Source organism: Cytobacillus sp. FSL R5-0377, from assembly GCF_038004385.1.
GTDB lineage: Bacteria > Bacillota > Bacilli > Bacillales > Cytobacillaceae > Cytobacillus.
In genome coordinates this window covers 1,459,352-1,572,947 of sequence record NZ_JBBORA010000001.1, presented here as the reverse complement: position 1 = coordinate 1,572,947, position 113,596 = coordinate 1,459,352, and the positions used below count along the sequence as shown (strand labels likewise).

Below are 113,596 nucleotides of genomic sequence, written 5' to 3'. Positions count from 1 at the left end.
CTCTCCAAGAGTGGTTTAATTCGAGCCATTAGCAGGGAAAGATGTTGATATATATAGGAATCTTTTTAGGAGGAAGCTGGGGATGGAAAAGGAATATAATGAAGATAATTGGACATGGCACCGATACGATCATTTGGATGAAATAGACTTTAATGAAGCTGGAGATTATAAAGAAGCTCTGCAGGAATGGGCTAAAAACACTTCCGAGAACAAAACAAATGTAATGGAAATAGATACCTCAGTTCGCAATAAGGAAATTCTCAGCGGCTCCCTCATATATTCGCAGACAACGGAGGAGCAGCATGAACATAGCATGTTCCACTATTTTCTGACAAGGGATTTTCTCCTGACTGTTGATTTTGATTCGTCTGTTATTCAGTCTGATGAATCCTTGCTTTTAAAAAAAATGGATTATGCGCACAATGCCATTGATGGATTTTTTGTGATTCTGGGTGAAATTCTGAGCGATAATATTAAGAAGATTGATAAGTTTGAGGTAAGGCTAAATGACCTGTTATGGAAAATAAAAGATAAAAATAATATTAATCGCCTGGAAGAAATCTATGACCTCCGCCACCAGATCCTAGTGTGGAAAAATATCATGATTCCAGTTAAAGAGATTAGGCTTGGTGTAGAAGAAACCTTTGGTGAAGGTGTTACAGAAGGAACTGAGTTTAAAAGAACCTGCAAGCGAATTGAAAGAGGTTATACGCTGGTGCGTGAGTTTCAGCAGGAAATTGATGACCTTGTGAATTTTGAAGAGATGGTATCCATGCACAGGGGAAATGAAATCGTGAAGACTCTCACCGTCATTACTACCTTAATGACACCGGTCGCAACCTGGGGAGCGTTATGGGGCATGAACTTTAAAATTATGCCTGAGCTAGAGTGGAAGTATGGGTATTTGTTTTCCCTGATCATTATCCTTGCGTCTACCGCAGCCCTTTATTTCATGCTGGTGAAAAAAGGCTGGATGGGTGATATCCTGAGGGGTAAAAAGAAAAATTCATTCTTTAAATAAAAGGAATGCCGTTAGAGTACGGCATTCTTTTCGTTTAATAAATGATCCAATGTCATTTTTATCCCAGTCTCATATGGTGTTTTAGGCAGACTGCCGATTCTCGCTTCATATTTACTGCCGTCCAAAATAACAGGCGTCTGATTCAAGTACATCAATTCAGTGTATTCTTTCATCAAGGGATCAAACACACCGATGGCACGAACCAACCATTTGTGGACAGATCGGAAGGTAATCTCTCTCTTGAGATGGCTGGAAACGATACTGGCTATTTCTTGCCCTGTAATGGTTCCTGTACCAGGGATATTCCAGACTTCACCGTATGAGTCACTATTTAACGAAAGTTCGGCTAACGTTTCTGCACCATCTTTAATAAAAATGAATTCTCTCGGAATATTGGTTTTGCCGACAAACAAGCCTTTATTTTTTTCAAGAACCTGACTCAGAGTATAGTGTAAAAGTGTATTTCCTGTTTGAGGACCGTAAAAATCAGGGAAGTGGGCAATGATGTATGACACACCTGAGCCTTTTATCATCTTGATTAAGGTTTCGCGCAGCTTGCCTTTTTTGGTGTGCGGATTCTTGGGAGAAAATTCGTTAGCAGGGCTGGATTGAAGGCCATAGGAATATATGTTATCAGCATAAATAAAGGGCTTATGATGTTTGCGGCAAGCCTGCAGGGTATTAGTCAGAATAATGGAGAGTGCTGGATCCCATTCCGGGTAAGGGATATTGATGGCATGAAAAACAGCATCTGCTTCTATTACTGCCTTTTCAACATCATCTGGATTCAGTGCATCGCCTGATTGAATAACAGCATTTGTTCCCCAGTCTTTTTTAAATTTAAGCAGGTTTTCTTCAGATCTTGCAAAAGCAATAGTTCTTATATTTCTGCGGCATAGTGCCTCTGTTAATGCATGGCCCATTCCGCCGGTTGCTCCTAACACTGCAGCTGTTTTCATCATATACAATCATCCTTTGTATTTTATTAACCACTGTTCAATTAAGAGTAAAAATGAAAGAAATGCCGGAAACATTTCTTTAAGAAATTGCCTTTAGTAAAAATTTAGCATGTGAAGAGGCGAGATCCTTCACTTCTTCAAATGTCGTTTCGGATCTGCAATAATGCGTGACAAAGCCGTGCAGGCTTAAAAATACAGACCAAATATCTTTTATGGAAAGAGCCCTTGGAGCCAGTGAATTAATCGCTTGCGCAAAATGCATGTAGCTGGTATTTGGTCCTTCACTTAGATAACTTTTCACATCATCATCACGTATTAAAAACATCAGCTCATAATGTTTTTGATTGGTCAGGCCAAACTCGATATAGCGGTAAAAAATGCTGAAAAGCTTCTGTTCATTAGTATCTGCTGAGTCTCTCAGCACACTGTCGAGGACTTGGCTGAGCTTTTGAAAATCGGCTTCAACCATTTCATAAAATAATTGAGCTTTATTTTTGAAATGATAATAGATGGCACCATGGCTGCATTGAAGTGTATCCGCTATTTTCCTCATGGATGCTGCGGCATATCCTTCCTTAATAAACAGATCACGTGCTACAGAAATAATGGCTTCTTTTGTAAGTTCCTCATGGGCTGCTTTTCTTGGACTCATGGAATCACCTTTCGTTATTGAACACTGGTCAATAAGATTATATGACATAGTGGGGAATTTTGGCAATAGCAAATTAATATTTAACCAAAAAATTTTTATTAGGCATCAGTATTTGATATGCTTTAGTAAAATAGGAGGGAACAACATGAATGAAACCAAAACATGCAGAGAATCTTTTACCGTAAAAACGAGCATCGTGCTTCCGCCAGACACGAATACATATGGAACGTTATTTGGCGGCAAGCTGATGGCTTATATTGATGATGTGGCAGCTATTGCAGCGATGAGGCATGGAAGGAGAAATGTGGTAACCGCATCAACAGACTCTGTTGACTTTCTTCATCCGGTATATGAAGGCAATTCAGTCTGTCTGGAGGCATTTGTGACCTATACAGGCCGGACATCAATGGAGGTTTTCGTAAAAGTAATCGCAGAAGACCTTCTGACAGGTGATCGAAATGTGTGTGCAATGTCCTTTTTGACAATGGTTGCGGTTGACGAGAATGGAAAGCCGGCTCCTGTGCCGGCCGTCGTGCCTGAAACAGAAGAAGAAAAGAGTCTTTATGAAACGGCAAAAGAACGGGCGGAATTCCGCAAAAAACGCAGGAAGGACAGTGAAGCCAGGGCAAAGACATATGGTACAAATCTGCCCTGGTGATTAACAAAGCATTTTTGATGGGGGAGAGCACATAACACTGTTCTTCCTCTGTTAAAAACTTCCTCCTCATTTTTTCCCATTTGGAAAAAATAATTGAACCTTTCTACATGCCTTTGTCTAGTAAAATAGATTTAACTTTCAGAATATTAACTCTAATTCCTTGATTATCCTTTTCCTTCCTCTTAAGTTAGAAGTGTAAAACCTAACTGAAGGAGGTAGATTATGAGAAGAGTTTTGAAAACTGGTATTCTCATGCTTCTGAGTATTTTACTGGTTGCAGGAACCATGCCTTTAACCGGGCAAGCGAAAAAGCCGAAGCCTGATGATGGCTATGGAGGGTATAGCCAGGTTGATGTCGGCAGGGATGGAATGGTGGCTTCAGCCCATCCGCTGGCATCTAAAATTGGGGCTGATGTCTTGAAAAAGGGCGGAAATGCCATTGATGCTGCTGTCGCAGTCCAGTTCGCCCTTAATGTGGTCGAACCAATGATGTCCGGAATCGGCGGCGGAGGATTCATGATGGTCTATGATGGCAAAACGAAAGAAACCACCATCATTAACAGCCGTGAGCGCGCTCCTGCCGGTGCTACGCCGGATATGTTCCTGGATGAAAACGGGAAGCCGATTCCATTTGCGGAGCGTTCAACTGGAGGGACAGCTGTGGGTGTGCCCGGTACATTGAAAGGCTTGGAAACGGCTCTTGAAAAATGGGGAACACGCCCTATGCAGCAGCTGATCGGTCCTGCCATTAAGCTGGCAGATAAAGGGTTTCCGATTGATTCTGTTTTAGCCGATGCGATTGCCGATAATCAGGACAAGCTAGGCAGAACGGCTGCAGGCAAAGTCTTTTTGCCTAAGGGCAAACCACTTCAGGAAGGGGACCGTCTAGTACAGAAGGATCTTGCAAAAACCTTTAAGATGATCCGTGCTGGAGGAACAGATGCTTTTTATAATGGCAAAATTGCAGAAGCACTTGCAGGTGTTGTTCAAGGGTATGGAGGTTCAATGACACCGGAAGATCTGGCAAAGTATGAAGTTACCATAGATGAACCTATTTGGGGTGACTATAAGGGATATGAAATTGCGAGCATGCCGCCTCCAAGCTCTGGAGGAGTGTTTTTACTGCAGATGCTGAAGATGCTGGATGATTTTAATCTATCACAATATGATGTAAAGTCCTGGGAGAAATATCACCTGCTTGCTGAGACGATGCACCTTGCCTATGCAGACCGCGCCGTATATGCAGGGGATCCGGAGTTTGTCAATGTCCCGGTTAATGGGCTCCTTCACCCTGATTATATTAAGGAGCGCCAGGAACTGATCAGTCTGAGTAAAGTAAATCCAAGCCCTGAAGCGGGAGATCCTTGGAAATATGAGGACAGTGAAGCCAATTATGATAAAGTTGAACAGCCGAATGACCGCAAGTACGGTGAGACCACCCATTTTTCCGTAACCGACAGATGGGGAAATGTTGTGTCTTATACGACAACCATTGAACAGGTATTTGGAACAGGAATCATGGTTCCGGGCTACGGCTTGATGCTGAATAATGAGCTGACAGATTTTGATGCTGTACCGGGCGGGGCAAATGAAGTCCAGCCAAACAAGCGGCCTTTAAGCTCGATGACCCCGACGATCGTCTTTGAAGATGGAGAGCCTGTCCTGACAGTCGGCTCACCGGGAGGCGCAACGATCATTACATCCGTGCTGCAGACGATCCTTTATGCCATTGATTATGATATGGAGCTAAAGGCAGCGGTGGAAGAACCGAGAATCTATACAAATAACCTGAATTCCTACCGCTATGAAGAGGGCATTCCTTCAGAGATTATTAATAGACTTAACGGAATGGGACATAAATTTGGTTCTAGTCCAACCACGATAGGAAATGTCCAAAGTATTTTGATCGACCGTGATAAAGGAATTTTCAAAGGTGTGGCAGATTCAAGCCGCAATGGTGCTGCCATTGGTGTTGATTTGAAAGGGAAAAGGAAATAGTTTTGTGGGGATAGCACCTTTTATTAAGGTGCTATTCTTTTGATAAAAAGTGAATAGTAGTTCATTTTTTGGAAGGAATTTAAGTTCATGTGTTGAACTATAATCATAAAGCCATATATTAAGGAGGAACATGCCATGGCAGTCAAAGATGAATTATACCAGCTGGCAGATAAAATGAACGCTGATCCCGTACATATCAAAGATGAGAAAGATCGGGTATTTCAGGTGGACCTTGAGGAAAGCGGGCCAATCCAGATTAGATTAAAGGGAGGAAAAGTCATAGTAGAAGAGGGGGCTTCCCATGATCCTGAGGTGACACTGAAACTGTCAGACAAAAACTTTTCAAAGTTATTAAAAGATGAACTTAACACTACCATGGCATTTATGACAGGAAGCCTGAAAGTAGACGGGAAAATGGGGCTTGCCTTGAAGCTGCAGGAAATTGTAAACAAATATCAATGAAAAGAAGGCAGCCCCCTCAAACAGGAAGCTGCCTTTTATTATAAAAACAGTGCCATCAGGTCTTCATCATAGTACCTTCCATCCATCTTCATTGCGTGCCTCTCCGTACCGTAAACCTCGAAGCCTAAAGAAGCATAAAGCTTTTTAGCAGGCATATTTTCAGACATAACAGCCAGGTGGATTTGTTCCACCCCGTCCCATGACCGTGCCTTTTCCACAGCCTTGCTGATAAGGCTCTTGCCGACTCCATTCTCTCGGGCGGACTCTGTCACATACATCGCATAAATATTGGAGCGGTGCTTCATTTTTAGCCCAGTATCCCTTACTAAACTGACAACACCAATCAGCTTACCATTTTCGAACGCGCCGAAGTGGAAGGAATTTTCCGCCTTAAATCTTTCACCATACAATTCAGGAGGGCGGCTGGCTTCCTCCTCATAGCTTGAACCAAAAGCTTCCGGGTTCTTTTTTAATCCTTCCAATCTTAACTCTTTGTACATCTCAGCATCATCCGGGTGCAGAAGCCTAATTTCCATCGGGGTCACTCCTTTTTTTACCTACCCATAAGATTCTCTTTGCTTGGGAAAAATCCTTTTAAAAAAGGCTGTTTCTCAAGGTTGCTGATGTTTGCAGATGATTTACTGAGTTGATGATGCGAGGTCCTCGAAAATGTATATTACTGATGGAAGCTTATTCAAGTCCAGCGGGAGAAGCAGGATAGGCAGCGTCCAGGAGGAGTCCTCGCCCGCCCCGCGGTTCAATAGACTAAAGCAACAATTAATATGAAAATACCGAAGAAAAATTGTTTTATTTGCTTTGATAAGGGAACAGGATAAAAAAAGTACAGGAGGGATCAGCATGGCCGAGAATAACAGCAAGGACTTAAAAGAGATTGTAAAAGGGCAGGATTCCCGGCAGCAGCAACAACAGTCAATAAAAGATCAGGAGCGTAAGCCGGATCAGCAAAACCGCCTGAAGGACCAGGAGAATATGAGGAAGTAATACTGAGAGGGAGCTATAAGTATAGCTCTCTTTTTTTGGCATAACTTAATTTATTTGCTGAGTTGATCTTCGCTGTGTGCACTTGATCCTCGAAAATGCTGACGCATTTCCTTTGTGCGGTGTTCATTCGAGGAAGCTTATTCAATGTCCTGCGGGAGGAGAGGGAAGTGTGAGACCCCGCAGGCGAAGCCGAGGAGGCTCGCATTCCTCCCCGCGGGTTCGCTGCGTGCCTTTCACTGCAATCAACGGGCATAATTCAAAGACAAAAAATCTTTGAAAAGATACTTTCTAAACCCCGGTTTGTAAGCAATCGCTCATGAATATTGAATATACATATAAAAAGGAGGAAGCAGAATGGGAGTGCTGTTTGGCTTAATTTTGGCGACTCTGGTTTTCGCTTATTGTATTGACCGCAAGAGGAAGAAGATTAACAATACAATGCAAAAAGGCATCAGCCCAAGTGAAAGGCCAGGGGAGAGCTCGAATTATACGATGGGTGACAAGCATTATACCGGAGGGGGACAATAGCCATAGAGTTTTGCGATAGCCGCAAGGCTCTTCTTTTTTTCCGAATCATGCTTTCTTGTCCTGAAAATGGGAAAAGCTAATGTTGCCTGGTTTCTATATGGCATCAAAAAGGGTATAAGGAAAACATACATATTGTAACCTTTTTAGGAGTAGTGGCCTATGAAAAAAAGAAGAGTGGAATCCATTTTTGTGTTTATCCTGATTGCATCTGTGTATATGATCTTTTTCACGGATGCCAGCTCACCCATTAAAATCAGTGCTGCCCTGCTTTATGCAGCTGTTATCATTATCAGCGCTATATCCTTGATGCTCGAGAATCGAAGCCCTAATCAAACTCTGCTGTGGATGTATGTGCTGGTGTTTTTTCCAGTTGCCGGTTATCTGTTTTACCTGTTTTCCGGGCAGCTATATTTGAAAGGCTACCTGTTTAAAAGCAAAAGAAGCCGGGACAGGGATGAATGGAAAAGGCTGATGAAAAGGGAAGACACGCCAGATATATCTTTCCTCCAGGACAGCCAGCACTGCTTTGCAAAATTCGCCAATAATGTGGCATTGACCCCGCTCAGCACTAATTCACGGGCGAAAATCCTTAAAAATGGCGGGGAGACATTTAATGAAATCAAGAACAAGCTGCGTGAAGCAAAGGAATTTATCCATATTGAGTATTATATTTTCCGCTCTGACAGGCTTGGCAAGGAAATCATCAATATCCTGATCGACAAAGCCAGGCAGGGGGTGGAAGTACTGTTTATTTTTGATGCAGCAGGCAGCATGGGAATCTCACTGGAGGATTTGCAGTCGATGGAGGAGGCAGGCATTAAAGTGCGGCCATTTTCTCCACTGAAGTACGGTTTTTTCAATCAGAAGTTCAACTTTAGAAATCACCGCAAAATTGTTGTAATTGATGGGAAAGTTGGCTTTGTGGGCGGACTGAATGTAGGCGTTGAATACCTGGGTGAAGATGAAAAAATCGGTTTCTGGCGGGATACACATATGCTTTTGAAGGGGGAGGCTGTGTATACATTGCATACGGTCTTTCTCCTGGACTGGGAATATGTCAGCAAGGAAGATGTGCTGGAGGAATACCGGGATGTAAAGTATCCGATCGATGATGATGTGCTTGATGGCGCGGTCCAGGTGGTGGCCAGCGGTCCCGATACACAGCAGGGAATAATGAGTGATTTATATTATTCGATGATATCCTGCGCGACCAGATCCATTTGGATTGCCACACCTTATTTTGTCCCTGATGAATCGATTCGCACGGCATTAAGAGTGGCGGCGGCAAAAGGAGTGGAAGTGCGCATCCTCGTCCCTGAGATAAATGACAGCTTTCTGACACAATATGCAAGCAGGTCCTACTTTGCGGAGCTTCTGCGATATGGCGTCGAAATATATTCCTATAAAAAAGGCTTTCTGCATCAGAAAATCATTATCGTGGACGGTATCCTTGCTTCAATAGGAACTGCGAACATGGATATGCGCAGCTTCCATTTGAACTTTGAAGTTAATGTCTTTTTGTACGGTACAAGCTCGATCCGCGATCTTGTCGCCCATTATGAAGAGGATCTCGAGGAAAGTGTGAAATTAAGTCCTGTCCAATATTATAAAAGAGGATTGGCGGAAAGGTCGAAGGAATCCTTCGCCCGGCTGTTTTCCGGGGTATTATAAAAAAGTGCCACTGATGTGGCGCTTTTTTTGTGGAGCAACTGCTTTGTCAGTAAAGTTCTTTAAACAGCGAATAGGTGAGTGGGCTTGCAAATAGACGAGCCCAACTTGCAAATAGACCAAACTCCCGTACAGCCAAAAATCCATTTCCATCTCCAGACCGATACATAATCCTCCTCCCTAATGGTCAAAAAAGGAAAAAAACATACTAAAATTAGAAACAGTAAGGTATGATTAGAATAGTTTGAAAAGTTAGATAAAAGGAGGGTCTTTATGCTTTCACAATCAGTTATTCATGATGTTATTACTGCAGCCCTGGCTACTGGCGGGGACTTTGCTGAAGTATTTGTTGAGGACCGTTTCACTAATAACCTTGCGCTTCAGGGAGGGAAAATCGAGAGCAGCTTATCTGGCAGGGATTATGGGATCGGCATTCGCGTATTTAAGGGGCTGCAGAGTGTGTATGCTTATACAACGGATGGCTCAAAGGAAGGCTTGCTGAAAGCTGCGGGTAATGCTGCCCAGGCGATCAAAGGAGATAAAATCATTCAGCCTGCAGAACTGCATAAAGAGATCATCCCGGCAGCACATCCAATTTCTCTGAATCCGCGCGAAGTGGAGAAGCTCCGCAAAGTAGATGTGATGAAAAAGGCATATGAAATTGCCAAAAACTATCACAGCAGCATCCAGCAGGTTACAGTCAGGTATTTGGATGAAGAACAGAATGTGATGATTGCCAACTCGGAAGGTAAATTTGTTGAAGACCGGAGGGTGCGAAGCCGCCTTGCTATCCAATCGATTGCAGCAGAAGGAAATAAAATACAGCCTGGATTTTATGGACCTGGAGCCCATAAAGGCTTTGAGTTTATGGAAAACCTGAACCTGGAGCATTATGCGAATGAGGCATCCCGCATTGCTGTTACAATGCTTGGTGCAGACCCTTGTCCAAGCGGGAAGTTACCCGTCATCATTGATAATGAATTCGGCGGCGTTATTTTCCATGAAGCATGCGGACACGGTCTTGAAGCTACATCTGTAGCAAAGGAAAACTCTGTTTTTGCAAAACGGGTCGGCGAAAAAGTGGCCTCGGATGTCGTTACATATATTGATGACGGCACAATTGCCAATGAGTGGGGATCGATTACGATAGATGATGAAGGCGAAAAAGCCCGTAAAAATGTGCTGATTGAAAATGGGATTTTAAAAGGTTACTTGATTGATAAATTCGGGGGCCGCAGAATGGGAATGGAGCCGACAGGCTCGGGAAGACGGCAGTCCTACCGGTTTGCACCGACTTCGAGGATGACCAATACGTATATTGCCAACGGCAAATCTACTCCTGAAGAAATCATTTCAAATACAGAGTATGGAATTTATACAAAATACATGGGCGGGGGCCAGGTAAATACCACAACGGGCGATTACAACTTCGCCGTCATGGAGGCGTATCTTGTAAAAGACGGAAAACTCGGCAAGCCTTTAAAAGGTGCTACTTTAATAGGAAATGGCCCGAAAACTCTCCAGCTGGTTGATATGGTGGGGAATAACCTGGATCATGGTGCAGGCATGTGCGGGTCACAGAGCGGAAGCATCCCTGTCAACGTTGGCCAGCCGATGATCCGCGTAAGTGAAATGACTGTTGGCGGAACCAAGGGGGTCGAATAATATGAATCTGCAGGAATTTAAAGAGAAGTTATTTCATCTTGGTAAGGAACACGGTTTTACAGATATGGAGCTTTATTATGAGAGGGAGGAAAAGTTCGCCTGTGAGCTCTATAAAGGTGAAATCGATTCCTACGACACTTCCGAAGTGTTCGGAACCTCCTTCCGAGGCCTTTACGAAGGCAGGATGGGCTATGCTTTCACGGAAAAACTGGATGAAGAGTCCCTGTCTTTTCTGATTGAGAATGCGAAGGAAAACTCTCAATTCATAGAAGATGAAGTACAGGAAGAAATCTTTGCCGGCAGCGAAAAGTATGAGGCAGGAAGCTTTTATTCAAGCAGTCTTGCTGAAGTAACGATTCCTGAAAAAATAAATTTGCTTAAGGAAATAGAAAAGCATATCTATGCATATGATGAGCGGGTAACCGGGACTGATTATTTCATGCTGAGCAGCAGTGAAACGGAAAGGGTTCTCCTCAACAGCAAGGGCCAAAATCTCAGCGAAAAGACCAATCATGCCGGAATTTATGTATCAGTCATTGTTAAGCAGGGAGATCAGGTGAAAAATGGTGAATACTCCAAGTTTACGAGAGACTTTTCCGTTTTTAATCCGGAGGAGATAGCCAGGCATGCTGTAGAAGAAGCGTTATCACAGCTTAATGCCAAAAGTGCAGAAAGCAAAAATTATCCAGTTATATTAAGGAATGATGCTGCCAGCGCTCTGCTGCAGACATACATCCCGATTTTCTCAGCTGAAAATACCCAAAAAGGGCAATCCGCTTTAAAAGGTAAAACAGGTGAAATCATTGCTGCAGCGTCATTGAATATCACAGATGATCCATTTTTGGAAGAAGGCCTGCTAAGCTCTAATTTCGACAGCGAAGGGGTGGCCACTTCCAGGAAAGATATTGTGAAAGACGGCAGGCTTGTCACTTTGATGCATAATCGCAAAACAGCTCAAAAAGATGGAGTGGAATCGACAGGCAATGCCTATAAAGCTTCATATAAGGGAGCTTTGACTGTAGCTCCAGCCAATCTTTACGTCAATCCATCCGATCAAAGCTATGATGAGCTGGTATCTTCGGTCCCAGAGGGCATTATCATAACCGAATTATCCGGCCTCCATTCCGGTGCCAACACCGTCTCAGGAGATTTCTCGATTGCGGCCAACGGCTTTTATGTCAAAGACGGAAAAGTGCAAAACGCCGTAAACCAAATGACGATTGCCGGAAACTTTTATGAGCTTATGAATAATATTGAAGCAATCGGTTCAGACCTGGAATTCTCGATGGGATTCATGGCTACAGGCTATATTGGTTCGCCATCTCTATTAATCAGGGAGCTGGCTGTTACGGTGGAGTAAGACGGAGGGCGCATCACGATGTGGTGCGCTTTTTTGAAAAGTCATCGCAGATAGAGGGGGATATTTATGGGGAGGGTTATCGAAGCAAAAATAGGCGACGCGGAAAAAATATTATCCATTCAAAAGCTGGCATATAGAAGTGAAGCGGAACTTTATGGAGATTTTAATATCGAGCCATTAAAGCAAACCGTCAGTGATGTTGAAAAGGCTTTTGGAGATTATTTAATTTTAAAATACATAGAGGATGGTGAACTGGCAGGTTCCGTCAGAGCCTTTCAAAAAGATGGAACATGTCATATAGGCAAACTAATGGTGCATCCGGACTTTCAGAATAAAGGAATTGCAAAAGCACTTATGAAGGAAATCGAACGTAGATTTAATGCAGAACGATTTGAATTATTTACCGGAAGCAAAAGCGAAAAAAATATTCGTTTTTATGAAAAGCTTGGTTACGCGGGATTTAAGACAGCAAAGCTGGAAAGAGAAGAAACCCTATTTATTTTTAAGGAGAAGGTAGCGAAAGCAGGCACAACAGTTATTTAAGGTTAGGTAGGAGGACCCGCTAATGAAAACTCTTGAAGCAGACCGGCTGATTCTTCGCAGCCTTACCCTTGACGATGCACCCATGGTAGAAAAGTACGCAAGCGATTATGATGTGGCCAAAACAACGTTAAATATTCCCCATCCCTATCCGAAGGGGGGAGCAAGGGATTTTATTTCAAGCATCCTGGAAGCTGAGAGAAAAGGCAAGATTGTGATTTTTGCCATTACGAGAAAAGAGGATAAAAGCTTAATAGGACTCATCAATATTACGGGCAACAATGCAAATAGACGGGCAGAAATCGGCTATTGGATCGGCAAGCCCTTCTGGGGCAAAGGATATGGTACAGAGGCTGCTAGGGCAGTTATTAAGTTTGGATTCGAAGAACTGAACCATAACCGTATTTATGCTCTTGCTTTTACAGACAATCCCGGATCCTGGAGGATTATGGAGAAGTCAGGAATGAAGCATGAAGGAATTTTGAGGCAGCATGCAATGAAAGATGGCAGGCTGGTGGATTTGACTTACTATGCGATACTGCGTGAGGAATACACAGGTTAAGAGAGCCGCCATTTGAATCACACGCCGCTATATGTTTCAATGGAAGCAAATCCTTTTTATCCTGGAGGTTCATGTGCGGATCATTGCTTCCCACCCTTTTATAACAGTCACCCGGAAAATCGATTGGAATCAGCAGCAATACATTGAACAGGAACTTTATCTTTATTTATATGAGGATCATATCCTTTCGCCATCAGAAAAGTTTCTCCTTGATGAAGTTTGGGATATGTCGTACAGAAACTCCAATTGTGAAATTGGTTTTCTTTATCTGCATACCAGCCGGGGGTTATTTTCTTTTCAAGTAAAGTCAGAACCGAGTCATTTTATAAACCTGTACAAAGATCTAAAAAAGTAAAGCCGGAATTGTCACGAACAACAATTCCGGCTTCATTATTATGCCTGCTCTGTCAGGCGTACAAGCATATGGGCAAGCTTATGTTTTTCTTCCTCATCCCCGACTTTCCATAATTCCTTCAGCAGCTGTTCTTCACGGTTTTTGGGCTCCACATTTTCAGCCAGGTAGCCAGCCACTTTTTCAGCCGTTACGGCAAGCTGTTCCTCATTTAGTCCCAGCTTTTTGCCAAGCTCAATCCGTTCCGCCAGATAGCTCTTAAATTCATCGAAGCTGCTTAAGATAACATCTGCCCGTTCATTCGACATCTTGTCCATTGCGCTCTTAATATTTTCTGTATTCAATTCACCATCTTGTTTGATTACATGTTCTTGTTCATTCATTTTTATAGACCTCCCAAAGGATTGTTTTCTTATTAAATATCCTTTCAGAGGGAGAATTAAACTCTTTTAGATTTCACTCGATGGTGTTTCCTGAACTGCTTTCAGTTTTCTGAATTTCACTTTTGAAAATATAACACCCATTTCATATAGCCCGATAAGAGGAACGAGGACTAAAATCTGTGAAAATAAATCAGGCGGTGTAATTAGAGCTGATACAACAGCCATGATCAAATAAGCGTATTTTCGCATCGAACTGAGCATGACTGGGGTAACAACGCCTATAGTTGTCAGAAACAATAGCAGCAAGGGCACTTCAAACAGAAACCCAAAAGGAATGGTCGACATCAGAAGAAAAGAAAAATACTCCCTGGCCGTGATCATCATCGCAAAGTGTGACTCACCCAACAGCAATAAAAACTGATAAATAGCAGGGAATATAATAAAAAACCCGAAGCCAAGCCCGCCGATAAAGCTGAACAGAATAGCCGGAAAAAACATTAAGGACACCCGGCTTTCTTTTTCTGTTAATGCCGGCTTTACAAATAGCCAGATCTGATGGGAAATGAAAGGAAGCGAAAGCCCAAGGCTGATGCTTCCGGCAATTCCCGTGTACAGCTTTATGACATCCAGCGGACCAAGCATAACAAGCTCATGATCGTTTGCCAGCACCGGTATCAGCCGATTGATGAAAAACAGACATAGGGCAAAGCTGACAATAAAGAAAACTAGGGATCGAATCAGCACTTTTCTCAGGTCTGTTAAATGCTCTACAAGGGTTTGTTCGTCTGATTTCATTCTAAACCCTCCTGTTAAAGCGGTTTATCCTTCCGGTCAGCCGTTTCAATTGAACGTGTTTTTGACTCAGGTTCATCGTCATCGCTCATAATATCTCTGGCTGATTTTTTGAATTCTGATAAGGTCCTTCCAAAAGCCGATCCGATTTCCGGAAGTTTTTTCGGACCAAAGATAATTAAGGTAATTACCAGTATGATAATCAATCCTGGTATTCCGATATTTGAAATCCCCATGATGTTCACTCCTTATTTTTTATGCAAGCAAGCCGCCTTCTTTGCTGTATTTGATGATTCCTTCAGCAGCACGGTAGGCGAGTGCTCCGACGGTTCCTGTCGGGTTATAGCCTCCATTGTGAGGGAAGGCGGATGCGCCGACGACAAATACATTTTCTGCATCCCACATCTGCAGATAGTTATTTACAGCTGATGTTTCAGGCTCAGCTCCCATGATGACACCGCCTGTATTATGTGTGGTCTGATAAGGGACAATATCATAATGCTCAAGCTGCTGCCGGTCGTTAATTTTTGATGGGCCCATTTCCTTCATGATCTGGTCTGTGATTTTTCCAATATAGTTATAAAGATTCTTATCCTGTTCAGTGAAATCGTATGTCAGACGAAGCAGAGGAAGCCCGTAAGCATCTTTATATGAAGGGTCGAGATCCATGTAATTGTGCTGTACAGGCATGGATGCTCCCTGTGTGCCGATGCTTAAAGCCCTGGTGAAATATTTAATGGAATTTTCCTTGAACTTGCTGCCCCATTTCGGTGTATCAGTAGGCACCATATTATATTGAATCGGACGGTATCCTGACTGGTTGATAGAGATGGAGCCGCCATGGATGAATCCAAGATCGGAGTGATCGAAATTGTCTCCATTGTAATCATCGACAGTTGCCCCAAGAGCCCCGGCACCCATGAATGTATTAAACTGCTCTTCATCAAAAAAGCCTGCTGAACCCGGAAGGATCTGGTAGCAATAATTTTTGCCAATCACCCCTGTGCCTGTATCAGGATTGTAGGGACGTCCCAGCTTGGACGTAAGCAGCAGGCGGGTGTTATTCATGACATAGCTTGTCACAATAACCATTTCAGCCGGCTGGATGAACTCCTCTTTTGTCTGGACGTCTACATAGCGCACACCGGTTGCCTTTTTGCCGTCGTGAATAATTTCCGTTACATTCGCAAAGTTTCGGATATCCACATTTCCAGTTTCTTTTGCGAATGGTATAACGGCTACAGTTGGATCAGCCTTTGCACCATATTCACAGCCAAAGCGTTCGCAAAACGCACAATACTGACATGCAGCCAGTTTGGCTCCATATTGGTTTTCATAAGCCTCGCTCATATTTCCGGATGGCATATGGTATGGTTTCATGCCCAATGATTTTGCGGCTTTTTTAAATCTGGCCGTTATGGGTGTTTCCTTCATTGGAGGATTTGGAAATGGGTCTGCCCGTTTTGGCCCCAGCTCACCTTCCTCACCGCCAATGCCTGCCGCCTTTTCGAATTCATAGAAATAAGGCTCCAGTTCTTCGTATGTAATGCCCCAGTCCTGGACCTGGAGGCCCTTAATCTTGGCTTCTCCATACTTTTTAACTGTCTGCGATTTTATTTCAAAGTCATAGGGCAAAAAGCGGAAGGTATGTCCATTCCAGTGAACGCCGGATCCCCCTAAGCCTTCGCCAAGCAAAAAGGAGCCAAGCTGGCGCATCGGAAGGGCTCTTTCCTTTCCATGGTTACGGAACGTGATCGTTTCTTTAGAAAGATCCTGCATTAATTCATAGCGGATTCCATAGCGAAGTTCATCATGGATAACATAGTAATCCTTGACGCCGCGCTCTTTTCCCCGCTCCAAGCCGACTACTTTTAATCCCTGTTTTCCTAATTCAGCCGCAATGATACCGCCGGCCCAGCCGACTCCTACAATAACTGCATCTGTTTTTGGCAATGTTTTCGCCATGTTTACCACTTCCTTAAAAGATAATCCTATTTCGTATATGAATGGAGACTGTTCGGTTTGATTTTTTCGAATTTCTCAGACTCTATCTGATTGATATAGCTCATTTGATGGCCAGGAAAGTCTTTCATTTTCCAGCCTTCCATATTTTTGTTTCCGGCATAAGCAGGATCTGCATATACACCTTCAATGGTGGCGGCCCGGAGAATATTAAAGAAAGTCCTGGACGTTACACCCCTGAGCTTCACTTTGTCTTCCTCAAAGGCTGTAAGAATTTCATCCTGCTGCTCGCCTTCCAGTTCAGCAAATGGCTTATTGAACTTTTCATTGCTGTAAGTCTGCAGGGCAGCAAGTCCGACATCAAAGACTTCATGCCGTCTTAATGGAGACTGGTAGCCTTGAAAGTTTGAGCCTGGAAAGAACGGACCCTGCATATATTCCCTTGTATTGTTGCCCCATGAGCCGGCAAGCTGGTGGTCGATAAAGAAAGGAACATCCAAATCATTGGCGCCAGGGCCATTTTCATCCTTTGGATAAATTCTCTCAACGGCCGCCTGCAGAATTCCGAATGTCTCGGGGTTAGTAAAATATAATGCCGACTGCTGATAGGCAACCTGATCATGACCGTTTGTATGGGCATTCTCTTCCGTTGCTGTACCATCTTTATTCATGTTTGCACCAATTAAGCCGCCAAGAATGCCGCCGCCCACCAAACCGCCGGCAACTAAACCTGAATTGCGGATGAATCTTCTCCGGGACATGGTTGATTCTTGTTTTTGTTCATGTTCAGACATTTCAATAGAAACCTCCTTTTATTTGCCATTATGGAGAAATATATACATGTCTAAACATTTTGATAGGATTATTTTTTGGATTATGAAATGAAAAGAGGAAATAAGGGGTATTTTGAGCATTAAAAAAGATGCAAACCGATTGGTCTGCACCTTTTTTAAGTCCGATGACGGACAACCTGAGGATTATGATTTGCATAGGGCCGTACCGATTTTAAATATATCGGTTATAGACGAGAGTGCCTTTCGAACGCTCTGCAAATCCTCCCTGGTTTCTTGCAATGCCAATGACGAACCTTGAAGTCGCTGTTACGCTTTTCATCGTCAACCAGTCCCTTCCGTTTTGTTATTGGCTTTGCATTATTTGTTTACCCCGTCTATTGGTCTTAAAACCTGTTTATTTAAAAAATTGGAGTTTCTATCTTTAATGGATAAAATGAAAGAAAGGATGTGAACCCCTAATGAATACGAAAAAAGAAATCCGTGAGTACATATGGAGTTTTCTTGAAGAGAACAAGCTTGGACGCTTTCCGTTTCCTTTAAAAAATAGAATTCCCAATTTTAAAGGAGCTGAAAAAGCGGCCGCATTTGTTTTTACTATGCCTGAATATAAAGAGGCTGAGGTCATTAAGGTAAATCCTGATTCTCCACAGCTGCCGGTTCGCACACAAATTTTGAAAGACGGTAAGACATTGCTGGTTCCAACTCCACGGCTTAAAGCTGGATTTATTATGGTAAAGCCGGGATGGGTGCCGCCAGGGGAAGAGCGGAAAGCTGCGAGCCTTAAGCACATACATTCTTACGGAAAAGAAGTGCCCCTCACAGAATTGCCGAAGATTGATTTGTTTTTTGCCGGATCAGTGGGTCTTCACCGGGATGGCCGGCGGGTCGGAAAAGGGGAGGGCTATGCTGACCGGGAGTATGCGATCATCAGAGAATTGGGTAATCCTGAAATCCCTGTGATTGGAACGGTTAACAGCGCCCAGGTGACAGAGGCAGATATCCCGAGGGATCCATTTGATTTGACTGTCGACTGGATTGCCACTGAAAAAGAGCTGATCAAAACCAATTCGCCATATCCAAAACCAAACGGGATTCAATGGGATCTTGTAACGGAGAAGGAAATGGAAGAAATGCCGGTTTTGCGTGAAATATGGGAGATTACAAAAGGAAAGGCAGCCAAGTAATGGGCTGCCTTTTAAGCTTTCACTTCATTCATTATCTTTAGAACATCATTAATCTTTGCGTGGTCTTCAGGTGATTCATCAATATGGTTCCATAGCATGTTTCCCTGAGGAGAAAAAAGCCATGTCCCGCCCTGAATGTAGACATCCTGAGTTTTCATGGACTTCAGGACAAACTCTTTCTGTTTTTCATCCCTAGGGATAAAGCCGCCGACTTTTCCTGTAATATATCCTAATGCGGCTTTTGAAAGAAGCTTCCACTTTGGCATGGTTTTATGTCCCATTCCTCTATAAGCTTCCCGGGAAGGGTCGCCAAGGAATGGAAAAGGAAACGGACCGAATTGCTCAAGGAATTGTTTAATAAATGTTCCTTTCGAAGGAGCAATGACAATGACTTGAAAACCTCTTTCTTCTACTTCATTTATGCGCTCGCGCAACTGCGCAAGATATTCCCGGCAGACCGGTCAGCCAAGATGGCGGATGAAAACAGCCATTGTGTATTGTCCATTAATGGCCTGTTCAAGCGTCATATTTTTATCAGAATTTGGGCTTTCTAAAATATAGTTCATTCATATCCCGCCTTTCGGGTTTGCTTCTGATCATACTTAATTCTTTTAAAGGAATAAAGAATTCCGGCTTGAGTATAAAAAAAAACAGGAGTTTTCACTCCTGTTTAGTCCCGGCTCCCCAATATTCCAAAAATGCGAAGGATATTAATGAACAGGTTAATAAAATCGAGATATAGATTAAGGGCCATCAAAGGCACTTCTTCCGGAGACACTCCGTAATGCTTCATGCGGTTGAAGTCGAATAGCACATATCCGCTGAATAAAAGCACTCCGATGAAGGAAAAAGCCAGCATAGCATTAGAGCTTAACGGCCAGATGAGGCTGAAAATTCCAATCGCAATAAGAGCAAGCAATGCCGCCATCAGCATGCCGCCGAGGAAAGATAAGTCCCGCTTCGTAGTCGAAGCATACACGGCTAAACCTGTAAATACAACCGTTGTCGTTGCAAGGGCGGTTAAAACAGGATTTGGTCCAATAGCAGCCAGGTAATGGGCAACAATCGGATAAGTCGTCATTCCTGAAATAAATGTAAATACATAAAGGAATGTATACCCGATAGCTTTTTTGCGGCGGAGCAGGAAAGCAAAAAGCAGCATGCCGAGTTCAAGAATCATGAGCGGCAAAAACAAGGCTGGCGGAATAAAAACCCCCGCCATCGTTCCGGCGAAAGCAATCCCCAATGATAAGGCAAACGCCCTTAAAACAGAAGGCAAATAACTGTTATTAGCGGTGTGCTGTACATACATTTTTCATTTCTCCTCTAACATCATTTGTATATGTATATACGATAAAGTTATTCTTTAAGTTTCATTTTTTATTTATTTTTTAAGAGATCTCTTATTTCAGTTAAAAGCTCAACATTGGGATCCACTACGGGTTCTGGTGCTGCTTCTTCTTTCTTTTTGAAACGATTGTTGATAATCCTGATAAAGACGAAAATGGAGAAGGCCACTATGAAGAAGTCCACTATATTCTGTATAAATAAACCATATTTCACCTGTGCTCCACCGACTTTCACCATCAAATCCGTAAAGTCAACTCCGCCCATAAGCAACCCAACAAGAGGCATGATGATATCATCTACAAGGGAAGATACAATCTTTCCGAAGGCAGCTCCGATTACAACCCCAACCGCCAAATCCAGGACATTTCCCTTTAGGGCGAATTTTTTAAACTCATTCCACATAACCAATCACCTTTCTTTGAAAATTACCGTTATTATACTATGAAGAATAGGTGATAAGGAAGCACCTATTGACAGAAACAGGCTTTTTCTCTATAGTAACTATGACAATTATATTTCTATTATTCCCGTGGTATCGGGAGAGGTTCATAGCATCACCCTCTATAAAAAACTATGGCTTTGATTATAATAATCAACCATATCCAAGAGAGGATATGGTTTTATTTTTCAAGCTGTACTTTTCGGACCTTTCTTTTGGATCAGCGGGATCATATAAAGGGAGGCTATTTTTATGTCAGGAAGAAAAGATGAGGAATTAACAGATATTACATTATTGGGAAATCAGGGGACTAACTACCTTTTTGAATACTCGCCTGAAATTCTGGAGGCTTTTGATAATAAACATCCAAACCGCGACTATTTTGTAAAGTTTAATTGTCCCGAGTTTACGAGCCTATGCCCGAAAACGGGCCAGCCGGATTTTGCGACTATTTATATCAGCTACATTCCAGATCAAAAAATGGTAGAGAGCAAGTCATTAAAGCTGTATCTTTTCAGCTTCCGAAATCATGGCGATTTCCATGAGGACTGCATGAACATCATTATGAATGATCTGATTGAGCTGATGGACCCGCGCTACATTGAAGTCTGGGGCAAGTTCACGCCTCGTGGCGGGATTTCCATTGACCCGTACACGAACTACGGCAAGCCCGGAACAAAATATGAGAAAATGGCAGATTACCGCTTGATGAACCATGATCTTTATCCGGAGACGATTGATAATCGCTAATAGAAGACCTTGCTTAAAGGGCAATTTTAAAATATGATCAAAAAGGCAGAGCAATCTGCCTTTTTTGCTGCAGAATAAGCTGTGTTTGTGGAATATCAAGTAAAGAATTCCTTCAATGAATGCCATACTATAAAAAAGCTCTGAAGGGAGACAAAATGAAGAAAAGCATACATAAAAAAGATCCTCGTTTTAAAGTAGCAGAGAAAGAAGCGTGGATTGGCATTGGTCTCGTACTCTTTAATTTCATATGGTGGTATGGGTTTGCCTATGGACTGGGGTCAGCACCTGCCGATGAGTATACATTCATCATGGGGCTGCCGGCATGGTTTTTCTGGAGCTGTGTTGCCGGTTTTATTGTCATGGTGATACTGGTATCCGCGGCTGTGAAATTCCTCTTTAAAGAAGTTCCGTTCGAAGAAAATGGGGAAGGGAGAGATTCCGAATGAACTGGCAGGTTATTGCACCTCTTCTCTTCTTTTTAATCATTATTTTTCTGGTGGGTTTATGGTCCAGCAGAAAGATGGATGCCGGCAGCTCGTTTCTGCAGGATTATTTTCTGGGAGGAAGGCAGCTGGGCGGTTTTATATTGGCTATGACCATGATTGCAACCTACGGAAGTGCCAGCAGCTTCATTGGGGGCCCTGGTGTTGCATACACGCAGGGGCTTGGCTGGGTGCTGCTCGCCATGTCACAGGTTGTTACTGGTTATTTCGTCCTTATGGTCTTGGGAAAAAAGTTTGCGATTACAGCAAGAAAGTATAATGCTGTAACACTCATCGATTTTTTGAAAGAAAGATATAACAGCAAATGGGTTGTGTGGCTATCTTCTCTCAGCATCATTATTTTTCTGTTTTCAGCTATGGCAGCCCAATGGGTTGGCGGAGCAAGATTGATTGAGTCACTGACAGGATTAAGCTATTTATCTGCTTTATTCATTTTTGCGGCATCTGTTATGGTTTACGTGGTGATCGGCGGCTTCCGTGCTGTTGCTGTAACGGATGCCGTCCAGGGCGGGATTATGTTCTTGGGCACCCTGGTCCTTCTGGTTGCTGTCATTGTGGCAGGTGGAGGAATCCAGAATATTATCAGCGATCTGTCTTCAGAGAATCCGAATTTGATTACCCCATTTGGGTTTGATGGCGGATTGACTCCTTTATATGTTTCATCCTTCTGGATTCTGGTGGGAGTGGGGGTTATTGGTCTTCCTCAGGTGGCTGTAAGGGCCATGTCCTATAAAAATGCCAGAGCGATGCATAGGGCAATTATTATTGGAACAATCGTGGTTGGCTTTATCATGCTTGGCATGCATTTGATTGGTGTATTTGCCAGGCCGATTCTTCCCGGAATTGAAGTGGGGGATAAAGTTATGCCGCTGATTGCCATGGAGGTCCTTCCGCCGTGGCTTGCGGGAATTGTACTGGCTGCACCGATGGCTGCGATTATGTCTACCGTGGATTCCCTGCTCCTTCTGGTCAGCTCGGCGATTGTTAAAGATGTGTATATAAATTATATTAAACCTGATGCTGAAGAAAGCACGATTAAGAAAATGAGTTTTGCAGTCACAGCCCTGCTGGGGATTCTGGTGTGCATCATGGCGCTCAGTCCGCCCGATTTGCTTATCTGGCTGAATCTCTTTTCTTTCGGAGGGTTGGAAGCAGCATTCATATGGCCAGTTGTGCTGGGCCTTTATTGGGCGAAAGGGAATAAATATGGGGCAGTGGCCTCCATGATAACCGGCACAGTTTCCTATATTTTATTCCATACTTTTTATCCCAATGCTTTAGGCATGAATACAGTCGTAATGCCTATTGCTTTATCACTGGCATCTTATATAGCCGTAAGCCTATTTACCGAAAAATCAGCACCTGCAGCTGCAGAAATTTAAGCAAGAGGCCCCGGAATGGTATTCCGGGGCTCTTCTATTAAACCTGCAAAAAGCCTTTAGGCAGGGCTCTGGCTGGTTTATTAAAACGTTTGATTGAAGCAGGAGAGGAGTCATATATAAAGGATACGGGAGGAAACCTGTGCTTTTGTAAAAAAATGAGCATATTGATAGATTTGTAGAAACGATCCCTATTTGTTACACTTAATAAGTTGAAACGTAATTGTAACATTTGACTTTAAATGGAAATATTCTTATCACATTAGGGAGTATATAATGAAAAATTTTATAAATATGATTATGATTGCCATGCTTTCATCCGTTATTGCAGGCTGCTCAAGTGAAATAAATGCATCATTAAATACAGAAGAAATAAAACTTAAAAAAGAGGATAAAGCCGAATCAGAAGATACTGCCTCTGTGCAAGAGGATGGAAAAGAGAAAAAAGAGACAGTATGGCTGGAAAGCAATTCACTATACCAGATTGAAGCTGCAGACGGCAAAAAGAAATATACTGTTTTTCTTTATTCGGAAGACGAAAGAAGAACCACTCTGGCAGAGGACAGTGCAAAAGGAAAGAAAGGCGATACTTATTTTACCGGACATTATTCAGTTTACCTGGCTGAGAACGGGTCAAAAGAAGCGTATAAACAAGATGCTCTTAGTGACGGTGCAGAAATGTCATTTAATCTTTCAAAGGAACAGGTTTACACTCAGAAAATGAGGAACAAAACCATCATCTCAATCTTTCAGTCCAAGGGGGAAAATTTAGTTAAGGGTCAGCTGCTGGCGATTAAAGATGGAGAAGTGGTAAGAATCAGCACGGAAAAAGACATGACCACTACTTCCAACGCGAAAATAAAAACGATTAATCAAAAATTTATTCAAACTGCCCAAAATAAAAATGATGTATGGGTTATTTCAACATGGCATTTTAATGAAGAAACCTATTCAATGAGTCTTCACGACCGAATCGAGCTTTCCAGCGAAGATCAATCTGATATCGACTGGATGAATCTGTGGCTGAAAAAGGAAGCCCTCTACTATCCTTTTAAAAACCTTGCACTCAGTGGGGATGCCCTTGAGAAAGCAAAACAGGGAATCCCGCTCGGAAGTCCATTTCCGATTGGAACAAACATATCTGAAATAAAAAAATCAGATCCAAACTTTGTTAAAGAGGGGTTTGAAGATGGCAGCCCTTTTGTGATGTATCCTGAGATTACCTATTATTTTGAACGTGAAACCGGGAACGTTACAGCTATTTCCATTCCTGGGCAGCGGGTGAGAACATCAATGAACGAAATTACGTCAATGTTTGGCACTCCAGCAGCGGTTAGGGAAGAGAAGCTATCAGGTGAAACCATCTCCACCTACCCGGCAGATAAATATTCTATTGAGTTGATTTCTGATTTAGATGGTAATGTTAGTGAAATCGTATTAAGAAAAACAAAAAATCATGCAGGTCAATGACCGCATGATTTTTTATAGTCATAACCGGGCGCTTCTACTTTAAAATGCCCAGTCTCCTTTTCTGAATACAGGTTCGGCTTTGCCATCTTCCGTGATTCCGTCGATATCCATTTCAGCGGAGCCAATCATGAAATCAACATGTGTTAAGCTTTCGTTCAATCCGTTATTAGCCAGTTCTTCACTGGACATTTTCTTGCCGCCTTCGATACAGAATGCATACGCACTGCCGATGGCAAGATGGTTTGAAGCATTTTCGTCAAATAAAGTATTATAGAAAAGCAAATTGGATTGCGAAATTGGCGAGTTGAAAGGAACCAGGGCGACTTCACCAAGATAGTGGGAGCCTTCGTCTGTCTCAACCAGCTGCTTAAGGATTTCTTCTCCTTCTTCAGCCTTTACATCAATAATACGGCCGTTTTCAAATGTCAGGCTGAAATTATCGATGATATTTCCGCCATAGCTTAGAGGCTTTGTGCTCGAAACCGTACCATTCACACCTGTCTTGTATGGTACCGTGAATACTTCTTCAGTCGGCATGTTGGCCATGAATTCGTGTCCCTGTTCATTCACACTGCCTGCCCCGACCCATAAATGGCCTTTTGGAAGCTCGATTGTCAGGTCTGTACCTGGAGCTTTGTAATGAAGCTTCTGATATCGCTTGCTGTTTAAATAATCCACTTTTTCATGAAGTGTTTCGTCATGCTTTTTCCAGGCTTCAACAGGGTTGTCAAGATCAGCGCGAGTGGCTTTGAAAATAGCGTTCCAAAGCATTTCCACTCTGGATTCCTCCGGAGCATCAGGGAATACCATGTTTGCCCATGCTTGGGAAGGCGCAGCAATGACTGTCCAGCTTACTTTATCGGACTGAATGTATTTGCGGTATTTTGCAAGCGCCTGTCCGGCTGCTTTCTGGAAGCTTGCGATTCTTTCTGATTTTACGCCTTTCAGCAAATCAGGGCTTGCTGAAACGATTGACATGAAGGCAGCACCCTTTTCAGCTAAAGCTTCGACTTCCTTTGCACGCCATTCCGGGTACTCCGAGAAAGACTCATCCGGTGCTAAATCATACTTTGTGCGTGTGACAACATCATCGCTCCAGTTCACCACAACGTTATGAGCTCCTGCTTCATAAGCCTTTTTCACAATAGTACGAACCAGATCAGCTGCATCAAGCGTTGTATTAATAACAAGCGTCTGACCTTTTTGCACATTCACGCCGACCTTAACCGCAAGCTCTGCGTATTTCTCTAAATTGGTTTGAAATTGACTCATTATGTATTCTCCTTTTGTCAGAATCTTCATTTTCATTGTAGCTGTTCCTTCCGGAAAAAGAAACCTATTGAACTTAAATTCATGCTCCAGAACTTCCGGGCTCCATCTCCAGGCGGAGGAAAATAAAACAGCCAGGCCCTAAGATAGGCCTGGCTGTCTCTATTAATATACAAAGATCATTAAAATGGTTGTTACAATGCCCACCCATATGGCCATCAATGCACAGTAGCCCATAATATGCCGAATATGAAGGCCAACGACACTTAAAATAGGAAGGGCCCAGAAAGGCTGGATCAGGTTGGTCCAGGCATCACCCCAGCCTACAGCCATAGCCGTAATGGCGGGCTCCACCCCCAGCTGCAGCCCTGCAGGTACTTGCAGCGGTCCCTGCAAAGCCCACTGTCCGCCGCCTGAAGGAGCAAGAATATTGACGATGCCAGCGGCCCAATAGGTGAAAATGTCAAAGGTGCCTTTGCTTGCTATCGACGCCATTCCATTGATGATAGACTCTGCCAAACCGGAGCTGCCAAGAACAGCAATAATGCCGGCGTAAAACGGAAATTGCAGAATGATAGGGGAAATGGCAGTTCCCGCTTCTTTAAAAGCATTTGCGTACTGTACAAGTGATTTGTGAAGGATAAGGCCCAGGGATAGAAAAATAATATTGATAATGTTTAAGTCCAGATCACGGCCATTTACAAACTCGAATACTGCATAAATTAATCCAATTAAGCCGGTAATGATGCCGAGAAACGGTGTTCTTTCAAGTTTTCCCGCCGGTGTCTTTAAAACCTCTGCCGGTTCAGCCTCTTTCTTAGACGTCTTTCTTGGAATGTATGAAATGATGTCTTTCTTTGGTGCCATGAGCACTATGAAAATGGGCATTGTAATAACAAGAGCAATTAAAATAGCAATCGTCCCAGGATGGAAAATGGTTTCGGAAGTGGGGATGACCCCAGCCACTTCCTCCAGAAAATGGCCCTTAGTAGCAACTGTCAAACCAATTGAACTCGACAGGCCGGCTGTATATAGAGCAGTAGGTGCATAGGCTGCAGCCACTAGCAGCGGGAAGTGTGCTTTCTGATTTCGTTTCCCGACTTCACGGGCAATAATTGCGCCAACTACAACAGCAAGGCCCCAGTTAATATAATAAGCAGCAGAAGATACGAGAAAAGTCATTACGTAGGCCTGGTTGGCTGTCTTCGCTTTGGAGGAAAGCTTCTCAAGTAAACGCTGTACAGAAGGAACAGAAGCAAGTGTCATGCCTGTCATTAAGAGGAGCACCATTTGCATGGTAAAAGCCAGATATACCCAGAATCCGTCACCAAATGATTTAAATAGCTCAACCGGTTCAGAAGGCTTCATGAAAAATCCGGCTATGAATACAAACAGAGTCATTAGTACAGCAATGACAAAGGCATCAGGGAGATATCTTTCCACAAGCTTTGCGAAACGGCCTGCCATTCGGGTTAACATCCTATCACTCTCCTTTTGAGTATTAGTACATGCTATGGAGAGGACAGGCTGTGTATGCATGTGTAAAAGAAAGAGCCCTGGCGTCAGCCGGGGCTCTATATTAATCCTTATCTTCCATGGCAGCCTTCAGCAAATCGCCAAGGCTTGTTCCAAAGGAATCTTCCTTTTGGGTATATTTCTGAACAAGTTTTCGTTCTTCGCGTTTGTTGACGGCTTTCTTTTTGTCCTGGGCTTTCTCCACCACATTGCATGGGCGGCACTGGAAGTAGGTTCCTGCTTTGCCCTGATGGATCTCCATTTTTTTGCGGCACTGAGGGCAGCGGCGGTTTGAAAGCTTTGGATCCTTGCGCTTTCGGAAATTACAATCAAGACTTGAGCAGACAAGTATTTTCCCATCCTTTGTATTCCTTTCTTTCAGGAAGGAATCACATTCCGGACATTTTGAGCCGGTGAGATTATGGGCACGGTACGATTTATCGCTCTTTTTAATTTCAGAAACCAGGGTTTGAGTCTGTTTGCGGATGTTCTGCAGAAACTTTTTGGGATCTGCTTTTCCGCGTGCGATTTTTTCTAACTCCTGTTCCCATTTGGCCGTCAGTTCCGGTGATTTCAGATCTTCATTCACCAGGTCCATAAGCTGTTTGCCCTTTTTAGTCGGTAACAGCCTGCCATTTTGCCTTTCTAGAGCTTCGGTCTCAAGAAGCCGTTCAATGATTTCCGCTCTTGTCGCAGGTGTTCCGAGGCTGTATTTTTCCATCTGTGTCAAAATGTCGGCTTCAGAGTAGCGAAGAGGCGGCTCAGTAAGCTTCGCAGAGGACTCGGCACTTTGTATCGTAAAGCTCTGCCCTTTCGAAATGTTCTTCAGGCTCTGTTTTCCTGTTTCCTCTTCACTATTCCGTTCAGCCTTGCGATAACCCGGGTCGATAACGGCCGTTTCCCTGGCTGTGAATGTCTCCCCATTTACATCGATAACAGCATGGACGGTTTCATACTTATAAGGATTATGGAAAATGGCCAAAAATCTGCGCATGATCAACTCGTACAGCTTACGCTCATCAGGGGACAAATCCCCGAGATGCACACGTTCTTCCGTTGGAATAATCGCATGGTGGTCGGTTACCTTTTCATTATTAAAGACTCGCTTAGCCAGGACCCTGCCCTGATTCGCTAGGATGGGCTTCACTTCATCTTTATAGGAAGCAGCAATGCCATGGAGGCGATCCATCATGGTTGCCTCCATATCCTTTGTCAAATAGCGTGAGTCTGTGCGCGGATAGGTGACAAGTTTATGCTGCTCGTAAAGTTTCTGGAGCACATTGGATGTTTTCTTTGCAGAGAAGCCAAAACGTTTATTGGCATCACGCTGCAGCTCCGTTAAATCATAGGGAAGCGGCTGCGGCTCTGTTTTTTCCTTACGGTTAATGGACTGGATAACCGCTTTTTGTCCTTTTACTTTGGAAAGAACGCCCTCTGCTGCATCTTTGGAAAAGAGGCGCTTCTCCCCATTTTTCTCCCAGTCAGCCTGCAGGGGGCCGATGTGGGCTCGAATCGTCCAGTACTCTTTTGGAACAAACTTTTGAATGAGCTTTTCCCTTTCCATCACGAGTGCCAGAGTCGGCGTCTGCACACGGCCCGCGGAAAGGGGATCCTTGTATTTAGTCGTCAGGGCCCTTGTGACATTCAGGCCAATGAGCCAATCCGCTTCAGCCCGGCACACGGCGGATTCATACAGGTCTTCAAATTGTTTTCCAGGCTTAAGGTTTTGAAAGCCGTCCCGGATGGCACGGTCGGTTACAGAGGAAATCCATAATCGTTTGATTGTTTTGCGCCAGCGGATTTTTTCAAGTATCCAGCGTGCGACTAGCTCTCCTTCGCGGCCAGCATCTGTTGCAATGATAATTTCCTTAATATCCTTCCGCTTAGCCAGGTTCTCAATGGCTTTATACTGGTGGCTGGTCTGCTTCATCACCTTCAGGCCCATTTGGTCAGGAATAATCGGCAGATCTTCCAGGTTCCAGTTTTTGTATTTGCTGTCATAATGCTCCGGCATCTTTAATTCGATTAAGTGTCCAAGAGCCCAAGTGACGATATATTTATCGCCTTCCATATAGCTTTTATGAGATTGCCGGCATCCCAGCACCCGGGCGATTTCACGGGCAACACTGGGCTTTTCAGCAAGAACAAGTGATTTCATAAGTACTCCTTTCAAATTACAATCAGGCATTTCTGTACAAACTAAGTATAGCTGAAATTTGGAATGGGATAAACTTTGATAGGCAGTGAAGTAAATAACTGCCTAAGTTGTATTGCTTTTCATCAGCCACAATTCATTCTACAATGAACATACCAGTTTGTTTACAAATAGAAAGAAACAAGGTGAAATAAATGAATTCAAAAAATCGGCTACTTTATGATTACATTCAGGAGAATTCAAAAAAAATCACAGATATGTGGCTGTCCTTAAGGGAAAAGCAGAAAGGCTCCATTTATTCTGCAGATGCAGAACCTGCTTATGAAAAACTCCTGAGAGAACAGAATACGTTTACGAACAGCACTGTTTCAGCAGCTTTGCTGGATGAGGACACTTTTAACGAAAATATGGAAGAGTGGGCCATTACAGTAGCGGAGAGCAGGGTGAATTCGAATACACCCATTTATCAAGTGCTTGAGGCATTAAGTCATGTCCGGGAAACTTATTGGCATTTTGTTGAAAAGTTCATCAGCGAAAACAAGTCTGAAATCACAGCAGACGATGTATTGAAATGGAGTACCATCATTAACAGGGCTTTTGATAAACTCATCAATAAATTCACAGAGAAGTATTATGAATTAACGACTAACCGGCTTGCTGCCCAGCAAACTCTGATCAATGAACTAGGAACGCCAGTCATTCCAGTTATGGATGGTACGGCTGTCCTGCCGCTTATTGGCAATATTGATACGGAGCGTGCGCAAATCCTGATGGAAGAAATTCCGAAAAAATGTGCAAAAGAAAATATTGAGCACTTGTTTATTGATTTATCTGGTGTAGCCATTATTGATACAATGGTCGCCCATCAAATATTCTCTTTAACGACAGCTTTAAAGCTGTTAGGGGTCAAATCCACCATCTCCGGAATCAGCCCTGAGGTAGCTCAGACTTCCATTCAGCTCGGCTTGGATTTTACGGGTATTGAAACGTATGGAAAATTAAAACATGCTTTAAAAAGACAAGGTGAAAACATAGAATAGAAACAAAACTTGAACTGCCGGCTGAACTGCCGGCTTTTTATATGGAAATAATAAAAAACGCTTTACTGTGTTACCATTCTAACAATCTAACTTGTTAAAAAATGGGAAAATATCATTGACATACTTTATGGGAGAACATAGAATTAATTATATTCAGAAAATATAACGAAAATAGGCTGTGATAAAGATGAGACATCTGACAACAGAAACTGCACATAATCTTCTAAAAAAGGCTGTATTTCAAACCTGTGTTTGAGATACAGCCTTTTCTTTATCTCGCTAACGTACCGGGGAGGATATAAAATGGAAAAATTGACAGAATCAATGATGACTGCAACTTATGGGGAGGAGAACATGGTGGTTATTTTAAATGGAAATACCCTTACTTTGCCGGAAGTCAAACGAATTCTTTTTAAAGGAGCAAAGGCTGCCGCATCAGAGGAAAGCATGCTTCGTGTAAAAAACAGCCATGAAGCCGTTAAGAGAATTGTAAGCGAAGAAAAAGTTATATACGGAATAAACACGGGCTTTGGGAAATTCAGTGATGTAAGAATTGATCAGGGAGATGTCGAGGATCTTCAGCTGAATTTAATCCGTTCACATGCCTGCGGAGTGGGGGAACCGTTCCCTGAATCTGTTTCGAGAGCGATGCTCCTTTTAAGAGCAAATGCCTTATTGAAAGGATTCTCAGGAGTTCGCCCGGTCGTGATCGAAACTCTTTTAGCGCTTGTGAATAAACGAATCCATCCTGTTATCCCGCAGCAGGGCTCTCTTGGGGCAAGCGGGGATTTGGCGCCTCTATCCCACCTGGCATTAGTATTAATGGGAGAAGGGGAAGTGTTTTATAAGGGGGAAAGAAAGCCTGCCCTTCAAGTGCTTGTTCAGGAAGGAATAGAACCTGTAACCTTGCAGGCAAAGGAAGGGCTTGCCCTCATTAACGGCACCCAGGCGATGACAGCAATGGGAGTCATTGGCTATCTGGAAGCGGAGAATCTCGCTTATCAAAGTGAGCTGATCGCAGCAGTTACCATGGAAGGCTTAAACGGCATCATTGATGCATTTGATGAGAACATCCATCAGGCAAGAGGGTATCAGCAGCAGGTGGATACAGCCAGAAGAATAAGGGAGTATCTGTCAGGGAGCAGCCTGATTACAAGACAGGGGGAAATCCGGGTGCAGGACGCCTATTCCATCCGCTGCATCCCTCAGGTGCATGGAGCATCCTGGCAGGCTCTTGACTATGTAAAGGAAAAGCTTGAAATTGAAATGAATGCAGCTACAGATAACCCGCTTATTTTTGAAAACGGAGAGAGCGTCATTTCCGGCGGGAACTTCCATGGACAGCCAATTGCACTTGCAATGGACTTTATGAAAATTGCTGTAGCAGAGCTGGCTAATATTTCAGAGCGCCGGATTGAAAGGCTGGTTAACCCGCAGCTGAGTGACCTGCCGCCATTTTTAAGCCCTGAGCCTGGACTGCAGTCTGGTGCAATGATTCTCCAATATGTTGCAGCATCCCTTGTTTCGGAAAATAAGACACTCGCCCATCCGGCAAGTGTGGATTCAATTCCATCATCAGGAAACCAGGAAGACCATGTGAGCATGGGAACCATCGGATCAAGGCATGCATACCAGATTATACAGAATGTGAATAAGGTGCTGGCGATTGAGCTGATTTGCGCACTGCAGGCAGCAGAATTCCGCGGCTCTGATAAAATGGCTGATAAAACAAAGAGATTTTACGAAGAAGCTAGAAAAGTGGTGCCTTCCATCACAAAAGACCGGGTGTTTTCAAAGGATATTGAAGCATGCGCAGCCTGGCTGAAAAAAGTGGAAATAGACGCAATATAAACGGCAGGGGTCTGAATGGTATTCAGGCCCCTTGCTTTTTAATCTTTAGCTCTTTCCTCAAGTTCCTTTGCTTCATCTTCTTCAAAACGGTTTTTAAAAGCTTCCTGAGTCACAATTAATTCCTCGTCTTCCTGTGCCTCAGTGGTATGACGCTCAACCAATGTGTGTTCCGGAAATTCCCCCGGGTGATTCTTCCTTTTATGATTAAAGTGGACTCCGCGTGACATAATCAGGCTCCTTTCATTCTTGAATTTGCATTCTTTCACTATTTTTCCCCTCCGGCATCAGGACTATGTATGGCTGGTTCACTCAATATTTTCCGTTCAACTTTTCCTTTGTTCGCATAAGTATATAGAGCAAAGATGAAAGAGAAAAGGAGGGAGTCAGCCGTGAATGATCCATATACTTCCGTGTTTTGTGCGGGACGGGGAGACCGTGCGCCAGTTTTCGCTGCAGATGCTGTCATTGATCAGCAAATAAAAAAAGTTAATCTGGAGAACTATATTGGAAAATGGGTGCTGCTGTTTTTTTATCCGAGTGATTTTACATTTGTCTGACCGACTGAATTGGCGGCGGTCGCCGCTGTGACCCCATATTTAAAAGCCTTAAACTGTGAAGTCATGTCCATCAGTACGGACAGTGTCTATGCACATAAAGTCTTTAAGGAAACATCTCCGTCATTAAAAAATGTCAATTATCCAATGGTTAGCGACCGGACACATCAAATCAGCAGAGCTTACAGAGTATTGGATGAAAAGTCTGGAGCGGCCATCAGGGCATCCGTTTTTATCGACCCCAATGGCATCATCGCGGCAAAGCTCATTTACCCCGGGGAAGTTGGCAGAAATCTGCATGAACATGTCAGAATCATGCAGGGCATCCAATATGCACAGCAGACTGGGAAGGGAGTGCCGGCAAACTGGCAGCCCGGCCAGCAAGGGATTAATATGGACCCGAACCTGATAGGGAAAATCTAAAGGAGGAGGCGCGGGCTTTCTCCTTCATATACATAATTACTTTAATAAGCAGCAACTAATATATATAATAATAGGTACAAATGAAGTGAAGGGGGAGCTTGAGTGGACTTTTTTTCTATACTTTCTGAAGATCGGATCAAAAAGGCTTATAAAGACGGCGAATTTGATAATCTGCCGGGATATGGGAAACCTCTGCCGCCAGATGACTTGTCTTCTGTCCCTGAGAACTTGCGCATGGCCTATCGCATCATGAAGAATGCCGGATTCACTGATGAAGAAAACCAAGTGAAAAAGGAAATGCTGACGATCGAAGATTTAATGAAGAAATGTGATGACCAGGATGAAAAAAAGAACCTGCAGAAAAAATTAAACGAAAAGCTGCTCCGCTACAACAGCATGATGTCCAAAAGAAGGCAAAACACTAACTCATCCCTTTTCAAAAACTACGAAGAAAAAATTAACAATAAATTATTCTAATGAATTAGATGATTGGAATTGAGGAGAACACATGAATAAAGATGACTATATAAAGTTACTTGAAAAAAGAGTGGAGGAATACGAGGCAGCCATAGCAGATATGACCGCACCGATTATTCCATCGATCATTCCCCAGACGATTTTAGTGCCGATTACTGGCCTGCTTATGGCGGAAAGACTCGAAAAAATCACTGCTAAAATACTGAATCATATTAAAGAACATGATATACAATTTGCCATCATCGATTTTACCGATATAACGACCGACCGGATCGAGCAGATGAACCTTTCCGAACTTGGAGAACAAATCCGCAATCTGACTGATTCGATTAACCTCATGGGAGTTAAGCCTTACTTTGTAGGAATGACCCCGCAGCTTATAAAGGAAATCGTATTGTCCGGCATTGAATTAAATGCTGAAACACATGCTAACTTCCAGGCTGCTTTAAAGCATTTAATGAAAATAAACAGCTTAGTCTTTCAAAAAGGCTGATCTTTGCTGATTGAAAATCACATCCTCAAAAAATTCTTAAAACCCTCTCCTGAATAGGATAGGGTTTTTTTACTATACAGGCACATTTTCTTTCTGATTGGGGATTTGTCCATGCGAAAACCTCTCTCAGCACATATTCTATAGTATCCATGAGAAAGGAGGCAGAACTATGTCAAAAGATTGGAGAAGAAGATTTGAGATCAATGCAGATGAAGTAGAAATCAGAGCCGATAGAGTTATTGTAAAAGAAGATGATGATCGCCGCCGCGATGACGTGCGTGGAGCGGAAGACCGCCGCAGAAAGCACCGCCGGGATGACGATGTAGGTGGAATTGAAGACAACCGCAGAAGACATTGCGGCTGTGGAAGAGATCGTGTTGGCGGAGAAGAAGAGGATCGCAGAAGACATCACCGTGATGAAGTAGCGGGTGCTGGCGACCTATGGTACAACAGAGATCTGGCTGGATCTGGAAGAGGATGCAGACGCCGCCGGGATGACGACGACCGCAGAAGAAGAGGTTTCTGCGGCTGCCGCTGGATCTAAAAATAATGAAAACGAAGGCAGGGGAAGCACCTCTGCCTTTTATATATGAAAATTTTCCTAAAGAACTGTAAAAATCATCCGAAATTACTAATAGAAGGTTTTAGAGATTTTCAGACTACATAGAAGGTGTGGCTTGCATGGATAAAACTACGATAATAGGAGTCATATTAGGAATCATAGCAGTGGGAGTAGGAATGGTTTTTAAAGGGGTCTCCCCGTCTGTACTAATTAATCCTGCCGCTATTATGATCATTATCCTGGGAACTGCAGCAGCAGTGGCAATTGCATTCCCAACAAATGAAATCAAACGGGTCCCAAAGCTTTTTGGCATCTTATTTAAAGAAGAGAAGCTGATGAACCCATCTGAAATGATTAAAACATTTTCGGATTGGGCGCAGCTGGCAAGAAAAGAAGGATTGCTTGCCCTGGAAGTCAAGACGGGCGAGGTGGAAGATTCCTTTTTAAGAAATGGCTTATCTCTGGCTGTTGATGGGCAGAGTGCCGATTATATACGGGATGTTTTAAGTGAAGAAATCGAAGCGATGGAAGAAAGGCACCAGGCCGGAGCGCAAATTTTCAGCCAGGCAGGCACATATGCCCCATCCCTTGGCGTATTAGGAGCCGTTATTGGGCTGATTGCAGCACTCGGGAACATGGATGATACAACCAGCCTTGGTCATGCCATCAGTGCCGCATTCGTAGCGACCTTATTGGGGATATTCACCGGTTATGTATTCTGGCATCCGTTTGCTAATAAGCTAAAGCGAAAATCCAAGCAGGAAGCGAGAATTAAAAGCATGATGATCGAAGGGATTCTTTCTATTTTAGAAGGGGAGGCACCCCGCGTTATCGAGCAAAAGCTTGCTTCCTACCTTCCTGCAGGAGAACGCCGTAAATTCCTCGAAGAAAGCAGCGTGGAAAAGGATGAGTAGGCGGAAAAAGAAGGGGCATGATGAAGAACATGTAGATGAATCCTGGCTTTTGCCGTATGCAGATTTATTAACACTGCTTCTTGCCCTGTTCATTGTCCTCTTCGCAATGAGTTCTGTGGATGCCGAGAAATTTCAAAAGCTGTCAAAGGCCTTCAATGATGTCTTCTCAGGGGGAACGGGCGTCTTCGAATTCCCGAGTCCAATGCCTGAAGGACAGATGCAATCCACTGATGCAGTGTCTGAGGAACCAAACAAAGCCTTTGAGGAAATGGCAGCGCTTGATGAATTGGAAAATGAAAAATTGAAGCAGGCTGCCGACCAGGAAGAACTCGCAGAGCTGCAGAAAAGAGTCAACGCCTTTATTGAAAATCAGAACCTGGCTGACAAACTGGAAACCTCATTAACCACGGAAGGACTGCTTGTGTCTATCAGAGACAATGTCCTGTTCAGCTCAGGTAGTGCAGAGGTTCGTGAACAGGATTTAAAAATAGCTGGTGAAATTGCCGGGTTACTCATCATGGACCCGCCAAGAAATATCATCATCAGCGGCCATACAGACAATATTCCGATCAGCACCTCTAACTTCGAATCCAACTGGGAACTCAGTGTGATGCGGGCTGTCAACTTTATGAAAATCATCCTCAAGAATGACCAGCTCGACCCGAAATGGTTCAGTGCCAAAGGCTTTGGAGAATTCCAGCCGGTTGCCGGAAATGATACGAAAGAAGGCAGAGCGAAGAACAGGCGGGTAGAGATTCTAATATTGCCAAGAACGGGGAATCAGCCTTAGAAGGCTGGTTTCTTTTTTATTTTTGAACATAAAAATGCTGTAATCCGGCGGCACTGCAAGTCATTTTATTCATTTGATTCCCTGTCCGTGCCATCCGGCTTGCACATGCGGTCGACCATTACACCAAATAAAAAAACACAGGCGATGGGAATGGAAAAGTTTAATATATGAACAATGGTCATTAGCGAACCTCCCATAAGTTATTATGTCTATTATATGTAAATTTTCACAATGAATATTCAGAAAAAACATTCAATTAATATGGGGTAAAAGAAAAAGAGCCGTAAATGGCTCTTTATAATGGAAGATTTGCTTCTGAAGGTATTCTCTTTGGCTCTGTCTTTTTGCCGTGAAGCAGGTAGTATACGAGCAAGCCAAACAGTGCTACCCCGGCAAGCATAAAGTACAGCGAAGCGAAGCCAGTTTTGACTGCAAGTATTCCGAGAACATAGGACCCTAATCCAATCCCTGTATCAAAAAGAGTGAAAAAGGTTGAAGTAGCAAGTCCGCGCTTGTCTGGATCAGCCTGCTTGATGGCGACGGTCTGAAGACTTGGAACAATCGTGCCATACCCCAATCCGATAATCGCACCTGACAGCAGAAATACAAAGGTGCTATTGGCCTGGCTGAGCAGAAACAATCCTGCCGCAAACAGAACAATGGCTGGATAGATTACCTTATTTTCTCCGTAAGTATCAAACCAGCGGCCTGTAAACGGGCGGGACATAATAATGAACGCTGCATATACCACGAAGAAGAAGCTGGCGGCTTCAAGCAAATCAAGCTCTTTCGCATAAACCGAAATAAAGGAAAGAATTCCTGAGTACGCGAAAGCAAGGATGCCTGCTGAAATCGCAACAGGAACCGCATTTTTTTCAAATAAGCTTGAAAGGGTAAATTTCGGATGCTTCACAGAGCTTTCTGCTTTTTGCGGTATTTTTACAAAGGCACCCAGCACTATAGCGATAAATGACAAAACAGTACATAACGCGAAAATCCATGAAAAGCTTGAGTATTGAACAATCGTCAAACCGGCAAATGGTCCAATGACCATGGCCAGATTCATGAACATGGCATAATAGCCCAGTCCTTCGCCCCTGCGCTCGTTGGGCACAATTTCAGCAACAATCGCACCAGTCGCTGTGGTGGCCATGCCAAATCCAACACCGTGCAGGAATCTTAGGGCCAATAGGGCAGGCGTAGAGTCAGCCCAGAAATAAAGCAGGGAGGAGACAGCAAACACAATCAGGGAAGCCAGGAGAATCTTCCGGCGTCCAACCTCGTCAATCCATTTCCCTGTAAATGGCCTGCTGATCACGGCCGCAATCAAAAAGACGGAAATTATCAGGCCAACCTGTGTTTCGTCCCCTTTTAAATCATCCAAAATATAAAGGGGAAGCGTAGTCAGAAGCACATAAAACCCCATAAATAAGAAAAAACTCGTAATAGAAATACTCAAAAAATCCTTCGTCCATAAAGGCTGTTTCTTCATGTTGTCCTCCTAACAATGAAGTACCAGGCACCTATACCAATTTTGTTAACTGGTCTAGGTGCCTGGTACCATATTTTCTCTCATTTTTGCCATAAGTCTGATCATCGTGCTGATTTCTTCTTCGGTTATGTTTTGCAGGATGTTGCTTTCGCTTGACCTTACTGCAGCAAGCCAATTGTCATATTCCAGAATAGCTGCATCAGTCAGTGAAATCAATTTTTCTCGTTTGTCCTTGCCTGCTGTTCTGGTGATCCAGCCGGATTTCTCGAGGCGCGCCAATGTTCTGGTCATGGTCGGAGCCTCAACGCCCAAATAAGACGAAATATCTTTCTGTGTGCTTGCACCGCCTGTTTTCAGACGGTAGATAATCGTCCATTGGGCAGCATATAAACCAAGCGGCACCAGACTTTCGTTAAGGACTTTGGAAAAATGGCGGGTAAATTGATTTATGGAATGAAAAAATTCACTTTGATTAGGGTGCATTGTTTCACCTGCTTAAAATAGTTACCTAGCTAACTATACATGAAATATAAAAATATGTCTACCTTACATCTTTCTTTTGCTAACTAAGTGTTTAACTGCCAAATATAAGGGAATGGAGTATTATGGGCAACTGTGCATATCAATAAGGGGGAAATATTTTTGGATAAGCTATTAGAAGTCGTAGGAGATCTTTCAGGATGGCTGTGGGGATATCCCATCATCCTATTATTGGCCGGAACAGGGCTGTATCTATCCTTTTTGCTGGGTTTCTTTCAGTTCCGCTATCCGGTATATATATTTAAGCAGACATTCGGGAGTGTTTTTAAAAAGCCGAAGGGGAAAGGAAACATTACTCCGCTGCAGGCACTCACCTCTGCACTGGCTTCAACCATTGGAGCGGCAAACATCGTAGGTGTGCCTGCTGCTATCATGTTTGGTGGCCCGGGAGCAGTTTTCTGGATGTGGGTCATTGCCTTCATTGGCATGTCCATTAAGTTCTCGGAAAGTGTCCTGGCCATAAAATACAGAGAGAAAAATGAAGAAGGAGAATATGTGGGCGGCCCTATGTATTACATGACGAAAGGGCTTAATATGAAGTGGCTTGGTGTCATTTTTGCCTTCGCACTGATGATTGAATTAATTCCAAGCATTATGGTTCAGGGAAATGCCGTAGCATCTGCGGTTGGCGAGACCTTTAAGATTAATGGCCTTTACACTGGAATTGTGGTAGCTCTAGTAGTATCATTAGTTGTTTTTGGCGGAATTCAGAGAATTGGAAAGGTGACTGAAATCTTCGTTCCGTTCATGGCACTTATCTATGTAGGTGCAGCCTTAGTGGTGTTATTTATGAATCTGGGCAAGCTTCCTGAAGTGTTGGAATTAATCTTCACTTATGCGTTTCAGCCGATGTCTGCAATAGGCGGATTTGCTGGTGCGGCCATTGGGGAAATCATTCGCTGGGGATTTGCTCGAGGATTATATTCCAATGAAGCAGGACTTGGAACGGCACCGATTGCCCATGCGGCTGCGACGACTGACCACCCGGTACGCCAGGGCTTTTGGGCGATTGTCGGCATCGTGGTGGATACGCTGATTGTCTGTACTGCGACTGCATTTGTGGTTCTTTCATCAGGTGTATGGACAAGGGAAGGGGCAATGAAGGATCCTTCAGCCCTGACAGCAGCGGCATTTACGGAGTATTTCGGCTCCTTCGGAGGGATTCTTGTCGCTGTATCACTCGTATTCTTTGTGGTTTCCACGATCATTGTCGTTGTCTTTTATGGTTCTAAAATGGCTGAGTTCCTATTTGGCTCTTTTGCCGGAAAAGCCATCAAAGTCGTTTATATTGCTGCCATTGTTCTTGGCTCAGTGGGTGCAGCGCAAACCATCTGGCAGTTCCTTGATCTGGCGCTGGCGATGATATTGATACCAAATATCGTGGCGGTTCTGCTTCTGAGCAAAGAGGTCAAACAGCTGAAAAACGAGTTCTTTACTTCAGAAAAATATTATTTAAAGGATATTAAAAAAGACGATAAAGTGGCGTAAAAATGGGTCTCCTGCTATTGCCGGGAGACCTTTTTTATATTTTATAAAATTTTCAGAGTAATAACACTTGTGAGATAAATAGACAGAAGTTTATAATTTAAACAAAAGTTAAAAAAGACAGGGCTGATCCATTATGAATGATAAAGAATTATTGATTTTGCAGCTGATTAAAGAAGATCCATTCATTGCCCAAAACGAGCTGGCTGAAAAAACGGGACTCTCAAGATCGGCTGTAGCCGGCTATATCTCTTCACTGACGAAGCAGGGGAAAATTCTTGGCAGAGCTTATGTCCTGCCGGAAAAGAAAGAAGTGCTTTGTGTGGGAGGGGCCAATATAGACAGAAAAATCCAGACAACCGGACAGCTCCAATTCGGAACATCGAATCCCGCCGAGAGCTCTCAATCCTGTGGAGGAGTAGCCCGCAACATTGCTGAAAACCTTGGCAGGCTGGGCTGTGATGTTGGTTTATTGACAGTTGTGGGAGGTGATCCGGAAGGAGAATGGCTTCTGGAATATACAAAAGCCTTTGCGGACGTAACACCTTCACATTCCCTGGGAGGGTCCACCACCGGAACCTATACAGCAGTGCTTGATCTGGAAGGGGAAATGGCTGTGGCTTTAGCAGACATGTCCATTTATGAAAGCGTTACCGCAGAGTTTATCGAGAAAAAGTGGGGCTACCTGGCATCTTCTGAGATGGTGATTTTGGATACCAACTTTCCGGCAGGAATTTTAAAGCAAATCATCACCAGGTGTAACGAAGAGAGTATTCCGCTCTGCATCACGCCGGTTTCAGCACCAAAAGTAAAGAATCTGCCGAAAAATCTGCAGGGTGTTACCTGGCTGATTGCCAATAAAGAAGAGGCAGAAGCCCTGACTGGGATGGAAATCAGCAAGGAGGGCGACTTCTTTAAAGCAGCACAGGAACTGATCGCCAAAGGAGTGGAAAAAGTGGTGATCAGCCGTGGAGATAAAGGGCTGATTTACTTCACAAGCACGGGTGATGCAGGTGTGCAGCTGCCGCCAAAGGTGAAAATCTCTGATGTGACAGGGGCAGGCGACTCACTTGTATCGGGTATTATTTATGCCCATTTAAAAGGCCTGAACACAGAAGATGCCTGCAAAATTGGCATGTCCTGCTCGATGCTTGCCCTCCAGTCCATGGAAACAGTAAATCCGAACCTGAACAACAAACGCCTGCAGGAAACATTCAAACAATATTTCGACTAAGGGAGATATGACACCATGTTAGAAAAATGGCTTGAATACTCAGAAGAAGTGCTAGAAGCAAAGAAAGCAAATAAACCGATTGTGGCCCTCGAATCCACCATCATTTCACATGGAATGCCCTACCCGCAAAACGTTCAGACAGCAAAAGAAGTGGAGGAAGTCATCCGCAAAAACGGTGCTGTTCCTGCAACTATTGCTATATTAAATGGGAAAATTAAAATTGGCTTATCAGACGAGGAATTGGAATTCCTGGCGCAAAGCAGGGACGTCGAAAAAGCAAGCCGCCGCGATCTGCCGTATTTGATTGCAAAAAAGAAAAATGGCGCCACAACGGTAGCAGCCACCATGATCTGTGCTGAGCTTGCCGGCATTGAAGTGTTTGTTACTGGCGGAATCGGCGGCGTTCACCGGGAAGCGGAAACGACCATGGACATCTCAGCGGACTTACAGGAGCTTTCGATGACCAATGTGGCCGTTATCTGTGCAGGAGCGAAATCCATCCTGGATATCGGTTTGACGCTTGAATACTTAGAAACCTATGGCGTTCCTGTCGTTGGGTTTGAAACAGATGTATTGCCTGCCTTCTATACTCGTACTAGTCCATTTTATGTAAACTACAGAGTGGACTATGCGGACGAAGCAGCCGAAATGATTCGCACTAAATGGGAGCTCGGCCTAAAAGGCGGTGTAGTCATTGCCAACCCGATACCTGAAAAAGATGCGCTGGAGGAAGCATTTATTACCGGTGTTATTGAAACAGCCTTAAAAGAAGCTAGTGAAAACAATATCACAGGGAAAAAAGTGACCCCGTTCCTTTTGGGAAAAGTGAAGGAATTGACAGACGGCAGAAGCTTGACAGCTAACATCGCACTTGTGAAGCATAATGCCGAAGTGGGTGCTAGGATTGCAGTTAGCTTGAATAAGTAAAGAGGGAAGCCAGGCTTTGAACGTCTGGCTTCTTATATTGATAGAATGATAGCTGTGATGATGATGGCTAAATATAATAGAAATCTTAAGAAGTTGATCATCAGGATTCGTCCCTTCTGGAAACCCATATAGTAAAGGATATGTACAAATTCTTGGATGGGGGACGGGTGTTTGTCTAAGGTGGAGTAAAAAGGGCGCTTTCCTTGGGAAAGAGCCTCTTAATTTTGTATTCTTTTTGCATTCAGGATATACCGGGAGGGTGCATTGCCGACATATGAGAAGGGGTAGCAGGTGGAAACAGTGAGAATTTCGTGAGGAGCGGTGGAGCGGATCACAGTGGTATCGTCCGCATCCACAATCCTGGAATCGGTAATTTCATAGGTAAACTCACCATATGGCATGCTGATTTTAAAAATATCTCCGATTTTAAGTTCGCCGAGGCTGCGAAAAACCGTATCCCGATGCCCTGATAATAAAATTTGATCTGGCTGTCCTGGAAATGCAGTTGTGGAGTAATGTCCCACTCCTTTTTCCAGCTCATCCTCATCGGTTCCTTCTATAATAGGAAGCTCAGCTTCCAAGCGGGGGATTTTTAAGATGCCGATGGCTTCACCCTGTTTAAAAGAAACATCTATTCTCTGTTCTGTTTGGAGAACACTTTTGCTTTCTTTGTTCACTTCTCTTTGAATTCTTTCTTGTGCATGGGCTAAGGAATCCTTTGTTTTCTTCTCCTGAGCATACATTTCCTGCAGAGAGAACAGGATCAATCCGCCTCCGATTAAGATAAGGAAGGAGGCAGCTGCAATTAGAAAACGGCCTTTAACCTTCAACTAAACGTTCCCTCCATTCATCTTCTTAAATTTAATGAACTCCAGATAATAGGAGAAATCCTCTTTTGTGATTCCTTGTCTGATTGCTTCTTTGACAAGGGAAACCCATTCCTCATCCAGCTTAGACAAATCAGTAATTTGTTCCTTATTCTCTTCCAGCAGATCTTCAAGATTAGCATCCAGTGTTCTGGCGATTCGAGATAAAACCTGCAGCGAAGGATTCTCCTGTATGCCTCTCTCAATATAACTCAAGTATGATTTGGATACCTCCGCTTTTTCAGAAAGCTCATTAATTGAGTATCCCTTTTTAATTCTTAAACTTTTAATTCGACTACCTACCATAGGCATAATACTCCCTTGTCATAAATTATAAACATATTTTCATTATAACGAACAAAATGTTCAATAAAAAATACAAAATAGTGAGAAATCTCGAGATAATCTTAGGAAAAGAACGAAAAACGTTCTTTAAAACGAAAAAACGGCTGAATTTGGAATTTTTCAAAATAAGACGTATGGACTATACTCAACTTATCGGTTCGATAAAAAGAACGAAACGAACAAAACTAAAGAACATCAACTCACTAGGAGGGGGTTCTTATACGATACAAACGGAACAGGAAATTTGGGAAGAAGAACAAAATCCTATTGCTCGCTTTTAAGTTTGTGGCTGCCTGGTATCTGCTTATTGGGATGTCGGCAACTCTGACTGGGCAGACGAATGCCTATTTTAGTGATAGGGATACAGTAACTGGGACCATTCAAGCCGGTACCTGGGAGACAGAAGAGCCTGGGTGTTCTAAAGGCAAGAAACATGGTGATTGGGATTGCAGTTCATTAAAGTTTACAAGCCAAAAATCCGATGGACAGAAAATATATGCCACCATTCAAAACACAGGGTCAGATATGAAAACAAAAGGAACATATGAAATTTATTACAACGAGAAGGGGAACCCGAAAAATGGAAAGACCGTTAGTAAAGTGCTGACATTTGCTCCTATTAAAGAAGGAAAAACAATAGAAGTTTCTTTTATTCCTCAGGAAAGTGGATCCTATATGTTTAAGGCCTATCAGCACAAAGATCACCCTGGAAAAGGAGAACTCTGGAGTGAAGAAATAAAGGTTAGTTTAGAGTCAGATAAAGCTTCTACTGCGGAAGAAGAGAAAACCGAACAAAAGGCAGAAGTAACAGAAGAGACTGCCACGGAACAAGGAAGTAATAAGGCCGAGGAAACCGGCAAAGAAGCAGCTGAACCAACGAAAGGTAAACCTCAAGAGAAGCCTGAGCAAAAGCCAGCAGGAGAACCAATAGAAAAACCAAAAGATGAGCAGAAAATAGAACAGCCTAAAGTGGAAGAAAAGCCACAAGAGAAACCAAAAGAAGAATCAAAGCCGGAAGATACCAAGGCTAAGGCTTCAGAAGCTCCGGTTAATACTGAAGAAAGCTCAAATGAGGCAGGTGAATAGCTTGAAAAAAGCATTGAAAATTATAAGCAACATTATAACAGCGGTTCTATTTATTAACTTAATTTTAATGGCCTTTCTAGTGGTCTCCTCAAAAGCATCAGGAGGAGAGCCCCAGGCCTTTGGATATCAGCTAAAGACAGTGTTATCAGGCTCAATGGAGCCTACCTTCCAAACTGGGTCGGTTATTGCAGTAAAGCCGCTTAGTTCAGAAGAAAGCAAGGCACTCAAGAAAAATGATGTCATTACATTTCAGGCAAGCGAAGAAAAATTAATTACTCACCGAGTAATCGGTGTCAGCAGCAGCGGAGATCATGTCATGTATGAAACAAAGGGAGATAACAACAAAACTGCAGACATGGAACCTGTGCTATCTGACAATGTAAGAGCTATTTATACTGGTTTTACCATTCCTTATGTGGGATATTTTATAGACTTTGCTCAATCGAAAGAAGGAAGCGCGATTCTACTTATTGGTCCAGGGTTACTTCTTCTAGGATATGCAGCATTCAGCATCTTCCAGGCTATAAGAGAAATTGATCCTAAAACCAGCAAAACAGATTCAGAAGAAAAAACTGCTTAATTTGGTTGCACTCCCTGCAGAAATGCAGGGGTCAATATATAAAAAATTATACATACCCAAAAAGGGGTAAGAGGAGGAAGCTTTATTATGAATCTTAAGAAAAAGTTAGGTATGGGAATTGCATCTGCAGCACTTGGTATTTCGTTAATTGGTGGGGGAACATTTGCATATTTTAATGATGTAGAGACTACAAATAACACATTTGCTGCAGGTACGTTAGATTTAGCTGTTAATCCGGCAACCATTATTGATGTCTCTAATTTAAAACCTGGTGATTGGATGTACCGAACTTTCCAACTAGAGAATAATGGAACTTTAGATATTTCAAAAGTGTTATTGACAACTCACTTTGATGATGCTTCTGACGAATTTGCTAAACACATAAAAGTTAACTTTTTAATAAATGAGGATAAAAGTGGAATTTTGGGACCGAGCAATGTTATAACAAGCAAAACTCTATATGAATTGAAAAATTTAAGTCCTGATGCTGTGGACAACGTTAGTGCTAGTATTTTTGGTTGGCAAGACGGAGAAAGGGACGGCTTAAAGGCGAATACATCTGATAAATTGCATGTGCAATTTGAATTCGTAGATAATGGGCAGGATCAAAATGAGTTCCAAAATGCATCCCTTGCTCTTACTTGGAAATTTGATGCAAAACAAACTAGAGGTCAAAGTCGACCATAATTTAGCAATATAAAAAGGTGGGAATCCAGTTCCCACCTTTTGTTAAAATCAATGAACGTGAGGTAATGCCATGAATAAACAAAGTCTGCTGGCAAAACCAATAAAAATTTTATTAATAACTGGATTCTTCTTTTTTATGTTCTTGTTTGAAAAGAGTGTAGGTGCAGAAGAAAAAGAGCTAGATATAAATACTACAACCAACGGGATTTTATTTAATGTGGAAAACCTAAAACCCGGCGACTGGATGCCTCGAAATATAACGATAAAAAATGATGGAAAACAGGATTTTAAATACACCTCAAAAATTGGCAAATCAAAGTCTGTCAAAGGACTATTTGAAGAATTAGAGTTGGAGATTAAAAAAGATACAAAGATGCTTTATGAAGGAAAGTTAAAAGATTTTAAAGGTTTCTCTCCCCGGAAATTAGCGAAAGGAACAGAAGAAACTTTATTCTTCCAAGTAACAATGCCTGAGCATTTGGGAAATGAATTTCAAAACTCCGCTGCAGAGGTTGAAATCATTTTTCTTGCCGAAGCAACAGGTGATTCTGGAACTGACAACGAGACTCCCGGATCAGGAGATAATAATTCTGGAGGAGGAACTAGTACTTCACCACCATCAACAGATGCCACGGTAATTCCAGAGAAAGTTAACAAGCTCCCAAATACCGCAACTAATAACTATAATTTATTACTTATTGGCGCACTACTTTTAGGTGCCGGAAGCGTAATTTTTTTATGGCGTTATAGAAGGCTTAGGAGTGAAACTTAGATTAAGGCCTGATGAACTATTCTTTAAGGCCTTAATTTTTATTCGCGTTTAGAACTTATCTAAGCAATTAATGAATATAATCAAAAAGCTACTCATTAAGCGTTGAACTTATGAAAAAAATTCTGCGGTATCTTGCCTTCAGCCAATCTTCTGGATGGTCTCTTGACGTTCTTTGGAATTAGACTTTCGCTGATTGAAGAAGTGAATTCAATTATGGATTTTCTATATACGGTAGAACCCCTTTTATTTCTTTCTATTAAAGCCTTTCTTTCAGGCTTTTTAATCCTGCTGTCAGCTTCAATTCATTTTCCGCCGCAAACTAAAGTAAAGGTATAGGCAAGAGGTGCAGCTTATCTTTATTCATTCATATTAGTACTTCATGTTTTATGGATTTATGAAACTCTATCTTAATAATCGATAGAGTGAAATTACTAATCTTAGTTAACTGAGGAGGCTGAAAATGTATCGAAAGAACTGCCATAAATGCCACAAACCTTCATACAGCAGCAGTGAATCGGATGGCTGGCTATGTCCGATTTGCCACACTGATTTAACGAATGAAATTTTCTTGGATGCTATGACTCTTGAACCAGTCCACACCACCTTTAGGAAATGCAAAACCACGCACAACTATACATTAAAAGAAATCAGCAAAAACTACAGAAAAAGAATCGGACTTTCCTACTACTCCAAAAGAAGTTCGGCCATAAATAACAACTTACTGTAAAAGATGATGGGTTCAGGTAATCAAATACATAAAAGTATTAGGATTTTGTCGAAAAATAAATTAATTTAATATTAAAATAATCAACAAAAATTACAAAATCTGACAACGTTAGCAATATGGTCATAGTAGAATACATCTATGGAAAATATTTCTTTGAGCCGATAGGCGCAGAAAAAGGCAAACTCATTGAAAAATGAGGACGCAAAGTCACAGGTCTAAGGTATTGGGTGATGCTACGATGGCTGGATTGCCTGGAATACGAAAAGTATCCTGGGGGGAAGAGTTTTGGCAGAGAAAAATATTAAGGTTGAAGAAGTTGATTTGGAGTGGCTGCAGTTAATTATGGAAGCAAAAAACTTAGGCCTGCAAAAGGAAGAAATTAGAGAGTTTTTACATAATAACAGAGCTCAAGAGGTTCTGATGGAAGCTTAAATATCCAGTTGGCTAAGTATTTCTGTTAGAGGCATCTCTATATGGAAATGCTTTTTATTTTGCCAAAAAAATAAGCCTGTGCATTCAGGCTTATTGGCAATTATGATTTTTGTCCGCTTCTCCACTTATTAAAATCCAAAAACTCCCGAAACTGCTCCTTCGAAACACCCGATTCCATTGCTTCCTTCACAATTTTCATCCATTCTGAATCCAGATCTTCCTTGTTGATCTGCTCATGGATCAAATGGTCCACAGGAACATTCAGAACACCGGCGATTTTCTCGAGAAACTGAATCGATGGGTTTGTTTGCAGGTTGCGCTCGAGTGAGCTTAAATATGATTTTGCCACACCGGCCTGCTCAGCCAGCTCGGATAGTGACATTTTCTTTTCCTGGCGAAGTTTTTTTACACGATCACCGATCATCGTATACCACACACCTTATTTTGTATGTAATAGGATTATATCATATTTGGTTCCATATTAAGAACGAATCGTTCAATATTATTATCATCATACCATAGTGTTAACTTATTTAAATAGTTAGTTATCACAGTTTTATAAAAATATATCTTTTGTCGCTCTCAAAAAGTAATGCTCCGCGTCATAGGACGGGAGCATTTTGTTTTTCAATAATGTTAATTACCTGCTGTGCAGCTGCTTCCACATTATCCGCATTCACATGGTGGAATTCACCCTCATAGTCATGCTGTTTAAAAGCATATCGTGGATCGTAATAATGTTCTAATAAAAGCTTGATAAATAGCTCGTAGTTCTCAGTTTCCACTGATTCATCCAGCTGCTCGCGGATTTCAGTATTCTTCAGCCGTTTTTTAATAAACACGAGGCTTTCATCCACTTTCGGCTTGAACCATTCTTCTTTTTGATATGGTTCAACATAGTCACGGAGGATGCGCTGGACACGGGATTCGATGCTGGCAAACATATCAATGTGGATTCCTGATTTTTTAGTATCCAGCAGCTCATCCGGCTGAACCACCTTGCCTATTCGTTTGCTTTCAGCTTCCATAATAATATAGGGGGAGCCTTTAACCTCAGAAAGGGCTTGATACAATAGGGCATCAAAGGTTTTCTGTGTGCTGCCGTCTCCCATGCCGAAGGAGCCGAAGATCGAACCGCGGTGGCCTGCCATTTCCTCTAGGTCAATAACAGGATAGCCTTTTTCGTTTAACACCTTCAGCACATCTGTTTTCCCAACGCCGGTCATTCCGTGCAGAACAACTGCTTTTTCAGGAATCAGGTCTGCTGTGTTTTCAAGTATATATTGACGGTACGCCCGGTAGCCCCCAATTAAACGGGGGATCGAAACGCCCGCATAAGTGATAAATGTAGTAACCGCTTTGCTGCGCATTCCGCCGCGCCAGCAGTAAATGACAGGCTGGAAGCCATCATTTTTCAGGTCTCTGATTTTCTGCATCATGGACGGAATTTTAGGTGAAACGATTTCCATCGCTCTCCATTTCGCCGCATCAGAGCCTTCTTTTTTATATAATGTCCCGATTTCCGCACGTTCTTCGTTTGTGAAAAGCGGAACATTGACAGCACCGGGTATGCTGCACTCCTCAAATTCAATTGGAGACCTGACATCGACCGGAACTGCGTTATCCATTTGGATGTATTGTTCGACTGCTATTTCTCTCATTTTTATTGCCTCCAAAATTATTGCTATATATAGCCCAAAGGGTACGTTAATTAATTTTACTCTATCTATTATACAGGATTTTGAAAATATAGGTGCCTTCCACAATCATACTCCTATTTTCAAAAGTTTGTTCTATAAATTTTTTCCAGACATTGTAATATCAGCATATCCATTGGTTTTGCTTTTTAAAAAGGAGGTTAAATAAAAGGCAAAGGTGGTGGAAACATGTCCTTGAAAACAGAGGTTGCCATATTGGGCGGAGGGATTGGCGGTTTGACGCTTGGTCTGAAGCTGGCTCAATCCAATATTGATGTCACTATAGTGGAAAAGCTGGATGCCCCATCTTCCGTTTATAGAGGTGAACTCTTACAGCCAAAGAGCCTGAAAATTTTTGAAGAGCTGAATGCCCTGGGTGAAATCTTGGAAAATGGCTTTTCCTTTTCCCGGATCGCGTTTGAGGAAGGGGAGAAAGAGTTTGCAATGGATTACAGTATTCTCCCTGGAGATTATGATTACTCACTCATGATCGAGCATGAAAAGCTGAAAGGGATTCTTCTTAAACAGGCGCTTCACTATTCAAATTTTCATTATCTGCCAGGGTCCCTGGCAAAAGGGTATGACAATGGCGACTTACTGGTGGAGCGGAAGGATGTAAAGGAGCGGCTGACAGTGAGAGCTGATTTTTATATAGGTGCTGAAGGAAGAAATTCCATTACCCGAAAAGAAATGAACAGCAAAATTAAAAAGCTAGAATACAACCATCAATTCTTAACGGTCACCTTTCCCTGCCCGCATTCATTGGAGGAAGGGAAAATCATCTCTAAGGATGAGCGGTTCCTCGGATTATTTCCGCTGCCGGATGCGAAAGTACGGTCTGTTTATTTAATACCGGAGGGTTCTTATAAGGAACATCTCCAAAAAGGAATTCACTATTTCCATAAAAATTATGTAGAGCTTTTTCCTGAATTGGACGGGTATGTGACGAGGCTGAAAAACTGGAAGGATATTCAGCTGATGATTCCGACGGCTTTTTATGCAGATAAATATGTGGATGGAAGAATGGCGATTCTGGGCGATGCGGCACATACAGTGCACCCGATGGCAGGGGAAGGCATGAATATGGCGATTCAGGATGCCGATGTGCTGGGTGAATTGCTTGCTGAGATGTATACGAGCGGAAGAATCGTGCCGGACAAGCTGAAATGGTATGAAAAGGTCCGGAAACCCCGCGCTGAAAACATGATTAGCCTCAGCCATTTATCCGCCATTGCTTATTCTTACTCCAATCGTATAATCACAGGAGTCCGCCGAAAAGGCCTGAAGCAGATTGAAAGAGATAAAACCCTGCAATATAAGCAAATGCTGAATGTCTCAGGCCTCGGTTATTGGCCGGAGAGTCTTAGGGACCGATTGATTCAGGCTGGAATCATGCCGGCTAGAAAAGAAGATTTACCCGATTCAGTGAAAAGCCATTATTTTTATACAGAAAAAGAAGACTATCCCTGGAGGAAGGTTGAACAGCCATGATAAATGAATATGTGAGGTTATTAAAAGCGCGAAATTGGATGAAAAAGAACCAGCCCTTTCTATACAGCTGGCATGCATACGTCGGATTTGAGCTAGACCTTTTTTCACAGTTCCGCAGCTGGAGAACGGTAAAAGAGGTGGCATCAAGCAGAAATCTGCAGGAGGAGCTGCTTTTAAGATGGGTGGAGGTGGGGCTGGCGATCCGCCATTTGAAAAAGAAAGGCGAGGACAAAATCAAGACAGCATCGAAATTCAGTCTTCCGTCCACACCGAATAACCCCCGTTCCACAGGAATCATCCTGAAGGAAATGATGGAATTGCATATCCCAACTTTACTTTCCTATCCAGAACTGCTACGTTCCAATAAGAAGAATACTTTTAACCATGAAGAGCATGGACCGACAGTAGCGAGAACCTCATCCCTGCTTGAGCAGCTTGCCCTGCCTCGTTTGATGAAAACCATTAAGAAAAACAAAATGGAGCGGATCATCGATATTGGCTGCGGGGAAGGCGGCTATTTAAGCAGAATCAGCCAGAAGTTCCCGAATGCCAAACTGGCAGGAATTGAAATGAATGAAGAGGTTGCAGAATCTGCCCGAACTAATTGCAAAGACATTCCTAACATTCAAATCGTTACAGCAGATGTTCATGAATACTCTCCAGAGCATCAGGCTGATTTGATTATGGTCAATAACCTGCTTCACTACATCCAGCCGGAGGATCGCAGGCAGCTTCTATCCCGGCTTAAAAGCTGGCTTAGCCGGAAAGGATCCATTACCATTATCACCCCCATTCTTCATTCAAAAAAAGGCGAGGAGTTTTCCAGTGTGTTCAACAGCTTCTTTTCTGCCTTTGAAAATCTTTATCCAACTCCGACCGAGGAGGATATCCATCATCTCGCGAAAGAGCTGAAGCTTAAAGTGAAAACCTTCAAGCCGGTCGTAACGGAAGGCGGATGGTATTTTATCCAGCTGTCCAGCCGATAATTCAAAGCCCGCTCATTTAATGGTAGAATGGGGGTAACTTGACTGAAATGGTGATTGAAATGAGAAATAATAAATATTTAATGATATATGAAGAGCTTGCCCAGCAAATCCAGGAAGGCAAGTATCCCGCCAGATCCATTCTGCCATCTGAACATGAATTGACGGGTATGTATTCCACTTCAAGGGAAACGATCCGCAAAGCGCTGAATTTGCTGGCGCAAAACGGTTTTATTCAGAAAATACGCGGAAAGGGCTCGATGGTCCTTGATTTAAAAAAACTGCAGTTTCCCATATCGGGCCTTGTCAGCTTTAAAGAGCTGGCCGGGAAAATGGGACAGCGTGCGGAAACACTTGTGGAGGAATTTTCCCTGACTCAGCCTGATGCTGAAAAGATGAAGCATCTTCAAATTGATCAAGATGAAAAGATATGGAAAGTGTTTCGAATCCGGAAAATTGAAGATGAGCGGATCATTTTGGACAAGGATTTTCTAATAGAAAAGTTTGTCCCGGGGTTAACCAAAGAAATTTGCCAGAACTCTATCTTTGCCTACATTGAGGGTGAACTCGGAAAAAAAATCAGCTTTGCCAAAAAGGAATTCACAGTGGAAGAGCCAACTGCTGAAGACCGCAGGCATCTGGATATGGAAGGGTTCCATGCTATCGTCGTGGTAAAAAATTATATTTACTTTGATGATGCGGCTCTGTTTCAGTACACAGAATCCCGGCACAGACCGGACAAGTTCCGGTTTGTTGATTTTGCGAGAAGAATGGACAGCGGTGTGTTTTAAGCTTTTTACGTTTAAGATTGTGCCTTGAGGGAAATCTCCTTATGTGAAGATTTTTATAAGGAGATGGTATAAATGAGTAAAAAAATCGCATGCTTAATTACCGAGATGTTCGAGGACAGTGAGTACACGGAACCTGCACAAGCCTTTAAAGAAGCAGGACATGAAGTCGTGACGATTGAAAAGGAACAGGGCAAATCTGTTAAAGGAAAACAGGGTGAAGCCACTGTTCAAATAGATCAGAGCATTGACAGCGTAAACCCGCAGGACTTTGATGCCCTATTCCTGCCAGGAGGCTTCTCGCCTGACCAGCTTCGTGCCGATGGCCGATTTGTCCAATTTGCCAAATCTTTTATGGATGAAAAGAAACCAGTCTTCGCGATCTGCCATGGACCACAGCTCCTCATAACAGCCAAGGCTCTCGAAGGCCGTGCCGCAACCGGCTACAAATCCATCCAGGTGGACATGGAATACGCAGGAGCCAAATTCGAGGACTCAGAAGTCGTCGTATGCCAAAACCAGCTAGTCACAAGCCGCCAGCCTGACGACATCCCGGCATTCACACGTGAATCGCTTAAAGTGTTAGGATAATGAAATCGACAGCCCTCTGCCTAATTGGCAGGGGGTTTTTTAGGAGTTATTTATTCGGGATTTGATTTTCTAAAATTCCTTATTAAACCGTGCTGATTGGAGCGGAAGGGACTCGACTCCTACGGGAGTAGCGACCCAGGGGAGACCCCACAGACGCAAAGAGTCGAGGAGGCTCCCGGTAGCCCCGTGGAAAACGAGGCCCTGCAGCGGAAATCAGCACCCAAATCAACAGATGCATATAATGTTTATATGGATACCTAACCCCATCAAAAAAGCAGCCCTCAAATGGCTGCTCCCAAAATTATTTATTCTTCCTCAAATTCCCCAGCTCTTCAACAAGAGCCTGCATTTCATTGGGACTAAACGAATCCTTTTTCATAACAAGATCATAAATATCCTTCAATTCCTCATACATTTCCTCATCAAAATGCGATGGCTTAATAGCGCCTAAATTCAAAACCTTCAGCTTCTCCTTAATAGCCTCAATCATAAACTCCACATTCTCAGCTGATTTCACAGACAAATTACTCATTCCCAACACCCTCTCATCGCTATGTAATTAAACGCGTACACTTTTCTTATCATCTTTCCACGATATCAGCAAATTGTCAACTTAAATTAGACTTGCATGTACCATGGAAATTAGTAGAAAATAAAGGAGAAGCTGGCCATTGGACGAGTCAGGTTTTGCAGAACCGAAAAAAGGGAAAAATTGAATAAAATTTTCATATAATAATTTAGCTAAAGGAGAATAAAATATGGGGAAATCATTATTATGGAAAGGTGTCATGTATGGTGCGCTTGCAGGAGGTGCGCTAAGCCTTCTGGACAAATCCACAAGAGAAACCGTTTTTGATAATTGCCGGAAAACATCCAGCAATGTCGGCTATTATTTAAAGCACCCAAATGAAGCAGTGAATCAGGTGAAGGATGTATCCAATAAGGTCAAAACTGCCATTGACCAGGTAAGTGAAGACGTCGCTTTTATTACGGGAACTGTGGAAGAAATAAAGGAAATGGCACCGGAAGTAACACAGATTGTCCAGAATACAAAGCAGGCATTTTCAGATATTAAACTAAATGGATCAAGTGAACTGCCGGACAAATCTGATGATGATTCAGTACAGCTTCCGCATTAATAACAAGTGAGGTGTTGGAATGGGACGAACTCTTTCGGCTCTAATTCCAAACTTATGGAAAAGAGTAGAGGAAGATGATGTATTTGGACTTGCTGCCCAATTAGCGTATTTCTTTCTTCTCTCTCTTTTTCCTCTGTTAATTTTTCTGGTCACGCTCGTTCCTTATTTGCCGATCACACAGCAGGATATTTTAAATGTTGTCCGTGATTTTGCACCGGGAGAGACCATGAAGCTGATTGAAACCAATATTTATGAGATTACGAAGCGGAATGGAAAGCTGCTTTCCTTCGGGATCATTGCTACGCTCTGGTCGGCTTCGAATGGAATCAATGCAGTGGTGAAGGCTTTTAATAAGGCATATGACGTAAAGGAAACCCGCCATTTTATTATTGCACGCGGGATGTCGATCCTGCTTACATTTGCAATGATTTTTGTCTTTGTACTGGCTCTGCTTCTTCCTGTTTTCGGAAGGCAGATTGGCTTGTTTATTTCTTCGGAATTTGGTTTATCAGGCCAATTTCTGGCCATTTGGAATATGATTCGCTGGCTGGTGAGTCCGTTCATTCTTTTTGTGGTGTTTACAGGGCTGTACTGGATTGCGCCTAATAAGAAATTAACCTGTATCAGCGCTGTTCCAGGTGCCGTTTTTGCTACAATCGGCTGGGTGCTTTCATCACTGGCCTTTTCATACTATGTCAGCAGCTTCGGCAACTTTTCCGCAACATATGGAAGCATTGGCGCTATTATCGTGCTTATGATCTGGTTCTACATATCCGGCATTATCATCATTGTAGGCGGCGAAATCAATGCCACCTATTCGAAAATCAATAAAGACGATTGCTGATGAAAAAGTTACCTTCTTAAAAATTGACTCTCCGTTACACACTAGTAATGGGGGAAAATGAATACATCAGGAGGGTATCGATATGACAAAACATACGAAAAAAGATGGCGGTACGAAGCAAAAAGGCAAAAACAAACCAAAACAAAAAACATCCGGTTCTGCTAACGGGCAGAACGGCTATCACTAATTAATAAAAAAGCCTGGGAATTTGAATTCCCAGGCTTTCCTTATGATCTTAACAGCCTCAGACTGTTTAAAATAACTAAAATAGTTGACCCTTCATGGCCGATCACTCCATATGGAAGGTCAAGCAGCTGCAGGAAGTTGGATGCAATTAAAAACATAATTACCGTGATGGAGAAAATGACATTCTGTTTGATAATGCGATTCATCCGCCTTGACAGTTCAATGGCTTCTGCAATTTTGGGGAGGTCATTTTTCATTAAAACCACATCAGCCGTTTCAAGTGCTACATCTGTTCCTTCGCCCATAGCAATTCCGACATTGGCAGTGGCCAGAGCAGGGGCATCGTTAATTCCGTCACCAACCATGGCAACATTGATGTATTTTTCTTTCAGCTTTTTCAAATGCTCGACTTTGTTTTCAGGCAGGCATTCAGCAATATGTTCATTGACATGGCTTTCGCCTGCAATCGCTGCTGCTGTTGTCTGGCTGTCCCCAGTCAGCATGATCGTGTAAATTCCCTGTTTCTTTAAAAGGCCAATTGCCTGTTTGGTTTCCTCGCGGACAACATCCTTCAGGGAAATCAGACCGATGACTTCATCGTTTTTCTGTACAAACACAACGGTTTTTCCTTCGCTTGCCATGCGGTCGGCTGCTCCGTCTGCAAATGCATTTGCCTCTGTATTACCGACAAAAGAGGCTTTGCCGATTTTCCATTCATCCTGATGAACCTTAGCTTTCACACCATAACCCGCTACATCTTCAATGCTTTCCGGACGGATTAGGGGCTCAGAGAGTTCCTTCTTTGCATGCTTGACGATGGCATTAGCAAGAGGATGGTTTGAATGGCTCTCGATGGAGGCCACCTTTAGAAGCAGTTCTTCTTTGGAAAGCCCATCCACAACCACTACATCGGTAACTTCCGGCTTACCTTTTGTCAGTGTACCGGTTTTGTCAAAGGCAATCGCCTTAAGATGACTCAGGTTCTCAAGGTGCACACCGCCTTTAAAAAGGATGCCGTGTCTCGCGCCATTTGAAATGGCGGACAAAGTCGCAGGCATAATCGATGCGACAAGGGCACAAGGTGATGCCACAACAAGAAGGATCATGGCCCTGTAAAAGGTTTCTGTCCAGCTCCATCCCAACAGAAAGTGTGGAGCAAACATCATAAGAAACACAACAGCCAAAACAATTTTGACATAAGTACCTTCAAATTTTTCAATGAAAAGCTGTGAAGGGGATTTCTCGCTTTGAGCGGATTGCACCAGCTCAATAATTTTTTGAAAAAGGGTTTCGTTATTCGGTTTTGTTATTTCAACTGTAATCGATCCGTTCAAATTCACTGTCCCTGCAAATACCTGGTCATCTGCCCCTTTGGAAACGGGCAGAGACTCACCCGTTATAGCAGCTTCATCCAGCGATGATAGGCCTTTTACAATCGTTCCATCAGAGGGGACCCGTTCACCCGGCTTTACAAGGATTAAATCCCCGATTTCAAGCGCTGAGACATGTACACGTTCCTCTGACCCATCCGTAATTCTCAGTGCTTCTTCCGGCTGCAATTCCATTAGGGAAGAGATTTCTTTATGGCTTTTGTTCATGGTGTAGGTCTCCAAAGCGCCGCTGACTGCGAAAATAAATATCAGGATAGCGCCTTCTGTCCAATAGCCGATAATTGCTGAGCCGATTGCAGCGAAGATCATCAGCATTTCAACATTCAATTCTTTATTCTCAATGGTTTCTTCGATGCCTTCTTTTGCTTTCGCAAAGCCGCCGATCACAAAAGCCAGCAGGTAAGCAGCGATTGAACCAGCTTCCATTCCGTTTCGGTCCAGCAGCCAGCCTGTTAAAATCAATACACCGCTTAGAAGGGCGGCAATTAATTCAGCATGGGGTTTCATTTTTTCTAAAAGATTTTCTTGGGATCCTGGGCTATTGTTAAGCAGAGCCTTTGCCTCCATACTCATCATTTGTCCTCCTAAAATATAAATTTACTATTTTTTCAATTGTCTTATTGAGAAGAATAATCACATTCAATACCCCTAAAAAACAACGAAAGCTGCCACCAAATAGGTGACAGCGTTAAAATCAGTAATGCAGCTAGCATTATGCAATTATTGTATTCTATTACATTTATTTTACTATATACCCTATGAAAAGAAAAGCGAAACAGTTACATGAAAATTAAAATGACTGGCTTTTCTCCAGCACCTGACCCTTATTCCCAAATAAGGTGACGGCACCAAAGATCATCAATAGCATCACACTGATAATGTTGAAAAAGCTGATCGTCTTGAATAATTCAATGAAAAGGCCGCCGAAATAAGGGCCAATCAGGCTTCCGATGCTGAAAGCTACACCGCAAAGCAGGTTGCCTGTCGGAAGCAAGTTCTTTGGCATTAAGTCTGCCATATAGGTGATGCCGAGTGAAAAGGTGGATCCGACGGCCATGCCTGCAATGAATAGGCAAATCGTCAGAGCAAGCACTATTTCCTCGAGCATGCTTGCTGCGACAAAGCTTAAAAATCCGATAAAAAGGACACTCATTAGTACATGGCGTCTTCCGAACTTATCACTCATGATACCTAAAGGAAGCTGGAATAGGATGCCCCCAATTGCAAATGAAGTCAGAAGCAGGGAAACGCTTGAAACCTCCAGCCCAATGCGCAGGCCATAGATGGGAAAGCTGCCGTTCAATGAAGCTTCAAGAAATCCATATCCCAATGCCGGCAGGAAGGCTACCCAGCCATATTTTGCGGCTTTTGAAAAACGCTTCATGGTTTCTCTGAAAGAGTTAATTTCGATGGACTGCTCCGGGAAGTCATTTTTCAATGTGAATAAAAACAGCCAGGCAATTAGACATAGAATGGATGAAATAATAAACGGCATCGTTTCATTTACTTTTACAAGCGGTGCCATTAACGGTCCTACAGCAAACCCAACTCCGAAGAAAAGTCCGTACAGGGAGATATTCCGGCCGCGTTTGTTTTCCGGAGAAAAGGAGGTGATCCATGTTTGCGTTCCGAAATGCAGGGCATGGTCGCCGATTCCGATAAGCAGACGCAGCACAAACCAAAACCAAAAAGATTTCCAGAGCGGAAAAAGCATGAGAGATACAACAACTAATAATCCGCCAAGGATAATGACCGGCTTGTAGCCGTATTTTCGCAATGGATATTCCATAAAAGGTGAAATAAGCAGGATTCCGATATATAAACCTGTTGCATTTAGACCATTCAAGCTTGAGGAAATGCCGTCATTTTCAAAAATAATCGCAATCAGCGGCAGCAGCATTCCCTGGCTGAAGCCTGAAATGGCCACAATGCTGATGAGAATCCAAAAACGCATTGTTTCTTTATTCATAAAAAAACCTCTTTTTCTGACGTGAAATAGTATCGTCTCCTAAATGATGGTATCGGGAATAAGTTATCTTGGCAAGAGTAAGTTTATGGTCAAAATAATTTTGTTTGCAAGAGAATTAGTGTAATCTCTACTAATAATAAGATAAAAAGGGGCGAATACCATGGAATTTAAAATGAAGGAAGAAGTTGGCTTCTATACCGATTTGCCATTTGGGCGTTTGGAGGTGGCAGGAGATGAAGAGTATGGCTTCAGGCCGTACCAGCTGCTTGTCGCTTCGCTGGCTGTGTGCAGCGGCGGTGTTCTGAGGAAAATCATGAAAAAAATGCGCATGGAGTTTGAAGACATTAAAATAAAAACAAGAGTTGAAAGAAATCCTGAAAAGGCTGACCGGGTGGAAAAGGTACAGATTCATTTCATCATAAAAGGAACGGACCTAAATGAGGCGAAGCTCCACAAGGCAATGGAATTGACCAGAAAGAACTGTTCAATGGTGCGCTCAGTGGAAGAAAGCATTGAAATAGAAGAGACATTTGAACTTATTTAACATGCGGACAGGGAAGGGGGATGCCTCTTCCTTGTTTTTTGTTAAAGGCAGTAGAATAATAGTATAATAATTCCTATAAAAATAATAAGAATTGAAGCAGAAACGAGGTGCCCCGCATTGAAATTCCAAGACTTGCAAACCACCGAAGAAAGAATCAGGCTCATGGAAGAGCTCTCACAAAATTTCTTATCAAGAGCAGCCAAAAACGATGAAGAAGGCCTGTTTCCGTTTGAGAATATTAATGAACTAAAAGAATCCGGCTACACCTCCTTGACCGTCCCTAAACGATACGGAGGCGCAGAAATTTCCCTTTCTGAATTTCTGAAGCTCCAGGAGAAGATCGCAGAAGGAGATGGCTCCACCGCCCTGTCCATTGGGTGGCATATGGGGATTATCAAAAGCCTTGGCGAGAAAAACAACTGGGATGAAGAGGTATTTAAGAACCTGTGTGAAGAAGTAAAAAAGGGTGCTTTAATGAATAACTGTGCAACAGAATTGCAGACGGGCAGCCCTACAAGGGGAGGCAAGCCGGTTACCTCTGCACGAAAAGAAGGGGACTCCTGGATTATTAATGGCCGGAAAAGCTTTACCACCATGGCCCCTGTGCTGGATTACTTCAATGTGAGTGCAGCGATTGAAGAAAGCGGGGAAATAGGAAACTTTTTAATTCCGAGAAACTCCTCCGGCCTTGAGATTGTGGAAACATGGGACAGCATTGCAATGAGAGGAACAGGCAGCCATGACCTTCTTTTAAAAAATGTAAAGGTTAAGGAGGATGCACTTGTCGAGATGTTTCAGCCAGGCAAAAAAGGTGCAGCCGGCTGGCTTCTCCACATTCCGGCCTGTTATTTGGGCATTGCTCAGGCGGCACAGAATTATGCCATTAGCTTTGCGAAGGATTATTCCCCGAACAGTATAAGCGGTGCCATTATTGACTTGCCCAATGTTCAGCAAAAGGTTGGCGAGATGGAATTTGAACTCATGAGGGCGCGTCATTTCCTCTATTCGGTTGCAAATAAATGGGATGAAGCCAGCGGCGAAACGAGAAGCGGAATGCAGCCTGAATTGGGAGCGGTTAAGCTCGCTGTAACCAACGCGGCCATTACAGTAGTCGATCTGGCCATGCGTGTGGCAGGTGCACGCAGTTTATCAGCACAAAATCCGCTCCAGCGCTATTACAGGGATGTACGTGCCGGCCTGCATAACCCGCCGATGGATGATATGACCATTCAGGCATTAGCAAAAGATGCGATAAAGTAATGCAGAAGGCTGCTGTTTAGACGGCAGCTTTTTGTATTATATTTACTGAGTTGATTGGAGCGGAAGGTGCGAGATCCTCGAAAATGCATGCGCAGTTTCTTCTGCGGTGCGTACTCGGGAAAACTCGCCACGAACGGTACTAATCCCCTCGATTGTGGCTGTTTACGATGACATTTTCTGCCACAAACGGTCTCAAACCGCTCGATTGAGGCCGTTCACGCTAACATTTATTCAATGCCCAGCGAGTAGCGGGACAGGTGAGACCTCGCAGACGCGTAGCGCCGAGGAGGCTCACCGCCTGCCCCTCAGAACGCTTGAGCATCCCTTCGCTGCAATCAACGGTCAACATTGAAAAGTGAAAAACAAGAATCTATATGAAAAGAGCCTCTTTATAAAAGGTTCTGAAGTTAGATATCGGTTTATATCCAGTCGCCCTCCGTATCCTCCAAGTTTGACTTTCCCCTAAAATGGCTAAAGAGAAAGTACGTTTTACATAAACTCCTTGCATATAATCACATAGGCAGGAAAGTGCAGGCAATACTAAAAAATATTAAGAAGGGAAGGAGTAGCCAATATGACTAATAAAGTGTTCATGGTATTGGCATTTGCAGGTGTGCCGCTGTCTGTCATCGGTACATTGATGCACTGGTCCAATATCTTGCTGTTTGCGATCTACTGCATCACTATTATTGCACTGGCCAGCTATATGGGAAGGGCGACAGAAAGTCTTGCAGTAGTAGCGGGTCCCCGAATTGGCGGATTGCTGAATGCCACCTTTGGAAATGCGGTTGAACTAATCATATCAATCTTCGCTTTAAAAGCAGGTCTGATCAGTGTTGTGCTCGCATCACTGACGGGATCCGTACTGGGGAATTTACTGCTGGTGGCAGGACTTTCCTTTTTCATTGGCGGACTGAAATTCAAGAGACAAAGCTTTAATGTCTTTGATGCCCGCCACAATTCAGGACTTCTGATGTTTGCCGTTATTGTGGCCTTTGTCATTCCTGAAGTTTTTTCAATGACCATGGACGAAGCGGAGACGATCACGTTCAGCATCGGCATTTCTGTCATTTTAATCGCTTTGTATTTAGCTGCCTTGTTCTTCAAACTGGTCACCCACCGGGGCGTCTATCAATCAACAGAAGAAGAACGGGGCTCACATGAGGAGGAAATCCCGGAGTGGAGCAAAGGGAAAGCCATTGCTGTACTTGCCATTTCCACTATTGCTGTTGCTTATGTATCAGAGAATCTGGTTCATACCTTCGAAGAAGTTGGAGAAACGTTTGGCTGGTCAGAACTGTTTATTGGGGTAGTCATTGTGGCAATTGTCGGAAATGCGGCAGAGCATGCTTCGGCTATAATTATGGCTTATAAAAATAAGATGGATATTGCTGTTGAAATTGCAGTAGGTTCCACCCTCCAGGTTGCGATGTTTGTCGCGCCAGTCCTGGTACTGCTTTCGCTTCTGTTCCCGACAGCCATGCCGCTTGTTTTTACATTACCTGAGCTGATTGCCATGGTTACGGCCGTCCTGCTGATGGTTGTCATTGGCAATGATGGAGAAACCAACTGGTTTGAAGGAGCCACTCTGCTGGCAGCTTACGTGATCATGGGAATCGGATTTTATCTTTTATAGCAAACAGAAAACCGGCTCTGAAAAAATCTCAGGGCCGGTTATTTATATGGGTATTTAAGTACTTTTTTAAAGGATTATGTTCTTTCAGAGAATGTTCTGTTCGCTTTCAGTCATTGATCACCAACCTTCATGATGATGTTTGATCATTACTGTCTTGCAGATGACTTAACAAAAAAACGATTCTCCTCCTTTGACATAATAGTGGGGTTGACTTCCACTGCCCTCCTTTAATTTAGTAATCTTATTATAAATTGTTATTTGATATTTGTAAATATTCTGATTTTTACATTTTCATTACAAAATTAAATTTTTCATAAACAAGCCTTATTTTTCATGGGAGGGATAATATCCCCTTACTCCGAAAAAACTAAGATCAACCTAAAAAGATTGTGACTTGAAAGGAGAAAGACACCATGAAAAAATACGTAAGCATTCTTTTTTTAGGTCTTATATTAATGCTGTCAATTCATCCGGCTGCAGAAGCGCAGAAAGGGGCTGAGAAATCGGCAAAACAGCAGCCAAAGGCTATTGTTGTCCCTAATTCTGTGCTGAATGTAACGAAGGAAAATACGTATCCGAACCCTGCACAGGATATGCCGACGCTTCAGCCCAGTGAATTAACCCAGCAGCTGATTGATTCATCAAAGGTTCCTATCGAAAATCCGGATCTTATCCGGATGCTGAATGAAACATCTGTCAGCAGTACACCGTTTGCGCTTGGCTATAGAGCGATCGTCTACCTCGGTCAATGGCCGTTAAATTATCAGTCTGCCGAAACCTCTCCAAATTGGGAATACCAGAGGATTAACACAAATTATTTTGATAACCGGGGCGGCAAGGCACCATATCAGATTCATTATGTGCAGGAAGCCCAAAAGGTTGTCCGCGGAGGTCTGACTGCCAAGGTTCCCAATGCTGAGGATGTTAAAAAGATGATGCTTCTGAAAGCCATGGAGAAGTCAGGTCTGCCTCTAGCCTTTGAAACAATTATAGGCGCGGGCACCAAAAAGGACCATATCTATAATATCCCGCCTAAAAGATTAGGCTATCTATACGGCTATGCCCCAGCTATCAACGAAAAGGGGAAAGTCACGTATGGAGAAGTGTATTTAATGCTGAAAGGCAGCAAAAAAATGATTGTCATTAAAAATGTTACCTCCCAGGGAATAGGTGCCTGGATTCCGATTCAGGACCATGTGACCTTTGGGTTTGTTGTTTCAGAAAGGCCAAAATAATTAGAAGTACCAAGGAGCGCGTTCAACATTTACTATTTTTGCAAAAACAATGCCAGCCCAACATGCGGGCTGGCTCTTTTTTAGATATTTGTACGTCTTGTCTTAAAATCTGTTTCTTTATAATAGCTGTTCTTCACAAGAACGTTAGGGCCAAGGCACTTAACAGCCGAACAATGACAGTTCAGTGAATCGGCGAGTTCTGTTCTGCTCCATTTCTGATAAATATCCTCAAGCTGATCGGTCTGGATATTCCCAAGCGGCGGTGTATCACCAAAGTCAGTGACAATGACATCGCCAGTGAAAATATTAACATTTAAACGTGATCTTCCGTCTGGATCATTGCGGACAGTCACATTTTTAGCTGCGTGCAGTCTTCTTAGAAGCTCCAGGTCTTCCTTGTCGCTGCTGCAAGCATAGAATGGCAGGGTGCCAAACAGCATCCATGTATCTTCATTTCGGATATCCAATAAATGATGGATGGCTGATCTCATTTCTTTTAGAGTTAGTGTTTCCAGCGAAGAGGCGAAATCGGATGGGTACATAGGATGGACCTCATGGCGCTGACAGTTCATTTCCTCTGTAATTTGTTTATGGATTTTCTCAAGATAAGGCAATGTCCGTTTGTTGAGCATGGTCTCAGCCGAAACCATCACTCCTGCTTTTACGAGCTCCCTGCTGTTTTTAATCATTCGGTAAAAAAGACGCTGGCGCTGCTCTATTGTCGGCTTTCGTTCCATCATCGCAAAGCCGCCTTCAATAAAGTCTTCCTCCGTTCCCCAGTTATGCGAAATATGAAGGACATCCAAATAAGGAATAATTTCTTCATAACGGGCTAACTCCAGTGTCAGATTTGAATTAATCTGAGTTCTGACCCCTCTGTTGTGTGCATAGCGAAGCAGGGGCACAACATAATTTTCAACCGATTTTTTTGAAAGCATCGGCTCTCCGCCTGTGATGCTCAGTGATCTTAGAAGGGGGATTTCATCCAGCCTTTTCAAAAGCAAGTCGATAGGCAGTGCAAGAGGGTCCTTAGGCTGAAGGGTATATCCGACTGCGCAGTGTTCGCAGCGCATATTACATAATACAGTGGTTGTAAATTCAATATTTGAAAGCACCATTTTTCCGTGCTGATCGATGTCGGAATAAGCTTCCCATGGATCATATTCCGGTGTTATAGGTGAAAGTTGTGTTTTCATATAAATCTCCTTTTAAATCTAAGTCCTTTGTCATTATTAAATCTTTGGAACCCCTTGTCAATCGATAGTTTAGACTAAAATTAGGATTAGAACGTTTATTTTCTCCTCATGCGGGAATTAATCCAATATCACAGACGAAACATTTTTAATAATAAGAGGAGGATTTAACATGGAACAGAATAACTCGTATAATACCACAAATACTTTGAGCACTGATTATGGACAAGGAATGAATACGGCTTATGATCAGGATAATTCACAGAACAGCAAGCTGATGAAGGGCATTGTCATTGGCGGCATTATCGGCGGAGCCTTGGCCATGCTTGACAGTACAACCAGAACAAAAGTGAAAACAAAGGCAATGGATCTTAAGGATTCATCAGCAAGCCTTATTTCAGAAGTGAAGGAAAATCCCGGTGAAGTAAAAGAAACGATGATTAACCAATTTAAGAGTGCTTCCAATACCCTGAAAGATGCCATCAAAGACGCACAGAGTTTATATCAGCGTGTTAATGAAGATGTCTTCGGCAATATGGACATGGTAAAAGAGGTCTCTAGCGATGCTATGTCAACAGCAAAGGAAGCAAAAAGCGAACTGGCTGATATCGGATCAAAAGTAAAAGACGCAGGTTCAGAATTAATGGAAAGCCCTGTAGGAAGCGGCGGAGCTTCATCGGGCTCAAACTATCAGTCTGCAGGCTCAGCCAGCGGCACTGATACTGCTTTTCCGACAGAGCGCAGTGAAAGTGCAGTCACTTACAGTCCCGGGACTCAAAAGAACAGCAATAACCTTTAATGAATGATATTAAACATCCTCTGCTCGTATGAGTGGAGGATGTTTAATTGGCTTTATTTCCTAATGATGGTTGTTTTAGATATACGGAGACGGGGTAACCCTTATATACAGGTATAGGACATTTTTTGGAGGTTACATTTATGGGGTATAGACGAGGGAAATCATTATCAAACGATATGGAAAAACAATCTCATGAAAGAGAAACAGCTGTTGGAACCAAGGGGATGGTAGTGAGTCCTCATTCGGTTGCTACAGATATAGGAGAAAAAATATTGCGGGATGGCGGCAATGCAGTGGATGCTGCAGCGGCCATCCAATTTGCTTTAAATGTAGTAGAGCCGATGATGACAGGTATTGGCGGAAGCGGATTTTTAATGGTTTATGATAATAAGAAAAAAGATGTAAAAATATTTGATGGCCACACTCGGGCTCCAAAGGGCGTTCATCCCGAAATGTTTCTGGATGACAACGGAGAAGTAATCGACTTCCGCAAACGCTCTACGCATGGGTCTGCAGTAGGCATTCCGGGTATCTTAAAAGCTTTTGAAAGAGCACTTGAGGAACATGGATCCAAACCATTAGCCGATCTGATCCAGCCGGCAATCGAAGCAGCGGAAAGCGGTGTGGAAGTGAACTGGGTACTGGAGGAAGCTCTTCAGAACTTTCATTACAGACTTGGTGAGGAAGCCAAAGCGTTTTATTTTCCGGAAGGCAAAACTCTTAAGTCTGGTGACAGCCTTGTAAAGGAGCATTTAGCGAAGACATTTCGCATCCTTCAAAAAGAAGGAATTTCTTCTTTTTATGAGGGAGAGATTGCCGAAGCCATTGTAAAGTGCCTTAAAGAAGAAGGCGGCTTTATGACACTTGAGGACCTTAAGAATTACCGTCTGACGATCGATGAGCCTATTTGGGGAGAATACAAAGGCTATAAGATCGCTTCATCAGCTCCTCCGAGTGCAGGCGGTGTGACGGTCATCCAGATTCTGAAAATCCTGGAGAAGTTTAATTTGAGCCAATATGATTCAAAGTCCTGGGAGAAGTATTATCTGATTACGGAAGCCATGCGATTGGCTTTTGCAGACAAGGTTGCCTATTCAGGTGATCCTGAATTTACAGATCTGCCAATTGAAGGGCTGCTTCATGATGATTATATAGCTGAAAGGGTAAAAGCCATTAATTTTAAAAGAAGAAATGATGCAATCGATTTTGGGAACCCATGGAATTATCAAGAGGGGGAACCAAAGCAGATTATCCGCCAGCCGGATGATTTAGAAAAAAGTGAAACCACCCATTTCACGGTAATTGACCAATGGGGCAATATTGCAGCGTGTACATCGACCGTTGAGCATCCATTTGGATCTGGAATTATGGTGAAAGGCTACGGCTTCTTATTAAACAATGAACTGACAGACTTTGATGCCAATCCGGGCGGCGTCAATGAGCCAAAACCGGATAAAAGGCCGGTCAGCTGTAAAAGCCCGACCATTTTGTTCAAGGATGATCAGCCTGTTCTGACCCTTGGCTCTCCAGGAGGTCCAACAATTATTGGCTCGGTTTTTCAGACGATCGTGAATATTATTGATCATGATATGAATTTAAAGGAAGCCATTGAAGAGCCCAGGATTTTTGCCACAACAGGCCCGCTAATTGAATGGGAACCGGGCATAAGCATGAAATCCAAGGGAGAAATGGAATTCATGGGATTCGAATTTGGAGATAAGCCAAGCCGGATCGGAAATGTTCAGGCTATCCAGATTGATCGGGAGAAGGGCCGTTTATATGGAGCGGCTGACTCCAGCCGTGAAGGGAAAGCAGCAGGAATTACAGAGGAGCAATTAAAGAGCTGATGCCGGTTTGGCATCAGCTTTTCTTTTGGCCAATATCTGAAAGGGTGCTCATTGTGCTGTTTGAACTGGTCCTTTGAATGACTGACATGCTGCCGTCTGGCTCAAACACAACCGCTTCAATTTCGTCCATCGTGGAATGGCCGCTGGAACGGACAGCCTGCAAAACTTCTGATCGTATAACTCTGTTCTCTTTTAGTGCCGAATCAATGTAATGCCCTTTATAAAAAAGAAGGTGAGGGCTGGCTTTTATGAATGTATTGAATTTGGCTGAATGAAGAGATAGCCAGGCCACAATATACTGCAGGCCGATCAATAGAACATAAGCAGTCAGACCTTCGGCAAGTGAAACCTGCTTGTTAAGGAAGATAGTGGCAAGTGTAGACCCGATGGCAACGGTAACCACTAAATCAAAAGCATTCATTTTGGTTAAGGTTCGTTTTCCCGATATCCTCAGGAATAAAACCAGGAAGATATAACTCATAGCGCCAATAGAGAGAACTCTCCATATATCCTGCCAGCTGGAAAAAATCATCCTTTTCCTCCTCTCTGTATAGTTTCTATTCCTTTTAAAGGAAGACTGTAAACAGATGATTTGAATCAGTTTCCATGTTGCTGGGATTGCCAAGATGGGTATACTAAATAAAACCACTATTTGCTGAAATAGCAGTTTTCCTGTAGGATGTAATCGAGACGAAAGGAGAGAACGTTTTGGGCAGTCCGATTCAAGATAAAAATTCACAGGTTACTTTTCTAAAACAGCGCTTAAATATGTTTCTGGACGTACTGGATGCTATTGAGCCGGAAGACACTGAAATCGAGGATATCGACCGTCTGATCGAAATGATCGATGAACTCGAATCAAAATGCCGTGAATTTAATAACCGCGATTAAAAATAGGAGCCTGAGGGCTCTTTTTTTATGGGGATTTGGAACTGATGGCGGTTAGTTTCAGCGGGCTGCGCCGAAACGCCGGGTTCCCGTGGGAATGGAAGGAATAGTGCCGAAAATGGCTGAGTGCTGAGAGAAATGGTCGTTAATCTAGAGGAATAGTGCCCAAAAGGGTGGAGACCAGAGAGAAATGGTAATAAATCCGGACGAATAATGCCCAAAGAGGCGGAGTCCTAAGAAAAATGGCAATTAATCCCGCATATACCTCCCTTTCATCCTGTAAACGATTGCAACCTTAGTCTTTAAATACACTTCAGTTAGGAGTATAATGGTAGACGATTATCAATTAAAATTTTTATTAAAGATATATGCATATAGGGAGCAAAGGGAAGGGGACTAAAGCAATGAATATCGACAAATTTCAGGAAAGCATGTATCAGCTGATTGTTGAGACATCCACAAATCTTCCGCGTGATGTACGCCGAGCGATTAAATCAGCGAAAGAAAGAGAGAATGCTGGCACGAGAGCAGCGATGAGCCTGGATACTATCACAAATAATATTAAAATGGCTGATGATAATGTGTCGCCAATCTGCCAGGATACCGGATTGCCGACATTCAAAATTAAGACGCCTGTTGGTGCTAACCAGCTGGTCATGAAAGAAGCGATCAAGAACGCAATTGCCCAGGCAACGAAGGACGGAAAGCTTCGCCCGAACTCTGTTGACTCACTGACAGGAGCCAACAGCGGGGATAATCTTGGCTTTGGCACTCCTGTTATTAAATTTGAGCAATGGGAAAAGGATTATATCGATGCACGCTTAATTTTAAAAGGCGGCGGCTGTGAAAATAAAAATATCCAATACAGCCTTCCATGTGAACTTGAAGGCCTTGGCCGTGCTGGCCGTGACCTGGATGGAATCCGCAAGTGCATTATGCATTCTGTCTACCAGGCGCAGGGACAGGGCTGCAGCGCCGGTTTCATCGGTGTCGGCATCGGGGGGGACCGCTCTTCAGGCTATGACCTGGCGAAAGAGCAGCTGTTCCGTTCTGTCGATGATGTGAACCCTAATGAAGATCTTCGCAAGCTTGAAGATTATGTGATGGAGAATGCCAATGAGCTGGGCATCGGAACCATGGGCTTCGGCGGAGAAACCACTCTTCTTGGCTGTAAAGTCGGGGTTATGAACCGAATTCCTGCAAGTTTCTTCGTATCTGTTGCCTATAATTGCTGGGCGTTCCGCCGCCTTGGCGTAGCAGTCAGCATGGAAACTGGCGAAATCAATGATTGGATGTACCAGGAAGGCGAGCACATCGACTTTGGCGCATCTGAAGCTGAACTTGAAACTGCGGCAGCAGCGGAGACAGCTGAGCAAACAAACATCGTTACTTTGCAGGCGCCGATCACTGAAGAACAGATCCGCAGCCTTAAAGTCGGTGATGTCGTTCAAATCAATGGCATGATGTACACGGGCAGAGATGCGATCCATCATCATCTCATGGACCATGATGCACCAGTGGATCTGAATGGACAGGTCATTTACCACTGCGGACCTGTTATGATGAAAGATGAAGACGGCAAGTGGCATGTGAAAGCAGCCGGTCCGACCACAAGTATTCGTGAAGAGCCTTATCAGGGCGATATCATGAAAAAGTTTGGCATCCGTGCGGTTATTGGAAAAGGCGGAATGGGTCCAAAAACGCTTGCTGCACTTCAGGAACATGGCGGCGTTTACCTAAATGCAATCGGCGGAGCAGCACAGTATTATGCTGACTGCATCAAGTCTGTTGAAGGTGTGGACCTAATGGAATTCGGTATTCCAGAAGCGATGTGGCATTTGAAGGTTGAAGGCTTTACTGCAGTTGTGACGATGGATTCTCATGGAAACAGTCTTCATAGTGATGTAGATAAATCTTCACTTGAGAAGCTGGCTCAATTCAAAGAGCGTGTATTCTAATAGATGAACAGGGAGAGAGGCTGTCTGCGGCCTCTCTTTTTATGTGCAATTTTTTGCCAATGAGCCCTGTGAATGATTTTGTTTCATTCACAAACACTAATAAAAAATATTGGAGGAGCTCAGATGAAAAAAATAAGTATCTTCCTGAGTGTTTTTATTTTGTTTTTTTCCGGAACAGCTTATGCAAACTACGGCAATTCTCCCCTGCACTGGGGATTTAAAAAAGCTAAAAATGAGATGCCTGCCGAAGCAGGCAAGCCGCTTGATGCACTGCTTGAGAGACATGGATCCTTTTATAAAGGCGATCCAAGCAAAAAGGAGATCTATTTAACATTTGATAATGGATATGAAAATGGCTATACCGGACAGGTTCTGGACGTTCTGAAAAAGGAAAATGTCCCAGCTGCCTTTTTTGTAACAGGCCATTATTTAAAAAGCGCCCCGGAGCTCGTCAAAAGGATGGCGGCAGAAGGCCATATTATTGGAAACCACTCCTGGCATCACCCTGATATGACAAGAGTGAGCGATGAGAAATTTACCAAAGAGCTTGAAATGGTCCGTGCTGAAACCGAAAAGCTGACAGGTGTTAAGCATATGGCCTATTTGCGGCCGCCGCGCGGAATATTCAGTGAGCGTACACTGGCACTAGCTAAAAAGGAAGGCTATACTCACGTATTCTGGTCATTGGCTTTTGTGGACTGGTACACTGATCGGCAGAAGGGCTGGCAGTATTCCTACGACAATATTATGCGCCAGATTCACCCGGGCAGTATCCTCCTGCTGCACACTGTATCAAAGGATAATGCAGATGCACTTGAAAAAGCCATACAGGATCTGAAAAAACGAGGGTATACTTTTAAAAGTCTTGACGACTTGACATGGGAGCAGGCGATTGGGGAGCGGATGCTGTACTGATTTGGATTGGCTGATAAAAATTTCGGAGTGGCATGCCTAAGTGGTGCTTGGCCGGTAAATCCCCCATTACGGCCGGTAAAAAAGCCAAATCCCAATTTCTGCATGAAATAGACCCTGTTCTTCAGGGTCTATTTTTGCTTAGGCGAATAATTTTAGTAAAAATAACAGCAAAAAATGCTATAATCGGGGAAAATGATAAAGGACGGATTCTTCTTGGAAAAGATGCAAGTAGAAGGACCTTATAATTTTGATCTGGTACTGGACAGGCTTTCAAACGACCCTCTTAATCAGGTTAATATAGAGGAAAGGTTTGTGAAAGTGCCATTGCTGCTCAACCATCAGCCGGTTGTAGCCGTAGTAAAGGCAATCGGAACGACGGAACAGCCGGAATTTTTAATTTCCGGAACGGAGGGCCCCCTCAAAGAAAAGGCAGCCGAGCGCCTATCGGAAATTTTCCAATGGCATCTGCCGCTTGAGACCATTCACAGGCATTTTCAAAACACAGAATTACAGCCGATCTTTGAAGCGCATTATGGAACGCCTATTGTGCTCGATTTTGCTCCGTATGGCTGTATCCTGAAATGCATTATTCACCAGCAGCTGAATCTTGCGTTTGCACACACACTAACAGAACGGTTTGTGAAAACATTTGGCTTTGAAAAAGAGGGTGTGTGGTTCTATCCGCTGCCTGAAAAAGTTGCAGAACTGACAGTGGATGACCTAAGAGAACTGCAATTCAGCGGACGCAAGGCTGAATATGTTATCGGCATAGCAAAAGAGACAGCTGCCGGAAATTTAAACTTTGATGAGCTTAAAAACCTTTCAGATGAAGAAATTTATGATAAACTAATCAAATTGCGCGGTGTTGGTCCGTGGACGGTTCAGAACTTTTTAATGTTCGGTCTTGGCCGGCCAAATCTTTTTCCGATGGCAGATATCGGCATTCAGAATGCGTTGAAAAAATTATATAAATTAGAAGTGAAACCGACTTTCGAGGAAATGGAGACATTTTCGAAGAGCTGGGATCCTTATTTGAGCTATGCCTCTCTTTATTTGTGGAGAAGCATCGAGTAATTTGGAGTGATGAAGAATCATGAAACAAGAACAAACAGCTAAATTAAAACTAAAGCAGACATTCCCGCTGACAATCAAAAGGCTTGGCATTAACGGTGAAGGTGTCGGATATTTTAAAAGGCAGGTTGTATTTGTCCCGGGGGCATTGCCAGGCGAGGAAATTGTAGCAGAAGCAACAAAGGTAAACCCAAAGTTTTCAGAAGCCAAAATCAAGAAAATCCGAAAAAAATCGGAGTTCCGTGTCCAGCCCCCATGCCCGGTCTATCATGAGTGCGGCGGCTGCCAGCTGCAGCATCTCCGCTATGATCAGCAGCTGAAGGAAAAGCGGGATATCATCATTCAATCTTTAGAAAGACACACAAAGCTGAATCCTGAAAAGCTTGATATAAAAGAAACCATTGGAATGGAAGATCCATGGAGATATAGAAATAAAAGCCAATTCCAGGTTGGCCAAAAAGATGGGAAAGTGCTGGCCGGCTTATATGGTATGAATTCGCACCGCCTGATTAATATCGAGCACTGTGCAGTCCAGCATCCACAGACAACCAAGGCGACAGAAACTGTGAAACGGATTCTTCAGGATCTGCGAATCCCAATTTATAATGAGAGAAACCGCAAAGGCATCGTGAGAACCATCGTTGCCAGGGTAGGGATTCAGACAGGCGAGCTGCAGATTGTATTAATTACAGCTCAGAAAGAGCTTCCTAAGAAAGAGATCATAATCGAAAAAATTAAAAGTGAGCTGCCTGAAGTAAAGTCGATCATTCAAAATGTGAACGGTGAAAAAACCTCCATTATTTTTGGGCAGGAAACCATGAATCTGGATGGAAGCGACTTTATCCAGGAGACACTTGGAGATCTTCAGTTTGAACTGTCGGCACGGACCTTCTTCCAGCTGAACCCGGAACAGACTGTCAAGCTGTACAATGAAGTTAAAAGAGCAGCGGCTTTAACCGGCAAAGAAAAAGTAGCTGACGCATACTGTGGCGTAGGAACGATTGGACTATGGGTGGCCGATCAGGCAGCCGAAATCCGCGGCATGGATATCATCAGGGAATCCATTGAAGATGCTAAGAAAAACGCGGCGCGCCATGGAATTAAACATGCCCAATACGTGGTCGGCAAGGCAGAAGAATGGCTTCCGAAATGGACAAAAGAAGGATGGAAGCCGGACGTGGTTATCGTCGATCCGCCAAGAACAGGACTGGATCAGCAGCTGTTAAAAACGATTTTGAAAGTCCAGCCGAAGAAAGTGGTTTATGTTTCGTGTAATCCGTCTACGTTGGCAAAGGATATTTCGGTCCTGAGTTCTAAATATAAAGTAAATGGCATTCAGCCTGTGGATATGTTTCCGCAGACGGCACATGTGGAGTGCATTTCACAGTTAGTTTTAAAAAATGATTGAGGGGGAATTATAGCCCCTCACCCTGTGCAAACTTGTAGTAAATCTTAACATCTTTGTTTTCTGTTACTTCAATCTTTTCCACGAAGCGTAGTAACATCTCGGTTGTTAAAGAATTGAAGTTTAAGAATGTTTTTAGTTGTTCTAAGATAGCAGAGGTTTTAAAAGCTGCTTTTTTCTCATCAATGGCTCTTTTAATCTCTGCTTTTTCTATTTCTAGTTGTTGTAACTTTTCCTGTACCGACTAACAAAATCGTCATAATCCTGTTTTGAAATATCCTCTGAAATAAACTTCTGTAAAGCATTACGCTTTAACTCTTTCTGCTTTTGAACTTGTTTTTCAATAGATTGTAATCTTGACTCATTTTGTTTTGCGGTGGCTTTTACTTTTTTCTCAATTTTGCTTTCTAAGTTAGGATGTACTAAGTCATCAGCTATCTTTTTTAAATCATCAAGGATTATTTCTTCTAAAAGTTGCTCTTTAATCACATGACTAGAACAGGCTTTCTTACCATGTTTTGCATAAGAGCCACAAATATAACCCTTTCGATTTATTCTATAATGCATGGATTTACCACAGTCAGAACAATAAGCGATATTAGTAAAAAGGTGCTTTCTCTTTCTAGTACCGCCCCGACCTCTTTTAGCTTTTTGTTCTAGTAGGCTCTGAACCTGTTCAAACATATTTCTTGAAATGATAGGCTCGTGAGTGTTAGAAATGGTTATCCATTCGCTTTGGTCATTTACTTTGCGTGTCTTATTAGTCACGTTCATAGTGGTCTCTCTGCCCTGTACAAGGTCTCCTGCATAGTGGGGGTTCTTCAATATCTTCTTAATAGTAGAACCCTGCCAATAAAGACCTGCATTGGCTTTTCCTATAACCTGTGATGGAGTTGGAATATCATTATTAGTTAGATACCTAGCTATTTTGTCATGTCCCCAACCTTCAAGGTATTTTTCAAAGAGGTCTTTAACTACACTAACGGTATAATCATCTCTAATTATTAGCTTTTTGTCTTTCAGTGCATATCCATATGGGGGAATACTACCCAAGAATTTTCCGCTTTTATACCTCATGTGAAATACAGACTTAATACGGTCGCTAATACGTTGACTTTCACTTTCATAAATCCAAGCATAAAGACCGAACATAGCTTGTTTTGAGAAGTCCTGTGTATCAACTTTGCCATCTAAAGTAATTAATCGAACTCCTTTATTGTCAGCAACTCGCCTTAGTTGATAAAGTAATTCCACATTACGACCTAATCTGCTTAACTCTTTAGCTACAATTACATCAAATTCTTTATTTTCAGCGTCATGGATAAGTTTTTTTAATCCTTCACGATTATCAGTAGTTCCTGTTTGAACGTCTGTATAAAGGTCATATAAGTCAAAGTGATTTTCTGTGATGAAATCTAAAATCATTTGCTTTTGATTTTCTGGTGACTCTTTTTGACCCTCTTTGTTAGTTGATACCCTTATATATCCTGCTACTCTCATTATTGTCGCCCTCCATTATCGAAAGCGACTATATCTACTTGATTATCATTGTAAGCGGCAGATATAATCTTTTCAATTTCTTTCTCTAATTGGTGTAAGATTATCGAATTAAAATCATGTGTTCCAATAAAAACTCGTTGAATGTTCATATTATTATTTCCCTTTTCTACCGTAGCAATCGTTCTATATAGGGAATTAGTTGCGAGATATTTTTATAAGTTTAGAAGAGGAATTAAAGAGTTATAGAAATGGATATAAACGTTTGGTAAAATATACTTATATTGTCTATATTTAGGTGTCCTAGAGGTTAGTAAGAGAATGGGTTTTTCGTTCCTTTTATGGTTGAAATTAAATAACTAATTGTATCGGAGGGCTAATTAATAATGAAATTATTTTTGGTCAACAGCATTAGAACAAATAATTTTAATGATGAACAAATAATGGGGAAAATCAAAAATATGTGGGAAGAAGCCTATAGTAATCTAGAACATCATCAAAATAGTATCTTTGGTGTTTATTATGACTATGAGAGTGACTATAAAGGTGATTATTCATTAAGCGTTGGTATTGAAGAAAGTTATGGGAAATCTTTTATTGAAATACCAAAAAACGAGAAATACGAAATTTTTAAAGTGGATACTACTGACGAAAAAGGTGTCATTAATACTTGGAGTAAGATATGGGAACAAGAGGAAGCGGGTTTATTAGAGAGGGCTTACTCATATGATTTTGAAAAATATTCAACTAATGGGGAGATTGAAATTTACATAGCAATAAAGTAATTAATGTCTATCTGTATTCTCCGTTCGCTTCGCTCACTTCGGGGGCTTCGTTCCTCGCCCCTTTTATAATGGGTAGGGGGATTTAGGTACTAATTCGAGGAAACATACCACCCCCCTGTAAAGGGGATGGCGATATTAAGGACTAATCCTGAGGTATCTTCATGACATCAACGTGCCCAGGTACAGCTTTACCACGTATATTCAAAATAACTCTGTCATGCCACCAGCCAAAAGGCTCTGCGACGGGTATTGATCTGGGAAAAATTTCACCCTCTAACGGTGTTCACCGCTTTTACACGGGCTAGTTTTTAACGTGTTCTCCTAGATAACCACGGATAAAATCGATATAAGTATTCCCTATGTAAAACCACCCCATGAATAACTGATAAGGAGCGGCAATATAGTAACAACAGGAAGTTAACAAACTTCTAAACTGGTAGAATTTCATCAATTTCATTTTCTGTAATTCCATAGTCAAGTAATAGCTTTACTAAAGACTCAATACTGACACCATAGCCATAACTAGAGTCATGAACACCATTGTAAGGTTTAGATACTCTTTCTAGTTGTCCGCTTTGGATACGTCTAATAATGTAGTCATCAGTAAAACCAAGCCCAAAGCGGTCAACTATTCTTCTTGCTCCTTCGACTGTTATCATTAAACCTCACCCCTCAATACTAATTTTCGTATGCTATCTTTTGTAAAATAGATACGGTTTTCTTGTTGAACCTTTTCAACATAGGGGGAAGATGATAGTTCAAAAAATCTTTGAGTTGTAACCCCCAATATTTCGGCTGCTTGTGAAAAACTGTAAAGATTTTCAGTTTTCATTATCATCAGCAGTACCGCCCTTCTGTAACCATTCCATAACTATCGCTCTATTAAAACGAACTGATTTACCAACCCCTTTACAGGTCCTGGAATTACTCCTTCTCGTGCTAATTTATAGGTTGTTTGTTCACTCATATCTAGTAACTTGGATAATGAGCGTACTGTTAGAAACTCTTTTTCCATACCGTAAGACCTCCTAATTTTTGTTATTTCTTGCTCTGACACAAACATTATAAGAATGGCATTTTATTTTTTAACATGGAGCGTAAAAGAACATAAAACGATAAATAACAATAAAATCCTTTGTTTTGGCGTACATTAGTAGATTTTTATAGGCAGGTTGAGGGAACGAACGTATAGTTATTACCTCTATAATTGGTGGTATCTACCTTTATTGGGGGTGGAAGTTTTAGGACATCCATTTTGAAGTATTTGACGTACAAAGGAAATTTGGAAAATTTTCATATGGAGAGAATGAGCCATACCAACATATATATTTGATATAGTCAATCATTCGGCACTGGGTGGGGTCTATAATGAAGAGGATTATTCCTATAAAAAGTGGTAATATAGTCGCCCAGTGTATAATATCTGTGAAATGTATTCAACACACGTTGAGGCGGTCACACTTCTTGAACTGAAATAATCAGTTGATGCGGAAAGCTGTTAATCAAAAATATACAAACAATAAAAATTTATCTGCTTGTTTCACACTCCTTCCAGAAACAAGCGAAAGAGGAGCGGTATGCTGTTTACCGCTCTTTTTTTTGTTGAATAATCAAAGTGTACGCTTGCGCCGCCTAATGCGATCAGATTGACCTCATTAAAGCTCTCCAGCCTGAGCAAACCAATACCATAGAGTACTTCAAAGAATACTTACAAAATAATCTATATAGTCTCTTTTTTAGTCAGCTGAAAGGTTTCATTTCTGATATTTTAATCAGTCATATTAAAAATATTTAAATTCACCCTGTCCTTTTTACTGTTTTCTTTATATATAGAGGGTGAGGAGCTGAATCAATGGATCGTGTCAATGATGATCATTATGACATTCAGCGAACTATTTCTGAAAATATTCTGGAGGGATTTCAATGAGCAAGTTTTTGGTGGGGGAACGGTCCATTATATTGATTCCATCGCTAGCGGTGAAGCTGGGAATGAAGGAGGCGATCATGCTGCAGCATGTCCATTATTGGCTTTCGGTCAGCAGGAATGTGAAGGATGGCCGAAAATGGGTCTACAACACTTATGAAGAATGGAAGAAACAGCTTCCGTTCTGGTCGCTGAGTACGATTAAGCGAACGATTGCGGGTCTCGAGGAAAAGGGCTATATCCTATCGGATAACTTCAATGCTCATAATTGGGATCAGACGAAATGGTACTCGATTGACTATAAAAGGCTGAGGGAGATTGAGGGAGAATTAAAGGGACCCATTCAACTAAACGGAAGTGAGAATTCGAAGTGGCAGGAAACTGAAATGGAAACGGAAACGGAAATTCCGTACGCTGCCATCATCCAATATCTCAATGAGAAAACGGATTCGGGCTATCGGGAGAGCTCCAGGAAGACGAGGAGTCTAATCAGGGCTTGGTGGGAACAAGGCTTCACCCTCTCAGATTTTCATAGGGTTATCGATTTGAAGTCTGCCGAATGGAAGAGAGATCCGCAATATTCACGCTACCTGAGACCTGAAACACTGTTTGGCTCAAAATTTGAAGGGTACTTAAATCAAAAGCCGCAAGCAAAACATTTGGAGGAAAATGATTTCGAACTGGATGACTAGTGATCAAAAATCTGGTGTGAACCATTCGAAACAAAAAGGGAATAGTAAATGCAAGGCGGACAGGCGACAAAGCGTCTCATCCGAAGGGACAAACGCCACATCCCGGCCATAGTATGAAATTTTAAACTTCTGCAGGGAGTTTGATAAAAAGTCCTTAACCATGGTATAAGTGTAAAAGAAGCATAGATATGCTGTTTTTAATTTAGGGATATGGAGTTTCTTTAGTATCTCTTAATGAGAGGATTGGAATAAAAAGATGAAAGAAAATTTTTGGCTAGAGTTACCGCGGCCATTTTTTATATTGGCACCAATGGAAGAGGTGACAGATGTTGTTTTTCGCCATGTGGTGAGTGAAGCAGCCAGACCAGATGTGTTTTTTACTGAGTTTACAAACTCAGATAGCTATTGTCACCCTGATGGGATCAAAAGTGTGCGCGGGCGTTTGACCTTTACAGAAGATGAACAGCCAATTGTCGCCCATATATGGGGTGATAAGCCTGAGTACTTCCGTCAAATGAGTATTGGGATGGCGGCAATGGGCTTTAAGGGAATAGATATCAACATGGGCTGTCCCGTACCCAATGTGACCCAGAACGGGAAGGGAAGCGGCCTGATCCGCCGCCCTGAATTGGCAGCAGAACTCATACAGGCAGCCAAAGCAGGAGGCTTGCCGGTCAGTGTAAAAACAAGGCTTGGCTTCACGGAAGTTGACGAATGGAAGGCTTGGCTGAAACACATTTTCGAGCAGGACATTGCTAATCTTTCCATTCATCTGCGGACGCGGGAAGAAATGAGCAAAGTGCCTGCCCATTGGGAGCTGATCCCGGAGATTAAGGAACTTCGTGACCAGGTGGCTCCGGATACCCTTTTGACAATCAATGGAGATATTCCAGATCGCGAGAAGGGCTTGGAGCTGGCCGATAAATACGGTATAGATGGAGTCATGATTGGGCGCGGCATATTCCATAATCCATTTGCTTTTGAAAAGGAGAAAAAGGATCACACCAGTGAGGAATTGCTGGACCTTCTGAGATTGCATATGGATCTGCATGATCAATATGCGCATTTAGAACTGCGGCCGTTCACGGCTCTTCATCGCTTTTTCAAGATCTATGTCAAAGGCTTTCCAGGAGCAAGCTCACTAAGAAATGACTTGATGAACACAAGATCTACTGCTGAAGTGCGTGAATTGCTTGAGGCTTTTGCTTTAAAGAATAATTAAAAATGCTAGGGGATGGGCCAATCGTCCATCCTCTTTTATTAAGGGTTTGTTGCTTTTTCCTAACTTAGTTTAATTCGCTGAGTTGATTGTAGCGGAAGGTGCGAGATCCTCGAAAATGCATGCGCATTTTCTTCGTGCGGTGTTTATCAGGGAAGCTTATTCAACGTCCTGCGGGAGTAGCGGGACAGATGAGACCCCGCAGGCGCGAAGCGTCGAGGATGCTCAGCGCACGCCCCGCGATCGCTGAGCATCCTGGAGCGGAAATCAACGGACAACATTGCAAAGCGAAAAACAACATTTTATCGAAAAAAGATAATTTTTAAACGTGAGGGATGAGAATGAAACCTTTTTTATTATGCACATTCATTTTATTTTCTCTAGCAATGCTAACAGGCTGCCAGTCAGCTGAAACAATGGTTCTGCTGGATGAAGAAATCAAAGAAATAAAAGTTTCAAAATCAGAGGGTTTAGGCGGAATTAATGAAGAAAGCTTTATTTCTTTCAAGGATCGAAAATCGATCGCTGTATTTGAAAAGGCAATAACAACTGCTGTAAAACAATCAGGCAACGCAGATATTGAGGAACCTGAATATGATATAGCAGTAGAATACAAAGGAGATCTTCCTGCACACGGCATTCATTTATGGCTTGGCGAGGATAATGAAAAAAGCTCCTTCATGTATATTACCAATGAAGAGATTTACCTGACTTCCCCGGAAATGACGAAAAAACTAAGAAGCCTCGTTCTCTCAAACTAACTCCATCCAAAGCCACTCCTTTTTAATGGGATAATCCCCCACATGGTTATTTCTCTAAAAAAGGGGTATACATTCAGTAAACCAAAAGGAGGTGGCCAAGAATGGAAGTAGAAGTATTGTGTAACGTGGAAAACTGTAAGTACTGGGCTGAAGGTGATAAATGTGTAGCGGACTCTATTTATGTGATTGGCCAGAATGGCCGGGAAGCGGATGAAATAGAGGAAACAGCCTGTAAAACGTTTGAGCTTGATGAATAAGCATAAGAAGACCTGACAGCCGGCAGATTAAAATGCAGGCTGTCAGGTTTTTTTACATACAAAAGATGCCCGCTATATTTCCTTAGAAAGGGTATAATAAATGAAAATGACTTTAAAACCATGCAGATAAGGAAGGAGTTATGATGACAACTAACAATGAAATCGGATGGAGTTTTGATAATAGTTATACACGGCTGCCTCAGACATTTTTCTCAACAATGAAGCCAAACCCTGTATCATCCCCTGAGCTGGTTATCCTAAACGGGCCGCTGGCAAAAAAATTGGGATTGGATATAGACGCATTAACAAGCGAAACGGGTGTTGAGGTATTGGCAGGCTGTCAGGTCCCTATGGATGCTGAACCTCTCGCTCAAGCTTATGCAGGTCATCAGTTTGGACACTTTAATATGCTTGGAGACGGCCGGGCGATGCTGATCGGCGAGCAGATAACCCCTGAGGATAAACGATTCGACATTCAGCTGAAAGGCTCCGGCCGAACGCCGTTTTCACGCGGCGGAGATGGACGGGCGGCTCTGGGCCCGATGCTCCGGGAGTACATTATCAGTGAAGCCATGCATGCCCTTGGAATTCCCACTACCCGCAGTCTGGCAGTTGTAACTACAGGAGAAGCCGTTATCCGGGAAACTGAGCTTCCGGGGGCGATTCTGACAAGAGTGGCTGATAGCCATATACGGGTGGGGACTTTTCAATATGCGGCAAACTGGCGGCCGGTTGAGGAGCTTAAAAGCTTGGCAGATTACACGATTCAGCGTCATTATCCGAAAATAAAAGATGACGAAAACCCTTACCTGTCTCTCCTGGAGAAGGTGATCCAGCAGCAGGCTTGGCTGATTGCCAAATGGCAGCATATAGGCTTTATCCATGGAGTCATGAACACCGACAACATGGCTATCAGCGGAGAAACCATTGATTATGGCCCGTGCGCTTTTATGGATAGTTATGATTTGGCAACTGTCTTCAGCTCCATTGACAGGGAAGGCCGTTATGCTTATGGAAATCAGCCGTATATTGGCGGCTGGAACCTGGCAAGATTTGCGGAAACTCTTTTGCCTCTGCTTCATGAAGCCGAAGAGGAATCTGTAAAATTAGCTCAAGGCGCCATTTCAGAATACAATAAAATCTATCAGAAACATTGGCTTGCAGGGATGAGGGCAAAGCTTGGGTTATTTAATGAAGAAGCAGAAGATGAGGCTCTTTTTACCGGACTGCTAAAGATTATGCAGAAGTCTGAAGCCGACTATACCAACACCTTCCGTGCACTAACACTGGGTGAGCTTGAAAACACTGTGGTAAATAATGATCCGGAGTTTGCCAGCTGGCATGGTCAATGGCAGGAAAGACTGACCAGGCAGAAGGAATCGAAAGAAGAAGTAAATGAGAAAATGAAGAACAGCAACCCGTCCGTCATTCCTCGGAACCACCGGGTGGAAGACGCGCTGGAAGCAGCTGTTAACAATGGTGATTACAGCGTGATGAAAAAACTGCTTGCAGTACTCGAGAATCCTTATGCTTATACAAAAGATCAGGAAGAATACTGCAAACTGCCAGAGCCATCCGGCATGCCATATCGAACATACTGCGGAACTTAATATAGTACAATTAATAGGTAAAGCCTGGCCCGATTAATGGGTCAGGCATATTTTATGCTGTTATTGACATCAGCAGGTGACAGTGTTACATTAAATATAGAACATACATTCGGTTTGGTGGTTGACTTGAACATACAACTAAAAGAAATCATATCAAAAAGTATCTTAACACCTGCCAAAGGTGCGATAGACAACTTTACTCATTCATTGAACCCATATGCGGGCTGTGCTTTTGGCTGTAAATACTGCTACGTAAGGGAGCTGCCTGTTTCCATCTTCCGTGAAGAGGAATGGGGTGCATGGATTGATATAAAATCAAATGCGGCTGAGCTTTTGGAGAAAGAATTGGCTAAAGCTAAAAAAAGGGGGAAAGTGGCTTTATTTATGTCCTCTTCCACTGATCCTTACCAGCCAATAGAATATACTTCAAAACTGACAAGAAGTTTATTGGAAGTGATGCTTGAAAATCAGCCTGACTTTTTACATGTACAAACCCGTTCGCCATTGGTGAAGCGGGATATCGATTTATTTCAGCAATTCGGAGATCGAATCAGAATCTCCATGACAATCGAGACAGATAAAGAAGAAGTCAGAAAGGCATTTGCACCTGCTGCACCTCCCATCCCTGCAAGAATGGCTGCACTAAAACTCATAAAAGAGGCAGGAATTATCACTCAGGCAACACTGGCCCCGCTGCTTCCATGTTCGAGGGAATTTCCTGCAAAACTGAAATCTATTGCTAACCGTGTTACGATCGACGATTTTTGGATGGGGGATGGAAGCGGAGGGAGAAGGACCGAGAGGCTTGGAATCCGCAAGGTTTTTAATGAGCTTGGCTTGGAGAAATGGTATAATCCATCTGCATATAAAGTGGTTCTTAACATGCTGGAACGGGAATTTCAAGATGCACCGATTCAACTGGGTGTATCAAAGGGTGGTTTCAGCCCTGATGGCAGATAGGTGACTATAAAAATATAAGAGGTATTTTTTATGGATCTGTTTAGTTCACAATACGTAAGAGGCATTAGGCTTAAAAGAGAAGATATTCCATCATTCAATCAATATCCTTTCAGCCTCCCGAGCCTGAAAACGCTGGATGAGGTGCCTTTTCACCCGAAAGTAACCTTTCTGATAGGCGAGAATGGAATGGGAAAGTCAACCCTCCTTGAGGCGGTTGCGGTTGCACTGGGATTCAATGCAGAAGGCGGATCATTCAATTTTAATTTTTCTACCTTTGATTCACATTCTATAATGGGAGAATATTTAAAGGTAATTAAGGGCGTAGATAGACCGTCAGATGGCTTTTTCTTAAGGGCAGAGAGCTTCTATAATGTAGCTTCCAATATTGAAGAAATGGACAGCGAAGGCAGCGGGCCAAAAGTAATTGACTCCTTTGGGGGCCGTTCTTTACATGAGCAGTCACATGGTGAAGCGTTTTTCTCCACATTTCTTCATCGCTTTCGCGGCAATGGAATCTACATTCTGGACGAGCCTGAAGCGGCACTATCCCCACTGCGCCAAATGTCCATGCTGACAAGAATTCATGATCTGGTCAGCGAACATTCACAATTTATTATCGCCACTCATTCTCCCATCATCATGGCTTATCCTGATGCAGCCATATATGAATTCACTGAGGACGGCATTTCGGAAAAGAAGCTGGAAGAAACGAATCATTACCGCATCATGAAGCAATTTTTCGATAATAAGAAAAGAATGCTTCATCATTTGCTTAATGAATAAAAAAATGGAGGCCGCATGCCTCCATTTTAGCTTATGTATGTTATTCTTCGTGGCTGAACATCCAGTTGATCCCGAATTTATCTGTTAACTGGCCAAAGCTCTTGCTCCAGAAAGTTTCCTGCAGCTCCATGGTTACTTTGCCGCCTTCCTGCAGATTGTTAAAATACTTTCTCAGGTTATCCACATCATTAATGACAACTGCAAGATTAATGTTATTTCCTACTGTAAAAGGCATACCTGGAAACGTATCTGAAAACATTACATTACTGCCGCTAATGTTAAGGCTTGAATGCATAACCAAATTCCTTGCTTCCTCTGGCAGAGGATAATCAGGGTTTTGTGGAGATTCACCAAAAGTGGTGATCTCAGGCATTTCCAATTCAAATGCCTTTACATAAAATTCAATTGCTTCCCGTGTATTTCCATTAAAATTTAAATAGGCATTAACAGCCATTTCTTTCACTCCTTCCTAATTCAATTTCATTATAGACGAAATATTCAAAAATTAATACAGATCAGAGACAATCTTTATAATTCCTGAAGTGCTTGTTCAACACTAGTGAATCCTCTGCTGTCAGCACGATCGGGTTCATCCGATTCAATGATCCATTCATTGCCGGCAGGAGTTAAGCCGCCATTCTCATCTTTAAGGAATGGGCTGTGAACATGATACGTTTTCCCTGCTTTCTTCAGCGTGTATCCCATATAATAGTATTGGTCCTGGCCCTCTTCCTCGTAAACCCCAATATCATCGATTCCATATTTATCTAAATAAGACTGGAATGGCTCCTGTAATTCTCTGATTACTTGCTCTCTTGATAAAAAATCCATGGCGATTTGCTCCCTTCCAATTATCTATTCTTAATATGGCTTTTTGGAGAGGGAATAAACATGAAACGGTGAAAAGAGTGCCCCTATTAGCGAGGCACTCTGCTTCTTAGCTTTATTCTTAGTTTGCCGAGATGCTCCATAAGTTCTTCATATTCTTTCAGCTCAATGCTGCAGGACTGTATGGCCTCTCCGACATTTTTGGTGATACCCTGTTTTTCCTTGCGTGCTTTTTCCTCAAGGAAAATATATATCTTGCGTTCATCCGCTGTAGAGCGTTCTTTTCGGAGCCATCCGTTGGATACCATCCTAGAAATCATCGGGGTGAGTGTCCCGGTGCCAAGATTTAATTTATCTCCAAGCTCTTTGGCTGTCATGCCATCCTTTTCCCAAAGTGCCAGAAGAACCAGATATTGCGGATAGGTTAAGCCAAATGGCTGCAGGGCACTTGTATATAGTTTTGTAAAATCGCCTGCTGTTTCATAAACCGCAAAGCATAGCTGTTTATCCAGTGTAAAAAAGTCCTTCACATCATCACCTGATTCTAATCTGGGTTTACAATAATTTCTTTAAATCATCCTCGATTCTTTCCGGTTCAGTTGTAGGTGCATACCGTTCTACAACCTGTCCGTTCCGGTCTACGAGAAATTTCGTAAAGTTCCACTTAATGTTTTTAGACAGAAGTCCCTTTTTCTGTTCTTTTAGATAAGCAAATAATGGGTCCGTATTGTCGCCATTTACATCAATTTTGGCGAAAACCGGGAAAGACACACCATAATTCAGCTGGCAAAACTCAGTGGTTTCCTCAATATTATCAAATTCCTGGTTATTGAACTGATCACAAGGGAAACCAAGAATTTCAAGGCCGCTGTCTTTATACTTTTCATAAAGCTCCTGCAATCCTTTGAATTGAGGTGTTAATCCGCATTTGCTTGCGGTGTTTACTATAATGAGAGGTTTTCCTTCGTATTCTTTCAGAGATTTCAAGTCACCATTCGTTTTTTTAACTTCAAAATCAAAAACTGTTGTCATTCGAATCCCTCCTATATATATCGTGTACGATTTAATCTTATGCGATTTAAATTCTTTTTGCAATCAATAAACATTCTCCTGAAACTAATGATCGTGTTTATTCGTAGAGAAGATAGATTTCAAATTCATTTACAAAGGGTGATCAGGATGCTGGATGAGCTGCGGGAAGCCATTGAAAAACTGCCGGAGCGGGGGGCGAAGAGCTATTTATTCCACCTATTGCTTAGGGTTCACTTATTAAAAAACAATGCTGGTTCTCAGGAACAAATCATCGAACTGCTCCATGATATTCAAGAAAAGGTACTCTTTTATTCCGAGGAGAGGGATTTGGAGCAGGAATATGAAATCTGCCACATTGTGTGCGGAGAATCACCTGCAGGGGCTTTAAAGGCAGGGCTCAGTAAAGAAAATAAGGTCATCGGTTTTCCTGACTTCTTTAGCAATGGGCCTCTGTGGAGGGTGCATGAAAAGGAAGGGAGAAAAAAGCGATTTGAATGGGTGAAGGATCATATTAATATACCAGATGATTATCTGGAAAAGGAATATGAAAGAAAAATAGCTAAAGCAATTGAAGAAATCGCAGCCATTCCTGCGGGCAAACCAATCGTGATCTGGACAGCTGACAACGCCGATGAACAAACGGGTTTGCGGTTTTTCCTGCACTTATTAAGAAACAAGGATAATAATGTGCATGTTATTAATACTTCTCAGTCCTATAAGGAGCTTTTTCCTGCGAAAAAGAATCAATACAAGCTCAGGCACTCAGGTGAAGCTGCTCCAGATAAGCTTAAGATCATATTGGATAAAAACATGGGAAGCCCTTTATCTGCTGAAGAAAGAACCGGATTTGTATCAGATTGGCAGGCACTCTCCAAAACAGAGGAAGTATTGCGCATATGGGAAGAGAATGAAATACATAGTGTACCAGAGAGTTATTTTGATGAATATATCATCGAGTCAGCCAAAAAGCTTCATAAAGGCAACAAGGGTTTTATAAAATCAGCCAGATTAATTGGTGAAGTGATAGGGCATCTGGATGAGCCAATTGGGGATGGCTTTGCCGAATATAGAGTAAGATCCTTAGTGTATAACGGAATATTTGCCATAAAAGGAATTCCGAAAAGTATGAGGTTTTATAGCATTAAACTGAAAGAGATTTAGAATTCAGTAGTCTCTCTGCTGGAATTTCATTCAGCCTTCATTTATTCTAAATAAAAGAAACGAATAGAAGGGGATTCATCTTGAAGAAGATTTACAGTGATGTTATTCAATTCCGCGGCACCCACTTTGATTTTGGCTTCATGCAGGGAGAACGATTAAAGGATTCTCTTTCGGTCAGAAACCGGGATGACCAATGGAAGGTGCGAAAGCCGCGCTTTTCAATAAATGAATCAGAAGTAAAAAAAGCAATTACGAGATTTGCCCCCGGAATCTGGGATGAGCTGCTTGGGATTCAGGCAGCAATGCAATGGCCGTTGGAGCGGGTATTAAAGGAATTTGGCGGATATCGCCTCGATTATGTCCGTTCAGGCTGTTCCATCCTTACAGGGGATGACTATCTGATTCGCAATTATGATTATCATCCAAAAACTTATGAGGGGCGCTATACCTTTTATCAGCCAACAGATCAGGGCTATGCGATCATTGGTCCGAGCCAGAGGGTGACTGGCCGGATGGATGGCATGAATGAAAAAGGACTTGTAATCGGCTATAATTTCATGAACCGGAAAAAGCCTGCTGATGGCTTTATCTGCTGCATGATCGGCCGCCTGATTTTAGAGGCATGTGCCAATGTCAAAGAAGCGGTTGAGATGCTGCAGGAAATACCGCACCGCCACTCTTTTACCTATGTGGTGTATGAGGCAGGCGGAGAGACCTATGCTGTGGAAACATCTCCGAGAGGTGTACAGGTCCGTCAGACAACAGCCTGTACAAATCATTTTGAAATCATGAAGGATGAAAATCGCAGTCATCTGGCTGACAGCATGCGCAGGCTGGATGTCATGAAAAGCCGTCAGGCGGAGCGCCTGGGTGCACATGATGCATTCCGCCTTTTGAATGATAGTGATAAAGGCGTTTTTTCAGATCTTTATGGAAGCTGGGCCGGGACCATTCATACATCAGCCTATCTGCCGCAAGAGATGATGGCCTGGTTTGCGCTCGGCGGCGACAGAGAGCCGGTTCTTTTTGACTTTGGAAGATGGCTCGATGGACATGACATTGAAATGGACAGAATCCCTGGTGAAGTTGATACCGACATTCCTTTTTTGCATATGGATGAGCATGCGAATTGGTTCAGGAGATGATGAAACGGAGAGTCCGGCTCTCCGTTTTTTCTATTTTGACCAAATATATTCATCATTTGGACAAACCCTCACATTCTTGCATTGCTTTATGTTGTGGTACACTTTAAGTATGAATTGGATGTAAACTGAGGTGCATACACGTGAAAACAGTATTAGTCATCGGCGGCGGTGTTACAGGATTATCCGCCATGTATGAACTGAACAAATGGAAAAAAGAAAATGATCAGGATATACGGCTTGTGCTGGCAGAGTCAGCGGAACAGCTTGGCGGAAAGATCCGCACGGTAAGAAGAGGCGGATTTGTTATCGAATCAGGAGCTGATTCGATTGTTGCCCGCAAAGCGGATGCAATGAATTTTATCCAGGAGCTTGGTTTAGAAGAAGACGTTGTTTACAATGCAGCGGGACGGTCTTATATTTACAGTGACGGTGAGCTGAAGCTCATTCCGGCGGATTCTGTGTTTGGGATTCCGGCGAGCGTTGAATCTCTTGCCAAATCAACAATTGTCTCTGCAGAGGGAAAGGTTGAAGCTTTAAAGGATTTTTATACGAAAAATGACCGCTTTACAAAAAATGATTCCATCGGCGATTTCCTTGAGCATTTCTTCGGAAAAGAACTGGTGGAAAAACAAATTGCACCTGTTCTTTCGGGAGTATACTCCGGGAATCTCAGTGACTTAACCATTGCTTCGACACTTCCGCAGGTGTTTGATTATAAAGAAAAGTACGGAAGTATCATAAAAGGCTTTGAGGAAAATAAAACGGTGTTCCAGAGCGGAGGGGGAAAGAAGTTTCTTTCCTTTAATAACGGCCTGGATGCATTAATTGACGCTTATGAAGAAAGACTGGACGGAACGGAAATCTTAAAAAAAACACAAGCTGTTAAAATAGAAAAAACGGACAGCGGATATAAGGTTGATTTCTCAAATGGCGAGAGCCTGGAGCCGGATCATGTGGTGCTTGGCATTCCGCATAATGCAGCTGCCACCCTGTTCGATGATCAGGGGCTGAAAGCGGAGTTTGAGCTTTTGAAAAACAGTTCCCTCATCTCTATTTATCTTGCATATGATATTCCAGACAGCGAGCTGCCTGAAGACGGGACAGGCTTCATTACGGCCAATACGGATGAGTTAAATTGCAATGCCTGTACATGGACAAGCCGCAAATGGAAGCATACATCAGGAAGCGGCAATTTGCTGGTTAGATTATTTTATAAAAGCAGCCATCCTGCGTTTGCCTTTCTAAAGGGAATGGATGAAGATGAGCTTTTGAAGACGGCATTGGCTGATATTGAAAAAAGCCTTGGCATTACGGCTGAGCCTGCGGCAAGTGAAGTGACAAATTGGACTGAAAAAATGCCGAACTATCTGATATCCCATCCACAGACAGTAGCGGAACTTGAAAGCAGATTGAGCCGGGATTACCCTGGCATTTGGCTTGCCGGCTGCTCCTATTATGGCGTGGGCATCCCTGACTGCATCGAAAGTGGGGCAGAAACTGCCGTGAAAATTATTGAGAATATGTAAAGCAAAAATCCCCTTCTGTGTAAGATGGGGATTTTTTTGGTTTTATATGATTTTGGTGTCCCTAGGACCTTCTAGTTTCATCTGCTCCAGCTCCAGCTTCATCTTTTCGGTCTCAAGCAGATAGTTTTCCTGCTTCAGCTTTTCCAGAGTGATTTCATCTATTATCATATTGTGTTTAATTTTGGCAAGCTTTTGATTGTGAACAGTCAGGATGGCAATGATGGGAATAGAGAAAATCATAACCACGGCAATCGTACCTGTCAAATTTCTTGCACCTCACATTAATTGAATTTGAAAATTTTGTGTAATATGTATGTAATTAGATTATAGCAAACGACAAGTGAGATAGAAACACGAAAAAAGATCAGGCGGTGAAGAAATGGCTGATATTACAGTTAAAAGAATTTACGATCCGTATGAAGAGACAGATGGCTACCGGGTATTGGTGGATCGGCTGTGGCCAAGAGGAATTAAAAAAGAAGCTGCACATCTGTCGGCCTGGGAGAAAGAGCTTGCGCCAAGCACCGAGCTTAGAAAGTTTTTTAATCATAAATCTGAACTTTTCGGTGTTTTTCGGGAAAAGTATCTCATTGAACTGCGTACACAGACAGACAAGATCAGCAAGATGGAAGAACTGTACGAGATATCAAAGAAGCAAAAACTTACTTTACTATATGCTGCGAAGGATACAGTACATAACCATGCGATCGTATTAATGGAGGAATTATTAAGGCAGGAGAAATAAAGGCTGATTGTAAAAGGCTGTTTCCGCAAAGTTTGTTGCTATTCGAATTATATTTACTGAGTTGATTGTAGCGGAAGGTGCGAGATCCTCGAAAATGCATGCGCATTTTCTTCGTGCGGTGTCACTCAAGGAAGCTTATTCAACGTCCTGCGGGAGTAGCAGGACAGGTGAGACCCCGCAGACGGGTAGCGTCGAGGATGCTCAGCGCCCGCGCCGCGATCGCTGAGCATCCTCTCGCTGCAATCAACGGGCAACATTTATATGTGAAAAACAACAATTTATGCGAAAAGAGCCTTTTAAAAAAGGAAAAGGTAAAAATACTTTAAATTTATGTAATGATTCTGAAAGTTTAGTGTTTTCTTTTTTCCTATACTTAAAGTTAAAAGAAGTGAGGGAGAAAGAATGATCGATTTACTTCTGATTCATGGAACAGTCATTACCATGGATCCAAACAGGCGCATTATCACGGATGGAGCTGTTGCCATAAATGGAGACAGGATCCTGGATGTGGAAAAGAGTGAGAAACTATTACAAAAATATGAGGCTCGAGAAGTGATAGATTGCACCCATCATTGTATCCTGCCGGGATTAATAGATGTACATGGACATGGCGGACATTCGATGTTTAAGACCATAGCAATGGAAAGCCTGGATGATTGGATGCCTATTATGACGAATACGTATAAGCATTTTGTAACAGACGAATTCTGGTATTTTGAAGGGAAGCTTTCTGCCCTTGAGCGGCTGAAGGCGGGCATAACAACTGGTATATCTGTTCTTGGCTCTATGCCAAGGTCGGATGATCCGGTGTTTGCCATCAATCATGCTAAAGCCTACGCAGAGACTGGTGTCAGGGAAGTTATTTGCACCGGTCCCTGTAATCCGCCATGGCCTCATTCATTCAGCAGGTGGATAAACGGCCAAAGAATGATGAAAGATGTCACCTATGAGGAAGTGTTGAAGGGTGCTGAAGCCGTAATTGAAGCTTTAAACCATTCCAATGAAGATCGGACAAGAGCATTTATTACCCCTTTCGTCATTGTTACTTCAGTTGAACCCTCTGGCCCAACTTCCCCAGCGAAACTTCATAGTTTAACAGAGCATGATTTATACCAGGCAAAGAAAGTCAGAGAGATTGCCAGAAAATATAATACAAGAATCCACTCTGATGCTTTTGGAGGCATGATTCACTTAGCAGTAAAGGATTGGGAGAATGCCCTTTTAGGCCCTGATGTTCATCTGCAGCATTGCCGGGGGATATCTTTTGATGAAGTGAAAATATTGGCAGAAACCGGAACAAATGTCAGTGCCTCACCTGGATTCTCTCAAATTCACGCACGCACACCGATGATAGAATTGCTAGAGCTGGGAGCGACAGTTGCTATATCAACAGATGGCACTTCACCATCCACAGCATTTGATATGTTTCAAGCCATGAGAAAAACTCAATTTATACATCAGGCAGCTCATAGAGATGAATATTGCTTGCCTCCTGGAAAACTTCTGGAGATGGTTACAATTGATGCTGCCAAATGTATTGGATGGGATGATGACTTGGGCTCTCTTGAAGCAGGGAAAAAGGCGGATGTTATAACTGTCAATATGCATCAGCCGCACTTAACACCAGAGTTTATGCATATTCACCGGCTTGTCCATCAGGCTTATGCAGCTGATGTGTGGCATGTTATCGCAGATGGCCGGGTTCTTATGAAGGATAGAACAGTATGCTCCGTTGATGAAAGGTCAGTTTTAGCAGAGGCAAATGAAGAAGCTGACGAAACAATTAAGCGGGCTGGTCTTGAAAGATATATGAAACAATCGAAATATTTTTGGGGTCACACACGAACCTATGGAGATGGAATGGATCATAGCATGGAAGAGCCTGCTGGTGAGAAGGAGGAGCAGAAATGAAGACCAGACTAAAGGGTAAATATGTAATTGGATATGATGGAAAAGATCATGTGCTGATTGAAAATGCTGAAGTTGTTTTTGAAAACGATACCATCATTTATGTTGGAAAAAGGTATGCTGGCCAAGCTGATAAAGTTATTGATGCCGGCTGCGCTTTAATCAGTCCGGGATTCATTGACTTGAATGCATTAGGTGATATTGACCATGATATCCTGCATATGGAGGCCAGTTCAGCAAGACAGAAAAACCTGCTTTGGTCAGAGAGGTATGTTAAGCAAGGGCACCATGAAATCATGACGGCTGAAGAAGAGGCCTTTAAATCTCTATATGCCTATTCACAGCTGATCCTTCATGGAATTACAACTGCTATGCCAATTACCTCTGTACATTACAAAAAATGGGCAGAAACATATGAGGAGCTAGCTTCAGCAGCGAAACATGCCGCTGACCTGGGACTGCGTATTTACCTCGGCCCAAGCTATCAATCAGGGATAAGAGTGGTTCAGGGTGATGGCAATATAAAGATTCATTGGGATGAAGATGTCGGAAGGCGAGGATTGGAAAGAGCAGTACGTTTTTTGGAAGAGTTTGATGGTTCATTTAATGGTTTGGTAAGAGGAATGCTTGCACCTGAGCGAATTGAAAGCCAAACGGAAGAAAGTCTTCTCCGGACAAAGCAATATAGTGACCATTACAAAGTTCCGATAAAATTGCATGCAGCCCAGGGTGAATATGAGTACCATACAATGATTCAGAAATATGGCGTAACACCAATCAGGCGTTTATATAATCTTGAATTTTTAGGATCCAGAACGGCTATTCCTCATGCCCACTATATTGCTGGATACAGCGGGGCAAAAACAGGTGGTGGAGATGATTTATCACTGCTGAGGGAAACGGGCACCACAGTCATTCACTGCCCCTTAATAATAGGAAGGCATGGGGAGGCAATGGAATCCTTTGCAAAATATAAGAAGTCAGGAATTAATCTTGCGTTAGGTACAGATACGTTCCCTCCGGATATGTTCCAGAATATCAGAATAGGGAGCATGCTTTCCCGCATCGCAAATAAAGAAGTTAAAGATTCAGCCTTCTCAGATCTTTACCGGGCTGCTACATTAGGTGCTGCAAAGTTTTTGGGAAGAGAAGATTTGGGCCGTCTTTGTGCTGGTGCAAAAGCAGATATTATTGCAATTGATTTAGACGGATTCCATATGGGAGTTTTAGATGATCCCCTGAGAACAGTGATGGCAAGCGGAAGTGGAAGGGATGTAAAGTTATCCATTATTAATGGGAAAGTAGTCATGAAAGACCGAAAATTACCCAGCATGGATTTAGAGGCATTAAAAGGAAAAGCGCAAAAATATTTTATGAAAATGAAAAAAGGTTATTTAAAAAGAGATTATCAAGAGCTACCGGAGAATGAATTGATGCCGCCTTCTTTCCGGTTTGCTGATTCTATTGATCAGCAATAACCTTTTGAATAAGTAGTAAAGAAAGTTAAAAAACATGTAAAGAAAGTAGAAAAAGATTAATCTGAATATTTTATATAATTAGACAAAGGCTCGGACGAGCTTAAAAAAGGGGGAATGAATATGAAGGTTAGAAAAAGAAAGGGGTTAGTCATTTTAGCTCTGCTGATCACCATCCTTATTTCAGGCTGTTCGACCAAAAAACCGGTTGACAGCAGTCAGGACTCCAAGGGAACAACAGCGGAAAACGGTGGAGAATTAGTTATAGCCCGTTTATCTGACGCAGAAAATTTAGATCATCATTTTATGTCGACAATCAATGCGGCAAGCGTTACGCATAATAAAATTTATGAGGGGCTTGTTGGCCGGGATAAAAACGCTGAAATCAAGCCGCTGCTGGCTGAAAAGTGGGAACAGCTAGATGAAACAACCTGGGAGTTCAAGCTTAGAGAGGATGTCACATTCCATGACGGGACGGCATTTAATGCCGATGCAGTGAAAGCAACATTTGACCGGTTATTAGATCCGGAGGTTGCCTCCCCTAGAGCTGTTGTATTCAAAATGGTAGAAGAAGTAAAGGCAGTCGATGAATTTACTGTCCAATTTAAGTTATCAGAACCTTTTGCACCTTTGCTGTCCATATTGGCCAATCATGAAGGCGGCATTATTTCACCAAAAACAATCGAGAAATATGGAAAAAAAGTTATCCAAGAGCCTGTAGGAACAGGTCCATTTGTATTTGAGTCCTGGACACCAGGCAAAGAAATTGTTTTTAACCAAAATGACACGTATTGGGGGACTCCATCCAAGCTGGATAAAGTCATATTTAAGATCGTCCCTGAAGAAACAACAAGGATATCCATGCTTGAAACAGGCGAAGCCCATATCGCCGAACCGCTCTCAGTCACAATGATGGAAACAGTAGAAAACTCCAAAAATGCGGAAATTTACCGAAGTGAAGGATTTGGCACAGAATATATTGGATTCAATGTAGAAAAGGAGCCGTTTAATGATGCACGAGTCCGCAAAGCAGTTGGACATGCTATTGAGATGGACTCTATCCTGGAAGGGGTATTTGAGAATGTTGGGAAAAAATCCAATTCACTGCTGGGGCCAAAGGTATTTGGATATCATGAAAGCCTGGAAGCATACGAATACAATCTCAATGAGGCTAAAAGGCTTCTGGCCGAAGCAGGCTACCCAAACGGTTTTGAAACTACGTTGAAAACAATGGATAAGAAAGAATGGATCAATATGGCAGAGGTCCTTCAATCTCAGCTGAAAGGGATCGGAATCAAGCTGGATATTCAGGTATATGAATACGGGACATTTGTCGAACAAGTAAACCGCGGAGATTCCGAAATGTTTATTTTGAGCTGGAGAAATGCGACAGGAGATGCGGATTATAATCAATATAATCTTTTCCATAGCAGTTCAAAAGGCGCTGCCGGCAATACCTTCTTTTACAGCAATAAAGAAGTGGACAGTTTAATCGAAGCAGCACGGGCTGAAAAAGATCCGGATAAACGGATGGAGCTCTATGCAAAAGCCCAGGAAATCGAAATGGAGGAATCCGTATATATTCCGGTTCGTGTCATTGAGAATATGGCGGCTGTTTCAAAAGATGTAAAGGGCTTCTCTATCAGTCCATCCGGATACTTGGAGATCAATGACATTTCAATTAAATAAGGCTCTAAGATAAGAGGGATATCCGTTCGGGGTACCCTTTTATCTTGTCCGGGGCCGGAGAGGTGAATGAAAATGAATAATAGCTATTGGCTAAAGAATGTGCGTTTGGAATGCGGATACAGAAAAGAGAATAATAGAGTGTCAGGTACGATAACAGATCTTTTTCATTTATTAATAGAGGATGGCCGCATTGCTGAGATTACGAAGGACTTAGAGGCTTCCTCTGATGATCTGCCCATTAAAGATGCAAAGGGATTGCTGCTATTGCCATCCTTTGTTGAAAAGCATGTCCATCTTGATAAAACGTATATGGGGGATGAATGGAGGGCCTGCATTCCGGCGTCCGGTGTCATAGAACGGTGTGAAATTGAAAAGAATGCATTATTATCTATGTCTTCAAGCACCTATCAGCGATCCAAAGCATTGCTTAAGCAGTTAATATCCTATGGATCAACTCACATCAGGACCCATGTGGATATATACCCTGAAGTCCAATTACGGAATTTAGAAGAAGTCCAGCAGACTTTGGAGGAATTTTCAAGTTATGCCAGCTCTGAGATTGTTGCCTTTGCCCAGCATGGCCTGCTGCGTTCAGGGACACCCCAGCTGGTGAGAGAAGCTGTTAGAAATGGTGCTGGTATTGTCGGTGCGGTCGATCCCGCTACTGTTGACAACAATATTGAAGCTTCGCTTGTTCAATTGATGGACCTAGCTGTAGAAGGCAATGCAGATATTGATTTGCATCTGCATGACCCTGGTCACCTTGGTACTTTTACAATGAAAATGCTGGCCTCTCTGACTAAGGAAGCTGGCTGGGAAGGAAGAGTGGCGATTAGCCATGCATTTGGCCTGGGGGATGTTTCAAGGGAAGAGGCTTCCGAGATGGCAGTGATTTTAAAAGACGCCGGTATTTCGATCGTTACCAGTCTCCCTTCTGGCCGTCAGATCCCGCCTGTTGATCTGATAAGTGAATATGGAGTAGAGGTGGCTGTCGGGAATGATAATATCTTTGATTCATGGTGGCCGACAGGAAATGGAGATATCCTGGAAAGAGCAAGCCGCTTAATTGAAAGGTACAGATGGACAGATGAAAAGTCACTTTCCCAAGCATTTCGATATATTACAGGGGGCAGAACACCGCTGGATCAGAAGGGAGACAGGGTCTGGCCAGCTGCTGGTGATGAAGCCAGCATGGTACTTGTTGATGCAAGCTGTTCAGCGGAGGCTATGGCTAGAAGGGCGGAACGACGGGCAGTGTTTTACAAGGGGAATTTAGTTTACGAAAAGATGGCTGAATAACTGGATAGGAAAAGCAGAGGGAGTAATGTGATGATTTATGACTTGATTATAAAGGGCGGCAATGTAGTTCTGAAAGACAAGGTAATAAAGAATGATATCGCCATTTTAAATGGGAAAATTGCTGCGATTGCGGAAACCATTGATCATAAAGCTGAACAGATAATCGATGCATCTGAACAATATGTTATGCCTGGTATGATTGATACTCATGTCCATATTTGTGAGCCTGGCCGAACAGAGTGGGAAGGTTTTTTAACGGGGACTAAAGCTCTTGCTGCAGGAGGAACTACATGCTATGCGGATATGCCCCTGAATGCCCTTCCAGCTACGGTAGACAGGCATACACTGCAATTAAAGGCAGAAGCAGCCCACGGGAAAAATTATATCGATTATGCATTTTATGGCGGTCTTGTTGCAGGCAATCTTGAAAGACTTGAAGAGCTTTCAGATGAAGGAGTTATCGCATTTAAATGCTTTATGTCCACATGCGGAACAGATCATCCCGATGATTTTTCCAATGTGGATGATTATACCCTTTTTGCGGGGATGAAGAAGATTGCCGAACTGGGGAAAATTCTATCGATTCATGCGGAAAATGCCCTAATTACCGATCGGTTAGGTGAAGAGTTAAATGCACAGGGAAGGACATCTGCTGCGGATTATGTCTCATCCCGGCCTGTTTTTACTGAGGTTGAAGCAGTGAAACGCGCACTTTACTTTGGAAAAGAAACGAAGTGCCCTATTCATTTTGTGCATATTAGCACCGCAGAAGCAGTAGAAGAAATAATGAATGCCAGAAGCGGGGGGCAGGATGTTTCCCTTGAATCGTGTCCGCACTATTTTACGATCTCATCTGAGCAGCTCGAAAAAATTGGCCCTGCAGCCAAGTGTTCTCCTCCGCTGCGAAGTATGGAGGAGCAGGAAAAGCTTTGGAAAAAGTTACTAGAAGGCAAGATTGATATGTTAACGTCTGATCATTCACCATGCCCGCCTAAAATGAAGTATAGTTCTTCAAATAATTTTTTTGAAGTGTGGGGAGGCATCACAGGATGTCAAAACAGTGTTGATTTAATGTTTGATGAAGCGGTTTTGAAACGAAAGCTGCCAATCGCGCTTTTTTCAAGGATGATTTCTTCTAATCCTGCTGAACGCTTTAATATTCCCAATAAAGGAGAAATAGCCGTATCAATGGATGCAGATATCATCTTTATCGATGCTAATCGCTCCTATGTTGTGGAGGAGGAAGGCCTATATTATCGGCATAAGCACAGCCCATATATTGGGAGGTTGATTAATTGCCGGATAACCAAAACGTTTGTCCGCGGCAAGATTGTCTATGATTTGGACCAGGGGATTGTGGGGAAACCGATTGGAAAAGCCCTTAAGTTAAAATATGGAAGGTCACATTTGAATCTGATCTGAAATTAACAGAAAAAATTCATTATCCGCAAAATAATTAGGGGGATTGGGGATGACTGACTTAATCAATTTGCAGGGGAAGCTTGAACTTAAAGATGTAGAAGCGCATATTGTGAACAGGCTTGAATGGCTCGGTTCGTTTGCAAAGGACCCGGGAGGAGGAATTACCCGCCTTCTTTACTCCAGGCAATGGACCGATACTCAGCAGGCTTTGAAGGAATGGATGGAAGCCGAGGGCTTGGAAGTAAAGTTTGATGAGGTTGGTAATCTTAGCGGAATACTGATGGGAGTAAATCAGGAAGAAACCATTTTAACAGGATCTCATATAGATACTGTGAAAAATGGCGGGTTGTATGACGGCCAATATGGTATTGTAGCTGGGATTATGGCACTAATTTATTTGAAAGAACATTACGGGACTCCAAAACGCAATCTCGAGGTTATTTCACTGGCGGAAGAAGAAGGAAGCAGATTTCCATATTGCTTCTGGGGTTCAAAGAATATTGCAGGATGCGCATCTAAAAAGGACGTTGAAAATCTTGAAGATGCAAATGGAGTAATTTTTGCTGATGCCATGAGTGAGGCGGGGTTCAGATTTAGGGATGAAACCAAACCTCCGCGGGAGGATTTGAAGGTCTTCGTGGAAGTTCACGTTGAACAGGGAAATGTCCTTGAAACTGAGAAAAAGTCTGTTGGGATTGTGAGTAGCATCGTTGGACAAAGGCGCTTTACAGTTGAAGTAAAAGGTCAAGCCAACCATGCCGGAACAACTCCCATGGGATATCGCAAAGATGCTGTATTTGCTGCCAGCCAAATGATATATGAAACACTTAAAATGGCAGAGCAATATGGTGACCCGCTGGTCGCAACTGTAGGGAGTATTGATATTTCACCCAACATTGCCAATGTGGTGCCGGGAAAAGCTGCGTTTACTTTAGATTTGCGGCATATTGATAAAAATGCAATCTCCCATTTTACTGAGAGATTTATAGAAAACATAAATGATATATCAAGGGAGCGTGCGGTTGAGACGGTCATTGAAAAATGGCTTGATACGGATCCGGTTCCAATGGATCCGGATATGACGGAATTGATGGAAAAGAAGTGCAGGGAAGAAAACCTGAGCTATAAAGTCATGCATAGTGGTGCAGGACATGATGCCCAAATTTTTGCAGCCTCTATTCCTGCGGCAATGTTATTTGTGCCGAGCGTAAAGGGTATTAGCCATAACCCTGATGAATATACCGCGGCGGCTGATTTAGCTGAAGGGGTTAAAGCGCTAATCAGCACTTTATATGAACTGGCTTATAAATAAAGAAAAGGGGAGTTTATGAATGGGTTATCCAAAAGATTTATTATCAAGCAGGTCTGTAATAAAACATGGGAAGTATGCCTTAATAGCACCTGAAGGGCTAGTAAACAATGTGATTCCCGGATTTCATCTTTGCCATATTTCGATTTTAGGTTCTCCTAAGCTTGGGGCAAGCTTTGTCGACTATTATGTGACAATGAAAAATCGAGGCGGAAATAACGAAGGCTTTGGCGGACAGGAGGATGTACAGACCTTTGTTTACATATTGGAAGGAAAGATAAAAGCTTCGGCAGATGGTAAGGAGTTTATTCTGGAGGAAAGCGGATACCTGTATTGCCCGCCAGGAGTGAAAATGTATCTGGAAAATATGAATGATGGGGATTCTAAGCTGTTTTTGTACAAGCAGAAATATCGCCCTCTTGAAGGAAGGAAGCCTTGGGTTATATCAGGACATGCAAATCGAATAGAATTCAGGAACTACGATGATATGCATAATGTCCACATTAAAGATCTATTGCCGGCAGACTTAGATTTTGATATGAATTTTCATATTCTTTCCTTCGATCCTGCTGCGAGCCATCCATTTATTGAAACACATGTTCAGGAACACGGAGCATATATCCTTTCCGGGGAAGGGATGTATAACCTCGATAACAAGTGGATCCCAGTCAAAAAAGGCGATTATATTTTCATGGGCCCTTATGTTCACCAGGCAGCGTATGCAGTAGGGAGAGAAAATTTAACATATGTCTACTCTAAAGATTGCAACCGTGATGCAGAACTATAAAAAATGATAGGAGAGAAATAGCGGTGCCAAACATTCAGCAGATTATGGAAGAAAGAGTCTTTGAAATCGATAAAATAGCAAAGTTCGATCCCGAGAAACCACAAAAGAATTATTTTTATGAAACGGATAAAACGGTGGGGGCTGTTTGGTGTCTGGAACCGGGACAGGAGGTATACTTGCATTCTCACTCAAATGTAGATGATATCTGGGTTTGTATGGAGGGAACAGGAATCTACTTTCCTGACTTGGAGAATGAAATTCCAATAAGCAAAGGCATGGTAATTCTTGCAAAGCCTAATCAGATTCATGGAATGCGCAATACAGGGAAGGGCAGGTTTTTATTTGTAGGATTTGCAGCCGGGTCGTTGCCAATGGATATAACAAGATATTAACTTGCAGGCTATAGTTCTAATAAAAAGCATATCGCTCTCAGCCAGTTTTTTTGGAAGAGGGCGATATGTTTAATCTAACAACAAGCAGCAGCCCGGCTAAACTGTCACACTCAGCTTCGTTCTTAATAGATTGAAAATGAAATAACCAAAACAAATGAAGCTGGACAGGGAAAAACTTATCCAAATCGTAAGTATATTTTCCATAAAAGGCAAAGCTGCAAACCCTCCAGCAGTCCCAATAATAGATGCAAGGGGAATAAGAGCAGGCAAGGTTTTATTGCCCAGTATAATATATAGCATTGGAACGATCATGCTGGCATAAATATTACCGAAAAAAAACAGCAGTTCAATAGGGGTTGGAGGTAAAATACTTACGATAATGAGCAAAAATAGACAAATGGCCCCGGAGAACAGATAGGTAAATCTCCATTTTTCTTTATTGCTGAGGGGACGAAGCATACCCGCGATATTCATAATGATTAATGTAACGATAGCATGTAATTCTGCAGTAATTGCAGATGAAATGGCACTGAAGCAAAACAGGACAAATAAAACAATCAGCAAAGTTGAATTAATTTTCCCTATTAACTCAAATAACAAAGAATAGATGGAATCATAGCTTCTTCCAAAAATAATAATCATAATTAGTGATGATAATGCAAGAGGAATAGTTGCCCATATTAAACCCGCTAATGTAAACGAAATCCTCAGCTTTTCTTTTTTGATGATAAACACTCTCTGCCAGGAGGCACGATCAATAATCACTTGTCCAAAGCCAATTAAGATAGCTGTGAATATAAACAAAATAGCTTCGGTATTTTTAACGTAAAGAATGTAGGGATGATATAGTTTAATGCCTTCATAAACAGGATATACACCTTCCTGGATATAAAAGTAAACAGGGATGATGATGACAGCGCTGAATATGAGGACAACATTAATGCCTGCAAGCTGATGAATTCTTTGCATTCCCCCAGCTCCAATGAAAAAACATAACAATAAAAAGAAAAACATGCCAGAAAAAACAGGCAGGGGAAAAATCATGTGAAGCAGGATCCCTGCCCCCATAGCTTGAACAAATATAGAATGGATGCTGATTACGAGAAGAATAAAGATCATGAACCAGTAGCCCCTTGGGGTCAATCTGTCGCGCAATACATCCCCTATCGTTTGATGCTCATGAAACCGATCCCGAATCTTTTTGGCTAATATTCCAAATAAAATGAGTGCAAGAGCCCCCATAAGGGAATAGCCGATTCCTCCGGTCAGCCCATACTTTATTAATGTTTCGGGCGATGAAAGAATGGTATTGCCAGTTACCCATCTGGATAAAAGACTTACAACACCAAAACCGATTCCCAGCTGGAATGCCCCGCCAATATAGTATTGAAAATCGGTTTTCCTCATTGAGAAGTCTCCTTCAGCCGGTAATCTCTTGGTGATTGGCCAGTCGCTTTCCGAAAGATCTGGCTGAAATAGTGCTGACTGTTAAAGCCGCACTTTTCTGAAATACTGCTAATGCTTAATTCAGGGCTTTCAATCAGCATTTTCTGTGCCTGCTTTAATCGAAAGTCATTTAAGTATTCGGAAAAGCCCATTCCTACTTCCTCGTGAAATTTTCTGCTTAAATAGGCTGAATTGATATGAATTTTAGATGCTAGATAATTTAAAGTGAGTTTTTCATTGTATTCCTTTTGAATAATGTGCAAAGCCTTAACAATTTGCTCAGAGTAGCTGCCAATTCGTTCATACCTCTGCAGAACACTCATTAATTCCTCTTCAATGACGGGCTTTGTTATATAATCAACTACCCCAATCCTGAGTGATTTTTGTATATAATCAAAGTTTTGATAGGCTGTAACCATGATTATGTCAATATCGCCAGCTGCGGAAAGCTCCTTAGCCAAATCTAAGCCTGATTTGCCTGGAAGCTGAATATCAAGGAAAGTAAGAAAGATGTCATGCTTTTTAATAATATGAAGAGCTTGAGAGGCATCTTGAGCCTTATAAACAGTCCAATTGGGAAATTTCTGTTTGATGAGATATTCCAGCTGTTCCAATTCTATAAGTTCATCATCTACAAGCAAAATATTCATTGCAGCCTTTCTCCTTCCAATTTCTTTGACATAATAACGTGGGGGAATATAGCTATGACAGCCGTTCCGTTCCCCTGATCAGTTAATCTAACAGAAGTTTCATTATTGGGGAATAATAGCTCAAGTCTTCTTTCTATATTCGCAAGCCCCACGCCGCCATCCCGGTGGCTTCCTTCATAGCGCTCCAAAGAATTATTCCACACTGAAACATGAATCATTGATTCGATCTTGTTTATGTTTATTTTTAATAAGGCCTCGCCAATATGTTTTTCAAAGGCATGCTTAAAAGCATTTTCAACAAGTGTTTGTATTAAAAAGGGAATGATAATGGCTTTATTTGCATGGCTGTCCACTTGAATTTCATAATGAAGCCGATCTCTAAATCTTGTTTGCTGTATTTCCAGGTAGTATTTAACATAAGTAAGTTCATCTTCAATTGAGATAAAGTTATTTATAGTCCTATATTTAAATTTCAGCAATTTTGAAAGGGTTTCAATCGACCGTATCAATTCCACTTTACGGTCCAGCCTTGCCAGGGCCAGAATGGAGTTTAGGGTATTAAAAAAGAAATGCGGCTGGATTTCCTGGTTTAATTGATTGTATAAAGCGGTTTGCAATTCCCTTTCTAACGCTATTTCTCTTTTTTGCTTCTCAAGTAAATCAATTCTTTTTTCAAAGACAAATAAAAATAGCAGGGTAAAGGCTCCTGCCAGCGGAACCAGAACACAAAACATAATGTATATGGAGAATGATTCAATAGGCAGCATGCGGTCTTTTCTCCTTACGTATTAAAAAAGGGAGGTTCGTAACCTATCCCTTTTTTAATATAACATTTTATCCAAAATAGAGATATTTGTATTAAAATGGAAGAGTTTCAGCGATATGACAGCTTGCAAAATGATTATCTGAAAGCTCCCTGAGAGCAGGTTCCTCTCGCTTGCATATTTCTGCAGCAAAGGGACAGCGTGTATGGAATCTGCAGCCTCCAGGAGGATCAATCGGTGATGGAACATCTCCTTTTAAAATGACACGGTCCCTTTTTAAAGTTGGATCCGGAACTGGAATAGACGAGAGCAGCGCTTTTGTATACGGGTGAAGCGGAGAATCGAACAAATCTTTTTTCTCTGCAATCTCGACCACTTTCCCCAGATACATCACCATAACCCGATCCGATATATGCCTGACGACACTAAGATCATGAGAAATAAAAAGAAAGGTCAATTTAAACTGCTTTTGCAGCCTTTTTAATAAATTGAGAATTTGTGCCTGAATGGATACATCCAGCGCAGATACCGCTTCATCACATATGATTAATTTCGGATTAACGGCCAATGCTCTGGCGATTCCAATACGCTGGCGCTGGCCGCCGCTAAATTCATGCGGATATCTGTCAAGTGATTCTGGGGGAAGTCCAACATATCCAAGCAGTTCCAGCATTCTATCCTTTCGCTTTCCTTTTTCAACCACATTTTGTATGGCCATGGCTTCATTCAAAATCTGCTTAACCGTCTGACGGGGATTAAGAGAAGCAAAAGGATCCTGAAAAATAACCTGCAATTCACCTCTAAGTGCTCTCATTTCCTTTTTATTTAACGATAAAATATCTCTTCCCATAAAAAGGACTTTTCCATCAGTAGGTTCATCAAGCCGTAAAATTGCACGTCCCGTTGTTGATTTCCCGCATCCGGACTCCCCGACGATGCTTAATGTTTCACCTTCAAAAAGCTCAAATGAAATGTCGTCTACCGCCTTTACAAATGCTTTTGGCTTGAAGATTGAGTCTTTTTTAACCGGGAAATATTGTTTTAATTGATCTACCTGCAGGATGATCTTTTTTTCTGTGGCCGTATTCATGTTAGACAACCCCCTCTTTATCTCTTGTGCCAGTCCACTTGTCGGTATATTTCCAGCATCGTACTTTAATATCTTCAGAATAGGAAATCAGATCAGGCTGCTGTGCAGTACATATTTCTTCCGCGTAAGGGCATCTTGAGGCAAATCGGCATCCGGCCGGCATATTGTAGGGACTCGGAACATTGCCATCTATCGTAATTAATTCTTCCTGATCTTCATGTATTTTAGGCAGTGAGTTCAACAGTCCTTGTGTATAAGGGTGCTTTGGATCAGCAAATATTTGCTCTGTTGAAGCATGCTCGACTATATTGCCCGCATACATTACGGCTACCTTATCACATGTTTCTGCCACTACTCCCAAATCGTGGGTGATCATGATGACACCCATTCCTATTTTTGTCTGCAGCTCTTTTATCAGCTCCAGTATTTGTGCTTGGATGGTAACGTCCAAGGCGGTCGTTGGTTCATCCGCTATTAATACCTCTGGTGTGCATGCAAGAGCCATAGCAATCATGACACGCTGGCGCATCCCTCCGCTCAATTGGAATGGCTCTTGTTTTGCTCTTTTTTCAGGAGAGGGGATCCCAACCATTTTCAGCATTTCAACTGATTTATCCCAGGCAGCTTTTTTTCCTAACCCTTGGTGCAGCCTCAATGCTTCTGCAATTTGTTCCCCGACAGGGATTACAGGATTTAGGGAAGTCATGGGCTCCTGGAAAATCATGGATATTTCATTCCCTCGGATTTTTCGCATTTCATCCTCTGGAATTGCAACTAAATCTCTTCCTTTAAATAGAACGGAGCCCCCGGCAATTTTCCCCGGTGGAGAAGGGATAAGGCGGAGAATGGAGAGGGAAGTCATACTTTTCCCGCATCCGGATTCCCCTACAATTCCCAGCGTTTCCCCTTTATGCAGGGTAAAATCGATGCCATCAACCGCTTTGCTGACTCCCCGCTTTGTTGTGAAATGGGTTTTCAGCCCTTTTACTTCAAGTATTGGCTTGTTCTTTTCTATCATATCCAGTCACCACCCTTAATTAAGTTCAATGCGTTTATTAAAGAAACGATAAAAAACATCTACGAATAAATTCACCACTACGAAAATGAGCGAGGCAAATAATACTCCTCCCTGGACCATTGGCAGGTCCCGCATTCTAATAGCATCGACAATCATTCTTCCCAGACCATTAATGGCAAAGATTGATTCCACCAGTACGGTACCTCCAAGGAGTGCGCCAAACTGCAGCCCGACAACCGTAATCACTGGAATCAGTGCATTTCGCAGTGCATGTTTATAAATAATGATTTGCTCGCGAAGCCCTTTGGCACGTGCTGTCCGGATATAATCCTGACGAATAACTTCCAGCATGCTCGACCGGGTCATCCTTGCGACAATTGCTGCTCCTCCTGCTCCAAGAGTTATAGCCGGCAAGATGACATGCAGCAGACTGTCCCACCCTGCTACAGGCAAAACTTGCAGCTTCACAGAGAAGAAGTACATAAGCATGAGGCCAAACCAGAAGCTTGGAAGGGATATTCCCAGCAGTGCAACAAGCATGACGCTGATATCGGTCAAAGAATAGGGCTTAACAGCTGAAATAATACCTGCTGCCATCCCCAGTACAATCGTGATAATGATGCTAAAGAAGGCAAGTTCAATCGTAATCGGCAATCTTACCAATATTTCATCTAGAACAGGCTGGCTGTTTTTTAAGGAGACGCCTAAATCCCCCTTAAACACATTTGTTAAGTATTCGAAGTATTGGATATATAAAGGCTTGTTCAATCCAAGCTGTTCACGAATAGCTTCAATTGTTTCCTTTGAAGCGCCTTCACCGGCAAGAAGTACTGCAGGATCCCCTGGTACGAGCTGCATTATGAAGAAGACAACAAAAGTAACTCCAATAATAACCGGGATGGTCTGAATAATCCGGCGCAATATAAACATCAGCATAGATGGTACCTCCTCATAGCTTTTATTTTTTCATCCGAGGGTCAAACGCATCACGCAGGCCATCACCAAAAATATTAAATCCAAGAACTAAAATAGAGATGGCAAGACCCGGAAATAGGGCGATATATGGTGCGGAGAATAAGAAATCCCTCCCGCTGCTGAGCATGGTTCCCCATTCAGGTGAAGGCGGCTGGGCACCAAGGCCAAGGAATGATAATCCAGCTGCTGACAGAATGGCAGTCGCCAATCGCAGAGTACCTTGAACAATAATGGGTGAAAGAATATTCGGAAAAATATGCTTGAAAATAATCACAAAGTCAGTGGCTCCAAGGGATCGGATTGCATCAATATATTCAAGCCGCTTTACTTCTAATGTAGATCCGCGGACAATTCGCGCAAATAAAGGTACAGAAAAAGCTCCTACTGCTATGGTCACATTAATAAGGCTTGGACCCAGTGCTGCAATAATGGCCAGCGCCAGAAGGATCCCTGGGAATGCAAGCATTACATCCATCATCCTCATGATAATGGTGTCAACCCATTTGCCATAATACCCGGCTACAAGGCCGAAAATAATTCCGAAAAAAGCTCCGAATAACACAGCAGCAAATCCGACCCCCATGGATAGTCTGGAGCCATAAAGTATCCGGCTAAAAATATCTCTTCCTTTATCATCTGTTCCCATCCAATGGTCTGCAGATGGGGGAGTCAGCTTATTTTCCAAATCAATGTCGTATGGACTATATGGAGCCAGCAGCGGTGCAAAGGCCGCCATTAATAGATAAACAAAAATAATAATGGCCCCAGCCAGTGCAGCTTTATTTTGCATCAATATAGAAAGAAAATCTTTTATTCTGGAATCCTTAGAGCTGCTCCATGTCTTTACAGCTATTTCCTGCTGCTCTGTTTTTACTTGAACTGTCATCTTAATTCCCCCCTAAAATTTTTTTACTAGAAAAAGAATGAAAATCTATATTCCTCCTTTCAGCAGAAAGACTGGATTTAGAACGTTTAGTTAAAATTATCAAAATTCACTGTAAAGTAAATATTTTTTAAAACAGTTGTCAAAATATTTAAAAATGAAGTAAATATTCTGTAAATATCTAAAAGCATCATCTTCTATAATGCAGATAAGCATTTACGGAGGGACGGTGAACATTGAATTTATTACCGGAGTTATTTACTGAAAAAGGGGAGAGAAAAATGAAGAATGATAGAAAGCACTTTCGAAAGGGAATGCTGCTGATTTTCTTAAGCATCATAATGGTGCTGTCAACAGCATGCTCTACACAGACAAAAACAGAACAGAATGCAGGTACTGGATCCGAAGGGAAAAAGGATGGGGGCACCTTGACAGTTGTCCGTCTATCAGATGCAACAAAATTAGATCCTCACTTTATAACTGACATTCCGTCAGCAAACGTTATTTATCAAAAAGTATATGAAACTTTAGTAGAACCTGATAAAGATATGAATATTCAGCCGCTGCTGGCAACAGAGTGGAATGTCATTGATGATAAAACCTGGGAGTTCAAACTAAAAGAAGGCGTAGCCTTTCATGACGGCACACCGTTTAACGCTGACGCTGTGAAGGCCACCTTTGATCGTTTGCTGGATCCAAATACCGGATCGCCTCAGCGTGAGAAATTCGCGATGATTAATGAAGTAAAAGTTATTGATGAATACACAGTACAATTTTTGCTTGATTATCCATATGCTCCACTGCTTTCTATTCTTGCAAGCAGCGAAGGAAGCATCATGAGTCCAAAGGCATTGGCCGAAAATCAGGAGACACTTGCAGAGAAACCTGTAGGGACAGGCCCGTTCGTTTTTAATGAATGGAAATCTGGTCAGGAAATTTCCCTGAAGAAGAATGAAAACTATTGGGGAAAACAGCCAAGCATCGATGAGGTTGTTTTTAAGGTTGTACCAGAAGACGCGACCCGGCTGGCTATGATTGAAACCGGGGAAGCACATATTAATGATCAGGTGCCTGTTACAGAAATTGAGAGAATTGAAGCTTCTGAATCAATGGGACTTCTCCGGGCTGAGGGGCTTGCAGTTGAATATATTGGATTTAACACGAAGAAAAAACCATTGGATGATGTTAAAGTCCGTAAAGCAATCAGCCATGCTGTTGAGAGAGAAGCGATCATTAAAGGGGTTTATAACAATGTGGGTACACTTGCAAATGCAGCGATGAGTCCAAAAGTGTTTGGACACAGTGAAAAGGTTAAGCCCTATGATTATGATTTAAATGAAGCGAAGAAATTGTTAAAAGAAGCAGGGTATGAAAACGGACTAAAGCTTAAATTACTGACAAGTGATAGAAAAGAGCGCATCAATATGGCGGAAGTCATTCAATCGCAATTAAAGGGAATTGGCGTTGACGTAGATATTCAAGTAATGGAATACGGAGCATATATCGATACGATTGATAAATCAGAACATGATTTATTTATCGGCGGATGGGGAAATGCCACCGGTGATGGTGATTATAATCAATATAATTTATTCCATACTGCTTCACAGGGGCCTCCTGGAAACCATTTCTATTACAGCAACCCAGAGGTAGATAAAATTATCGAAGAAGCACGCAGAGAGACTGATGAAGCAAAACGGAAGGAACTTTACGAAAAAGTAATGCAAATGGAATTAGAGGATGCGGTTTATATTCCAATCCGGAACTATGAGCATATGGCTGCGCACAGTAAGAACGTAAGCGGCTTTTGGCTGAATGCTGCCAATTATTTAATGATTGATGAAGCCGTTATTAAGTAAATAAGATGAGGATCTTTTTTCAAAGATTGTAGTTCTTTGATTATGATTTCTGCCCGTTGATTTCCGCTGCAGGCACGCAGCGAACCCGCGGGGAGGAATGCGAGCCTCCCGTAGGAGTCATGTGCCCTCCGCTCCAATCAACTCAGCGAATTTAACTAAGGAATGAAAAAATTACAAAATTGACGAAAACAGCCAGAATTAAAATGAAGCAAAAGTACTTTTCCTTCATTTTCAATATTAAGGAGGAATCAGGATGACAGCTCTATGGATTACAAATGTTCGGCTAGAAAAAGGATTTATCTATGAAAATGAACAAATTACAGGCACAAGGACAGAGATTTGCCACTTGAAGATCGAAAATGGAAAAATTGCGGAAATTTCACAGCTAGCCCCAGATTCTAATAAAAAACAGCTTGATGCAAACGAGAAGCTTCTGCTTCCTTCTTTAAGAGATATGCATATTCATATTGACAAAACCTATTACGGCGGACCTTGGAAAGCCTGTACACCTATCACAAATGGCATTTTCACCAGATTGGAAGAGGAAAAGGAGCTTTTGCCAAAACTTCTCCCAACTGCACAGGAGCGTGCAGAGAAAATGATAGAGCTGTATTTGAAAAATGGCCATACCCATATTCGCACACATTGTAATGTTGACCCTGTAATTGGCCTGAAGAACCTGGAGGCTACTGTCAATGCACTAAAAAAATATGAAGATGTCCTAACATATGACATTGTTGCGTTTCCGCAGCATGGACTTCTGAGAAGCGGTTCTGTTCAGTTAATTCGGGAAGCTATGAAAAATGGTGCCACCTTAGTTGGCGGTGTGGATCCTGCTACCGTAGACCGAAATATTGAAAGGTCCCTTTATACCATTTTTGACATTGCAGCAGAGCATGATAAGGGAGTCGATATCCATCTTCATGACCCTGACTCGCTGGGAGCTTTTACATTTGAGAGAATGGCAGATTATACAAGAGAAGCAGGCATGGCTGGCAGAGCAACGATTAGCCATGGAATTGCTTTAGCCGACCTGTCCGTAGAAGCATTGGCAGAGATGGCGGCAATATTAAAAGAGCAGGAAATTGACGTGACAACTACTATTCCAATTAATCGTACAACGATCCCGGTTCCTGCCCTTGATCACTATGGTATCCCCGTTTCTGTTGGCCATGACAGCTTAACCGATCACTGGTCCCCGTTTGGAACAGGAAACACTATACAGAAACTGGGTACCCTTGCGGAAAGGTTCCGAATGATTGATGAATATTCTTTATCATCAGTCTTGAAGTTTGCAACCGGCGGTATAACTCCCCTGAATGAAGCTGGTGAAAGGATTTGGCCAAAAGTCGGCGACGATGCAACGATGATGCTTGTTGATGCGACATGTTCAGCAGAGGCAATTGCAAGGAGAGCACCGGTTGAGTCGTTATTTTTCAAAGGCAATAAAGTTGAAAGCAAACGAACTGAACTAAACATTATAAATTCATAGCTTAAGAGCAAAAAGGAGGATTGAGCAATGCCTGCGTCCCATTGGTTAACAAACGTTAAGCTTGAAACTGGATATCACCAGGATGAAAAAGGAGTTTATACAACAAAAACTGAATTATTTCATTTGAAAATTGAGGATGGAAAAGTAATAGAAAAACAGGGCAGCACATATGAAATTCCGAAAAATGAACGTAAAGTGGATGGAAGAGGCTTCTTGGCGCTGCCAACATTTAAAGAGATGCATAACCATCTTGATAAGACCTATCTTTCCCTTGATTGGAAGGCATGCAGGCCGGTCAAAAATTTAGAGGAACGTTTAAGATATGAAGCAATGGAGCTTGAGGAACTGGCGCCTACAGCCAGACAGCGGGCAAGCAAAATGATTGAGCTTCTCCTCTCTAAGGGGTCAACTCACATTCGCACCCATGTAAATATTGATCCTTATATTGGCCTGAAGAATCTGGAGGGCGTAAGAGAAGCATTAGAAGACTATTCCGATAAACTGACATTCGAGATTGTCGCTTTCCCTCAGCACGGTCTTTTAAGAGAACATGTCATTCCTCTCATGAAAGAAGCGATGAGATCTGGAGCCAGCATTGTAGGTGGTCTTGATCCTGCAGGAATTGACCGCAACATTGAAAAGTCACTTTATGAAGTCATGAATCTGACTGCAGAATTTGATGCAGATGCAGATATCCATTTACATGACGGCGGACATGCCGGTTTATATACAATTGATAAATTTGCTGAAATGATAGAAGACGCAAAGTGGCACAATCGCGCTGCTGTAAGCCATGCATTTTGTTTAGGGGAAGTGCCGGTTCCGAAAGCAGAAGAAATGGCGGAAAAATTGAATGAGCTTGGCATGTCGATCATGTCCACTATCCCTATAACAAAATCTCTTCCGCCAATTGATCTTTTGGACAGGAAAGGTGTAAACGTTTATCTGGGATGCGATGGTTTCTATGATTCATGGGGGCCTTTCGGGAATGGTGATCTGCTGGAAAAAGCAGCGAGATATGGTGAGCTTTATCGTAAGAGCGATGAAATTTCTCTGGCACAATCATTAAAATGGGCCACTGGTGGTCCTGTTCCGTTAAACAAGGATGGAGAAATGAATTGGCCGCTTGTGGGAGAAGAAGCAAACCTCGTACTTGTCAATGCTTCGTGTTCGGCAGAAGCAGTAGCGAGGACTCCTAAGAGAGAAGCGGTAATGTTTAGAGGAAAGGTTGTCGCGGGACAGCTGTCATAAATACGTTTCCTGGAATAAATCCCATATGTATTGGAGGATCATATGTTAAAAATTGAAGATAGCCTTGCGTTATTCGAAGCAGCAAAAAATGGTGACCTTGAATGTTTGAAAGCCTTTATAGAGAACGGCATTAATATGAATCTGCAGGACAAGAAAAAAAGAACGGCTATTTTAATTGCTTCGATGAATAAGCATTATGATGTGGTTCGTTATCTGGCGGAGTCAGGAGCAGACATTAATCTTCAAGATCAAACCAGCTTAAATCCATTTTTATATGGATGTATACATGGAGATTTAAAGTTAGTAAAAATAATGATTAGCGCCGGGGCTGATATTAACCTGTTAACGAGATTTGGCGGTGTTGGCCTTACTCCGGCCTGCGAAAAGGGACATATAGAGGTGGTCCGGGAGCTTTTAACATCTACAGACATTAACGTAAACCACACCAATTATTGCGGATGGACACCTTTGATTGAAGCGATTGTTTTAAATGATGGAGGGAAAACCCAGCAGGACATCATAAAATTATTGCTGGAACACGGGGCTGATCCAAGCCTTACAGATCAATATGGTGTGAGGCCAATTGAGCTTGCCAGAAGAAAAGGATACAAAGAAATAGAGGATATTTTATTTACAGCTAGTATAGAGTAATTAGAAAGAATTAAAGAAATCCCTTTCTGTTTTATAGCAGAAAGGGATTTCTTTGAGCATCAATAATGGCCATGATAAAAGCAAAGTACCTGCAAAAAAACTAAAGTTTAAAAGTTTAATTAAGCAGGGAAGATATAGGAAAGGATATTCAATTAACTGCGAAGAAAATAGTAGCATTAAGGATAAAGACAGGAGGAAATGCAATGAATACAGATATACAAAAAGAAGAAAACCGTTTTTTTATGAATGATGAAGAAGGGAATATGCTAGCTGAAATAACGTATTTTCCAAGCGGTGATTCTGTCATAACTATAGAACATACATATGTAGATGACTCCCTGCGCGGTCAGGGCATTGCAGGAAAGCTTCTGGAAAGCGTTGTTCAGGAGGCGCGCAGCAAAGGATATAAGATTGTGCCTGCCTGTTCATATGCCAAAGCTGTTTTTGACAGAAAGAGCGAATATCAGGATTTGCTTGCAAACTAAAGGAGGGTTTCTGAATGGACGCAAAAATAACAGAAGTAAATGGAACATCTATTTCATACTATGATGAAGGCCAGGGAAAGCCGGTAGTATTGCTGCATGGATTTTGCGGCAGCAAGGATTACTGGGCGAAGGTGATTCCATTATTGGCAGAGGACTTTCGCGTTATTGCGTTTGATCTTCCAGGGCATGGAGGCTCAGAGCTGCCAGAGGGTGAACCTACTATTGAAAACATGGCTGAAGTGATTAAAGGGGCAATAGATGAAATGGAGCTGGATGCCTTCTCTCTTTTCGGCCATTCATTGGGCGGTTATGTAACCCTTGCATTTGCTGAAGAATTTGGGGAGAAG

The 113,596-nt window shown here is 42.5% G+C and carries 120 protein-coding genes, 1 pseudogene and 2 riboswitches (1 of these 123 only partly in view); of the genes and pseudogenes, 78 read left to right on the top strand and 43 right to left on the bottom strand.

The window, feature by feature from the left end; all coding sequences use genetic code 11:
- Positions 1–82: 82 nt before the first annotated feature.
- Positions 83–1,021 carry a magnesium transporter CorA family protein gene (locus tag NSQ49_RS07955; RefSeq protein WP_251283255.1) on the top strand — a complete coding sequence of 313 codons (939 nt, stop codon included), beginning with the start codon at positions 83–85 and terminating at the stop codon, positions 1,019–1,021.
- Between the two features lie 11 nt (positions 1,022–1,032).
- Here NSQ49_RS07955 and NSQ49_RS07950 read toward each other — a convergent pair whose 3' ends face one another.
- Both NSQ49_RS07950 and NSQ49_RS07945 read right to left on the bottom strand, forming a co-directional pair.
- Complete coding sequence (locus NSQ49_RS07950) at positions 1,033–1,983, bottom strand: SDR family NAD(P)-dependent oxidoreductase (protein WP_251283254.1); 951 nt, start codon at positions 1,981–1,983, stop codon at positions 1,033–1,035.
- A gap of 76 nt (positions 1,984–2,059) precedes the next feature.
- Complete coding sequence (locus NSQ49_RS07945; RefSeq protein ID WP_159862052.1) at positions 2,060–2,632, bottom strand: TetR/AcrR family transcriptional regulator; 573 nt, start codon at positions 2,630–2,632, stop codon at positions 2,060–2,062.
- Positions 2,633–2,777: 145 nt separating this feature from the next.
- On the opposite strand from NSQ49_RS07945, the gene NSQ49_RS07940 reads away from it, so the two are divergent.
- The 3 genes from NSQ49_RS07940 (at position 2,778) to NSQ49_RS07930 (ending at position 5,750) form a co-directional block, all read left to right on the top strand.
- Positions 2,778–3,290 (top strand): acyl-CoA thioesterase, encoded by a 513-nt coding sequence (locus NSQ49_RS07940; RefSeq protein ID WP_159862051.1) that lies wholly within the window; start codon positions 2,778–2,780, stop codon positions 3,288–3,290.
- Positions 3,291–3,512: 222 nt separating this feature from the next.
- Positions 3,513–5,288 (top strand): gamma-glutamyltransferase, encoded by a 1,776-nt coding sequence (gene ggt / locus NSQ49_RS07935; protein WP_251283253.1) that lies wholly within the window; start codon positions 3,513–3,515, stop codon positions 5,286–5,288.
- A gap of 135 nt (positions 5,289–5,423) precedes the next feature.
- A complete protein-coding gene (locus NSQ49_RS07930; protein WP_159862049.1) occupies positions 5,424–5,750 on the top strand; it encodes an SCP2 sterol-binding domain-containing protein in 327 nt (108 codons plus the stop codon).
- Positions 5,751–5,788: 38 nt separating this feature from the next.
- Here the strand turns inward: NSQ49_RS07930 and NSQ49_RS07925 are convergent, their stop codons facing one another.
- Positions 5,789–6,286 carry a GNAT family N-acetyltransferase gene (locus NSQ49_RS07925; protein ID WP_251283252.1) on the bottom strand — a complete coding sequence of 166 codons (498 nt, stop codon included), beginning with the start codon at positions 6,284–6,286 and terminating at the stop codon, positions 5,789–5,791.
- A gap of 322 nt (positions 6,287–6,608) precedes the next feature.
- Between NSQ49_RS07925 and NSQ49_RS07920 the strand changes: the two genes are divergently transcribed.
- The 8 genes from NSQ49_RS07920 (at position 6,609) to NSQ49_RS07885 (ending at position 13,430) form a co-directional block, all read left to right on the top strand.
- A complete protein-coding gene (locus NSQ49_RS07920) occupies positions 6,609–6,752 on the top strand; it encodes a hypothetical protein (RefSeq protein ID WP_159862047.1) in 144 nt (47 codons plus the stop codon).
- A gap of 354 nt (positions 6,753–7,106) precedes the next feature.
- Entirely contained in the window at positions 7,107–7,280 is a 174-nt protein-coding gene (locus tag NSQ49_RS07915) for a hypothetical protein (protein WP_201306448.1), read from the top strand.
- Positions 7,281–7,439: 159 nt separating this feature from the next.
- Positions 7,440–8,951, top strand: coding sequence for a cardiolipin synthase (gene cls / locus NSQ49_RS07910; RefSeq protein WP_159862046.1), 1,512 nt, complete (start codon positions 7,440–7,442; stop codon positions 8,949–8,951).
- A 270-nt stretch (positions 8,952–9,221) separates the two neighbouring features.
- Complete coding sequence (locus NSQ49_RS07905) at positions 9,222–10,613, top strand: TldD/PmbA family protein (RefSeq protein ID WP_341070630.1); 1,392 nt, start codon at positions 9,222–9,224, stop codon at positions 10,611–10,613.
- Position 10,614: 1 nt separating this feature from the next.
- Positions 10,615–11,973 carry a TldD/PmbA family protein gene (locus NSQ49_RS07900; RefSeq protein WP_251283251.1) on the top strand — a complete coding sequence of 453 codons (1,359 nt, stop codon included), beginning with the start codon at positions 10,615–10,617 and terminating at the stop codon, positions 11,971–11,973.
- 66 nt (positions 11,974–12,039) lie between these two features.
- Positions 12,040–12,516, top strand: a complete 477-nt coding sequence (locus NSQ49_RS07895) for a GNAT family N-acetyltransferase (RefSeq protein ID WP_251283250.1) — start codon at positions 12,040–12,042, stop codon at positions 12,514–12,516.
- Positions 12,517–12,538: 22 nt separating this feature from the next.
- On the top strand, positions 12,539–13,075 hold the full coding sequence (locus NSQ49_RS07890) for a GNAT family N-acetyltransferase (RefSeq protein WP_251283249.1): 537 nt from the start codon (positions 12,539–12,541) through the stop codon (positions 13,073–13,075).
- Between the two features lie 73 nt (positions 13,076–13,148).
- Positions 13,149–13,430 carry a hypothetical protein gene (locus NSQ49_RS07885; RefSeq protein ID WP_341070628.1) on the top strand — a complete coding sequence of 94 codons (282 nt, stop codon included), beginning with the start codon at positions 13,149–13,151 and terminating at the stop codon, positions 13,428–13,430.
- A 38-nt stretch (positions 13,431–13,468) separates the two neighbouring features.
- Here NSQ49_RS07885 and NSQ49_RS07880 read toward each other — a convergent pair whose 3' ends face one another.
- The 5 genes from NSQ49_RS07880 to NSQ49_RS07860 form a co-directional block, all read right to left on the bottom strand.
- On the bottom strand, positions 13,469–13,810 hold the full coding sequence (locus tag NSQ49_RS07880) for a DUF3243 domain-containing protein (RefSeq protein WP_251283247.1): 342 nt from the start codon (positions 13,808–13,810) through the stop codon (positions 13,469–13,471).
- A 66-nt stretch (positions 13,811–13,876) separates the two neighbouring features.
- A complete protein-coding gene (gene tatC, locus NSQ49_RS07875) occupies positions 13,877–14,605 on the bottom strand; it encodes a twin-arginine translocase subunit TatC (RefSeq protein ID WP_251283246.1) in 729 nt (242 codons plus the stop codon).
- Between the two features lie 14 nt (positions 14,606–14,619).
- The gene (tatA, locus tag NSQ49_RS07870) at positions 14,620–14,838 is read right to left on the bottom strand and encodes a twin-arginine translocase TatA/TatE family subunit (protein ID WP_159862038.1); all 219 of its coding nucleotides are present in this window, start codon (positions 14,836–14,838) and stop codon (positions 14,620–14,622) included.
- A 19-nt stretch (positions 14,839–14,857) separates the two neighbouring features.
- A complete protein-coding gene (locus NSQ49_RS07865) occupies positions 14,858–16,567 on the bottom strand; it encodes a GMC family oxidoreductase (protein ID WP_159862037.1) in 1,710 nt (569 codons plus the stop codon).
- Between the two features lie 26 nt (positions 16,568–16,593).
- A complete protein-coding gene (locus tag NSQ49_RS07860; protein WP_159862036.1) occupies positions 16,594–17,358 on the bottom strand; it encodes a gluconate 2-dehydrogenase subunit 3 family protein in 765 nt (254 codons plus the stop codon).
- Between the two features lie 458 nt (positions 17,359–17,816).
- Here NSQ49_RS07860 and NSQ49_RS07855 point away from each other — a divergent pair, with 458 nt between their 5' ends.
- The gene (locus NSQ49_RS07855) at positions 17,817–18,542 is read left to right on the top strand and encodes a 5-formyltetrahydrofolate cyclo-ligase (protein ID WP_159862035.1); all 726 of its coding nucleotides are present in this window, start codon (positions 17,817–17,819) and stop codon (positions 18,540–18,542) included.
- An 11-nt stretch (positions 18,543–18,553) separates the two neighbouring features.
- On the opposite strand, the pseudogene NSQ49_RS07850 reads toward NSQ49_RS07855, so the two are convergent.
- The 3 genes and pseudogenes from NSQ49_RS07850 to mscL form a co-directional block, all read right to left on the bottom strand.
- Positions 18,554–18,991: pseudogene (locus NSQ49_RS07850) on the bottom strand (AhpC/TSA family protein); the annotation flags it as partial.
- Between the two features lie 221 nt (positions 18,992–19,212).
- Positions 19,213–19,854, bottom strand: a complete 642-nt coding sequence (locus tag NSQ49_RS07845; protein WP_251283244.1) for a Bax inhibitor-1/YccA family protein — start codon at positions 19,852–19,854, stop codon at positions 19,213–19,215.
- Positions 19,855–19,922: 68 nt separating this feature from the next.
- Positions 19,923–20,294: a large conductance mechanosensitive channel protein MscL gene (gene mscL / locus NSQ49_RS07840; RefSeq protein ID WP_159862032.1), complete on the bottom strand. Its 372-nt coding sequence runs from the start codon at positions 20,292–20,294 to the stop codon at positions 19,923–19,925.
- A gap of 133 nt (positions 20,295–20,427) precedes the next feature.
- A riboswitch (PreQ1 riboswitch) is annotated at positions 20,428–20,473 on the top strand.
- A 110-nt stretch (positions 20,474–20,583) separates the two neighbouring features.
- On the opposite strand from mscL, the gene queF reads away from it, so the two are divergent.
- From queF to NSQ49_RS07820, 4 genes are all read left to right on the top strand, one after another.
- Complete coding sequence (gene queF, locus NSQ49_RS07835; RefSeq protein ID WP_159862031.1) at positions 20,584–21,081, top strand: preQ(1) synthase; 498 nt, start codon at positions 20,584–20,586, stop codon at positions 21,079–21,081.
- A 155-nt stretch (positions 21,082–21,236) separates the two neighbouring features.
- Positions 21,237–21,527: a YhdT family protein gene (locus NSQ49_RS07830; protein WP_251283243.1), complete on the top strand. Its 291-nt coding sequence runs from the start codon at positions 21,237–21,239 to the stop codon at positions 21,525–21,527.
- Positions 21,524–22,966, top strand: coding sequence for a sodium/pantothenate symporter (gene panF, locus NSQ49_RS07825; protein WP_251283242.1), 1,443 nt, complete (start codon positions 21,524–21,526; stop codon positions 22,964–22,966). Before NSQ49_RS07830 ends, panF begins: the two co-directional genes overlap by 4 nt.
- Positions 22,967–23,239: 273 nt before the next feature.
- Complete coding sequence (locus NSQ49_RS07820; RefSeq protein WP_251283241.1) at positions 23,240–24,433, top strand: hypothetical protein; 1,194 nt, start codon at positions 23,240–23,242, stop codon at positions 24,431–24,433.
- 39 nt (positions 24,434–24,472) lie between these two features.
- Here NSQ49_RS07820 and NSQ49_RS07815 read toward each other — a convergent pair whose 3' ends face one another.
- The 3 genes from NSQ49_RS07815 to NSQ49_RS07805 form a co-directional block, all read right to left on the bottom strand.
- On the bottom strand, positions 24,473–25,705 hold the full coding sequence (locus NSQ49_RS07815) for an aminopeptidase (RefSeq protein WP_251283240.1): 1,233 nt from the start codon (positions 25,703–25,705) through the stop codon (positions 24,473–24,475).
- Between the two features lie 162 nt (positions 25,706–25,867).
- A complete protein-coding gene (locus tag NSQ49_RS07810; protein ID WP_251283239.1) occupies positions 25,868–27,181 on the bottom strand; it encodes a short-chain fatty acid transporter in 1,314 nt (437 codons plus the stop codon).
- Positions 27,182–27,281: 100 nt separating this feature from the next.
- On the bottom strand, positions 27,282–29,375 hold the full coding sequence (locus tag NSQ49_RS07805) for a DNA topoisomerase III (RefSeq protein WP_251283238.1): 2,094 nt from the start codon (positions 29,373–29,375) through the stop codon (positions 27,282–27,284).
- A 191-nt stretch (positions 29,376–29,566) separates the two neighbouring features.
- On the opposite strand from NSQ49_RS07805, the gene NSQ49_RS07800 reads away from it, so the two are divergent.
- Both NSQ49_RS07800 and hutH read left to right on the top strand, forming a co-directional pair.
- A complete protein-coding gene (locus NSQ49_RS07800) occupies positions 29,567–30,412 on the top strand; it encodes an STAS domain-containing protein (protein ID WP_251283237.1) in 846 nt (281 codons plus the stop codon).
- A gap of 357 nt (positions 30,413–30,769) precedes the next feature.
- A complete protein-coding gene (gene hutH, locus NSQ49_RS07795) occupies positions 30,770–32,263 on the top strand; it encodes a histidine ammonia-lyase (RefSeq protein WP_251283309.1) in 1,494 nt (497 codons plus the stop codon).
- Positions 32,264–32,301: 38 nt separating this feature from the next.
- Here hutH and NSQ49_RS07790 read toward each other — a convergent pair whose 3' ends face one another.
- Positions 32,302–32,529, bottom strand: coding sequence for a hypothetical protein (locus NSQ49_RS07790; protein ID WP_311315888.1), 228 nt, complete (start codon positions 32,527–32,529; stop codon positions 32,302–32,304).
- Between the two features lie 96 nt (positions 32,530–32,625).
- On the opposite strand from NSQ49_RS07790, the gene NSQ49_RS07785 reads away from it, so the two are divergent.
- The 6 genes from NSQ49_RS07785 (at position 32,626) to motB (ending at position 36,476) form a co-directional block, all read left to right on the top strand.
- Positions 32,626–33,240, top strand: a complete 615-nt coding sequence (locus NSQ49_RS07785) for a peroxiredoxin (protein ID WP_251283236.1) — start codon at positions 32,626–32,628, stop codon at positions 33,238–33,240.
- Between the two features lie 102 nt (positions 33,241–33,342).
- Entirely contained in the window at positions 33,343–33,717 is a 375-nt protein-coding gene (locus tag NSQ49_RS07780) for a DnaJ family domain-containing protein (protein ID WP_251283235.1), read from the top strand.
- A 31-nt stretch (positions 33,718–33,748) separates the two neighbouring features.
- Positions 33,749–34,210, top strand: a complete 462-nt coding sequence (locus NSQ49_RS07775) for an STAS domain-containing protein (RefSeq protein WP_159862019.1) — start codon at positions 33,749–33,751, stop codon at positions 34,208–34,210.
- A 169-nt stretch (positions 34,211–34,379) separates the two neighbouring features.
- Positions 34,380–34,754 carry a hypothetical protein gene (locus tag NSQ49_RS07770; RefSeq protein WP_159862018.1) on the top strand — a complete coding sequence of 125 codons (375 nt, stop codon included), beginning with the start codon at positions 34,380–34,382 and terminating at the stop codon, positions 34,752–34,754.
- A 137-nt stretch (positions 34,755–34,891) separates the two neighbouring features.
- Positions 34,892–35,686: a flagellar motor stator protein MotA gene (gene motA / locus NSQ49_RS07765; protein ID WP_159862017.1), complete on the top strand. Its 795-nt coding sequence runs from the start codon at positions 34,892–34,894 to the stop codon at positions 35,684–35,686.
- Complete coding sequence (motB, locus tag NSQ49_RS07760; RefSeq protein ID WP_251283234.1) at positions 35,679–36,476, top strand: flagellar motor protein MotB; 798 nt, start codon at positions 35,679–35,681, stop codon at positions 36,474–36,476. Before motA ends, motB begins: the two co-directional genes overlap by 8 nt.
- A gap of 295 nt (positions 36,477–36,771) precedes the next feature.
- Here the strand turns inward: motB and NSQ49_RS07755 are convergent, their stop codons facing one another.
- Complete coding sequence (locus NSQ49_RS07755; protein ID WP_251283233.1) at positions 36,772–37,968, bottom strand: MFS transporter; 1,197 nt, start codon at positions 37,966–37,968, stop codon at positions 36,772–36,774.
- 54 nt (positions 37,969–38,022) lie between these two features.
- Positions 38,023–38,451: a MarR family winged helix-turn-helix transcriptional regulator gene (locus tag NSQ49_RS07750; protein WP_159862014.1), complete on the bottom strand. Its 429-nt coding sequence runs from the start codon at positions 38,449–38,451 to the stop codon at positions 38,023–38,025.
- 159 nt (positions 38,452–38,610) lie between these two features.
- On the opposite strand from NSQ49_RS07750, the gene NSQ49_RS07745 reads away from it, so the two are divergent.
- The 3 genes from NSQ49_RS07745 to NSQ49_RS07735 all read left to right on the top strand — a co-directional run bounded on the left by NSQ49_RS07745 (position 38,611) and on the right by NSQ49_RS07735 (position 42,154).
- The gene (locus NSQ49_RS07745; protein WP_159862013.1) at positions 38,611–39,996 is read left to right on the top strand and encodes an alanine/glycine:cation symporter family protein; all 1,386 of its coding nucleotides are present in this window, start codon (positions 38,611–38,613) and stop codon (positions 39,994–39,996) included.
- A 133-nt stretch (positions 39,997–40,129) separates the two neighbouring features.
- Positions 40,130–41,227: a carbohydrate kinase gene (locus NSQ49_RS07740; RefSeq protein ID WP_159862012.1), complete on the top strand. Its 1,098-nt coding sequence runs from the start codon at positions 40,130–40,132 to the stop codon at positions 41,225–41,227.
- A 15-nt stretch (positions 41,228–41,242) separates the two neighbouring features.
- Positions 41,243–42,154, top strand: a complete 912-nt coding sequence (locus tag NSQ49_RS07735) for a pseudouridine-5'-phosphate glycosidase (protein WP_251283232.1) — start codon at positions 41,243–41,245, stop codon at positions 42,152–42,154.
- Between the two features lie 218 nt (positions 42,155–42,372).
- Here the strand turns inward: NSQ49_RS07735 and NSQ49_RS07730 are convergent, their stop codons facing one another.
- Positions 42,373–42,984 (bottom strand): class D sortase, encoded by a 612-nt coding sequence (locus tag NSQ49_RS07730; protein WP_159862010.1) that lies wholly within the window; start codon positions 42,982–42,984, stop codon positions 42,373–42,375.
- Positions 42,985–43,326, bottom strand: a complete 342-nt coding sequence (locus NSQ49_RS07725; protein ID WP_159862009.1) for a helix-turn-helix domain-containing protein — start codon at positions 43,324–43,326, stop codon at positions 42,985–42,987.
- 258 nt (positions 43,327–43,584) lie between these two features.
- Here NSQ49_RS07725 and tapA point away from each other — a divergent pair, with 258 nt between their 5' ends.
- The 7 genes from tapA (at position 43,585) to NSQ49_RS07695 (ending at position 47,649) form a co-directional block, all read left to right on the top strand.
- Entirely contained in the window at positions 43,585–44,451 is an 867-nt protein-coding gene (tapA, locus tag NSQ49_RS07720; protein ID WP_341071588.1) for an amyloid fiber anchoring/assembly protein TapA, read from the top strand.
- Between the two features lies 1 nt (position 44,452).
- On the top strand, positions 44,453–45,031 hold the full coding sequence (gene sipW, locus NSQ49_RS07715; protein WP_251283229.1) for a signal peptidase I SipW: 579 nt from the start codon (positions 44,453–44,455) through the stop codon (positions 45,029–45,031).
- Positions 45,032–45,118: 87 nt separating this feature from the next.
- Positions 45,119–45,718: a TasA family protein gene (locus NSQ49_RS07710; protein ID WP_251283228.1), complete on the top strand. Its 600-nt coding sequence runs from the start codon at positions 45,119–45,121 to the stop codon at positions 45,716–45,718.
- Positions 45,719–45,788: 70 nt separating this feature from the next.
- Positions 45,789–46,490 carry a TasA family protein gene (locus tag NSQ49_RS07705; RefSeq protein WP_251283227.1) on the top strand — a complete coding sequence of 234 codons (702 nt, stop codon included), beginning with the start codon at positions 45,789–45,791 and terminating at the stop codon, positions 46,488–46,490.
- A 132-nt stretch (positions 46,491–46,622) separates the two neighbouring features.
- Positions 46,623–46,826: a DUF5658 family protein gene (locus tag NSQ49_RS26720; RefSeq protein ID WP_251283226.1), complete on the top strand. Its 204-nt coding sequence runs from the start codon at positions 46,623–46,625 to the stop codon at positions 46,824–46,826.
- 124 nt (positions 46,827–46,950) lie between these two features.
- On the top strand, positions 46,951–47,217 hold the full coding sequence (locus NSQ49_RS07700) for a hypothetical protein (RefSeq protein ID WP_159862005.1): 267 nt from the start codon (positions 46,951–46,953) through the stop codon (positions 47,215–47,217).
- 166 nt (positions 47,218–47,383) lie between these two features.
- Positions 47,384–47,472, top strand: a riboswitch (cyclic di-GMP riboswitch).
- Between the two features lie 30 nt (positions 47,473–47,502).
- Positions 47,503–47,649 carry an anti-repressor SinI family protein gene (locus NSQ49_RS07695; RefSeq protein WP_159862004.1) on the top strand — a complete coding sequence of 49 codons (147 nt, stop codon included), beginning with the start codon at positions 47,503–47,505 and terminating at the stop codon, positions 47,647–47,649.
- Between the two features lie 100 nt (positions 47,650–47,749).
- Here the strand turns inward: NSQ49_RS07695 and NSQ49_RS07690 are convergent, their stop codons facing one another.
- Together NSQ49_RS07690 and mnmH are read right to left on the bottom strand one after the other, a co-directional pair.
- Positions 47,750–48,073: a helix-turn-helix domain-containing protein gene (locus NSQ49_RS07690; RefSeq protein ID WP_159862003.1), complete on the bottom strand. Its 324-nt coding sequence runs from the start codon at positions 48,071–48,073 to the stop codon at positions 47,750–47,752.
- 178 nt (positions 48,074–48,251) lie between these two features.
- Positions 48,252–49,310: a tRNA 2-selenouridine(34) synthase MnmH gene (mnmH, locus tag NSQ49_RS07685; protein ID WP_251283225.1), complete on the bottom strand. Its 1,059-nt coding sequence runs from the start codon at positions 49,308–49,310 to the stop codon at positions 48,252–48,254.
- Positions 49,311–49,535: 225 nt separating this feature from the next.
- Between mnmH and NSQ49_RS07680 the strand changes: the two genes are divergently transcribed.
- The 4 genes from NSQ49_RS07680 to NSQ49_RS07665 all read left to right on the top strand — a co-directional run bounded on the left by NSQ49_RS07680 (position 49,536) and on the right by NSQ49_RS07665 (position 53,199).
- A complete protein-coding gene (locus tag NSQ49_RS07680) occupies positions 49,536–50,837 on the top strand; it encodes an FAD-dependent oxidoreductase (protein ID WP_251283224.1) in 1,302 nt (433 codons plus the stop codon).
- Positions 50,834–51,823: a class I SAM-dependent methyltransferase gene (locus tag NSQ49_RS07675; protein WP_251283223.1), complete on the top strand. Its 990-nt coding sequence runs from the start codon at positions 50,834–50,836 to the stop codon at positions 51,821–51,823. Before NSQ49_RS07680 ends, NSQ49_RS07675 begins: the two co-directional genes overlap by 4 nt.
- Positions 51,824–51,870: 47 nt before the next feature.
- Positions 51,871–52,611: a trehalose operon repressor gene (gene treR, locus NSQ49_RS07670; protein WP_251283307.1), complete on the top strand. Its 741-nt coding sequence runs from the start codon at positions 51,871–51,873 to the stop codon at positions 52,609–52,611.
- Between the two features lie 72 nt (positions 52,612–52,683).
- Positions 52,684–53,199, top strand: coding sequence for a type 1 glutamine amidotransferase domain-containing protein (locus NSQ49_RS07665; RefSeq protein ID WP_251283222.1), 516 nt, complete (start codon positions 52,684–52,686; stop codon positions 53,197–53,199).
- A gap of 301 nt (positions 53,200–53,500) precedes the next feature.
- Here the strand turns inward: NSQ49_RS07665 and NSQ49_RS07660 are convergent, their stop codons facing one another.
- Positions 53,501–53,731: a DUF1128 domain-containing protein gene (locus NSQ49_RS07660; RefSeq protein WP_159861997.1), complete on the bottom strand. Its 231-nt coding sequence runs from the start codon at positions 53,729–53,731 to the stop codon at positions 53,501–53,503.
- Between the two features lie 226 nt (positions 53,732–53,957).
- On the opposite strand from NSQ49_RS07660, the gene NSQ49_RS07655 reads away from it, so the two are divergent.
- Together NSQ49_RS07655 and NSQ49_RS07650 are read left to right on the top strand one after the other, a co-directional pair.
- On the top strand, positions 53,958–54,338 hold the full coding sequence (locus NSQ49_RS07655) for a YtxH domain-containing protein (RefSeq protein ID WP_251283221.1): 381 nt from the start codon (positions 53,958–53,960) through the stop codon (positions 54,336–54,338).
- A 19-nt stretch (positions 54,339–54,357) separates the two neighbouring features.
- Positions 54,358–55,182, top strand: a complete 825-nt coding sequence (locus NSQ49_RS07650) for a YihY/virulence factor BrkB family protein (protein WP_159861995.1) — start codon at positions 54,358–54,360, stop codon at positions 55,180–55,182.
- Positions 55,183–55,409: 227 nt separating this feature from the next.
- Here NSQ49_RS07650 and NSQ49_RS07645 read toward each other — a convergent pair whose 3' ends face one another.
- Positions 55,410–57,332: a heavy metal translocating P-type ATPase gene (locus NSQ49_RS07645; RefSeq protein ID WP_285869062.1), complete on the bottom strand. Its 1,923-nt coding sequence runs from the start codon at positions 57,330–57,332 to the stop codon at positions 55,410–55,412.
- 217 nt (positions 57,333–57,549) lie between these two features.
- Positions 57,550–58,728 carry an MFS transporter gene (locus NSQ49_RS07640; RefSeq protein ID WP_251283220.1) on the bottom strand — a complete coding sequence of 393 codons (1,179 nt, stop codon included), beginning with the start codon at positions 58,726–58,728 and terminating at the stop codon, positions 57,550–57,552.
- A gap of 160 nt (positions 58,729–58,888) precedes the next feature.
- Here NSQ49_RS07640 and NSQ49_RS07635 point away from each other — a divergent pair, with 160 nt between their 5' ends.
- The 4 genes from NSQ49_RS07635 to NSQ49_RS07620 all read left to right on the top strand — a co-directional run bounded on the left by NSQ49_RS07635 (position 58,889) and on the right by NSQ49_RS07620 (position 63,403).
- Positions 58,889–59,272 (top strand): OsmC family protein, encoded by a 384-nt coding sequence (locus NSQ49_RS07635; protein WP_159861993.1) that lies wholly within the window; start codon positions 58,889–58,891, stop codon positions 59,270–59,272.
- Between the two features lie 117 nt (positions 59,273–59,389).
- A complete protein-coding gene (locus tag NSQ49_RS07630; RefSeq protein WP_251283219.1) occupies positions 59,390–60,532 on the top strand; it encodes an acyl-CoA dehydrogenase family protein in 1,143 nt (380 codons plus the stop codon).
- Between the two features lie 574 nt (positions 60,533–61,106).
- Positions 61,107–62,168, top strand: a complete 1,062-nt coding sequence (gene cax, locus NSQ49_RS07625) for a calcium/proton exchanger (RefSeq protein ID WP_159861991.1) — start codon at positions 61,107–61,109, stop codon at positions 62,166–62,168.
- A 413-nt stretch (positions 62,169–62,581) separates the two neighbouring features.
- Positions 62,582–63,403 (top strand): YfkD famly protein, encoded by an 822-nt coding sequence (locus NSQ49_RS07620; protein WP_251283218.1) that lies wholly within the window; start codon positions 62,582–62,584, stop codon positions 63,401–63,403.
- An 80-nt stretch (positions 63,404–63,483) separates the two neighbouring features.
- Here the strand turns inward: NSQ49_RS07620 and yfkAB are convergent, their stop codons facing one another.
- Positions 63,484–64,599 carry a radical SAM/CxCxxxxC motif protein YfkAB gene (gene yfkAB, locus NSQ49_RS07615; protein WP_285868943.1) on the bottom strand — a complete coding sequence of 372 codons (1,116 nt, stop codon included), beginning with the start codon at positions 64,597–64,599 and terminating at the stop codon, positions 63,484–63,486.
- Between the two features lie 169 nt (positions 64,600–64,768).
- Here yfkAB and NSQ49_RS07610 point away from each other — a divergent pair, with 169 nt between their 5' ends.
- Both NSQ49_RS07610 and ggt (NSQ49_RS07605) read left to right on the top strand, forming a co-directional pair.
- Positions 64,769–65,395, top strand: coding sequence for a hypothetical protein (locus NSQ49_RS07610; RefSeq protein ID WP_251283217.1), 627 nt, complete (start codon positions 64,769–64,771; stop codon positions 65,393–65,395).
- A gap of 140 nt (positions 65,396–65,535) precedes the next feature.
- Positions 65,536–67,242 carry a gamma-glutamyltransferase gene (gene ggt, locus NSQ49_RS07605; protein WP_251283216.1) on the top strand — a complete coding sequence of 569 codons (1,707 nt, stop codon included), beginning with the start codon at positions 65,536–65,538 and terminating at the stop codon, positions 67,240–67,242.
- Positions 67,243–67,255: 13 nt separating this feature from the next.
- On the opposite strand, the gene NSQ49_RS07600 is transcribed toward ggt (NSQ49_RS07605), so the two are convergent.
- Positions 67,256–67,774: a DUF421 domain-containing protein gene (locus NSQ49_RS07600; RefSeq protein ID WP_251283215.1), complete on the bottom strand. Its 519-nt coding sequence runs from the start codon at positions 67,772–67,774 to the stop codon at positions 67,256–67,258.
- A 176-nt stretch (positions 67,775–67,950) separates the two neighbouring features.
- Between NSQ49_RS07600 and NSQ49_RS07595 the strand changes: the two genes are divergently transcribed.
- The 5 genes from NSQ49_RS07595 (at position 67,951) to rlmD (ending at position 73,482) form a co-directional block, all read left to right on the top strand.
- A complete protein-coding gene (locus NSQ49_RS07595; RefSeq protein WP_159861986.1) occupies positions 67,951–68,133 on the top strand; it encodes an SE1561 family protein in 183 nt (60 codons plus the stop codon).
- Positions 68,134–68,534: 401 nt separating this feature from the next.
- A complete protein-coding gene (locus tag NSQ49_RS07590; RefSeq protein WP_285868938.1) occupies positions 68,535–70,088 on the top strand; it encodes a fumarate hydratase in 1,554 nt (517 codons plus the stop codon).
- A gap of 123 nt (positions 70,089–70,211) precedes the next feature.
- The gene (gene pdaA / locus NSQ49_RS07585; protein WP_251283214.1) at positions 70,212–71,003 is read left to right on the top strand and encodes a delta-lactam-biosynthetic de-N-acetylase; all 792 of its coding nucleotides are present in this window, start codon (positions 70,212–70,214) and stop codon (positions 71,001–71,003) included.
- Positions 71,004–71,225: 222 nt separating this feature from the next.
- Positions 71,226–72,077, top strand: coding sequence for a DNA-3-methyladenine glycosylase family protein (locus tag NSQ49_RS07580; RefSeq protein WP_251283303.1), 852 nt, complete (start codon positions 71,226–71,228; stop codon positions 72,075–72,077).
- Positions 72,078–72,096: 19 nt separating this feature from the next.
- Positions 72,097–73,482, top strand: a complete 1,386-nt coding sequence (gene rlmD / locus NSQ49_RS07575; protein WP_251283213.1) for a 23S rRNA (uracil(1939)-C(5))-methyltransferase RlmD — start codon at positions 72,097–72,099, stop codon at positions 73,480–73,482.
- 7 nt (positions 73,483–73,489) lie between these two features.
- Here rlmD and NSQ49_RS07570 read toward each other — a convergent pair whose 3' ends face one another.
- Positions 73,490–73,630, bottom strand: a complete 141-nt coding sequence (locus NSQ49_RS07570; protein ID WP_251283302.1) for a DUF4368 domain-containing protein — start codon at positions 73,628–73,630, stop codon at positions 73,490–73,492.
- Positions 73,631–73,695: 65 nt separating this feature from the next.
- A complete protein-coding gene (locus NSQ49_RS07565; RefSeq protein ID WP_251283212.1) occupies positions 73,696–74,979 on the bottom strand; it encodes a recombinase family protein in 1,284 nt (427 codons plus the stop codon).
- Between the two features lie 383 nt (positions 74,980–75,362).
- Between NSQ49_RS07565 and NSQ49_RS07560 the strand changes: the two genes are divergently transcribed.
- On the top strand, positions 75,363–75,761 hold the full coding sequence (locus tag NSQ49_RS07560; RefSeq protein ID WP_159861969.1) for a GyrI-like domain-containing protein: 399 nt from the start codon (positions 75,363–75,365) through the stop codon (positions 75,759–75,761).
- Between the two features lie 428 nt (positions 75,762–76,189).
- Here NSQ49_RS07560 and NSQ49_RS07555 read toward each other — a convergent pair whose 3' ends face one another.
- The 3 genes from NSQ49_RS07555 to NSQ49_RS07545 are packed head-to-tail and all read right to left on the bottom strand — an operon-like array spanning position 76,190 to position 76,776.
- A complete protein-coding gene (locus NSQ49_RS07555; protein WP_251283211.1) occupies positions 76,190–76,420 on the bottom strand; it encodes a hypothetical protein in 231 nt (76 codons plus the stop codon).
- Positions 76,420–76,599: a hypothetical protein gene (locus NSQ49_RS07550; RefSeq protein ID WP_159861967.1), complete on the bottom strand. Its 180-nt coding sequence runs from the start codon at positions 76,597–76,599 to the stop codon at positions 76,420–76,422. Before NSQ49_RS07550 ends, NSQ49_RS07555 begins: the two co-directional genes overlap by 1 nt.
- Before the next feature lie 33 nt (positions 76,600–76,632).
- Complete coding sequence (locus NSQ49_RS07545; RefSeq protein ID WP_201306445.1) at positions 76,633–76,776, bottom strand: helix-turn-helix transcriptional regulator; 144 nt, start codon at positions 76,774–76,776, stop codon at positions 76,633–76,635.
- A gap of 908 nt (positions 76,777–77,684) precedes the next feature.
- Between NSQ49_RS07545 and NSQ49_RS07540 the strand changes: the two genes are divergently transcribed.
- The 7 genes from NSQ49_RS07540 to NSQ49_RS07510 all read left to right on the top strand — a co-directional run bounded on the left by NSQ49_RS07540 (position 77,685) and on the right by NSQ49_RS07510 (position 83,967).
- Positions 77,685–78,377: a conserved phage C-terminal domain-containing protein gene (locus tag NSQ49_RS07540; protein ID WP_251283209.1), complete on the top strand. Its 693-nt coding sequence runs from the start codon at positions 77,685–77,687 to the stop codon at positions 78,375–78,377.
- A 256-nt stretch (positions 78,378–78,633) separates the two neighbouring features.
- Positions 78,634–79,599 (top strand): tRNA dihydrouridine synthase, encoded by a 966-nt coding sequence (locus NSQ49_RS07535; RefSeq protein WP_251283208.1) that lies wholly within the window; start codon positions 78,634–78,636, stop codon positions 79,597–79,599.
- 338 nt (positions 79,600–79,937) lie between these two features.
- Positions 79,938–80,357 (top strand): hypothetical protein, encoded by a 420-nt coding sequence (locus NSQ49_RS07530; RefSeq protein WP_201306444.1) that lies wholly within the window; start codon positions 79,938–79,940, stop codon positions 80,355–80,357.
- Between the two features lie 101 nt (positions 80,358–80,458).
- Entirely contained in the window at positions 80,459–80,614 is a 156-nt protein-coding gene (locus tag NSQ49_RS07525) for a DUF1540 domain-containing protein (RefSeq protein WP_082804505.1), read from the top strand.
- Between the two features lie 143 nt (positions 80,615–80,757).
- On the top strand, positions 80,758–82,224 hold the full coding sequence (locus NSQ49_RS07520; RefSeq protein ID WP_159862427.1) for a protein adenylyltransferase SelO: 1,467 nt from the start codon (positions 80,758–80,760) through the stop codon (positions 82,222–82,224).
- A 117-nt stretch (positions 82,225–82,341) separates the two neighbouring features.
- On the top strand, positions 82,342–83,184 hold the full coding sequence (locus NSQ49_RS07515; protein WP_159862426.1) for a radical SAM protein: 843 nt from the start codon (positions 82,342–82,344) through the stop codon (positions 83,182–83,184).
- Positions 83,185–83,214: 30 nt separating this feature from the next.
- Positions 83,215–83,967, top strand: a complete 753-nt coding sequence (locus NSQ49_RS07510; RefSeq protein ID WP_159861963.1) for an AAA family ATPase — start codon at positions 83,215–83,217, stop codon at positions 83,965–83,967.
- 40 nt (positions 83,968–84,007) lie between these two features.
- Here NSQ49_RS07510 and NSQ49_RS07505 read toward each other — a convergent pair whose 3' ends face one another.
- The 4 genes from NSQ49_RS07505 to NSQ49_RS07490 form a co-directional block, all read right to left on the bottom strand.
- The gene (locus tag NSQ49_RS07505; protein ID WP_159861962.1) at positions 84,008–84,421 is read right to left on the bottom strand and encodes a VOC family protein; all 414 of its coding nucleotides are present in this window, start codon (positions 84,419–84,421) and stop codon (positions 84,008–84,010) included.
- A gap of 74 nt (positions 84,422–84,495) precedes the next feature.
- Entirely contained in the window at positions 84,496–84,798 is a 303-nt protein-coding gene (locus NSQ49_RS07500) for a DUF5634 family protein (protein ID WP_251283207.1), read from the bottom strand.
- Between the two features lie 86 nt (positions 84,799–84,884).
- Complete coding sequence (locus NSQ49_RS07495) at positions 84,885–85,325, bottom strand: MarR family winged helix-turn-helix transcriptional regulator (RefSeq protein WP_159861960.1); 441 nt, start codon at positions 85,323–85,325, stop codon at positions 84,885–84,887.
- A 25-nt stretch (positions 85,326–85,350) separates the two neighbouring features.
- Positions 85,351–85,827 (bottom strand): glutathione peroxidase, encoded by a 477-nt coding sequence (locus tag NSQ49_RS07490; RefSeq protein WP_251283206.1) that lies wholly within the window; start codon positions 85,825–85,827, stop codon positions 85,351–85,353.
- A 147-nt stretch (positions 85,828–85,974) separates the two neighbouring features.
- Between NSQ49_RS07490 and NSQ49_RS07485 the strand changes: the two genes are divergently transcribed.
- The 3 genes from NSQ49_RS07485 to hemG all read left to right on the top strand — a co-directional run bounded on the left by NSQ49_RS07485 (position 85,975) and on the right by hemG (position 89,659).
- The gene (locus NSQ49_RS07485) at positions 85,975–86,988 is read left to right on the top strand and encodes a DUF1835 domain-containing protein (RefSeq protein WP_159861958.1); all 1,014 of its coding nucleotides are present in this window, start codon (positions 85,975–85,977) and stop codon (positions 86,986–86,988) included.
- 80 nt (positions 86,989–87,068) lie between these two features.
- Positions 87,069–88,133: a C45 family autoproteolytic acyltransferase/hydolase gene (locus tag NSQ49_RS07480; RefSeq protein WP_159861957.1), complete on the top strand. Its 1,065-nt coding sequence runs from the start codon at positions 87,069–87,071 to the stop codon at positions 88,131–88,133.
- 140 nt (positions 88,134–88,273) lie between these two features.
- The gene (gene hemG, locus NSQ49_RS07475; RefSeq protein ID WP_159861956.1) at positions 88,274–89,659 is read left to right on the top strand and encodes a protoporphyrinogen oxidase; all 1,386 of its coding nucleotides are present in this window, start codon (positions 88,274–88,276) and stop codon (positions 89,657–89,659) included.
- A 42-nt stretch (positions 89,660–89,701) separates the two neighbouring features.
- Here the strand turns inward: hemG and NSQ49_RS07470 are convergent, their stop codons facing one another.
- Positions 89,702–89,923: a hypothetical protein gene (locus tag NSQ49_RS07470; protein WP_159861955.1), complete on the bottom strand. Its 222-nt coding sequence runs from the start codon at positions 89,921–89,923 to the stop codon at positions 89,702–89,704.
- Between the two features lie 115 nt (positions 89,924–90,038).
- On the opposite strand from NSQ49_RS07470, the gene NSQ49_RS07465 reads away from it, so the two are divergent.
- The 9 genes from NSQ49_RS07465 to NSQ49_RS07425 all read left to right on the top strand — a co-directional run bounded on the left by NSQ49_RS07465 (position 90,039) and on the right by NSQ49_RS07425 (position 100,685).
- Complete coding sequence (locus NSQ49_RS07465; protein WP_159861954.1) at positions 90,039–90,404, top strand: DUF488 domain-containing protein; 366 nt, start codon at positions 90,039–90,041, stop codon at positions 90,402–90,404.
- A 402-nt stretch (positions 90,405–90,806) separates the two neighbouring features.
- Positions 90,807–92,315, top strand: coding sequence for an amidohydrolase family protein (locus NSQ49_RS07460; protein WP_251283205.1), 1,509 nt, complete (start codon positions 90,807–90,809; stop codon positions 92,313–92,315).
- Positions 92,312–93,790 carry an amidohydrolase family protein gene (locus tag NSQ49_RS07455; RefSeq protein ID WP_159861952.1) on the top strand — a complete coding sequence of 493 codons (1,479 nt, stop codon included), beginning with the start codon at positions 92,312–92,314 and terminating at the stop codon, positions 93,788–93,790. Before NSQ49_RS07460 ends, NSQ49_RS07455 begins: the two co-directional genes overlap by 4 nt.
- A 120-nt stretch (positions 93,791–93,910) precedes the next feature.
- Positions 93,911–95,476, top strand: a complete 1,566-nt coding sequence (locus NSQ49_RS07450; protein ID WP_159861951.1) for a glutathione ABC transporter substrate-binding protein — start codon at positions 93,911–93,913, stop codon at positions 95,474–95,476.
- Positions 95,477–95,548: 72 nt separating this feature from the next.
- The gene (locus tag NSQ49_RS07445; protein WP_159861950.1) at positions 95,549–96,775 is read left to right on the top strand and encodes an amidohydrolase; all 1,227 of its coding nucleotides are present in this window, start codon (positions 95,549–95,551) and stop codon (positions 96,773–96,775) included.
- Between the two features lie 30 nt (positions 96,776–96,805).
- A complete protein-coding gene (gene allB, locus NSQ49_RS07440; protein ID WP_251283204.1) occupies positions 96,806–98,197 on the top strand; it encodes an allantoinase AllB in 1,392 nt (463 codons plus the stop codon).
- A gap of 49 nt (positions 98,198–98,246) precedes the next feature.
- The gene (gene allC / locus NSQ49_RS07435; RefSeq protein WP_251283203.1) at positions 98,247–99,509 is read left to right on the top strand and encodes an allantoate deiminase; all 1,263 of its coding nucleotides are present in this window, start codon (positions 98,247–98,249) and stop codon (positions 99,507–99,509) included.
- Between the two features lie 19 nt (positions 99,510–99,528).
- The gene (gene allE / locus NSQ49_RS07430) at positions 99,529–100,293 is read left to right on the top strand and encodes a (S)-ureidoglycine aminohydrolase (RefSeq protein ID WP_251283202.1); all 765 of its coding nucleotides are present in this window, start codon (positions 99,529–99,531) and stop codon (positions 100,291–100,293) included.
- A 23-nt stretch (positions 100,294–100,316) separates the two neighbouring features.
- Entirely contained in the window at positions 100,317–100,685 is a 369-nt protein-coding gene (locus NSQ49_RS07425; RefSeq protein WP_251283201.1) for a cupin domain-containing protein, read from the top strand.
- Between the two features lie 96 nt (positions 100,686–100,781).
- Here NSQ49_RS07425 and NSQ49_RS07420 read toward each other — a convergent pair whose 3' ends face one another.
- The 7 genes from NSQ49_RS07420 to NSQ49_RS07390 all read right to left on the bottom strand — a co-directional run bounded on the left by NSQ49_RS07420 (position 100,782) and on the right by NSQ49_RS07390 (position 107,514).
- On the bottom strand, positions 100,782–102,092 hold the full coding sequence (locus NSQ49_RS07420; RefSeq protein WP_251283200.1) for a hypothetical protein: 1,311 nt from the start codon (positions 102,090–102,092) through the stop codon (positions 100,782–100,784).
- Entirely contained in the window at positions 102,089–102,781 is a 693-nt protein-coding gene (locus NSQ49_RS07415) for a response regulator transcription factor (protein WP_251283199.1), read from the bottom strand. The genes NSQ49_RS07420 and NSQ49_RS07415 overlap by 4 nt, the downstream gene beginning before the upstream one ends.
- On the bottom strand, positions 102,778–103,548 hold the full coding sequence (locus tag NSQ49_RS07410; protein WP_251283198.1) for a sensor histidine kinase: 771 nt from the start codon (positions 103,546–103,548) through the stop codon (positions 102,778–102,780). Before NSQ49_RS07410 ends, NSQ49_RS07415 begins: the two co-directional genes overlap by 4 nt.
- Before the next feature lie 91 nt (positions 103,549–103,639).
- The gene (locus tag NSQ49_RS07405) at positions 103,640–104,635 is read right to left on the bottom strand and encodes an ABC transporter ATP-binding protein (protein ID WP_251283197.1); all 996 of its coding nucleotides are present in this window, start codon (positions 104,633–104,635) and stop codon (positions 103,640–103,642) included.
- Between the two features lies 1 nt (position 104,636).
- A complete protein-coding gene (locus NSQ49_RS07400; RefSeq protein ID WP_251283196.1) occupies positions 104,637–105,653 on the bottom strand; it encodes an ABC transporter ATP-binding protein in 1,017 nt (338 codons plus the stop codon).
- A gap of 15 nt (positions 105,654–105,668) precedes the next feature.
- Positions 105,669–106,589 (bottom strand): nickel ABC transporter permease, encoded by a 921-nt coding sequence (nikB, locus tag NSQ49_RS07395; protein WP_159861941.1) that lies wholly within the window; start codon positions 106,587–106,589, stop codon positions 105,669–105,671.
- Between the two features lie 22 nt (positions 106,590–106,611).
- Positions 106,612–107,514, bottom strand: coding sequence for an ABC transporter permease (locus NSQ49_RS07390; protein ID WP_251283195.1), 903 nt, complete (start codon positions 107,512–107,514; stop codon positions 106,612–106,614).
- A 278-nt stretch (positions 107,515–107,792) separates the two neighbouring features.
- Between NSQ49_RS07390 and NSQ49_RS07385 the strand changes: the two genes are divergently transcribed.
- The 6 genes from NSQ49_RS07385 to NSQ49_RS07360 form a co-directional block, all read left to right on the top strand.
- A complete protein-coding gene (locus NSQ49_RS07385; protein ID WP_251283194.1) occupies positions 107,793–109,370 on the top strand; it encodes a glutathione ABC transporter substrate-binding protein in 1,578 nt (525 codons plus the stop codon).
- A 253-nt stretch (positions 109,371–109,623) separates the two neighbouring features.
- The gene (locus NSQ49_RS07380; RefSeq protein ID WP_159861938.1) at positions 109,624–110,862 is read left to right on the top strand and encodes an amidohydrolase family protein; all 1,239 of its coding nucleotides are present in this window, start codon (positions 109,624–109,626) and stop codon (positions 110,860–110,862) included.
- A 27-nt stretch (positions 110,863–110,889) separates the two neighbouring features.
- Positions 110,890–112,113 (top strand): amidohydrolase, encoded by a 1,224-nt coding sequence (locus tag NSQ49_RS07375; RefSeq protein WP_251283193.1) that lies wholly within the window; start codon positions 110,890–110,892, stop codon positions 112,111–112,113.
- A gap of 42 nt (positions 112,114–112,155) precedes the next feature.
- Positions 112,156–112,764 carry an ankyrin repeat domain-containing protein gene (locus tag NSQ49_RS07370; RefSeq protein WP_159861936.1) on the top strand — a complete coding sequence of 203 codons (609 nt, stop codon included), beginning with the start codon at positions 112,156–112,158 and terminating at the stop codon, positions 112,762–112,764.
- Between the two features lie 203 nt (positions 112,765–112,967).
- Positions 112,968–113,249: a GNAT family N-acetyltransferase gene (locus NSQ49_RS07365; RefSeq protein WP_159861935.1), complete on the top strand. Its 282-nt coding sequence runs from the start codon at positions 112,968–112,970 to the stop codon at positions 113,247–113,249.
- Between the two features lie 14 nt (positions 113,250–113,263).
- On the top strand, positions 113,264–113,596 hold the start of the coding sequence (locus tag NSQ49_RS07360; protein ID WP_159861934.1) for an alpha/beta fold hydrolase. The gene runs 450 nt beyond the window's last position; 333 of the gene's 783 nt are visible here — the first part of the coding sequence; its start codon is at positions 113,264–113,266; the stop codon falls past the right edge of the window.

Bases quoted from the DNA above. Each gene is read 5' to 3' on its own strand.
- NSQ49_RS07445 (WP_159861950.1), top strand. From the start codon at position 95,549: ATGAATAATAGCTATTGGCTAAAGAATGTGCGTTTGGAATGCGGATAC.
- NSQ49_RS07390 (WP_251283195.1), bottom strand. From the start codon at position 107,514: ATGACAGTTCAAGTAAAAACAGAGCAGCAGGAAATAGCTGTAAAGACA.
- NSQ49_RS07830 (WP_251283243.1), top strand. From the start codon at position 21,237: ATGAAGAAAAGCATACATAAAAAAGATCCTCGTTTTAAAGTAGCAGAG.
- panF (WP_251283242.1), top strand. From the start codon at position 21,524: ATGAACTGGCAGGTTATTGCACCTCTTCTCTTCTTTTTAATCATTATT.
- NSQ49_RS07675 (WP_251283223.1), top strand. From the start codon at position 50,834: ATGATAAATGAATATGTGAGGTTATTAAAAGCGCGAAATTGGATGAAA.
- NSQ49_RS07415 (WP_251283199.1), bottom strand. From the start codon at position 102,781: ATGAATATTTTGCTTGTAGATGATGAACTTATAGAATTGGAACAGCTG.
- NSQ49_RS07930 (WP_159862049.1), top strand. From the start codon at position 5,424: ATGGCAGTCAAAGATGAATTATACCAGCTGGCAGATAAAATGAACGCT.
- NSQ49_RS07805 (WP_251283238.1), bottom strand. From the start codon at position 29,375: ATGAAATCACTTGTTCTTGCTGAAAAGCCCAGTGTTGCCCGTGAAATC.
- queF (WP_159862031.1), top strand. From the start codon at position 20,584: ATGTCAGGAAGAAAAGATGAGGAATTAACAGATATTACATTATTGGGA.
- NSQ49_RS07550 (WP_159861967.1), bottom strand. From the start codon at position 76,599: ATGATAATGAAAACTGAAAATCTTTACAGTTTTTCACAAGCAGCCGAA.
- cls (WP_159862046.1), top strand. From the start codon at position 7,440: ATGAAAAAAAGAAGAGTGGAATCCATTTTTGTGTTTATCCTGATTGCA.
- NSQ49_RS07400 (WP_251283196.1), bottom strand. From the start codon at position 105,653: ATGATAGAAAAGAACAAGCCAATACTTGAAGTAAAAGGGCTGAAAACC.
- NSQ49_RS07490 (WP_251283206.1), bottom strand. From the start codon at position 85,827: ATGACAACAGTTTTTGATTTTGAAGTTAAAAAAACGAATGGTGACTTG.
- NSQ49_RS07525 (WP_082804505.1), top strand. From the start codon at position 80,459: ATGGAAGTAGAAGTATTGTGTAACGTGGAAAACTGTAAGTACTGGGCT.
- NSQ49_RS07740 (WP_159862012.1), top strand. From the start codon at position 40,130: ATGAATGATAAAGAATTATTGATTTTGCAGCTGATTAAAGAAGATCCA.
- NSQ49_RS07560 (WP_159861969.1), top strand. From the start codon at position 75,363: ATGAAATTATTTTTGGTCAACAGCATTAGAACAAATAATTTTAATGAT.
- NSQ49_RS07750 (WP_159862014.1), bottom strand. From the start codon at position 38,451: ATGCACCCTAATCAAAGTGAATTTTTTCATTCCATAAATCAATTTACC.
- NSQ49_RS07385 (WP_251283194.1), top strand. From the start codon at position 107,793: ATGAAGAATGATAGAAAGCACTTTCGAAAGGGAATGCTGCTGATTTTC.
- NSQ49_RS07365 (WP_159861935.1), top strand. From the start codon at position 112,968: ATGAATACAGATATACAAAAAGAAGAAAACCGTTTTTTTATGAATGAT.
- pdaA (WP_251283214.1), top strand. From the start codon at position 70,212: ATGAAAAAAATAAGTATCTTCCTGAGTGTTTTTATTTTGTTTTTTTCC.
- NSQ49_RS07635 (WP_159861993.1), top strand. From the start codon at position 58,889: ATGGAATTTAAAATGAAGGAAGAAGTTGGCTTCTATACCGATTTGCCA.
- NSQ49_RS07725 (WP_159862009.1), bottom strand. From the start codon at position 43,326: ATGGTAGGTAGTCGAATTAAAAGTTTAAGAATTAAAAAGGGATACTCA.
- NSQ49_RS07620 (WP_251283218.1), top strand. From the start codon at position 62,582: ATGAAAAAATACGTAAGCATTCTTTTTTTAGGTCTTATATTAATGCTG.
- NSQ49_RS07405 (WP_251283197.1), bottom strand. From the start codon at position 104,635: ATGAATACGGCCACAGAAAAAAAGATCATCCTGCAGGTAGATCAATTA.
- NSQ49_RS07810 (WP_251283239.1), bottom strand. From the start codon at position 27,181: ATGTTAACCCGAATGGCAGGCCGTTTCGCAAAGCTTGTGGAAAGATAT.
- NSQ49_RS07680 (WP_251283224.1), top strand. From the start codon at position 49,536: ATGTCCTTGAAAACAGAGGTTGCCATATTGGGCGGAGGGATTGGCGGT.
- tatA (WP_159862038.1), bottom strand. From the start codon at position 14,838: ATGGGGATTTCAAATATCGGAATACCAGGATTGATTATCATACTGGTA.
- ggt (WP_251283216.1), top strand. From the start codon at position 65,536: ATGGGGTATAGACGAGGGAAATCATTATCAAACGATATGGAAAAACAA.
- NSQ49_RS07660 (WP_159861997.1), bottom strand. From the start codon at position 53,731: ATGAGTAATTTGTCTGTGAAATCAGCTGAGAATGTGGAGTTTATGATT.
- allE (WP_251283202.1), top strand. From the start codon at position 99,529: ATGGGTTATCCAAAAGATTTATTATCAAGCAGGTCTGTAATAAAACAT.
- treR (WP_251283307.1), top strand. From the start codon at position 51,871: ATGGTGATTGAAATGAGAAATAATAAATATTTAATGATATATGAAGAG.
- NSQ49_RS07925 (WP_251283252.1), bottom strand. From the start codon at position 6,286: ATGGAAATTAGGCTTCTGCACCCGGATGATGCTGAGATGTACAAAGAG.
- NSQ49_RS07890 (WP_251283249.1), top strand. From the start codon at position 12,539: ATGAAAACTCTTGAAGCAGACCGGCTGATTCTTCGCAGCCTTACCCTT.
- NSQ49_RS07705 (WP_251283227.1), top strand. From the start codon at position 45,789: ATGAATAAACAAAGTCTGCTGGCAAAACCAATAAAAATTTTATTAATA.
- NSQ49_RS07945 (WP_159862052.1), bottom strand. From the start codon at position 2,632: ATGAGTCCAAGAAAAGCAGCCCATGAGGAACTTACAAAAGAAGCCATT.
- NSQ49_RS07600 (WP_251283215.1), bottom strand. From the start codon at position 67,774: ATGATTTTTTCCAGCTGGCAGGATATATGGAGAGTTCTCTCTATTGGC.
- rlmD (WP_251283213.1), top strand. From the start codon at position 72,097: ATGAAACAAGAACAAACAGCTAAATTAAAACTAAAGCAGACATTCCCG.
- NSQ49_RS07915 (WP_201306448.1), top strand. From the start codon at position 7,107: ATGGGAGTGCTGTTTGGCTTAATTTTGGCGACTCTGGTTTTCGCTTAT.
- NSQ49_RS07610 (WP_251283217.1), top strand. From the start codon at position 64,769: ATGGAACAGAATAACTCGTATAATACCACAAATACTTTGAGCACTGAT.
- NSQ49_RS07565 (WP_251283212.1), bottom strand. From the start codon at position 74,979: ATGAGAGTAGCAGGATATATAAGGGTATCAACTAACAAAGAGGGTCAA.
- NSQ49_RS07895 (WP_251283250.1), top strand. From the start codon at position 12,040: ATGGGGAGGGTTATCGAAGCAAAAATAGGCGACGCGGAAAAAATATTA.
- NSQ49_RS07900 (WP_251283251.1), top strand. From the start codon at position 10,615: ATGAATCTGCAGGAATTTAAAGAGAAGTTATTTCATCTTGGTAAGGAA.
- cax (WP_159861991.1), top strand. From the start codon at position 61,107: ATGACTAATAAAGTGTTCATGGTATTGGCATTTGCAGGTGTGCCGCTG.
- tatC (WP_251283246.1), bottom strand. From the start codon at position 14,605: ATGAAATCAGACGAACAAACCCTTGTAGAGCATTTAACAGACCTGAGA.
- NSQ49_RS07640 (WP_251283220.1), bottom strand. From the start codon at position 58,728: ATGAATAAAGAAACAATGCGTTTTTGGATTCTCATCAGCATTGTGGCC.
- NSQ49_RS07485 (WP_159861958.1), top strand. From the start codon at position 85,975: ATGCTGGATGAGCTGCGGGAAGCCATTGAAAAACTGCCGGAGCGGGGG.
- NSQ49_RS07460 (WP_251283205.1), top strand. From the start codon at position 90,807: ATGATCGATTTACTTCTGATTCATGGAACAGTCATTACCATGGATCCA.
- NSQ49_RS07860 (WP_159862036.1), bottom strand. From the start codon at position 17,358: ATGTCTGAACATGAACAAAAACAAGAATCAACCATGTCCCGGAGAAGA.
- NSQ49_RS07580 (WP_251283303.1), top strand. From the start codon at position 71,226: ATGCAAGTAGAAGGACCTTATAATTTTGATCTGGTACTGGACAGGCTT.
- NSQ49_RS07410 (WP_251283198.1), bottom strand. From the start codon at position 103,548: ATGCTGCCTATTGAATCATTCTCCATATACATTATGTTTTGTGTTCTG.
- NSQ49_RS07735 (WP_251283232.1), top strand. From the start codon at position 41,243: ATGTTAGAAAAATGGCTTGAATACTCAGAAGAAGTGCTAGAAGCAAAG.
- NSQ49_RS07520 (WP_159862427.1), top strand. From the start codon at position 80,758: ATGACAACTAACAATGAAATCGGATGGAGTTTTGATAATAGTTATACA.
- motB (WP_251283234.1), top strand. From the start codon at position 35,679: ATGAGTAGGCGGAAAAAGAAGGGGCATGATGAAGAACATGTAGATGAA.
- mnmH (WP_251283225.1), bottom strand. From the start codon at position 49,310: ATGAGAGAAATAGCAGTCGAACAATACATCCAAATGGATAACGCAGTT.
- NSQ49_RS07455 (WP_159861952.1), top strand. From the start codon at position 92,312: ATGAAGACCAGACTAAAGGGTAAATATGTAATTGGATATGATGGAAAA.
- NSQ49_RS07955 (WP_251283255.1), top strand. From the start codon at position 83: ATGGAAAAGGAATATAATGAAGATAATTGGACATGGCACCGATACGAT.
- NSQ49_RS07645 (WP_285869062.1), bottom strand. From the start codon at position 57,332: ATGAGTATGGAGGCAAAGGCTCTGCTTAACAATAGCCCAGGATCCCAA.
- ggt (WP_251283253.1), top strand. From the start codon at position 3,513: ATGAGAAGAGTTTTGAAAACTGGTATTCTCATGCTTCTGAGTATTTTA.
- NSQ49_RS07375 (WP_251283193.1), top strand. From the start codon at position 110,890: ATGCCTGCGTCCCATTGGTTAACAAACGTTAAGCTTGAAACTGGATAT.
- NSQ49_RS07845 (WP_251283244.1), bottom strand. From the start codon at position 19,854: ATGTATGTACAGCACACCGCTAATAACAGTTATTTGCCTTCTGTTTTA.
- nikB (WP_159861941.1), bottom strand. From the start codon at position 106,589: ATGCTGATGTTTATATTGCGCCGGATTATTCAGACCATCCCGGTTATT.
- NSQ49_RS07815 (WP_251283240.1), bottom strand. From the start codon at position 25,705: ATGAGTCAATTTCAAACCAATTTAGAGAAATACGCAGAGCTTGCGGTT.
- NSQ49_RS07370 (WP_159861936.1), top strand. From the start codon at position 112,156: ATGTTAAAAATTGAAGATAGCCTTGCGTTATTCGAAGCAGCAAAAAAT.
- NSQ49_RS07505 (WP_159861962.1), bottom strand. From the start codon at position 84,421: ATGGCTGTTAATGCCTATTTAAATTTTAATGGAAATACACGGGAAGCA.
- NSQ49_RS07555 (WP_251283211.1), bottom strand. From the start codon at position 76,420: ATGATAACAGTCGAAGGAGCAAGAAGAATAGTTGACCGCTTTGGGCTT.
- allB (WP_251283204.1), top strand. From the start codon at position 96,806: ATGATTTATGACTTGATTATAAAGGGCGGCAATGTAGTTCTGAAAGAC.
- mscL (WP_159862032.1), bottom strand. From the start codon at position 20,294: ATGTGGAATGAGTTTAAAAAATTCGCCCTAAAGGGAAATGTCCTGGAT.
- NSQ49_RS07510 (WP_159861963.1), top strand. From the start codon at position 83,215: ATGGATCTGTTTAGTTCACAATACGTAAGAGGCATTAGGCTTAAAAGA.
- NSQ49_RS07590 (WP_285868938.1), top strand. From the start codon at position 68,535: ATGAATATCGACAAATTTCAGGAAAGCATGTATCAGCTGATTGTTGAG.
- NSQ49_RS07800 (WP_251283237.1), top strand. From the start codon at position 29,567: ATGAATTCAAAAAATCGGCTACTTTATGATTACATTCAGGAGAATTCA.
- NSQ49_RS07710 (WP_251283228.1), top strand. From the start codon at position 45,119: ATGAATCTTAAGAAAAAGTTAGGTATGGGAATTGCATCTGCAGCACTT.
- NSQ49_RS07865 (WP_159862037.1), bottom strand. From the start codon at position 16,567: ATGGCGAAAACATTGCCAAAAACAGATGCAGTTATTGTAGGAGTCGGC.
- yfkAB (WP_285868943.1), bottom strand. From the start codon at position 64,599: ATGAAAACACAACTTTCACCTATAACACCGGAATATGATCCATGGGAA.
- NSQ49_RS07540 (WP_251283209.1), top strand. From the start codon at position 77,685: ATGAGCAAGTTTTTGGTGGGGGAACGGTCCATTATATTGATTCCATCG.
- NSQ49_RS07770 (WP_159862018.1), top strand. From the start codon at position 34,380: ATGTCAAAAGATTGGAGAAGAAGATTTGAGATCAATGCAGATGAAGTA.
- NSQ49_RS07380 (WP_159861938.1), top strand. From the start codon at position 109,624: ATGACAGCTCTATGGATTACAAATGTTCGGCTAGAAAAAGGATTTATC.
- NSQ49_RS07500 (WP_251283207.1), bottom strand. From the start codon at position 84,798: ATGGATTTTTTATCAAGAGAGCAAGTAATCAGAGAATTACAGGAGCCA.
- NSQ49_RS07905 (WP_341070630.1), top strand. From the start codon at position 9,222: ATGCTTTCACAATCAGTTATTCATGATGTTATTACTGCAGCCCTGGCT.
- NSQ49_RS07450 (WP_159861951.1), top strand. From the start codon at position 93,911: ATGAAGGTTAGAAAAAGAAAGGGGTTAGTCATTTTAGCTCTGCTGATC.
- NSQ49_RS07530 (WP_201306444.1), top strand. From the start codon at position 79,938: ATGAAACCTTTTTTATTATGCACATTCATTTTATTTTCTCTAGCAATG.
- NSQ49_RS07665 (WP_251283222.1), top strand. From the start codon at position 52,684: ATGAGTAAAAAAATCGCATGCTTAATTACCGAGATGTTCGAGGACAGT.
- NSQ49_RS07535 (WP_251283208.1), top strand. From the start codon at position 78,634: ATGAAAGAAAATTTTTGGCTAGAGTTACCGCGGCCATTTTTTATATTG.
- NSQ49_RS07855 (WP_159862035.1), top strand. From the start codon at position 17,817: ATGAATACGAAAAAAGAAATCCGTGAGTACATATGGAGTTTTCTTGAA.
- NSQ49_RS07420 (WP_251283200.1), bottom strand. From the start codon at position 102,092: ATGAGGAAAACCGATTTTCAATACTATATTGGCGGGGCATTCCAGCTG.
- NSQ49_RS07950 (WP_251283254.1), bottom strand. From the start codon at position 1,983: ATGATGAAAACAGCTGCAGTGTTAGGAGCAACCGGCGGAATGGGCCAT.
- motA (WP_159862017.1), top strand. From the start codon at position 34,892: ATGGATAAAACTACGATAATAGGAGTCATATTAGGAATCATAGCAGTG.
- NSQ49_RS07920 (WP_159862047.1), top strand. From the start codon at position 6,609: ATGGCCGAGAATAACAGCAAGGACTTAAAAGAGATTGTAAAAGGGCAG.
- NSQ49_RS07465 (WP_159861954.1), top strand. From the start codon at position 90,039: ATGGCTGATATTACAGTTAAAAGAATTTACGATCCGTATGAAGAGACA.
- NSQ49_RS07700 (WP_159862005.1), top strand. From the start codon at position 46,951: ATGTATCGAAAGAACTGCCATAAATGCCACAAACCTTCATACAGCAGC.
- NSQ49_RS07820 (WP_251283241.1), top strand. From the start codon at position 23,240: ATGAAAAATTTTATAAATATGATTATGATTGCCATGCTTTCATCCGTT.
- NSQ49_RS07655 (WP_251283221.1), top strand. From the start codon at position 53,958: ATGGGGAAATCATTATTATGGAAAGGTGTCATGTATGGTGCGCTTGCA.
- NSQ49_RS07775 (WP_159862019.1), top strand. From the start codon at position 33,749: ATGAATAAAGATGACTATATAAAGTTACTTGAAAAAAGAGTGGAGGAA.
- NSQ49_RS07940 (WP_159862051.1), top strand. From the start codon at position 2,778: ATGAATGAAACCAAAACATGCAGAGAATCTTTTACCGTAAAAACGAGC.
- NSQ49_RS07880 (WP_251283247.1), bottom strand. From the start codon at position 13,810: ATGAATGAACAAGAACATGTAATCAAACAAGATGGTGAATTGAATACA.
- NSQ49_RS07755 (WP_251283233.1), bottom strand. From the start codon at position 37,968: ATGAAGAAACAGCCTTTATGGACGAAGGATTTTTTGAGTATTTCTATT.
- NSQ49_RS07690 (WP_159862003.1), bottom strand. From the start codon at position 48,073: ATGATCGGTGATCGTGTAAAAAAACTTCGCCAGGAAAAGAAAATGTCA.
- allC (WP_251283203.1), top strand. From the start codon at position 98,247: ATGACTGACTTAATCAATTTGCAGGGGAAGCTTGAACTTAAAGATGTA.
- NSQ49_RS07545 (WP_201306445.1), bottom strand. From the start codon at position 76,776: ATGGAAAAAGAGTTTCTAACAGTACGCTCATTATCCAAGTTACTAGAT.
- NSQ49_RS07650 (WP_159861995.1), top strand. From the start codon at position 54,358: ATGGGACGAACTCTTTCGGCTCTAATTCCAAACTTATGGAAAAGAGTA.